This is a genomic window from Marinomonas sp. UCMA 3892 (assembly GCF_012726345.1).
Lineage (GTDB): Bacteria > Pseudomonadota > Gammaproteobacteria > Pseudomonadales > Marinomonadaceae > Marinomonas.
Window position 1 is genome coordinate 115,344 of the sequence record NZ_PTXN01000010.1, and the last position, 93,734, is coordinate 209,077.

Annotated in this window: 68 protein-coding genes (1 of these 68 only partly in view); 27 read left to right on the forward strand and 41 right to left on the reverse strand. The window is 43.3% G+C overall.

Annotated features, from left to right (window positions below):
* The 4 genes in view from B6N13_RS15365 to B6N13_RS15380 are tightly spaced (at most 17 nt apart) and all read left to right on the forward strand, a layout consistent with a single transcriptional unit that may run on beyond the window.
* Positions 1–471, forward strand: partial view of an iron-siderophore ABC transporter substrate-binding protein gene (locus B6N13_RS15365; protein ID WP_169459874.1) — the final stretch only. It extends 471 nt beyond the left edge of the window; 471 of the gene's 942 nt are visible here — the last part of the coding sequence; its start codon lies off the left edge, out of view; it ends in the stop codon at positions 469–471.
* A 17-nt stretch (positions 472–488) separates the two neighbouring features.
* Entirely contained in the window at positions 489–1,508 is a 1,020-nt protein-coding gene (locus B6N13_RS15370) for an iron ABC transporter permease (RefSeq protein ID WP_169459875.1), read from the forward strand.
* A complete protein-coding gene (locus B6N13_RS15375) occupies positions 1,505–2,590 on the forward strand; it encodes an iron ABC transporter permease (protein WP_169459876.1) in 1,086 nt (361 codons plus the stop codon). The genes B6N13_RS15370 and B6N13_RS15375 overlap by 4 nt, the downstream gene beginning before the upstream one ends.
* Entirely contained in the window at positions 2,587–3,420 is an 834-nt protein-coding gene (locus B6N13_RS15380; RefSeq protein ID WP_169459877.1) for an ABC transporter ATP-binding protein, read from the forward strand. Before B6N13_RS15375 ends, B6N13_RS15380 begins: the two co-directional genes overlap by 4 nt.
* An 85-nt stretch (positions 3,421–3,505) precedes the next feature.
* Here B6N13_RS15380 and B6N13_RS15385 read toward each other — a convergent pair whose 3' ends face one another.
* The 9 genes from B6N13_RS15385 to B6N13_RS15425 form a co-directional block, all read right to left on the reverse strand.
* A complete protein-coding gene (locus tag B6N13_RS15385; RefSeq protein ID WP_012069761.1) occupies positions 3,506–4,192 on the reverse strand; it encodes an ABC transporter ATP-binding protein in 687 nt (228 codons plus the stop codon).
* Positions 4,189–5,040 (reverse strand): ABC transporter ATP-binding protein, encoded by an 852-nt coding sequence (locus B6N13_RS15390; protein WP_169459878.1) that lies wholly within the window; start codon positions 5,038–5,040, stop codon positions 4,189–4,191. Before B6N13_RS15390 ends, B6N13_RS15385 begins: the two co-directional genes overlap by 4 nt.
* Positions 5,030–5,902, reverse strand: a complete 873-nt coding sequence (locus B6N13_RS15395; RefSeq protein WP_169459879.1) for an ABC transporter permease — start codon at positions 5,900–5,902, stop codon at positions 5,030–5,032. The genes B6N13_RS15390 and B6N13_RS15395 overlap by 11 nt, the downstream gene beginning before the upstream one ends.
* The gene (locus B6N13_RS15400) at positions 5,899–6,957 is read right to left on the reverse strand and encodes an ABC transporter permease (protein ID WP_211172883.1); all 1,059 of its coding nucleotides are present in this window, start codon (positions 6,955–6,957) and stop codon (positions 5,899–5,901) included. Before B6N13_RS15400 ends, B6N13_RS15395 begins: the two co-directional genes overlap by 4 nt.
* Positions 6,958–6,973: 16 nt before the next feature.
* Positions 6,974–8,539, reverse strand: a complete 1,566-nt coding sequence (locus B6N13_RS15405) for an ABC transporter substrate-binding protein (protein ID WP_169459880.1) — start codon at positions 8,537–8,539, stop codon at positions 6,974–6,976.
* A gap of 401 nt (positions 8,540–8,940) precedes the next feature.
* A complete protein-coding gene (locus B6N13_RS15410) occupies positions 8,941–11,661 on the reverse strand; it encodes a hsp70 family protein (protein ID WP_169459881.1) in 2,721 nt (906 codons plus the stop codon).
* Positions 11,662–11,664: 3 nt separating this feature from the next.
* Positions 11,665–13,443 (reverse strand): Hsp70 family protein, encoded by a 1,779-nt coding sequence (locus B6N13_RS15415; protein ID WP_169459882.1) that lies wholly within the window; start codon positions 13,441–13,443, stop codon positions 11,665–11,667.
* A gap of 3 nt (positions 13,444–13,446) precedes the next feature.
* Positions 13,447–14,055, reverse strand: coding sequence for a DUF2760 domain-containing protein (locus B6N13_RS15420; RefSeq protein ID WP_169459883.1), 609 nt, complete (start codon positions 14,053–14,055; stop codon positions 13,447–13,449).
* A gap of 21 nt (positions 14,056–14,076) precedes the next feature.
* A complete protein-coding gene (locus B6N13_RS15425; protein ID WP_169459884.1) occupies positions 14,077–15,999 on the reverse strand; it encodes an ATP-binding cassette domain-containing protein in 1,923 nt (640 codons plus the stop codon).
* A gap of 262 nt (positions 16,000–16,261) precedes the next feature.
* On the opposite strand from B6N13_RS15425, the gene B6N13_RS15430 reads away from it, so the two are divergent.
* The 4 genes from B6N13_RS15430 (at position 16,262) to ltrA (ending at position 22,672) form a co-directional block, all read left to right on the forward strand.
* Positions 16,262–17,356, forward strand: coding sequence for an efflux RND transporter periplasmic adaptor subunit (locus tag B6N13_RS15430; protein WP_012069752.1), 1,095 nt, complete (start codon positions 16,262–16,264; stop codon positions 17,354–17,356).
* 11 nt (positions 17,357–17,367) lie between these two features.
* The gene (locus B6N13_RS15435; RefSeq protein WP_169459885.1) at positions 17,368–20,577 is read left to right on the forward strand and encodes an efflux RND transporter permease subunit; all 3,210 of its coding nucleotides are present in this window, start codon (positions 17,368–17,370) and stop codon (positions 20,575–20,577) included.
* Positions 20,578–20,947: 370 nt separating this feature from the next.
* Positions 20,948–21,151 carry a hypothetical protein gene (locus tag B6N13_RS15440; RefSeq protein WP_169459811.1) on the forward strand — a complete coding sequence of 68 codons (204 nt, stop codon included), beginning with the start codon at positions 20,948–20,950 and terminating at the stop codon, positions 21,149–21,151.
* Between the two features lie 255 nt (positions 21,152–21,406).
* Positions 21,407–22,672: a group II intron reverse transcriptase/maturase gene (gene ltrA / locus B6N13_RS15445; protein WP_248280358.1), complete on the forward strand. Its 1,266-nt coding sequence runs from the start codon at positions 21,407–21,409 to the stop codon at positions 22,670–22,672.
* 89 nt (positions 22,673–22,761) lie between these two features.
* Here ltrA and B6N13_RS15450 read toward each other — a convergent pair whose 3' ends face one another.
* From B6N13_RS15450 to B6N13_RS15510, 13 genes are all read right to left on the reverse strand, one after another.
* The gene (locus B6N13_RS15450; RefSeq protein ID WP_169459887.1) at positions 22,762–23,613 is read right to left on the reverse strand and encodes an ABC transporter ATP-binding protein; all 852 of its coding nucleotides are present in this window, start codon (positions 23,611–23,613) and stop codon (positions 22,762–22,764) included.
* Entirely contained in the window at positions 23,610–24,626 is a 1,017-nt protein-coding gene (locus tag B6N13_RS15455) for an iron chelate uptake ABC transporter family permease subunit (RefSeq protein ID WP_169459888.1), read from the reverse strand. Before B6N13_RS15455 ends, B6N13_RS15450 begins: the two co-directional genes overlap by 4 nt.
* Positions 24,623–25,639, reverse strand: a complete 1,017-nt coding sequence (fepD, locus tag B6N13_RS15460; protein ID WP_248280352.1) for a Fe(3+)-siderophore ABC transporter permease — start codon at positions 25,637–25,639, stop codon at positions 24,623–24,625. Before fepD ends, B6N13_RS15455 begins: the two co-directional genes overlap by 4 nt.
* Complete coding sequence (gene fepB, locus B6N13_RS15465) at positions 25,636–26,667, reverse strand: Fe2+-enterobactin ABC transporter substrate-binding protein (RefSeq protein ID WP_248280353.1); 1,032 nt, start codon at positions 26,665–26,667, stop codon at positions 25,636–25,638. Before fepB ends, fepD begins: the two co-directional genes overlap by 4 nt.
* A 145-nt stretch (positions 26,668–26,812) precedes the next feature.
* Positions 26,813–27,076, reverse strand: a complete 264-nt coding sequence (locus B6N13_RS15470) for a hypothetical protein (protein ID WP_248280354.1) — start codon at positions 27,074–27,076, stop codon at positions 26,813–26,815.
* A 65-nt stretch (positions 27,077–27,141) separates the two neighbouring features.
* Complete coding sequence (locus B6N13_RS15475) at positions 27,142–29,382, reverse strand: TonB-dependent siderophore receptor (protein WP_169459890.1); 2,241 nt, start codon at positions 29,380–29,382, stop codon at positions 27,142–27,144.
* 92 nt (positions 29,383–29,474) lie between these two features.
* Positions 29,475–30,443: a siderophore ABC transporter substrate-binding protein gene (locus tag B6N13_RS15480; protein WP_282434085.1), complete on the reverse strand. Its 969-nt coding sequence runs from the start codon at positions 30,441–30,443 to the stop codon at positions 29,475–29,477.
* A 10-nt stretch (positions 30,444–30,453) separates the two neighbouring features.
* On the reverse strand, positions 30,454–31,215 hold the full coding sequence (locus tag B6N13_RS15485; protein ID WP_169459891.1) for an ATP-binding cassette domain-containing protein: 762 nt from the start codon (positions 31,213–31,215) through the stop codon (positions 30,454–30,456).
* Complete coding sequence (locus B6N13_RS15490; protein WP_169459892.1) at positions 31,212–32,162, reverse strand: iron chelate uptake ABC transporter family permease subunit; 951 nt, start codon at positions 32,160–32,162, stop codon at positions 31,212–31,214. Before B6N13_RS15490 ends, B6N13_RS15485 begins: the two co-directional genes overlap by 4 nt.
* A complete protein-coding gene (locus B6N13_RS15495) occupies positions 32,159–33,100 on the reverse strand; it encodes an iron chelate uptake ABC transporter family permease subunit (RefSeq protein WP_169459893.1) in 942 nt (313 codons plus the stop codon). Before B6N13_RS15495 ends, B6N13_RS15490 begins: the two co-directional genes overlap by 4 nt.
* Positions 33,101–33,170: 70 nt before the next feature.
* Complete coding sequence (locus B6N13_RS15500; RefSeq protein ID WP_169459894.1) at positions 33,171–34,772, reverse strand: ABC transporter ATP-binding protein; 1,602 nt, start codon at positions 34,770–34,772, stop codon at positions 33,171–33,173.
* Positions 34,769–36,379 (reverse strand): ABC transporter ATP-binding protein, encoded by a 1,611-nt coding sequence (locus B6N13_RS15505; RefSeq protein WP_169459895.1) that lies wholly within the window; start codon positions 36,377–36,379, stop codon positions 34,769–34,771. The genes B6N13_RS15500 and B6N13_RS15505 overlap by 4 nt, the downstream gene beginning before the upstream one ends.
* A gap of 243 nt (positions 36,380–36,622) precedes the next feature.
* Positions 36,623–37,957, reverse strand: a complete 1,335-nt coding sequence (locus B6N13_RS15510) for a glycoside hydrolase (protein ID WP_248280355.1) — start codon at positions 37,955–37,957, stop codon at positions 36,623–36,625.
* Positions 37,958–38,188: 231 nt separating this feature from the next.
* Here B6N13_RS15510 and B6N13_RS15515 point away from each other — a divergent pair, with 231 nt between their 5' ends.
* Positions 38,189–38,737, forward strand: coding sequence for a lipocalin family protein (locus tag B6N13_RS15515; RefSeq protein ID WP_169459897.1), 549 nt, complete (start codon positions 38,189–38,191; stop codon positions 38,735–38,737).
* Positions 38,738–38,756: 19 nt separating this feature from the next.
* Here the strand turns inward: B6N13_RS15515 and B6N13_RS15520 are convergent, their stop codons facing one another.
* Positions 38,757–39,305 (reverse strand): hypothetical protein, encoded by a 549-nt coding sequence (locus tag B6N13_RS15520; protein ID WP_169459898.1) that lies wholly within the window; start codon positions 39,303–39,305, stop codon positions 38,757–38,759.
* Between the two features lie 93 nt (positions 39,306–39,398).
* On the opposite strand from B6N13_RS15520, the gene B6N13_RS15525 reads away from it, so the two are divergent.
* The 4 genes from B6N13_RS15525 to B6N13_RS15540 are packed head-to-tail and all read left to right on the forward strand — an operon-like array spanning position 39,399 to position 45,018.
* Positions 39,399–40,619 carry a pepsin-like aspartic protease gene (locus tag B6N13_RS15525; RefSeq protein WP_169459899.1) on the forward strand — a complete coding sequence of 407 codons (1,221 nt, stop codon included), beginning with the start codon at positions 39,399–39,401 and terminating at the stop codon, positions 40,617–40,619.
* Positions 40,620–40,674: 55 nt separating this feature from the next.
* Complete coding sequence (locus B6N13_RS15530; protein WP_169459900.1) at positions 40,675–41,451, forward strand: avidin/streptavidin family protein; 777 nt, start codon at positions 40,675–40,677, stop codon at positions 41,449–41,451.
* Positions 41,452–41,483: 32 nt separating this feature from the next.
* Positions 41,484–43,868 (forward strand): ATP-binding protein, encoded by a 2,385-nt coding sequence (locus B6N13_RS15535; protein WP_169459901.1) that lies wholly within the window; start codon positions 41,484–41,486, stop codon positions 43,866–43,868.
* Between the two features lie 10 nt (positions 43,869–43,878).
* A complete protein-coding gene (locus tag B6N13_RS15540; protein ID WP_168827634.1) occupies positions 43,879–45,018 on the forward strand; it encodes an ISAs1 family transposase in 1,140 nt (379 codons plus the stop codon).
* Here B6N13_RS15540 and B6N13_RS15545 read toward each other — a convergent pair.
* A complete protein-coding gene (locus tag B6N13_RS15545; protein ID WP_169459902.1) occupies positions 45,011–46,267 on the reverse strand; it encodes a sensor domain-containing diguanylate cyclase in 1,257 nt (418 codons plus the stop codon). The two genes, B6N13_RS15540 and B6N13_RS15545, sit on opposite strands and share 8 nt — an antisense overlap.
* 176 nt (positions 46,268–46,443) lie before the next feature.
* Here B6N13_RS15545 and dbpA point away from each other — a divergent pair, with 176 nt between their 5' ends.
* From dbpA to guaD, 3 genes are all read left to right on the forward strand, one after another.
* A complete protein-coding gene (dbpA, locus tag B6N13_RS15550) occupies positions 46,444–47,826 on the forward strand; it encodes an ATP-dependent RNA helicase DbpA (RefSeq protein ID WP_083766333.1) in 1,383 nt (460 codons plus the stop codon).
* Complete coding sequence (locus tag B6N13_RS15555; RefSeq protein ID WP_012069387.1) at positions 47,823–48,185, forward strand: hypothetical protein; 363 nt, start codon at positions 47,823–47,825, stop codon at positions 48,183–48,185. The genes dbpA and B6N13_RS15555 overlap by 4 nt, the downstream gene beginning before the upstream one ends.
* A gap of 88 nt (positions 48,186–48,273) precedes the next feature.
* Complete coding sequence (guaD, locus tag B6N13_RS15560; RefSeq protein ID WP_012069386.1) at positions 48,274–49,575, forward strand: guanine deaminase; 1,302 nt, start codon at positions 48,274–48,276, stop codon at positions 49,573–49,575.
* Positions 49,576–49,889: 314 nt separating this feature from the next.
* Here the strand turns inward: guaD and B6N13_RS15565 are convergent, their stop codons facing one another.
* From B6N13_RS15565 to B6N13_RS15595, 7 genes are all read right to left on the reverse strand, one after another.
* On the reverse strand, positions 49,890–50,393 hold the full coding sequence (locus B6N13_RS15565; RefSeq protein ID WP_169459903.1) for a hypothetical protein: 504 nt from the start codon (positions 50,391–50,393) through the stop codon (positions 49,890–49,892).
* Positions 50,383–51,207 carry a hypothetical protein gene (locus B6N13_RS15570; protein ID WP_169459904.1) on the reverse strand — a complete coding sequence of 275 codons (825 nt, stop codon included), beginning with the start codon at positions 51,205–51,207 and terminating at the stop codon, positions 50,383–50,385. The genes B6N13_RS15565 and B6N13_RS15570 overlap by 11 nt, the downstream gene beginning before the upstream one ends.
* A gap of 45 nt (positions 51,208–51,252) precedes the next feature.
* A complete protein-coding gene (locus tag B6N13_RS15575; protein ID WP_169459905.1) occupies positions 51,253–53,364 on the reverse strand; it encodes an HlyD family efflux transporter periplasmic adaptor subunit in 2,112 nt (703 codons plus the stop codon).
* A complete protein-coding gene (locus B6N13_RS15580; protein ID WP_169459906.1) occupies positions 53,365–54,705 on the reverse strand; it encodes an HlyD family efflux transporter periplasmic adaptor subunit in 1,341 nt (446 codons plus the stop codon).
* A 3-nt stretch (positions 54,706–54,708) separates the two neighbouring features.
* Positions 54,709–71,187, reverse strand: coding sequence for a cadherin domain-containing protein (locus tag B6N13_RS15585; RefSeq protein ID WP_169459907.1), 16,479 nt, complete (start codon positions 71,185–71,187; stop codon positions 54,709–54,711).
* 162 nt (positions 71,188–71,349) lie between these two features.
* On the reverse strand, positions 71,350–72,075 hold the full coding sequence (locus B6N13_RS15590) for an efflux RND transporter periplasmic adaptor subunit (protein ID WP_169459908.1): 726 nt from the start codon (positions 72,073–72,075) through the stop codon (positions 71,350–71,352).
* Positions 72,076–72,081: 6 nt separating this feature from the next.
* A complete protein-coding gene (locus tag B6N13_RS15595) occupies positions 72,082–73,656 on the reverse strand; it encodes a TolC family protein (protein WP_169459909.1) in 1,575 nt (524 codons plus the stop codon).
* Positions 73,657–74,073: 417 nt separating this feature from the next.
* On the opposite strand from B6N13_RS15595, the gene B6N13_RS15600 reads away from it, so the two are divergent.
* The gene (locus B6N13_RS15600) at positions 74,074–75,318 is read left to right on the forward strand and encodes a multidrug effflux MFS transporter (protein WP_169459910.1); all 1,245 of its coding nucleotides are present in this window, start codon (positions 74,074–74,076) and stop codon (positions 75,316–75,318) included.
* Positions 75,319–75,470: 152 nt separating this feature from the next.
* On the opposite strand, the gene B6N13_RS15605 is transcribed toward B6N13_RS15600, so the two are convergent.
* The gene (locus tag B6N13_RS15605; RefSeq protein ID WP_169459911.1) at positions 75,471–76,049 is read right to left on the reverse strand and encodes a TetR/AcrR family transcriptional regulator; all 579 of its coding nucleotides are present in this window, start codon (positions 76,047–76,049) and stop codon (positions 75,471–75,473) included.
* A 229-nt stretch (positions 76,050–76,278) separates the two neighbouring features.
* On the opposite strand from B6N13_RS15605, the gene trpB reads away from it, so the two are divergent.
* From trpB to map, 4 genes are all read left to right on the forward strand, one after another.
* The gene (gene trpB / locus B6N13_RS15610; protein ID WP_012069371.1) at positions 76,279–77,535 is read left to right on the forward strand and encodes a tryptophan synthase subunit beta; all 1,257 of its coding nucleotides are present in this window, start codon (positions 76,279–76,281) and stop codon (positions 77,533–77,535) included.
* Positions 77,532–78,317, forward strand: a complete 786-nt coding sequence (trpA, locus tag B6N13_RS15615; protein ID WP_012069370.1) for a tryptophan synthase subunit alpha — start codon at positions 77,532–77,534, stop codon at positions 78,315–78,317. The genes trpB and trpA overlap by 4 nt, the downstream gene beginning before the upstream one ends.
* An 82-nt stretch (positions 78,318–78,399) precedes the next feature.
* Entirely contained in the window at positions 78,400–78,609 is a 210-nt protein-coding gene (locus tag B6N13_RS15620) for a ParD-like family protein (RefSeq protein ID WP_048813967.1), read from the forward strand.
* 1 nt (position 78,610) lies between these two features.
* Complete coding sequence (gene map / locus B6N13_RS15625) at positions 78,611–79,393, forward strand: type I methionyl aminopeptidase (protein ID WP_169459912.1); 783 nt, start codon at positions 78,611–78,613, stop codon at positions 79,391–79,393.
* Here the strand turns inward: map and B6N13_RS15630 are convergent.
* Positions 79,380–80,297 carry a LysR family transcriptional regulator gene (locus B6N13_RS15630; protein WP_169459913.1) on the reverse strand — a complete coding sequence of 306 codons (918 nt, stop codon included), beginning with the start codon at positions 80,295–80,297 and terminating at the stop codon, positions 79,380–79,382. The two genes, map and B6N13_RS15630, sit on opposite strands and share 14 nt — an antisense overlap.
* Positions 80,298–80,394: 97 nt before the next feature.
* Here B6N13_RS15630 and B6N13_RS15635 point away from each other — a divergent pair, with 97 nt between their 5' ends.
* The gene (locus B6N13_RS15635; protein ID WP_169459914.1) at positions 80,395–81,318 is read left to right on the forward strand and encodes a DMT family transporter; all 924 of its coding nucleotides are present in this window, start codon (positions 80,395–80,397) and stop codon (positions 81,316–81,318) included.
* A gap of 113 nt (positions 81,319–81,431) precedes the next feature.
* Here B6N13_RS15635 and B6N13_RS15640 read toward each other — a convergent pair whose 3' ends face one another.
* The 5 genes from B6N13_RS15640 to nagB all read right to left on the reverse strand — a co-directional run bounded on the left by B6N13_RS15640 (position 81,432) and on the right by nagB (position 85,548).
* The gene (locus B6N13_RS15640; RefSeq protein WP_012069365.1) at positions 81,432–82,001 is read right to left on the reverse strand and encodes a fasciclin domain-containing protein; all 570 of its coding nucleotides are present in this window, start codon (positions 81,999–82,001) and stop codon (positions 81,432–81,434) included.
* Between the two features lie 288 nt (positions 82,002–82,289).
* Positions 82,290–82,499 (reverse strand): cold-shock protein, encoded by a 210-nt coding sequence (locus B6N13_RS15645; protein ID WP_012069364.1) that lies wholly within the window; start codon positions 82,497–82,499, stop codon positions 82,290–82,292.
* Positions 82,500–82,706: 207 nt separating this feature from the next.
* Positions 82,707–83,858 (reverse strand): N-acetylglucosamine-6-phosphate deacetylase, encoded by a 1,152-nt coding sequence (nagA, locus tag B6N13_RS15650; protein ID WP_248280356.1) that lies wholly within the window; start codon positions 83,856–83,858, stop codon positions 82,707–82,709.
* An 11-nt stretch (positions 83,859–83,869) separates the two neighbouring features.
* Positions 83,870–84,751 (reverse strand): BadF/BadG/BcrA/BcrD ATPase family protein, encoded by an 882-nt coding sequence (locus tag B6N13_RS15655; RefSeq protein WP_169459916.1) that lies wholly within the window; start codon positions 84,749–84,751, stop codon positions 83,870–83,872.
* Positions 84,748–85,548, reverse strand: coding sequence for a glucosamine-6-phosphate deaminase (gene nagB, locus B6N13_RS15660; RefSeq protein WP_169459917.1), 801 nt, complete (start codon positions 85,546–85,548; stop codon positions 84,748–84,750). Before nagB ends, B6N13_RS15655 begins: the two co-directional genes overlap by 4 nt.
* A gap of 223 nt (positions 85,549–85,771) precedes the next feature.
* Here nagB and B6N13_RS15665 point away from each other — a divergent pair, with 223 nt between their 5' ends.
* The 5 genes from B6N13_RS15665 (at position 85,772) to B6N13_RS15685 (ending at position 90,926) form a co-directional block, all read left to right on the forward strand.
* Positions 85,772–87,055, forward strand: coding sequence for an ABC transporter substrate-binding protein (locus B6N13_RS15665; RefSeq protein ID WP_211172886.1), 1,284 nt, complete (start codon positions 85,772–85,774; stop codon positions 87,053–87,055).
* 85 nt (positions 87,056–87,140) lie between these two features.
* On the forward strand, positions 87,141–88,076 hold the full coding sequence (locus tag B6N13_RS15670) for a sugar ABC transporter permease (protein WP_169459918.1): 936 nt from the start codon (positions 87,141–87,143) through the stop codon (positions 88,074–88,076).
* Between the two features lie 10 nt (positions 88,077–88,086).
* Positions 88,087–88,950, forward strand: a complete 864-nt coding sequence (locus B6N13_RS15675) for a carbohydrate ABC transporter permease (RefSeq protein ID WP_169459919.1) — start codon at positions 88,087–88,089, stop codon at positions 88,948–88,950.
* A 34-nt stretch (positions 88,951–88,984) separates the two neighbouring features.
* Positions 88,985–90,100, forward strand: coding sequence for a sn-glycerol-3-phosphate ABC transporter ATP-binding protein UgpC (gene ugpC / locus B6N13_RS15680; protein ID WP_012069357.1), 1,116 nt, complete (start codon positions 88,985–88,987; stop codon positions 90,098–90,100).
* Between the two features lie 70 nt (positions 90,101–90,170).
* The gene (locus tag B6N13_RS15685) at positions 90,171–90,926 is read left to right on the forward strand and encodes a GntR family transcriptional regulator (protein ID WP_012069356.1); all 756 of its coding nucleotides are present in this window, start codon (positions 90,171–90,173) and stop codon (positions 90,924–90,926) included.
* Between the two features lie 96 nt (positions 90,927–91,022).
* Here the strand turns inward: B6N13_RS15685 and B6N13_RS15690 are convergent, their stop codons facing one another.
* The 3 genes from B6N13_RS15690 to B6N13_RS15700 form a co-directional block, all read right to left on the reverse strand.
* The gene (locus tag B6N13_RS15690; RefSeq protein WP_169459920.1) at positions 91,023–92,351 is read right to left on the reverse strand and encodes a DUF3422 domain-containing protein; all 1,329 of its coding nucleotides are present in this window, start codon (positions 92,349–92,351) and stop codon (positions 91,023–91,025) included.
* Positions 92,352–92,391: 40 nt separating this feature from the next.
* Positions 92,392–93,318, reverse strand: coding sequence for a diguanylate cyclase (locus tag B6N13_RS15695; protein ID WP_169459921.1), 927 nt, complete (start codon positions 93,316–93,318; stop codon positions 92,392–92,394).
* A 72-nt stretch (positions 93,319–93,390) separates the two neighbouring features.
* A partial coding sequence (locus B6N13_RS15700) for an ISAs1 family transposase (RefSeq protein WP_169459922.1) occupies positions 93,391–93,734 on the reverse strand: 344 nt, incomplete at its 5' end.

Consider the following 93,734-nt stretch of genomic DNA (forward strand, 5'->3'; position numbering starts at 1 on the left):
CAGATGGATGACATTCTAAATAATATAAAAGACCGTGAAAACGCTCTGAAAGATGTCATTACCGCCAAGCTACCAAAAAACGAACGCTCTGCAACATTAGCGCGCTGGATGCCTCAAGGCCCTATCGTTATGTCATCACAGATTTTCTCTACTGATGTTCTCGCAGCAACTGGGTTTATCATCAACGATGCAGGCGTGATAAAAGAAGGCCGTCCACATAGCAGTCCTCTTAGCTTAGAAAACTTATCTAAAGTCGATAGTGACTGGTTGTTCTTGGCAACACTCAACACTGAAGGTAAAGATGCACTTGAAGCTGCCAAAACATCGCCCTCTTTCTTTCGCCTTAAAGTGGTAAAAAAAGACAAAGTTATTACGGTAAATGGTCAACTATGGACAAGTGCCGCTGGCCCACTTGCCGCACATGCCATTCTTGATGACATCAAAACTATGATTGATCACAACATCAAATAACAAGATAAATACCCTAGATGATTAGTTGGTTTTATATAGCTCCTGCACAACGACCATTGTTTAGTGTTTTTGTGTCAGCACTTTTTGTGCTGGCACTTTGCTGTTTTTGCAGTTTATTGTTTGGAGCTGGCGGCTTAAGCCTTCAAGCTTCCTTTCAAACACTATTAGGTAATGGTTCTGCAGACGCTCAATTCACTGTATTTCATTTACGCGCCAACAGAACACTGGTTGGTTTATTTGTCGGTTTAACTCTGGGTATTGCTGGTGCTCTCATGCAAGCCGTTGCTCGTAATCCATTGGCAGAGCCAGGCTTGCTCGGCGTCAGTGCAGGAAGCTCTTTTGCAGTTGCCATTACCTTGGTGCTCGGTGCAAGTACGGCCACATTAACCGTGGGTGTAGCTCAGTTTGGTGCTTTGTTAGGCTGTTTGTGTGTACTTAGCGTCGCTCGCATGCAAGGGCAACAAAACGACCCCATTCGGTTAGTACTGGCTGGCGCAGCGCTTTCCAGTCTGTTGCTTGCTGTGACTTCTCTATTGTTACTATTTGACCAAAGAGCCGCCGATGAAATTCGCTTTTGGATAACAGGCAGCGTCGCTGGTCGGGACACTAATACCCTATTCTCAGTTTTGCCTTCGATGCTGATTGCGATAATTTGCATTTTATATACAGCGAAGCCATTAGCTTCCCTAGCACTTGGGGAACGCGTTGCTATTGGACTTGGCCATAAACCTCAACGAGTTCGCGCTGTAGTTATCGTCGCAGTTGCTTTGTTAGTAGGTGGTGCAACCGCAATTGCTGGACCGGTCGCCTTTATTGGCCTCGTTGTACCTTTCGCAGCACGCGCCTTAGTGGGGCCTGATATTCGCCGCACTCTATGGCTATGCTTACCTCTAGGGCCAATTATTGTAATTTCTGCAGATGTTGTATCACGCCTTGTTGCTCAACCAGCAGAAATGCCATTAGGAGTGCTAACCGCGATTATTGGGGCCCCGGTACTACTGTTGATTGTGCGATCTAGAAGAATGCCTACCTTATGATAAATCAAAGTCTCTCACTTCCTAATAACGAAGAAATTACTACAGCACCAAATGGTCATCGCTTATTGTCTCTAGGTCGTCATATGACGTTATTGATTGAGAAACAGGCGATTATTCGTAATGTTTGGTTATTAATTCTGTTGGCGATAGCTTGTGTAGCAACACTTGGTATGGGCAGCATGCCAATATCGCCAAAAGAAGTCATTGCCGTGTTGTTTGGCCACGGCAATGTCATGAGTCAGTTCATCGTGCACGATTTACGCTTACCACGTTTATTAGCCGCTATATTTACTGGTGCCGCTTTTAGTTTAGCAGGATGTCTAATGCAAACTATGGCGAGAAACCGCTTAGCGACACCAGGCATAATTGGCATAGATAACGCTGCGATGGCATTCGCTGTGTCGTCAGTGGTTGGTATGGGGGTTTCACTCGCGCCTTCAGCTATGGCATTGGCTGGTGCAGCAACTGCAACCGCTTTGGCTTTTGGCCTCGCTGGTGGCAGTGGAACACGAGGCTATCGTTTCATTGTCGCCGGCATTGGTATTGGCGCCATTGCTGGTGCGGTAACGCAATTACTATTAAGCCAAGTCAGTATCGATGTGGCAAACAGCGCCTATCCTTGGACGGTTGGTAGCTTGAGTGCTCGCGACCCTATGATGGTCAAAGTGTTAGGCATTGGGCTTGGCACCTGTTTAGTAGCTTGCTTATTTTTGGCCTCTCAGTTTGCTTTGATGCCCTTTTCCGACCAAGTCATTACAGGTCTTGGCGCAAACATCAAACACATTCGAATCATTGCTTTAGTTTTGTGTATTACACTAACCGGCCTTGCCGTTGCGGTAGCTGGCCCTGTGGGCTTAGTTGCCTTGGTTGGTCCTGAGATCGCTAGAGTTCTGGCACGTTATCGTGGTATTCCCTTGATAAGCTCTGCGCTCACAGGCGCCCTGGTGATGATTCTCGCCGATCTATTTGGTCGAACGGTATTGTCACCAATAGAATTACCCGTTGGTATTGTCACTGCCGTTATAGGCGGTCCTTACTTAATTTGGATACTTGTACGACGCACTTCAAGGACTTCGTTATGACGGCCACGTCTCTACAATTTAAACAGACATCTGAAATAAACAACCTAGCTCGTCTCGGGGCTGAAAGGCTCACCTTAAAACATGGCAAAGCCAGCATTATTGAAAATCTAGATGTTTCTCTTCCAGAAGGGAAAGTAACAGCCATCGTTGGGCCAAATGGCTGTGGCAAATCCACCGTGTTAAATGGCTTATCTCGTGTTCATTCACCCAGTTCTGGTGTTGTACTGCTCGATGGAAAAGACATTCATTCTCTTCCTTCCAAAGAAGTCGCTAGAAGACTCGCACTATTACCACAAGACACTTTAGCGCCAGATGGCATTACCATTGAAGAATTGATTCGCTTTGGCCGTCACCCCCACCAAAGTCTACTAAAACAATGGGCTATGGATGACCAACAAGCCATCAACTACGCTTTAAACGCTGCCGATTTAGAAGGGCTTAAAGATCGATTACTAGACACGCTCTCTGGCGGACAACGCCAACGTGCTTGGATCGCCATGTCGATTGCCCAAGAAACGCCTTTGCTCTTATTGGATGAGCCTACGTCTGCGCTGGATTTAGGGCATCAGATTGAAGTCTTCGAGCTCATACGTAATTTATCAAGACAAGGCAAAACTCTCGCCATGGTAGTCCATGACTTACCAAGCGCTTGCCGATATTCTGATCATATTATTGCTATGAAAAAAGGCGAGATCATCACCCAAGGCAGCCCCAAAGAGGTGATGACAAAAGAGCTGGTACGTGAATTATATGGTGTTGAATGCGACCTAATTCCAGATCCGATGACTGGCAGCCCTATTCTTATTAATATGAAGCGAGTTAGAAGCTAGTTTTTTATTTTCTTGAAGTAAAACGGACTTAAAACGCCCTTTAGCTATCTCTTTACTAAAGGGCGTTTAATCTAAATAAACACCTCTAATTATAGAATTTTTCTTGATCAATTCGCCCCGCTTTCATAGTAACAGCATGATCACACATATAATCCACCACATCTGGATCATGACTGACCATTACCATAGTTAAATCTCGCTTGGCTTTTAAATCATTTAATAGATTTAGAATTTCCGCCTGCACAGACATATCCAAGGCTGACGTAGGTTCATCCAATAACAAAAGCTTTGGTTCCAGCAACAAGGCACGAATAATCGCCACTCGCTGACGCTGGCCGCCAGACAATTGATGGGGATATCGATCAATCATGTTTTCAGCCAAACCAACTTGCTTAAAACCTTCACTCAAACGATCATCAATATCTTGATAACCCAGCAATTTCAACGGTTCTGACAAAGCACGACGCAGACGATGCTTAGGGTGCAAAGAAGCATAAGGATCTTGAAATACCATTTGCACACGGCGACGCAAGTCACCAGTGAACACCTTGCCAGCAGTCAAGGGCTTATCCAACATGTTTATACTTCCGCTCCAATGCGGATTTAACCCAGCCAACACCCAAAGCAAAGTCGACTTACCACATCCAGAAGGGCCAACCAAACCAAAGCACTCGCCAGCTTTAACAGTCAAATTTACATCATGGACAACAGTATTACGCTCCGAGCCTTGAACATGACTGATACTGACGTCATTTAATTCGATCAAGTTCATCGAGCGGCCCCTTCGGTTAAACTGGCTATCTGTTTCCGATTCAAGATAGGCAATGATTTACCTCGTTTATCAATATTCGGACGACATGACCATAAGGTTTTCGTATACGGATGTGACGCGTTGGATAATTCAGATGCCGCCAACTGGTCAATCAACTGACCTTGATACATAACCAATACCCGCTCGCAATAATCTGCCACTTGCTGCAAATCATGACTAATCAATAACAAGCCCATATTGCGCTCTTCAACCAAGGAAGAAATTAACTCTAAGACCTGATCTCTCACCGCATGATCTAGTGCCGACGTCGGTTCATCAGCAATCAAAAACTGCGGATCATTTATCAAAGCTATTGCTAACATCACTCGCTGCCCCATTCCGCCTGACAACTGATGAGGATACATCTTGCGTAGTTGGGCTGGATTCGATAATCCAACGGCATCCAGCATATGTTCGACTTTTTCGATTCGCACATTTTTCGATAAAGACTGATGTAGCACCAAAGGCTCAGCCACTTGTCGGCCAATATTTTGTGTCGGATTCAACGCGTATTTAGGATCTTGCAGCACCATAGCAACTTGCTTACCACGCAATTGATTCCATTGTCTTTGATTATAAGGCAAGACGGCTTCGCCAAGCAGTTCAAAGCGATCCGCCTGAACGTGTAAAGAATCTGGTAGCAATCCCATTAACGAACGTGCGGTAAGTGATTTTCCTGAGCCAGATTCTCCAACAAGCGCAACCCGTTCACGCCCCATCGAAAAATCAATGCCTTTAACCAATTCTGTGCCGCCTTCCAAACCAATTTTCAGGTTCTCGATGCGAATCAAACTTGAATTATTTGTCATGACGAGGATCCATTTTATCTCTAAGTCCATCACCCAGCAGGTTAAAAGCAAGGCTAGCGAACAAAATAGCAAAACCGGGCACCGCAGCAACCCACCATTGATCAAATATCACACGACTACCACTGGATACCATAGACCCCCACTCTGCCGTCGGCGGCTGAATGCCCATACCTAAAAAGCCAAGGCCAGCTGCAGCAAGAATAATCCCCCCTAAATTCAGCGCAGCTCGAACAATCGCACTCGGCAAAACCAAAGGTAAGATATGGCCCACAATCAAACGCAAACCTGTTACACCTTGCATTCTAGCCGCTGACAAATAATCACTGCGGCGAATAGACAAGGTTTCTGTTCTCGCTTGTCGCGCAAATGAAGGCCAACTAGTAAACGCCAAAGCTAATGCGCCATTCATTAAGCCTGGCCCTAAAATAGAAACCAAAGCCAATGCAATAACCAAACTAGGTAAAGACATAACAATGTCAGTAATACGCATCAAGATACGCTCGACCCAACCGCCAAAATAGCCTGCAAAAATGCCCACAGCCAAGCCAATAGGAACCGTCAGAATGACTACCAGACTTACTAAAATAAGTGTTGGGCGAGCACCGAATAAGACGCGGGAGAATAAATCACGGCCAAAACGGTCAGTACCAAACCAATGCACAGCATCGGGGGCCAATAATCTGTCTTGGATATTTTGAACATTAGGATCAAAGGGTGATAGAAGCGGCGCGAGCAAAGCCAAGCCTAATAGCATCATCACCATGATTAAGCCGATATTAAAAGTATTCAACCAGCGAGGTAGCCGAAAGCGACGCTTCTTCTGTATTGTATGAGAGTTAAGGTTATTTGTTGAATCCATCATCTTGTTCTTGGGTCCACCCATTTAGTGAGTGCGTCGGCAAATGTATTTAGCAAAATAAAACAGGTACCAATTAATAACGTTGAACCTAATATCGCAGAAATATCCGAAGCAAATAATGCACTGGTTAAGTAACGACCAAGCCCAGGCCAAGCAAATACCGTTTCTGTTAATACGGCACCTTCTAACAAGCTTGCATAAGACAAAGCCAGAATTGTGATTAAAGTGCCCAATACGTTAGGAAAGACGTGCACCACTAGAATTCGAAGACGACTTGCGCCCTTAGCTTGCGCCAAAATCACATATTCCTTATTGGTCTCTTCTAGCATGACAGCACGCAACAATCGCGTAATCGACGCCATAGAAAGTAGCGCCAGTACAGCCACAGGTAACCATAAATGCGCAATCGCATTTTTAATTATTTCCACATCCCCACTACGAATGGCATCAACTAAAATAAAACCGCTGTTTTGCGTCATCGTATAGGTATAAATATCGTCTAATCGGCCAGGCCCTGCTGACCAATGTAAAGTGGCATAAAACAATAACAGCCCCAATAAACCAAGCCAAAACACGGGTACAGAATAACCCAGCAAGGACACAAATCGCGCCAAATGATCCATCCAACTACCTGGCTTATACACAGCCATTCCAGCAAGCAAAATACCAAAGAAAGCACCGAAAAACATGGCACAGGTTGCCAGCTCAATCGTCGCTGGAAAAGTCCGCATCAAATCGTTAACGACTGGTTGCTGAGTTAGCTGAGAAACACCCAAATCGCCCTGAGATAATCGCCCCAAGTAATGAAGAAATTGCATTGGTAAAGGCTGATCTAAACCTAATTCATGACGAGCCTGTTGGTACGTCGCCTCACTGGCATGATCTCCTACCAGCTGCAAAACAGGATCAACAGGTGCAGCACGAGACAATATAAAGGTAAAAACCAGCAAGCCGAATAAGGTCAGCGCCAATGAAACAAGGCCGCTCGCCAGAGTCTTGACGCGGCCTATCCAAAGTCGGCGCGTTTTCGCGCCGAGTGACAGTGTTGAAACGCTCATTATTTAGAGGTGCCCATTATTTAGAAACGTTCTTGTAATAAACCATATCTGGCATTATGCCCTGTACGTAGCCTTGCAAGTCTTCTCGAATAGCAACTAGCTTTTTGTTTTGCAAGCCAACAACAATAGGTGAGCTTTCACGAACTTTTTTCTGCAAGGCTTGGTACATTTCAGTACGTTTTGCTTCATCTGTTTCAGCTCGAGCCGCAATGGTCATCTTGCTTAACTCTGGAATCTGCCAGTTAGCACGCCACGCGAGAGTTTTTGAACCATTTTCAGGGTTATACGCAAACGCTGACGCATTGGTGTTTGGATCAAAATAGTCTGGGCCCCAAGCAGTCACTGTGGCTTCAAAATTATGACTATTCACTTCACTAGAAACCTGACTGCTAATGCCCGGAATCAATTCCACTTTAATGCCTGCACGCTCAAAACTCGCTTGCAAAGCTTGCGCAACATCCAAATACGGCGGCTGATTGCTGACAATTAACTTGAAGTGAGGATTTTTAATGCCCGCTTCTTTCAGGATGGCTTTCGCTTTTTCTGGATCATAGCGGTATGGCTGATCAGTCAACGCACCATTGAAACCAACTGGTAAAAACGATTGCTGAACTTGAAACTGACCGCGCATCAAATCAACGCCAATACCTTTGTAGTCAAACGCCCAATGTGCGGCTTCCCAGAATTTCGGATTGCCCAAATCTGGGTTATTTTCCACCTTGGTATTAAACAAAATGTAGTACAAAGAAGCATAAGGTAAAGCCAAAGTTTTCACGCCTTTTTTACCTTGCAATGATTGAAACTGATCCGAACCTAAATTACGGGCAATGTCCGCATCACCTTGCTCAATCAGTAACTGACGAGTTGCCGCATCAGGCACATTCTTCATCAAAATCAAATCTAGCTTAGGTGCGCCACCTGGCGAAGTTTTATTCGCAGACAACACCAAGGCTTCATGGGGAATGTATTGTTTAATCTGAAAAGGGCCACTACCCGCTGAATGATTATTCAACCAAGCATGACCAAGATCGCCGTTCTCAGCATTCGCCATTGCGGTCTTTTCATCAACAATAGAAGACGCAGGTGCAGACAATAGGCTCAATACAAATGAAGGTCCGACACTCACATCCCAAGTGATTTTCACTTTATCATCGGCAATTTTCTGAATGTGACTATCAACATTGTCTTTATTCCAACCCAATTGAGTCAAAATAAACGACGGCGCTAGATTCAGCTTAACCACGCGCCCCAAAGAAAAGACAACATCTTCTGGACGAACTGGATTACCACTAGCGAACTCCGCACCTTTGCGCAGAGTTAACGTTAAACTGTTGGATGTTGATTCCCAACTAGACGCCAAAGTAGGCTCCAGACTGGTTGGATTTTGTGGGTCAGATTGAACCAAACGTTGATAAACATTGGTAAAGGTTTGTACAGAGGTTAATTCAAAACCTTGTGCTGGATCTAAGCTGGTAACATCGTCTAATGATTGTGCCACAACTAAGGCATTTGGTGGCGTTGCTGCAAAAGCAGAAAAGCTACTGGCGCAAACCAGCAAACTTGTTGCTAATAGTTTTTTCATAAATATAGCATCCTGATAATCGGTTCATTGTATGTAAAATAATGAATGTCAAAGAATAAGCTAAAACAATAGCCATGTTATCTATATAAAAAATATAGATCTCTTTAGTAATTAAAATAAGTGGATTTTTTTAGAGTTATTGTTTGATGTTCTTGTTTTAGAGTGATCAGACCGCTTTATCTAACAAAATTAAGCAGTAGAGCACACAAAAGTTATGCTCTGACTGACATGATAACAATCTAAACATAAAACAGATAATCAGCATTACTGATAAGCTTATTACCTGATAACCAACATCAAACTGCATAAGCAAAAAACGCCCAATGCAATACATCGAGCGTTTTTTATAACTAAAGATAGAACGTAAATCGGATTACTATACAAGACCTACTTGAAAGGCACTACAAGCGCAATCCAATTGGCAAACTTTCACCAACTAAGGCATTAAGCTCGTCGCTGTTAATCTCAATTTGACTTTCTAAACGCTCAAGCCATTGAACTGGGCATTTGTCTTTTTTGAGTTTGTTCGCCACTTTTTTGCGTAAAGCGCTGAGTTTATCGGATTCACCAACGCTGACTTGGCTCATCAGAACGGCTGCCAAACCTGCTTGCTTACGCTTTTTCCAATCTTCTTTAAGTGTAACTTCTAGGATCGGAAAGAGCTTATTCTCAGCAATTCTTTGCTCTTGCTTTCCAGATAAAAGATGACGGGAGGCAATTCGTCCTATCGTCCACCAAGCAGTATCCGGCTCAGAGGTTTTTTGTAAACGTTTTAGTAACCAATCTATTGCGGTGGTTTTATCTTCATTAGACAAACTCTCTAACGCACCAACCAAACGAATTAAATCGTCACTGGACTTAGTGGTCAGAGCTTTCATCTTGTCACGAGAACGCTGCCCTGTTGGCGAATAGTATTGGCTAAATTGTTTGAACAAGTACGTTTGTTGTTCAATAGATAAACCGCCTGCGATACGACGATATAAAGTCCAATATTGCCCCCAAACAGGCGCGGTGTCGAACTGAGCACCGGCTTTAGTGGCATTCACCACTTGCTGTACACGAGCCAAATCATCCGCAGCGCCAAAGCCAGGACGTAAACAATAGCCCATCAACTGCAACCATTGACGCTCATGCTGAGCACTTTTGGTTCGACCAGATTTAAGACTTAAAAGCTTATCGACCAAACGTCGCGATGTGGCAAGGTTCCAATCATCACGATTACCCAGTAACTGCTCCAAATCCTGTTTAAGAGATTTTACCAAGTCCGGATTTTGCTTTTGACCCGCGCTAGAAAAACACTTCGCTAAATGCTCTTCCGCTTGGCCCATATTGGCATGCAGTAAACCACTTTCATCAGATTGCTCAGAGTCTTGCGAAGAACTAGCTTGGGTTGAAAAATCCAAACGCCATTGGTCTTTCTGGTTGTTCGCGTTTAACACTACTTGCAACACCCCCACTTCGGTCATTTGCACCGATAGCGTTACGGCTGTTTCTTGCGAATCGATGGAGCCATCCAGCTCGGTCATCAAGGTAGAAATATAGTGCAATCCATCTTGATCACGTACTCTGCCAACCACACATTCAAGATGATCGTCAGAGCGATACAAAGGGAACTGTACTTGCTGGCCCAGAGTGACAAAGAACTCTTGTTCTAAGCGAATGGTTTCGCCTTTTAAAGTGCCTTTTGGCAAAATGCCGACAAATTCATTCTCGCCAACTTTAAGGTATAAACTGTGCGCCACGCCACTTTCAATGCGTGTACTTTCGCCTGCTAGGGCGTTTAAATACATGGCGGCACCTTTGGCAACCGCATCGTTAGGTTCGTCTGCAGAGCAGGCTAAAATAGGCTTAGAAGACCAAGTATTCAGCTGTTCTAGTAAACGAGCTTTTAACACAGGACTGTTAAATAAACCGCCGTTAAATAAAACTGCATCTGGCATAATCGAGCCGGTTGCGGCTTCGATTACTGCTCCATGTTGCTGTAAAAAAGCCGCTAAATGCCGTGTGAAAGCAGGATCTGACTCATAAGGCAAACCCAAGGTGTGCATGGCATAATCGCTCTTTTGCACCTTATCATCACTCTTCACCAAAGGAAAAAAACCGTTACGGATTTGTTCTAATAAGGCTTCTCTCGATACATCAAATTTTTGCGAACCACCGATTAAACGACTACCACCACCAAGCACAGTAATGCTTAACGATTCCGGTGCGTCTTTACCTAATAAGGTTTCTTTAGCTTGGCGAGTTTGCTGAACCAAAGCCGCTAAACGTGTAGCAGATAACGCAGAGATTTGCTTAGGATCTAACTGAAACGCCAAGGCTTGATCAAGGTTATCGCCACCAAGCAATAGATGCTCACCTACGGCGATTCGTTTAAGCGAAACGCTTTTCGCCTTTGCTGATGTAGGCTGAATAGCAACCAGACTAAAATCACTGGTGCCTCCACCAATATCGACCACCAAGAGCATTTTTTTATCGACTAACGCGGCGAGTTTTTCGTCATCGCTAATGTAGTGATAACAAGCTGCTTGCGGCTCTTCAAGAAGATATAAATCGTTTAGACCAGCCAGTTTGGCTGCTTCCAAGGTTAACGCTCGCGCTTCTTCATCAAAAGACGCAGGCAAGGTTAACGCTATGGATTGAGATTCTAACGGTGCATCAGCAAAGCGATGATTCCAGCTCTGCTTAATATGCAATAAAAGAATCTTACTCGCTTCAAGTGGGCTAAGTTTTTTAGGAAACTCGCTCGCCCAAGGCAAGATCGCCGAACGACGATCTACCTGACGATGGCTCAACCAGCTTTTCGCACTTTGCACCAATTGCCCAGCTCGACGCTGGCCTAAAGCTAACGCTCCAACACCAACGATTCGTTCTTTATCATGGTGACGCCAGGGTAAAACTGGATCAATTTTACCGATCTCATCTGACGCCAACACATAAATTGCACTCGGTAAATAAGTAAACTCTTGTACCGAGCCATCCGCCATCACTTGCGGAATAGGCAGCAAAGCGGGCGCATTTGCATTCGAATGGTCAGATACTGGAATGTAAGAGACGACACAGTTAGTTGTCCCTAAATCAATCCCAACTCGATAAGCAGAATGAAAAGCTGGTTGTGCCATGGTTTACGACTCCCTAACTTGAAACTCAATTGTCCAACTTAGGTCAGATTGCGTATCGTGCGCTTGCAATAACAGTAAGCCCAATTCGGTAACACGAGCGGTTAAATATACTCGCACCATGTCACCCGCATGATAATGACCCGCGTCTAAACGAACCGATAAAGGATTCAATTCATCGAGTTGAGATATCGAAAAAGACGCAATAACTTTACCAACTGAATGCGCTTCGCTGTTTTTTGATTGGAAAAAACGGAAGGTTACAGTTTCGCCAACAACGAGCGAAAACTCGTTCGGGAGCATTTGCTCTTCGGAACCTTCTTCCAAGCCAAAAGGTGCAACACAAATAGCATCGACAGGTGGCGCCATGCCCGGAATCGCCGGCATTGGGCTAGCTACACCAATGTAATAGTTAGCCGCTAAACCACTTTTAACTTTAACTCCGCCTTCCGCTTGCACTTGGGCATAATAGGTCGCGCCTTTCGCAACCGCGTGATCCAAATGTGATGGCGTCAACATGGTTAACTCTCTGCCGCTCAACGACTCAGACAGCATTGCTGCTAAACGAGTTTCCAGTGTGCTGCGAATTACATTAGCGTTAAACACGCCGCCGTTTAGCAAGATCTTCGTTGGCTTCACATCATGCTGAGCTAAGAACTCACTAATATGACGAGTAATCGCTGGATCACCTTCGTAATCCAAATTGATCGCACTAAAGCCACTGCGCGCTGTTTTTTGAGCTTGCTCACCTAACTGCACTTGCGGGAAGAAACCATCAATCAAAAGCTGCTGCACATCGTGTTGCGTCAAGGTCGCTTTGATGCTGTTATTGAACAAGCTACGACCGCGACTTGGCACAACAACGCTGACTTCTTCTAGATCAGCATTGGATAGCAAACGTTCTTTCGCTTCACGGCAAGCTTGAGTTAAACCGCTGATTTGCCAAGGTTCAAGATTAGTTCCATTTTGTGCTAATTGAGCAGCCAAATGGTAGGTCAACGTCAAATCCATGTTGTCGCCACCAAGTAAGATATGACGACCAACCGCCACGCGCTCTAAGCCAAGAGCACCCTCTTGCTCGACGGCTTGGATCAAGGATAAATCTGTCGTGCCACCGCCCACATCGACAACTAAAATATGCTCGTTCACCTCTAGGCTTTCAGACCAATTTTGTTGATCACTCAACCATGCGTAAAACGCGGCTAATGGCTCTTCAATCAAACGAGCACGCAAGCCAACTTTTTCAGCCGCTTGCTCGGTGATAGCCCGAGCCGCAGGATCAAATGAGGCTGGCACAGTAATGACGACTGTTTGCTCAGCAATCGGCGCATTAGGAAATTGGTTTGCCCAGGCACTGACTAAATGAGCTAACAGGGTTTCTGTCACTTTTGCTGGGGAGACTTTTTCAACTTCTTCCAGAGCATCAACAGGTAAAACCGCTTCATCTGAGCTGACGCGCGAATGGCACAACCAACTTTTAGCGCTTTGCACCAATCGGCCAGAAGATTTTGCACCCAGCTCACGAGCCAACTGACCCACAATAAAAGGCGCTTTACCCCAAGGAAGCTGTAGGTCGCTTTCTAAAAATTCGGTTTTATGGTGGAAATATACAAACGAAGGTAATAAAGGACGAGCATCCACTTGGCCTGCCGCGATAAACTGCGGAATGAGCAATTGTTGAATGCGCCCTACTTGATTCGTTTCTACTTCTGCCTGGTTAGACGGAGAATAATAGACAGCCGAATGCGTGGTACCAAGATCGATACCAATGAAATATTGACTCATGAGCTATACCTCGATTTCAGCTGGCGCTAGAATATTTAAACTTTCGGTATTAGTTACTTTTGGCAAACGAGTTTCAGTCACCTTCCAGCCGGGATGAATAAGCGTACCAACATATGGGCCATCGCCTTCAACTCGACCTTCTAGTTTGATCTGTTTTGCATCATAACCAGATGGCACTTCTACACGACTATTTTCTGCCGCCGTGTTCACTACGTCTGTAGACACGACATCTATGGTAAAGTGTTGCTTCAACACTTTAGAACAACCGGCGTGGATTTGGCGAGATGCCGCCCCCACATCCTCATCGCTGTAATCATCAATGCTTTCTTGAATGAAATCGACGAAACGCGCTTCTTGTTGTAATAGTTGCAATAATTGATGCGCACCATCGGCGTTTACCGTATCCAACACAGGCGCAGCGACTTCGATTTCCCGAATCACTTCTACTTGTTCTGTAATGATTTTTGGTTCAACTTCAAAGGCAAATGGTTCGCCTTGACCAACAGTTTGGCAGCGAGCGGCGTAATCGCCGCTCCCCATATATTTAAAAAACTGACCAAATGCGCCCAAAAAGCGCGGTACAAATGAAACTGGTTTTACTTTATTCGTCATAATTTACCCGTTTTGCGCAGTTTAACCGTTTTGCATCTCTTCAAGCTCTAACCAACGCTCCATAGTTGTCTCAAGCTCTTCTTCTTTATGCGCTAGCTTTGCTAAGGTTTTTTGCACTTTATCCGCATCACCAGCATAAAACTCTGGTGCGCTGGTTGTTACATGTAAAGCTGCAATTTCTTCTTCCAACTTCGCAATAGTCGCTGGCATATCATCAAATTCGCGCTGAATTTTATAACTTAGCTTGGCTTTTGGCTTGGCCTGTACAGCAGATTTCTGATTGGCTTTTTTCGGTTCAGCTTTGGCTTTTTCTTTTTTGCTTGGCGCGTCGTCAGTTTGGGAAGTAGATTCTGTTGGGAATTTACCACCTTGACGAATCCAGTCTTGATAGCCACCAACATATTCTTTCACTCGACCTTCGCCTTCAAAAGCAATAACACTGGTTACAACGTTATCAAGGAAAGCACGGTCATGACTTACCAATAATAAGGTGCCATCATAGTTCATCAGTAACTCTTCAAGAAGCTCCAATGTTTCTACATCAAGATCGTTGGTTGGCTCATCCATAATCAAAAGATTAGCTGGGCGAGTAAATAGCTTCGCCAACAATACACGGTTTCGTTCGCCACCAGACAAGGCTTTTACTGGCGTACGAGCACGCTCAGGTGGAAAAAGGAAATCGCCAAGATAGCCGATAACGTGTTTGTTCTGGCCATTAATTTCGATAACGTCTTTGCCTTCACCCACGTTTTCTGCAACGGTTTGTTCTGGATCAAGTTGCTCACGTAGCTGATCAAAATACGCCACATTAAGTTTAGTTCCTTGACGAACAGTGCCAGTCTCAGGCTCAAGATCCCCTAAAAGAATTTTCAGGAAGGTACTTTTACCACAACCATTTGGACCGATCAGACCAATTCGGTCTCCACGATTCACAATAAAATCCATAGGTTGTAGGATCACTTTGTCAGCAAAGGAGTGACCAACTTGAGTGAATTCCGCTACTAACTTGCCAGACTTGTCTTTGGTCTCAATCGCCATTTTAGCATTACCTTGGCGATTAATACGTTCAGATCGTTCTTCACGTAACGCTTTCAAAGCACGAACTCGGCCTTCATTACGAGTACGGCGAGCTTTAATACCTTGTCGAATCCAAACTTCCTCTTCAGCCAAACGTTTGTCAAATAAAGCATTTGCGCGCTCTTCTTCTTCAAGCATTTTTTCTTTAAAAGCAAGGAACGCAGTAATATTACCACTGAAGGAAATCAAATTACCGCGATCAAGCTCGATGATACGGTTAGCTAATTTCTCAAGGAAGCGACGGTCATGGGTAATGAACAAGATCAAACCACGAAATTGCTGCAGTTGTTGCTCCATCCATTCGATTGTTGGAACATCCAAATGGTTTGTTGGCTCATCCAGTAGCAAGACATCAGGGTTAGAAATTAGCGCTTGCGCTAAAATGACACGACGACGCCAACCACCTGAAAGCTCAGACATTAATTTGTCTGCAGGCAAAGCCAAACGTTGAATCATATGATTCACACGCTGTTCTAGATCCCAACCTTGAATCCGATCTAATTCGGTCTGAATATCGCTTAATTCATTGGAGTGGTCATTCTCGAAATCTTCTAATAGCTTAAAGTAACGCGCCATTAAAAAATGCGCTTCTCCAGCCCCTTCACTCACCACTTCACGAACGGTTTTTTCATTCGCATCAGGTAGTTCCTGTGGCAGCTGCCCGATGGTCATGCCACCTTCTAAACGAACCATACCTTCATCGGCAATTTGCTCACCTGAAATGACTTTTAACAGCGTAGATTTACCTGCACCATTACGTCCAATAATTGCAACACGCTCTCCAGCTTCTGCTGAAAAACTGATTTTTGACAGCAGCGGATTATGCCCAAAAGCTACACTGATCTGTTCTAACGACAATAGACTCATATCTATCCATATAAAGTAAAAATTTTGTGGCGGTATAGTATCATCCTTCTAGGCGAAGGTTGAGCAAATAGACGAGACTAGATATTAAAAAGAAACAGTTTTTTGCTCGCAAAAAATATTTCCAGCAACTTTGATCATAAAATCACGATTTATTCTTGCTATTGTGTGCACAAGGTTTAATCAAAAACGCTTTCTTCCTTATTATTTACGAATATACTAACCCCCACATAATGATAATTTTTATATTTCATGGAGTATTTGAATGGAGCTTAAAAGCAAGGTAGGGCCAATTACCGCTGTGGTCGTTGCCGTCGCTACCGTAACCTGGATGTTTGCAGGAGGCAATGGCATTACGGTTAGCCCAACAGAAAACAAACAGAATGAAGGTACTGTTTCATCTCAGGCAAAAGAAAGCAAACTAGCGTATCCAGTTCAAGCCAAAACATTAATAACTAAAACCATTGAAATGCACTTGCCATTAAGCGGAAAGACATTAGCAGATGAGACTTTGCAGCTTATCAATAGTTATCAAGGACGCATAATAAAACTACCTATCGAAAAAGGGCGTTTCATTAAAAAAGGCACCTCTATAGTACAAATAGATACTCGTACTCTTAAGGTTCAAATAGAACAAGCTGGTTTACTCGTCAAACAAAAACAGCTTGAACTAGATGGCATCAGAAAACTGAATGCAGGCAACTTGACTTCAAAGGTCAATCTAGCCCAAGCGGAAACAGATCTTGCTTCTGCAAAAGCGACAGAAAAATCATTATTAGTTGATTTAGAGAATGCAAATGTAACCGCGCCCTTCTCAGGCATACTAAATACCTTAGAGGTCCAAGAAGGACAAGTATTAGCTGTTGGTGCAACAATTGGCACCCTAGTTTCAGTGAACCCGATAAAAGTTAGTGTCAATATTCCACAAAATAAAATTCAACTCATAAAACTTGGCACTCAAGGCAACATTCGCCTTGAATCTGGCTATGAAGCCGAAGGGTTCGTTTCCTATATTAGTTCAACAGCTAACGAATCTAGCCGAACCATCAGTGTCGAAATGCAAGTTGAAAACCCTGGCAACACTATACCTGCCGGCTTAACTGCTGCCGTTGATTTCATTTTAGATCAACAAAGAGCTCATGCTTTTTCGCCAGCACTACTCACTTTAGATAATTCAGGTAGAACGGCCATAAAAACTATCAACATCGATAATACTGTTGTTGTATCACCTGTTGAAATCATTAAATCAGAACGCGATCAAGTTTGGGTGCGCGGCCTTCCCGATAATGTAAACATTATTACCGTCGGACAAGGTTTTGTGTCTGCGGGCGATAAAGTCGAAGCCCATTATCAAAACTAAGGAGGCCCACAATGCAAACATTGATTGAGGCAGCCTTAGCTCGCTCTCGTACCGTAATGATGTTTTTCGTCCTCATATTGATTATGGGCACGGTTTCTTATATCGAAATAGCAAAAGAAAGTGACCCCGATATTACCATTCCAATGGCTTATGTCTCCGTCTCTCTAGATGGCATTTCACCAGAAGATGCCGACAGCTTGTTGGTTCATCCGTTAGAAAAAGAACTCAAAGGACTAGAAGGCTTAAAAGAACTAAAATCTACCGCCTCAGAAGGCCATGCCTCTATCATGTTGGAGTTCGAGTCTGGCGTAAATATTGACCAAGCAATTAGCGACACTAAAGATAAGGTAGACCGAGCAAAAAGTGAATTACCGGACGATGCAGACGAACCAACAGTCACCGAAATTAATCTTTCAACCTTTCCTGTGTTACGTGTCAACTTATCAGGCAATGTTAGCTTCGCCACACTTAGTCGCACAGCAAAAAGCCTACAAGACTCTATTGAAGCAATTGATGGTGTTTTAGAGGCCAAAATCAGCGGTGATCGTGATCAACAAGCGCAGATCATCATTCGCCCAGAGCAACTCGAATCATATAATTTATCATTATCTGACGTGGCCAACTTCGTTTCTGGCAACAATCGTTTGGTGGCTGCAGGCAATCTAGACACCGGGGCTGGACGCTTCTCTTTAAAAGTCCCAGGCTTACTCAAGACAAAAGAAGACATTCTAAATTTGCCAATTAAAGCTGATGGTGATCAAGTCGTCTTACTAGGCGATATTGCGACAGGTGAACTAACATTTGAAGATCCAACCAGTTACGCTCGAGTAGAGGGCAAACGCAGTATAACACTTGCAGTATCCAAACGAGTCGGTGTAAATATTATAGAGACCATTGAAGCAATTAAAGCCGTTGTAAAGAACGAAAGCGAACAGTGGCCAAATGGTGTCGAATACAACCTTACCGGCGATAAATCCACCGACATTGAAACCTCTCTAAACGACCTATTTAATAACGTTCTAGCGGCAACGTTACTAGTAATGATAGTTATAGTCTGGGCACTTGGGGTACGAAGTGCTTTCTTGGTCGGTTTAGCCATTCCAGGGGCCTTCCTTTCAGGAATTTTAATTCTCGATTTACAAGGCTACACCATTAATATGGTGGTTCTTTTTGCATTAATACTTAGTGTCGGCATGCTAGTTGATGGAGCCATTGTAGTCACCGAGTACGCAGATCGAAAACTGGCTGAAGGTGCATCTAAGCGACAAGCCTACAGCGAAGCAGCAAAGCGCATGGCTTGGCCAATCACTGCTTCTACCGCCACTACTTTAGCGGTGTTCATGCCGTTACTCTTCTGGCCCGACATAGTCGGAGAATTCATGCGGTTCATGCCTATTACCATTATTGCAACTCTTGCCTCGTCTTTAGTCATGGCATTAATTGTATTGCCAACCATCGGTTCTATTATCGGCAAAAAAGGTGCCTATACAGAAAAAACCATGCATGCCTTACGCATCACTGAAACAGGTGACCTAAAAGAACTTACTGGCCCCACAGGTTTCTACGGAAGAACACTAACTCGCTTAGTCGAATATCCTATTTGGGTTTTACTATTCACCATTGTTCTGCTGCTTAGTATTTTTGCTAGTTATGGTAAATTTGGTAAAGGCATTGAGTTCTTTCCTAGTATCGAACCTGAATCAGCCAACCTAGATATACGTGCCCGTGGTGATTTATCTCTGGAAGAAAAAGATGAGTTAGTAAGACTGGTTGAACAGCAAGTTATTGGTAATCCTTCACTAAAAAGCGTTGTTTCAACAACTTATGCCACCCCAGGCAACAATGCGGCACCGGATAGTATTGGCTCAATCAGTATGGAGTTTATTGAATGGTACAAAAGAGCCCCTGCTGGCGTTATTTTAGATCGCATACGAGAAAGAACTAAGCAAATCCCCGGCATTGAAATAAGCGCCGAGAAAGAACAAGGCGGGCCACAATCTGGGGCTGATATCCAGCTACAGCTTAGTTCAAATTACACCGAAGCCCTCAATCTCGCTGCTGATGAAATAAGTAAACAGCTTTTGTTAAGGGATGAAATTATCACGGTTAGTGATGACAGATCTCTCGCTGGGATAGAATGGCGTATCGACATTAATCGCGAAGAGGCAAGTCGCTACAATGTTGACGTCAATAGTCTTGGTAATGTTATTAAACTTGTCACCACCGGCATAACTTTAAGCGATTTTTTGCCCGAAGGTGCTGACGACAAAATTGATATCGTTTTACGCTACCCGGTGAATCAACGCAGCCTCGATCAATTGGATCAACTACAGGTTCCAACAAACCAAGGCAGCATTCCAGCCAGCAACTTTATTCATCGATATGCAGCACCAAAGCAAGGAGTGATAAACAGGACCGATGGCAAAAAAACCATTAAAATTGATGCCGACGTGAAAGACGGCTTAGTCGTTGATGAAGTAATAAAAGCCATAAAAGTAAAACTAGATGCTGCTGGTATTGATAAAGCTGTCAGTTATGAGTTCCGTGGCAACACCGAAGATCAACAAAAATCCATGATATTTTTAATCAAAGCATTTGGCGTAGCTTTTTTCATCATGGCGATCATTCTTGTCACTCAATTTAACAACTTCTTCCAATGCTTATTAATTCTGAGTGCGGTGATCTTTTCAACCATGGGTGTATTCATTGGCCTAATGGTAAAAGGGCAGCCGTTCGGTATTGTAATGAGTGGAGTTGGTGTTATCGCTTTGGCAGGCATTGTGGTTAACAACAATATTGTTCTAATCGACACTTTCAACGGTTTGCGTAAACAAGGCATGATGGTACGTGAAGCGGCTATTAGAACAGGTGTTCAGCGTCTAAGACCTGTTATGCTAACCACTATTACGACCATTCTTGGTTTGGTTCCAATGGTTTTTCAATTTAATATTGATCTCGTGCACCAATCCTTTAGTATCGGCGCACCATCGGCTCAATGGTGGACACAACTATCTACTGCTATTGCTGGAGGCCTCACCTTCGCCACGCCATTAACGCTTATTCTGACGCCCTGTTTATTGGTTTTAGGTTACCGACGTAAAGAGCGAAAGCAGCTCCAAGCATTAGAAGAGCAGACAATGGAAGGAGAAAATCCAAAGGGAGAAAAACAAGAGCAGTCGTTTAATACAGCTGACAACAACTCCCCCGACAAAGACAGTTAAAATTTAGCTGTAAAAATGCGATAACCGAATAGAAAAAGCGGACTTAGAAAACATTCTAAGTCCGCTTTTTTGTTTGCCCAGCGAAGCTGGCAAACCCGTCAGGTTGTAAGAAACCTGTCTCACCCCGACTGGGGGGAAGAGAATCCGAATCGCAAGGGCGTTGCTGGCCAACGGCAGGGTCTGAAGGAAGCGATAGGAAGTTAACAGTACACAACGCAAGTGAACCTGCTTCGGCAGTTTAGGTGGGTAAGCGTGCAAAATAGCGCAAAGCCCGATACTCAGTCAGACCTAGGCTGTGTTTGAGGGTGGCATTGTTAACAGGGCGTCAGTGCAGTAACTGGGGAAGCCTGGCATCCAATCCGGTCTTGAATTGGAAGCATGCGTTCGAGGTGTGAGCCAAGGCGTGTGTTGGTGTGAGGTGGCAGATGAATCCGTAGTAGTGAGTAAAGCTCAGCCAATGAAACCCAGTAATGGTGTGGAGGAGAAAACTGAGCTGACCAACAGCATGACGTTTGTTGGGGCATCGTTTAGTCAAAAGCTAATCGGTGTTGCGAAGGGAGGAAGTAAGCTTTAAGTCTGTGATGAGCAGATGTTTTTTTTTAGTGGTACACGAACTGACGAATAATCGGGGTCTTCCAGCGTGGTGATCTGTGGAAGCAGAAAACTGGAGTTGGAAACCGTACGAGGGAGTAGATCTGACACCGTTTTAGTAAATTGCCATTGAGCTAGAAGGCTAAACCTCAGAGCGAAATAGACCAACATGAAGAAGAAACATTTTGTCCCCACACAGCGCACAACCCAAGAGGAGAGGCACCGAGTTTATTACAGCATGTATGGTCACTTGCTGAGTAAGGAGAGACTGTACAAAGGCTTCAAAAAGGTGTGGAAAGCAAAAGGCGCGGCTGGCATAGATAAGCAGAGCCTGAGTGACTTCGCCTCGAAGTTGAGTGATGAACTGGATCAACTTCTTCTTGAACTGAAAACCAAGCAGTATCAACCGCGTCCAGTCAGACGGGTAGAAATCCCCAAAGCGGACGGTGGTGTGCGATTGCTTGGGATCCCGACCGTTCGGGATCGAGTCGTTCAACAAACCCTAACCGACATCCTTACGCCCATTTTTGAAGAACAGTTCCATCCCTCGAGTTTTGGCTATCGACCAAAGCGAAGCTGTCATGATGCGATCAACAAAGCCACGATGTTTATGCGCCGTTATAGCCTAAACCATGTGGTGGATATGGATCTATCAAAATGCTTTGATCGACTGGATCATGGCTTAATTTTAAAAAGCCTGAGAAAGCGAATCACAGACGGCAGTGTGTTGAAGCTGATAGAACAGTTCCTAAAAAGTGGCGTAATGGTTGGTACGGATTGGCAAGAAACAGAGCAAGGTAGTCCGCAAGGAGGGGTGATCAGCCCCTTGATAGCAAACGTCTACTTAGATGAGTTTGACCAACAAATGCGTCAAAGAGGTCATCGAATCGTGCGCTATGCGGATGATATCCTGATTCTGTGTCGTAGCCGAGCGGGTGCAGAGAATGCACGAGCACAGGCAACGATCATCTTGGAGAAACAGCTTAAGCTCAAAGTGAACGAAGAAAAGACGCACCTTACGCACAGTCGTGAGGGAGTGAAGTTTTTAGGCGTGGAGATCGGAAGTCGATATACCCGAATCCAAACCAAGAAACTGGACTTGTTCAAACAACGGCTTAAGCAGATGACGAAACGAAACGGCGGTAAACCGTTGAGTGATGTGATCAAACAGCTGAATCCGCTATTAAGAGGGTTCAGACAGTACTTCAGGATTGCCAATGCGAGTGGTGAATTCAAGAAAATCGCCCAATGGTTAAGGAGACGGCTTCGCAGTGCTCAACTAAAATTATGGAAGAAACCTAAACGGCTGCATCGAAGGCTCAAGCAACTGGGCTACAAGCCGCCGTTTAAGTACATCTCGATGACCAGTTGGAGAAATGCAGCGAGTCCATTAGCCAGCCACGCGATGCCAAACAAATGGTTCGATGAGCAAGGTTTGGTGAATCTTGAAGAAGTGAGAACGGGGTATGTGTTCAGTGTTTATACTGAATGGAAGTTTGCATGAGCCGTATACGAGGTCCGTACGTACGGTTCTGTGAGAGGGATGAGGCGGCAACGCCTCACCCTACTCGATATTTATAGCTTGCTGTTCAACTATACTTGTCGGCTTTTGGGAATGATTAATGGTGTACCCGAAACAGGATCTTCCAGAATCATACAGGGTAAGCCAAATACGTCTTCAATAAGTGCTTCAGTGACTATGTCTTTGGGGGCGCCAGAGGCAATGATTTTTCCTGCTTTCATAGCAATAAGATTGTCAGCGTATCGGCAAGCGTGATTAAGGTCATGCAGAACCGCCACCATGGTATGACCTTGTAGGCGGTTTAAGTCTTGAAATAAATCCATCAGCTCAATTTGATGAGCGATATCTAAGTACGTTGTTGGCTCATCTAATAACAGTAATGGCGTTTCTTGAGCCAATGCCATTGCTACCCATACACGTTGTTTTTGCCCTCCAGAAAGTTGATCAACATGATGCTGAGCGAACTCCATTATGCCCGTTGCTTTCATTGCAGACTCTACGGCTATCTGGTCTTGTTCGCGCCAAGGCTGAAACCATTTCTGATGGGGGAAACGGCCACGAGCGACTAAATCGACCACTTTTATGCCATCTGGAGCAATTGCGCTTTGTGGTAAGAGCCCCAGTATTTTTGCTACCTCACGGGTTGGTAAGCTATGAATGTCTTGGCCATTTAGTCGTACTTGGCCAGATGTTGGTGGCAGCAATCTACTCAGTGCTCTTAGTAAAGTGGATTTTCCACAGCCATTTGGGCCAACAATAATACTGAACTTACCTTCAGGAATATCAACCGAGAGATTGTTGGCGATGATTGTTTGATCGTAACCGAGGGTAACAGATTGGGTCGACAAAGAAAGTTCTGGCAAAGCTTGATAGTCTGTATCGTTTGATTTGTTCTGCTGAATTTCTGTGACTGTTGCTGTCATTTTCTTCCCTCACGAATAATTAAAAACACTAAATAAATACCACCCAAGCTCACGGTGATGAGTCCTACCGGTAATGTCGAGCCTTCCCAGCCATGTTGCGCGATAAAATCTGCGCTAAGTAATAACAAGCCGCCGACTAGAGCGGATGATCCTAATGAGGTGCTCGCGCTGTTTTCAAGACGTTTTGCTATCTGAGGCGCGGCCAGAGCAATGAAGGCTATTGGGCCTGTGATGGCGGTGGCTACAGCGGTTAGAGCAACGCCAACAAACATTAGGGCGAGACGGGTTTTATTCACTGAAACGCCCAGCGCCGCCGCGGTATCGTCGCCCATTTCGAGTAATTTCATACGAGTATTAAGCAAAAAAGCACAAAGGATAAAGACCGTAATGAGTACCGCTGCTGGCAATATGCGCGCCCAGGTCATACCATTGAGTGTGCCTGCACTCCATAGCGCTGCTGTCATTGCTGTTTCCAATGAAACGCTGAGTATCAGCCATTGGTTAAACGCAGAAAGGGTGGCACTAATCGCGATGCCTACAATGATTAATCGAAAACCGGAATGGCCATCTCTATAGGCAAAAATATAAACGAGCAAGGCAGAAAAAAGACCGCCCAGAATTGCGCCCAATACACTGAACCAGTAGAGATTGCTAAACAAAGCAATAGACAGCAAAACCCCGGTAAAGGCGCCCACATTAAAGCCAGTGATGTCAGGGCTACCCAAAGGGTTACGAACCAATGATTGGAATACGGCACCGCTGATTCCTAGCGCCGCACCGATTACTAAGGCGGCAAACAATCTAGATGCTCGCCATTGCCACACAACAATGGATTGATATGGGTCTGCTTGACCTGTGATAAGTTGCCAAATATCTTGAGTATTTTCGGCAATGTGTTGGCCAAAAAAAAGTGTGGCAATGATCAACGCAAGAGTAAAAGAACAAATGATTTGCTTTGGGTAGTGGCTGATAACATTGGTTATTGTCAGTGTGTAGGTACGATAGATCTTCATAGTCCAGAAGCTCCTTTTTTGCGCACTAAATAAATCAGAATAGGTGCGCCGATAAACGCGGTCACAATAGAAACCCGTAACTCCCCAACAATTAATACACGCCCGATGATGTCAGCAATTAATAGCAATATAGGCGTTAGGATAAAGCAAAAGGGGATGATCCAACGTTGATCTGGGCCCACCATCCAGCGAGCAATATGCGGCATCATAAGACTGACAAAACCAATGGGTCCAGCCGCCGCAGTGGCAGCGCCACAGAGCAATGTAACTGCTATTAGCCCTAACAACTGAATTCGAGCGGGTTTGCTGCCCAGTGCTGAGGCCAAAGAATCGCCTAATCCAAATGCATTAAGAGCTGGGGTAATCGATATGGCTAATAAACAGCCACCGATGACAATAGGGGCGATAAATAATGGGACAGATAACGAGCGAATATCTAGACTACCAACTGCCCAAAAACGCATCTGATCAAATGCACTTGGATTAAAAAGAGTAAGGCCAGAGCTAATACCGCCAAATACGGCGCCAAGGGCAACCCCTGCTAGCGTAAGTTTCAGAGGGTCGGTTTTACCGCCGCCAATGCTGCCAACGAAATATACTAATAAACTGGCTAAAAAAGCGCCCAGAGCCGCGTAGCCAAAAAATTGAGTCAGCTGAGTTGCGCCTAAAAAGACGATGGCAATTGCTATGGCTAAACTGGCGCCTAAGTTAACGCCAAGAATGCCGGGATCCGCCAAAGGATTTCGGGTTATCGCCTGAATCAGTGCGCCAGACGTTCCAAGCGCCATACCGACAAAAAGCCCATTTAAAGTGCGTGGTAAACGACCTTCAATAACAATGGTTTTGGTAAGTCCATGTTCTTTGCCCATGAAGATATTCCACAGAATGTCCATGGAAATCGGCTTAGCCCCAATGCATAAACTGGCGATCATAATAATGAATAAAAATAGCAGCAATGCGAATAACCAAGCATATCGCTTGCTCTTTGACGCGGACATTGTGTTATTGGTCATGACTTTTCACGTCCAAACAGTGCTTGTAATCGTTTTAATAAATTGGTTGCGCTGTAATAGTCCAAGCGAAAGGTATCATCGCCAACAGCGAATACCTGTTTGTTTTGTACTGAGCTTGTTTCATGTAAATAAGGGTTATCTATAAAGGCTTGTTCTCTATCTGAGCTGGCTGAAAACAGCAGTGTAGTGTTGCCAGTTACCGCATCAGGAAACCTTTCCCCAGTAGCGATGATAATGTCATGACGAATCCCCATGCTGATATTGCCTTTTACGCTCTCGGGGATGTCAGCTAGAGTAAAGCCAAGTTCTTGTAATAATCGACCCTGTGCTGACTCTGAGGTCCAAATATTGGCACCAGTGTCGTCTTGGTAGTAGACCATGGCCGTGGTCGGTTGAGGCGGTAGATTAATTGTAGTTTTGGTGTGTTTCACTTCTTGTTCGAAGTGCTGGATCATGGTTTTCGCTTGTTCTTCTAAACCAAGAATGTCGCCAAAGATGTTTGCTAATTGCATCCAGCTTTTGTCGTCATACGCAATGACCAATGTGGGTGCGATATCTTTAAGTTGCTCATAAAGCTTGATGGCGGAATCGCCACCTGTTGCAGAAATGATGATCAGATCTGGGTTGGCTTTGATTATCGCTTCGGCATTGGGTTCGGTCTGATATAGGGGGATGATACCTCGAGTTTCTGCGATATCTGCCCACTGGCGCATGAACCCTTGTTCAGATGCAACGCTGGTATTCGCCATGGTGGCGCCAGAACCAACAAGTGGTGCCTTGATGGCGAGTAAAGTACCCGTCAAGGTGACGCTGGTGGACACAATTCTGGTTGGTTTTTTATTGAGGGTGAGTGAACCTTCAGGGGTCATGATTGTTCTTGGCCAACCCGATGAGCTTTTTTCTACCTGATCTATTTTTAATTGTGATTTGTCTGGTAAGGCTGGAGGTGATTGATCACAGCTTGCTAAAGTGAGACTTAAAAAAAGAAGAGCGAAAACTTGTTTGAAGTGTGTCATAAAACGAACCATGTCTAAAATCCTGTAGACTAAGAAGAACGCGTCATTATATAGATGAGAATAGAATATTTATACTATTGATAATCATCTCTATTTATTTTTTGTGTCTCTATCTGCTACACAGTAAAACACCAAAAGTTTATGCTATGAGGGTTGACTAGGTTAAGCTTTGAAAGCTTTGGGAAGTCGCTGAATTTAACCTTGCCATTTTTGAATTTGGGTTTGATGCCAGTGATACGGATTTTTTTGATGTGAGAGAATCCGCAGTGACTTCGAATCGTTTCTTTTTTGATCCAAAGCCGTTGCAGTGCAGAATTTTAGGATTGGCGGACATGTTGATAATGAGTAAAGTGCATTTGCCTTCCTTTCTTGCTTGCACTATGGCAATAAATTTGAACATAGAGGTCGTTGCTTTGATCATACAAAAAAAGCGCCTATCCATTTTAAATAGACGCTTTTTTATGCTCTGCCATTAATGGATATGGTTTAGAAATCCATTGATGCAGATAGCGTTAATGATCGTCCCTCAACAAGACCTAGAGCGTTATAGCTTGCTGTTGTCCAAGCGTCTTTATCAGTTAGGTTGTTGATATTGGCTCTGATAGTGAGAGGTTGTTGGTTTACCGAAGTCACATAGCGCGCCCCTAATCCAAATATAGTGTAGCCAGGAATAGATCGTTTATTATCATCTTCCAGATACTGTTTAGATATGCTGTTTGCATTAACTATTAGCGTTAGGTTTTGTATATATGGGGTGTCCCACTCAGCTCCAAGTTTGGCTTGCCACTTTGGAACGCCAGCAGACTGCTTGCCATTATTATCTCCGTTACTCGTTGATCTTAAGTCTGCCTCAATATGTGTCAGGCCACCCATTAGTCGAATATGGTCAACTGGTGTACCAAAGAAGCTCCATTCCACACCACGGTTACGTTGCTCACCATAGATACCAAATAACTTGGTGTTAGGGTCTGTATAGCTGTTAGGCTTTTCAATTTCATAGAGACTAACGGTATGGCTAAAGTCTCCTAGATCAAGCTTTAAACCTACTTCTTTTTGCTTGGTTTTGTAGGGTGCGAATTTTTTACCAGCATTATCTGCGGTGGTTGGTGCTGTTGGGCCTTTGCTTAACCCTTCAATATAGTTTGCGTAAGCAGAAACTTGATCTGCTAATTTTATAATGAGAGCAGCTGAGGGGCTTATTGCACTTTTATTATAGTCTGCTCCAGTAGATAAGATTCCCCCCGTTTCTTTTGTTTTTATTTGCTGATGGCGTGCACCTAGCGTTAATTGATATTTGTCATCTGCAAAAGATAATGTATCTGCTAGCCCAAAACTGGATAATGTTGTTTCTGTGGTCGTCAAAAGAGGTAGGTTTAAGTCCAGATCAGGTCTTGTCCCCCATACTGGGTTATATATGTTAGAGTCGATCGTCACACCTTTAAATCTCGCCGCATAGAGGTTGTATTCTTCTTCGTAACGAGTGATGTTTGTTGCTACCTGGTGTTTCACTGCACCTGTTTGGAAGCGTCCATTTAAACCAATTTCTAGTGATTTTCTTTGATTGTCATCGCCGGTAGCGCCAAGGGTCGTTTTTATGTCTCCAGCCGAATTGTATATTTCAGCTTTATCTGCACTAAGGCCGTGGTAGTCCCACTTAGTTATACCGACAGAGGCATAAGCGGTCAGTTGGTCATTAATGTCAAATTCGCCACGTGCCATAGCTCCCTTAGTTTCACTTTCAAAAAAATTCCAGCTTGGGTTTAGTAAGGTATCGTTAGAGGGCGGACGTGGGATATCAAGCCCTTTTGCAAGGTTTATTCCTCTCGTTGGTGCGTCGACATTTTCTTTGGTGTGATAAATGTCAGCGGATAAGCGAATTCGACTACTGCGCCAGTCTAAAGCAATGGCTCCTAATTGAGACTCATTTTCTTGGTGATCAATGGTTCCATCACCTGATAGATATGCACCGTTTACACGAATACCAAATTGCTTGTCTTGACCAAAGCGGCGGCTTACATCGACACTAGCGCCGACTTGTGAGTCGGATAGGTATTTAGTTGTTAAGCGAGTTAAAGGGTCATTACCGGCACGTTTGGTGACTAAGTTAATGGATCCACCTATAGAACCGCTAGGAGGCATACCATTAAGCATGGCAGAAGGGCCTTTTTGCACATCTACGCTCTCATACATTTCAGTAGCACTGCGATAGTAAGGTGCCATGCCTGCTAAACCGTTAACAGTCGCATCGTTACTATCGAAGCTGAAACCTCGGATAGAATAGCTTTCTCGACTTTCGCCACTGGTGTTAGTGCTATGAACAGAAGGGTCTGTCGCGCTGATGACATCTGAAATATCATTAGATTGTTGGTCTTGGATATATTTGTCTGTATAGCTGATGGCATTGAATGGGTTATCTAAAGCGTCTTTATCTCCTAAAAAACCTGTGTGGCTTGTTTCTAAAACTTGTCCATTACTGCCAGAGTACACTGGTTTTTTTTCACGAGAATCTTCCACAGTTATTTCTGGAAGGGCAACCGCTGAAACTGCGTTGTTTTCTTTTGTCGTTGTTTGAGTTTCTGCATAAGCAGATTGGCTATACAAAAAAACGGTTCCAGCTGCGATACCTGCATAGAGTGCATTTTTTGCGGCGTGATATTTTAAAAAAAGCGTTTCTTGGTTGCTTTTTTTAGTCTTTGTTTCATTTCCCGCATATTGAGAGGAGTACATATAAAACATCCTATTGTTTTAGTAGAAGAGTTGATATGAGTAAACATAAAATTAATGTTAATATAGCTAGTAATAATCATTACTAATAAAAATTATTCTTTGATCTTTTTATATCCTTCGGCGATATCGTTAAGCATAATTTTAATGGCGGTAGGGCTTGCCGCTGCAATGTACCAAGCATCTGCATCGGCAAAAATGACACGCCCATTTTTCCAAGCTTTGGTTTGACGAAGTAGTGGATTACTTATCTCATCAGATTTGATTACGTCACGGCGCTCCATAACGGCTGTTCGATCGACTATATAGATGATGTCTGGATCTGCTTGTTTTATAAACTCGCTCGAAATGGGTTGGCCGTGAAGCCCTGTTTCTTTGTCGCTGTTTGCTGGTTGAACACCTAACTCATTAAATACGAAGCCATAACGTGACTGTTTGCCAAAGCTACTAAATGAGCCGTTGTTGTGGAGGACAACGAGTGCTTTTTCTGGTCGGTTTTGTGTTAGCTGTTGTATTTCTTTGACTTTATTGTCTAGTTCGAGAGATTTTTCCTTTGCCAATTGCTCTTTACCGAAAATACTTCCTAAAGTGAGTAGGTGCTCTTTGATACTAGCAATGTGATGATTTGTCATTGTGTTGAAATACAGTGTTGGAGCAAATCTAGATAGCTCTTCATAATTGCTTGTATGCAATGGCGTCATAAGGATTAAATCAGGTTTTAAAGCATGCACACGTTCCATATTTGGCTGAACAATCGCGCCTAAGTCCTCAATGCTCGAATCGTTTTTATAAGAGGCAAGGTAATGAGGTATAAAATCTTTTGCCATTCCGGCAACGGGAATGTTGAGTTGATCTAAAAAGTCGACTTCATTCATATCAAGAGCTGCCACTCGCTCTGGTCTTTGGTTTAAGACGGTTGTACCAAGGTCATGTTGAATGGTTAGTGGAGGATCAAACTTGTGTGACACCTGCTCTGATTCAACGGGCTTCTTTTCGCATCCTTGTAATGAGATAAGTAGCATTGCACTAAGACCAAAAATCCATTTTCGTTTATTCATCTTCATATTTTTCTCCTTACAGATTGAAGTAGTTGCATAGGCAACCACGCTTATTTCGAATGACCTCAAAATCCAGGTCGTACAAAGCTTTTAGATTGTTTTCTGTTATTACTTGCTCAGAACTACCATTAAATTTCAGCGTGCCATTTTTTAAAGCGACAATATGGTCTGAGTAGTTTGCAGCGAAGTTGATGTCGTGAATGACTAGAAGCACGGTACGTCCTTGCTCATCACATAGGCGACGAAGGGCTTGCATTATCTGAACTGCATGCTTCATATCTAGGTTATTTAGGGGTTCATCCAGCAGTAAAATATCTGTCTTTTGGGCTACCGTCATCGCCAAGAAAGCCATTTGTCGTTGTCCGCCACTTAATTCATCTAAATAAGCGTTTCGTATAGCTTCCAGCTCTAAAAATTCGATTGATTCTTCAATAATGTCTCTATCTTCTTGAGTTAGGTGTCCTCTGCTGTAAGGGAAGCGCCCAAATGAAATGAGCTCTTCTACTGTTAGCCGTAGATTAAAACCTGGAGACTGACGAAGTGTGGCAACTCGGTGAGCGTATTCCGCTGTTTTTATATTGTTTACTTTCTGGCCATTTAAAGCGATGTGACCGCTACTTGGTTCGAGTAGTTTGGCTATCATCATTAGAAGCGTTGATTTACCCGCACCATTCGGTCCAATCAAAGAGGTGATGCCAGCCGTCGGAAATTCCAGACTGATGTCTGTAACTACCGGTTTTGTGCCATAGGTTTTATGAAGGTTATGAACAGTTATCATGTGGTTCCTCTAGTGCGAGCAATCAGTGCAAGGAAGTAGACTCCACAAACAAGATTGATAAGAATGCTGACGCTAGTTTTATAGTTAAATACATGCTCAACGAAGAGTTGAGCTACTAAAAATATAATCAGGGAAACCGTAACAGCGATGGGAATGACTGTTCTGTGTTTATTACTTCCTGCGAGTACATAAGCTATATTGGCAATGAAGATTCCCATAAAACCGGTAGGGCCAATTAAGCTTGTCGATATTGCAACCAGCACAGCAATTAGAGCCAAATATAAACTGATGTATTTAGCGTGATCGACCCCAAGAGATATGGATTGTTCTTTACCAAGTGACATGACATCTAATATGGGGAGTGTCTTTCTGCCCATCCACAAGCAAACGGCTACTATAAAAGCGCCGTATAAAAGAGTTTCAGGTTTTGAGCGATTAAAGGAGGTATAGCTTAAGCCTTGGAAAATAGAAAACTCCCCTGGGCTAATGCTAAGCTGAATAAATTGTGTTGCCGTTGTGATAACGGTTGTCAGTACTAATCCAAATAGTAATAACATGAAGATGTTGTTTTTACACCGAGGCAAAAGCCAAAAATGCAGAGCCCATGAGTAGAACAGCATGATCGTAATTGATATGGCAAAGTTACCACTAACACTCAAGATGGTTAGTCCGTGAGCGCCTAACATGAATAGCAATACGGCCTGCCATAACAAATAAACGGACTCATACCCCATTATTGATGGCGATAGAATTCGATTACCAACAATGGTCTGGAATAAAACCGCTGATACGGCTAGGCAAATACTGCCAAGAAGAATGGTTGCAAGACGCAATAAACGCTTAGGAATGATGTAATTAAAGTCGAGATCTGACCCGATTAAAATAAAAAAGCACATCAGTAGTAAGGTGAATAGCAATGTCCCCCAAATTTTCAAACTTGTACTCATTTGATCCCCCTCAATATTAAGATGAGGAACATCACTCCACCTATGCCTCCGGCTGTTAAGCCAATAGGGACTTCAAATGGGTAAATGATTAAGCGTCCCAAAATATCGCAAAGGATAAGTAAGCATGCGCCACCTAAAGCGACGATAGGTAGTGTTCGCGATAATTTTTCTCCGTACTTTAGGGCAACCAAATTTGGAATAACCAGACCCACAAATGGAATACTGCCAACCGTGATAACTGTGGCTGCTACGGTAACAGCCACAAGTATTAGGCCGATGGCTGCTGTGCTGGCGTAGCCAAGCCCTAAGCTTGAAGCCATCTCTTCACCCATGCCTAATACGGTAAAACGGTGGGCGTAAAGGTAAGCTAAGATGATGACGGGCAAGATGATATAAATGAGCTCGTAATGCTCCTGCACCACTCTAGAGAAATCACCTAATAACCATCCTTGCATGCTCTGGAGGATATTATTTTTATAGGCATAAAACTCCGCTATTGAGCTTAATACGCTGCCATACATTAGACCTAACACTGGGATAAGTACGGTGTTTTTGAATTCAATACGATTAATAATGAAAATAAACAAGAGGCTTGCGGCTAAACAAAAGAGCATAGCAAATATCATTTTAGAGCTTGTGCTGGCCCCAGGAAGCATAGTCAGCGAGATCAGTAGCCCAAGTTTGGCGGCATCTAGCCCTCCAGAAGTAGCTGGCTCAACAAATTTGTTACGCACTATATGCTGCAAGATGACACCGCTAATGGCTAATCCTATACCTGTCAGTATTAAGGCAATTAATCTTGGTAGACGGCTGGCGGTAAGAGTTAGCCAAGCGTCTTTAGATGAATCAAATAAATCGGACCACACTAATTGCTGGGCTCCAATCATAAGTGATGCTATACATAGCATCACAAACAAAGCTGATAAGCGTAATATCATGAGAAGTATTCTTCACTTGAAAGAGGCGTTTTTTAAAAAGTATTAGTGCTTTTTCATGGAATAAATGGCATTAACTATTTAAATAAATAGACTGTGTGGGTTGCCAAATAGATGGGTCTCTATGAGTTACAAAAATGATGGTCGCAGATAGATCATGAATTACGTTAATAATTTCCTGTTCTGTTGCCTCATCTAGCGCTGCTGTTGCTTCGTCTAATATTAAGATGGGAGCGTTTTTGATTAGGGCGCGAGCCAATGCTACACGTTGGCGTTCACCTCCTGATAACGCGCTACCTTGCTGGCCAATTGATTGATGTATGCCATCAGGTGAACGATCAATTATAGAGCTGAGTGTAGATTTTTTCGCAATATCTTCGATTTCTTTATCTGAAGCATCTGGCTTACCAATGCGAATATTATCAGCTAAAGTTCCTGTAAATACGATAGGATCCTGTGGCACAAAAGCGATATTAGAAGCCAGTTCATCATAGGTCATTTCATTTAGTTTAATTCCATTAATTGTAATATGACCTTGTGTGGGATCATCAAACCTCATTAGAAGTTCAAGTAGGGTGCTCTTGCCGCTACCACTAGGACCTGTCACTAATACTCTGCTGCCAATCGAAATGTTTACATTGATATTGTTTAGCATAGGAGCATAGCTTACACCTTGAACTGAAATATGGTGGTTATCTGATGCATGCTGTACGTTTGCCTGTGCAGTAGTAGGCTCGGGCAATATTGGTGTGTTTGTAGCGGCCTTATAATTATTTAATGAAGCTCGTAGGTCATTAATGCTTAATCCTGCTGTTGCCAAGTCGCCAAGAGGGGCTGCGGCACGGCTAATCATGATTAGGAGTGCTAATATGGCTGTAGGGCTATTAAATCCAGTAAATATCAAATATGCAGCCATTCCTGCTATAGGCATTATGCTTGCTAACGAAGAAATAAATACGGCGAAAGCAGCCGCTTTATTAGTTTTGATTAACGCCTTTTCCTGATTTTTCCAGCGATGCTCAATTCGTTCTATTGTTCGTACGGGTCCTGCTGCTGTTCGTAATAGCTCAATATGATCAACTAATTCAATAGTTGCTTCTGATGTTTTTGCTTCTGTATCATGTCGCCTTGCATCTGCATGTCCAAGTGCTTTCTGAGATAAGAATTGTGTGATCAATGATAATGTAAGTAATGCGGCGGCAACTAGGGCTACATCTAGACTCACAAGAACATATATACCGAATATTAGAAATAGAGGAATGCATGGTGCATGAAGAAAATTTTGGAGTTGGTGAGCTGGGATGCTCATAAATCCAGGAATACCTTGCCCAGCAATGTGGGCTATTTGTGCTCGATGATCATTGGTAAACCAAGATAATTTAGTCCGAGCAAGAGATTGCCCTAATGCTGCATATAAATCGCCAGCGAGTCTAACCCCTGTTAAATAGCCTAAACGGTTCACTAAAACTGTTGCGAAAACAGCAGCGCCAGCGCTGATTAAAATCCATTTAGGTGGCCAATAGTTGATAATCCCAAGAGCCAAAATAGTGTAAGCAATTGCTTCTAATGCGGCTACTAATATCCAGCCAATACTAACAGTAATTAATCGCCTACGTGCGATGGGTGGCAATATAGCTATTGTTTTTTTGTCTGGTGTATTTACTGCAATGCTCATAATAACTCTCCTGATGCAGTTTTACGCTTCAATTCAAGGTGAGCACTTGCTTTGGTTGCTAAGGCTTTATCGTGCGTAACAATAATAATAGTTTTGTCTTGATTTCGAGCTAAGTGTTCTAGAGATTCAATTAATTTAGTTGCCTTTATTTGATCTAAAGCGCTGGTTGGTTCATCAAGTAATATCACAGGTGCTGGAGATAGAAATACTCTTGCAATACCTATTCGCTGTCGCTCACCACCTGATAGTATTTGAGCATCTGTATTTAAATCGATGTCCAACTGTGCTGTTATAAGGGCTGATTTTAGTTGTTCATCAGTAGCATTTGGGGCTGATAATCTTAAATTTTCTTTTACGGTTGCGGGTAGTACATCAGCACCTTGCGGTATGAGTAGGAAGGTTTCGTGTCGAACTTGTTCATCTAGTTGAGAAATGTCTGTTTGGGCCAGCTGAATGTGCCCTTTTTGCAGAGGTTCAAGCCCTGCTAAAATGCGCAAGAGGGTTGTTTTTCCTGCACCACTTGGACCAGTGATTGCAGTCATAGTGCTGGGTTCAAAAATATAGTTTAGTTTATCAAGAGTCTTGACTTTGCCTATAGAGTATTCAGCATCTTTAATTGCAAGTATAGGTGGAGTACCTAACTGTGTTAATTGACCTGTTGGTAATGCAGGCGTCTGCAGCAGCTTTATTATTCTCCCCATTGCTGATTTCCCCGTACTTACATAATCAAGTCCATGTCCGAGCCGCAAAGCGGGTGTCACAATTGCTAAGCTGAAAAATAATGTTGCGGCTAATATTATAGTGTTTTGGTCATAAGACACTAAATAGGCAATAGCAAACGTCGCGACAGCTTGTAGTAATGCTACGGCAATCCCTGCAAATGTTGCGACTTTACTTACCCACATAACCATGCTGTTAGTAAAACGTTCCGCTGAATCATGATAAGTGGCTAAAGCTCCAGATTGACGCCCATATATTCTATTTACTCTAATGCCGCGCGCGTAATCGTCAACTGCAGATATCACCTCACCCATAACCTTCATGCGTGCAGCTCCATCGCGAGCAGTAATACGTGGTACTACTACGAGATAATATAATGAGGCAATAAGGCCTGGTAATAACACCCAGAGTGTTTCAGGACCAACCATGCTAATTAATAAAGTAATAGAGGCTAATGGTAAGACTGCTAAGTTAGCAATTTCTGAAGGTAAATGAGCCACCATATGATGTAGTTTTGCAATATCATCTGAAACAAGGCTTCTTAAGCTCTGGTCACCTTGTCCAGACAGTGTTGATGCAGGTAAGCGAGTAAGGTGATTGGCAACTTGACGACGTAACTTTCCTGAAAATGCGGCCTCGGCATCGTGTGCAAGCCATGAAGCTGAGGCTGAAAATGCAGCACTTAAAAGCCACAATATTATCGCAGTAATAACCCAATAAGCAGATATATCGCTAATCAATTGAACCATGCACCAAAAGGCTGCGAGCGTGGCTAAGCCAGATAAGGATGATAAAAGCGTCCCAGCAAGAAGCTTAGGCAATGCTGGTTGTAATGTTAATCCTATCAATGGGTTAGTAATAAGACAGCGTAAGTTTGGTTTGCTCATGTTAGCCTCAATTGTCCATAATTTAGTTGTTTCATAAGGTTTACAACCTTATCTTTATTAACTCTGTTATCTTAGGTTTGGCTGATGTTGGTGCCAAATTATTAAGATTAAGCAGCATTCTAAGAAGATGTTTTTTTTCTTTGTTATGAGCTTGTTGATTAGTAGATTGGTTATGTAATGACTAATGATAGCGTTATTGATAATGGTTATCAATATTGTGCTTGTTTTGTGTGTTGATAAAAACTACAAAGTAAAACACCAAAAATTAATGCTGTAGGGGCTGACTAGATTAAGTTTAGAAAGCCTGGGGAAATCACTAAGTTTGATTTTTCCATTTCTAAATTTGGGTTTGACTCCGTTGATGCGGATCTTTTTTGATGTGAGGGAGTCTGCGGTAATTTCAAAGCGCTTCTTTTTTGAGCCAAAGCCGTTGCAGTGAAGAATTTTTGGATTGGCTGACATATTGATAATGAGTAGGGTGCATTTGCCTTCTTTTTTTGCGCTATGGCAGTAAATCTGCACAAATGGGTCGTTACTTTGCACGTCAAAAACGTGTTCTCCTATGAGCTTCCCCCATAACCAGCTGACCCAATAATCTGGATTTGGTTTTAACGTTTGTCGATTAATAAGGGCGTAGTCACCGCCGATTAGACTTTGTCTTATCATGACCTTCTGGCCGATTCTTGCGCCTCGACCAAGTTGATCAGCCCACCAAAAACAGGATATAAAACGATCTGATAGTTTGGCTTGCCCACCGCACTGAGCCGATCCAGTTTCTCCGGTCCAAAGTTGAGCATTAGGTTGATATTGATTGCGGAGCTTTTCTAGCTGTCTCGAATATCTTTCATAATCCATTAGAGAACTTGGAGAGAGAATGTTTTTGATTGTTGCCGCGCGAGTTTTGACTGGAGACCGGTTGCTTTGAAACGGGTAATAATGCCAATCAACTATATCGAGTGGTTCTTCTAGATTATCTAAAAATGGCGCGGAGATATTACTGAGTGGTTTGATGGCTTCGCCGATTCTTGGCCAGAATGCACTGCCAGGACCAGCAATTTTGCTATTGGGGCTGTGTTGTCGAACGCAGCGAATAAAAGTGTCATAGTCTTTGGCGAGGTTTTTTGCACTTGGTTGAGAGGTTAAACCATGAAACGCCCAATATGCATTGAGTTCATTGCCCAGCTCACAAATATCGATAATTTGTCCATGAGTTTGGCTATGTACTAATAAGTCTTTAACTTCGGTTGATTGCCATGTTCCTTGTTGACGTCGTTCAAACAGACCATATTTCATGGTAAACATGAGGGCTAAACCATTGCGTTGGCAAAAGTCATGAAGCTGGTGCCACATCTCTTTGGTGACCGTAAGTGCGTCTGAATTGCTATTAGTTGGGACGTTAGCACTCGTAAAGTAATGTACTTTATCTGCTTCAGAGCCGCCTACACGAATATAGGCGGGGCCGAGAGCTTGAACTAATAAATCGAGTTTTTCCTGTTGTAAGTTGAGAGGATCAACCCGTTGAGTACCAAGTCCTCGTTGCGTTCCCTTACTCCCTTCCCACCAGAAACCGCCAGCCAAGACGGATATATCAATTGAGAAAGATAAGTATCTTGGGTCTATGGTTGTAACAGGTGTCGTGCTGTTAAGATTAACGACAAGCAATTTATTTTGGCGAATGTTGTGTTGTCTTTGCAATCTAGAATAAAACAAGAGTTGTCATCCTTCTCAAAAGGTTTTGCTAGACTGCAATAAAAGTGTGACATTTGTATGATGCTCTAAATGCCCCGATTTTTTATAAAGGACACTAAGATGAAAGTACCGGTTTGGATGATGACGATTTTGTTGGCAGGCTGCACTTTATTAACTGGTTGCACTAGTGCTCCAAAAAATATTGATCCCGTAACGCAATTTCAAGTGGAGCGTTATTTAGGCACTTGGTATGAAATTGTGCGTCAAGATCATGCTTTTGAAGAAGGTTTGTCTAATGTAACAGCGACTTATTCTATGCGTGATGATGGAGGTGTTGCAGTGTTGAATCGTGGTTATTCTGCGGAAGATAAAAAATGGCGGGAAGCAGAAGGCCGCGCCTATTTTGTCAATTCTTCTGACGTCGGCCATTTGAAAGTCTCTTTTTTTGGACCGTTTTATGGTGCGTATGTGATTTTTGAGCTAGATCAAAAAAACTATCAATACGCCATGATATCTGGGCCTAGTCGAGACTATTTCTGGCTGTTGTCTCGCACTCCTACTATGCCTGAAGACGTTAAGCGCCGATTATTAGCTAAAGCGGAAGCGTTAGGCTTCCCTATGAATAAGTTGGTTAACGTAATGCAAAGTAGCAATGTGCCAGGCAGTTAGCTTTTCCTGCTATACATTTTTAGAAAAGAGTGCAGGTAATCGATTCCTTTGCTTCAGGAGTTGAGCAAACTTCAGTGTAAGCTGTGGGGTTTTGAATAAGAGCATAGTGCATATTGGAGTCTCGACATAAGGTGAGAAAGTCGTCATAGCGTTGATTGAAATTGTTTCTTGTTATCTCATAATTGATTGTTGCGTCATAACCGCCAAAATTATTATCCATGGCTTCTGCTTTTACTCGCTGAATTAGATAAGTTAATTCATTATATTTGTGCCGAACTTGATGGCAGTATGCGCTATTTGGTGTAGTTTCAGCGCATTCTATCATTGATGTTTCGAGCTGGGCTTTCTCTGTTTGATAGCGATCTAAGTAATTTATCGATTGGCTATTTTTCCTTTGTGTTCTTTCAGACTGTAGTGATAGCACTTCTAATCTATTTTTTGCTTTATTTAAGCGCTCTTCTTTTGCCAAGCACTCTTTTCCAAAGGCTATTAAATCACTGCTATGTACTAGACTTACAAAGGAGCATCCTAGTAAAAGAACGCCGTATTTAATGGTCGAAATGCGCATTAGATTGCAGATCCTGTTTGTTTTTCGTTATACATTTTGTGTACGTTCATGGTAATTACGCTTAATTATACACTGTGTTTTTCTGGAGGAAGTATGGAAAAATTTTTATCAGTAATAGGTGAGGGTAAAGGAATTTCTGTTTCTCTTGATAGAGGGCCTTTTCAGAATAATGGTGCGTCACCTTGGTATGCTTATGTTGGGGTCGGCACGCCTGAGCAGGCATTGAAGTTTTCTTTTGATACAGGCAGTGACTTTATCTGGGTGACATCTAGTTTATGCAAAGTAGATACTTGTCACCATTATGGTAACCAAGAGTTTGCTTATCAAATATCATCCAGTTTTTCTTGGGTAAATTCGCAGACAATTGAAGTTAATTTTGGGCCGTGGGGAAATATGGAGGTGAAAACGGGCAAGGATATTTTTACCTTAACACCTGAAGCATTGGGACAATCAACGAGTGGCTCAGTATCTTTGCTGTCGGATGTGTATTTAGCGCAGTCTTATCAAGGTGTTCAGTTTCGAGAGCTTGACTGGGATGGTGGCATAGGTATTCCAAGCACAACGGAATTATCAGATTCTCTTTCTATGTATCGATCTTTTCGAGCTATGACTCCGAGTAGTAAAACTGAACCGACATCATTTCATTTCTTTCAGAGTTTGCTTGATCAAGGAGTGGTTAGTTCGACATGTCCTTATGTGACATTTCTAACAGATATCGATAACAAGAGTGGCCAAGTGGAATTTGGTCAGCTGAATCAAGATTATCGAGAGAATAGGGAGTATCTATTTTTGCCTTGGGATAAATACAGTGCCCCTTATTTGTGGACCAGCAAGATCACATCTTTATCTATTGGTGATACTCAGGTTATTTCCCCTGAATCAATTACTAGCACGCCATATTTTTTTGCTTTGGATACTGGCTCATCTCAGTTCAAAGGTGATTTGGATGTAATGACTACGCTTTACAACATAGCGACTAAAACAAAAGAAGATCTGGTGATTGAGATCGGAGAAACGGATTGTGGAAATGTTGGAAAGTTGGTGGTTACCTCTGACATGTACGATGTATTGATTGAGGCTGGTGAGAATAAAGGAGAAGTTATTGCGCAATTTCAACCAATGGAAAATGCTGATTATATCGCATTGGTAGGTTCTGTATTGATGGATTATTTGTATACGGTGTATGAATTTAGAGTAGTTCAACGTGAAGGCGAGAATTGCATTATTCCTGTTGGCATGTGGATATTCAATAAAGAAAAGGGGCCCAAAGTGATTGTGACAACTCAAAATAAGCCGGCACGTATTTTCAATTGATGTCTACCGATTTTAGCGAATAGATAAAAATGTTTTAACCATAAAGGAGTAATGCATGTCTTTGATGTTGAATGGCTCATGGGAAAATAGTTATGGTTCAACGATGACGTTAGAAGTCGATGAAGATGGTTTTATTTTTGGAGAGTACGGATCTCATACTGGCTCGACTGGAACTTATCTTGTGATCGGATATTGTCGGCCAAGTAACCCAACTAACGCTGCTGGACAACCATTAGTACTGTCTATTTATTGGCGTTCAATTGGTGGTGAAGAACCTGACGAAGGCTCTCATTGGGTGTCTACCTACTGTGGTCAGCTTGATAGTGATGGCCAAATGACGGTAATGAATTCGTTGGTAACGACAACCAAATATCAAGCTTTTGTTCCAGGAGATTACATCGATAAGTTGATCTTCAAGAAATATTTTAGCTCTAATGAAATCAAGACAAAAAATATTGAATCGATAGCACAGGAAAAAGCGAAATTTGCTAATCCTATTAATGGCGTTTGGGTAAACCAAGAAAAAAGTATTCAGCTAACGGTGTTTTTGCAGGATAAAGAATATGGTGTTGTCAACGGCTGGCTAGCATATGGAAGTGAGCTAATAAGCATGCTTGGTTTCACAGATACCTTAGATAATAACAATATATTACAAAGTGTTAGCTTAAGTGGATATATGCTAAAGACATCTCAACCGATATCACTTATCGGTCGTATAAGCCAAGACGCTAATACTTTGATTCTTTCTCGTTGGTTGGCCAACTCCACAAATGCTGAGGCGGCCTACTTTCAGGCAAACTCTGAAAACTGGGAATTAACGAAAAAATCATAGTTGAGTCATGATCAAATTGTGAGGGAAAACAAATGAGCTTAGGTAATGCATTCAATAAAGAAGAGCATGATCAAACTATAATCGATTGTTTTCTACAAATGTGGCGTTATTCAGCCGATTTGATGTTTATCATGGCCGTAGAAGATGGTGATGAGTTTTCTTTATACGACAATAATCCAGCGTCTAAAGCCGTAATGGGTCTTGAAAAGGGAGCAGAGATACATCGTCTTAACTTACGAGTGCAGTTTGGTGATGAAATGGCAGAGCAGGTTTATTCTACCTATCGTCAAGTATTGCAAGGTGGAAAACCTGTTTCTATTGAACAAGCTGGTATGCGAGGTGACGGTAGTCAGATTTATTTTGATACCTTGTTTGTTCCTATTTTTGATTCATTAGGTAAGCCGATTTTTGTATGTGGCGTAAGTCGTGATATTACGAAAATAAAAGAGGCCGAAACCGTAGCGTTAAAAGCTAATGAAAAACTTCTAGAATACAGCACCGCACTGGAAACGATCAACCAAGAATTGGATCGCAAGGTACAAGAGCGAACCAAAGAATTAGAAAATGCAAAACGCATAGTAGAAGAGTCATTGGAGGCAAAGTCCTCCTTTGTTGCCAGAATGAGCCATGAAATACGCACCCCAATTAATGCTGTGATTGGATTAAGCCACCTAGCTTTAAAAACGTCTTTAAATCATGAGCAACAAGACTATATCAACACTATTTTATCTTCTGGTGAAAACCTACTGAGCCTTGTTAATGATGTATTAGATTTTTCGAAGATTGAGGCTGGAAAAATGGGCATAGAAGAGGTGCCTTTTTCTCCTAAATCGATTGTTCAGCACGCTATCAATATGAATGCTATTAAAGCAGAAGAAAAAAAATTGACAGTGACGGTCGATATTTCTCCATCATTGCCGCCCATGCTATTAGGTGATCCATTACATATACAGCAAGTGTTGGTCAATCTTGTTACCAATGCTGTTAAGTTCACCGAACGAGGCGGTGTTTGTGTGCGCATGTATACTGATGAAAATGATGATAAATCTGTTTTGTTAAGATGCGATGTAATTGACACTGGTATTGGAATATCAAAAGCGTATTTGGATCAACTATTTCAATCATTTCATCAGGCTGACGATAGTGTCACTCGTAAGTTTGGTGGGACCGGTTTAGGCTTAACTATCTCTCGCCAACTCTGCTCGCTGATGAACGGTGATATTTGGGTGCACAGTGAATTAGGGCAAGGGTCCACTTTTAGTTTTGTTCTCCCTCTTAATATCGCCCCTGATTTATTGCTTTTAAATGAAAGTAAACTAAATGAAAAAGTGATAAAGGAAGAGTATAGAGAGGATGAAAGTATCCCAGATCTTTCTCAATATAATGTTCTTTTGGCAGAAGATAATATTATTAATCAAAAAGTTGTCTTAGGATATTTAGACGACACCTTAATAAATGTTGATGTTGTTGAAAATGGTGAGGAGGCTATTAAGAAATTAGAAGAGAAAAAATATAATTTGGTTTTGATGGATATTCAAATGCCGATTATGGATGGGTTAACCGCTTCTAGAAAAATTAGGCAGTCTTCAAATTATGGTGATATACCTATAATTGCAATGACAGCTCATGTCTCGGATGAAGCAAAAAAACAGTCTGCACAGGCTGGTATGAATGCGCATTTAGATAAGCCAATTAAAAAATTTGATTTATACAAAATTTTACAAAAACACCTAGTTACAAATAATCAGTATAACCCCTTAAAAATGAATGGTTTTGTGATGCATGAATGGGTGGTATTGCATTCTGATGTGTTGTCTAAGTTGTACTCCATAGATACATTAGATGTAGATGACGCGATAAAAAATCTAAATGGTAAAGCGGACTTGTATCTTGAGTTAATATTGTCTTTTTATGATAGATACAAAGATTTTTCTTCTGCTGAATGTATAGGTATTAATTTGGATGTGATTATGCATTCATTAAAGTCAAATGCTGCTTATATTGGAGCATCAAATATATCAGTGTTTTGCGCTGAATTAGAAATTAATATTAAAAATGAATTTTTTTGTTCTGAAAGAACAGAGCATCTAGTAGGAATGGTTAAGGTGTTGATTAATAAATTGGCTATTATTTTAACACCTTATTTTTCTTTGATCAAACCAAGTGAAAATATAGAAGAATTTAGCGAGAATAATTTAGTAAATAAATTAAGAGAAATGGTGCCATTATTAAAGAAATCAGATTTTTTTGTAGAAAATCATTTCAGCTTACTGCGCAAAATGGTTCGCGGTAGTAAGTATGTTCTGGATATTGAAAACTTAATTTATGATGTGAAAAACGTTGAGTTTGAGACAGCTACTGTTACAGGGCAAACGCATGAACATTTTCTGAACAGTGTGTGCTGCATTTGCATTTAATCCGTGTTTGATGAATGATCGTTCCCTTTTGATGCCGATGACTCTATTAGACCGTATGATGCTGTTAAATGACCCACGCCAGCAAGCAAAATGTACCCACGATTTAGGGGAAGTGGTTTTCATGACTACCTGCGCGTTGCTTTGTGGTGCGGATGACTGGGAGTCGATTCAATTCTTTGCGGACACCCGAAAGGATTGGTTCAAACAGTTTTTACGCTTGCCAGGCGGCATCCCATCACATGACACCTTTAACCGTTTATTTTCTCTGTTGGACCCGGTCTGTTATCGAGAAATGTTCTGTGGCTGGGTGCAGGATATGTTAATTGATACCCCATTATCTGGCGTTGTCGCAATTGACGGAAAAACTGCACGGGCGTCGCGTTCTAGTAAACAACAAGCTATTCACATGGTGAACGCTTGGGCTTCACAGGCTAGCGTGTCTCTTGGTCAACACAAGGTCGATAAAAAGTCTAATGAAATCAAAGCAATCCCTAAACTATTGGAACAACTGGCTATCAAAGGCTGCTTGGTCACAATAGATGCGATGGGGTGTCAGAAAAACATTGTATCCAAAGTCATTGAAAGAGAAGCTGATTACTTAATTACCGTAAAAAGTAACCAGAAAACGCTACATAAAGAGCTTGTTAGGTATTTCGATCATTACTGGGAAACTCATAAACAGGACACGTTAAGTGAGCACTTTTTTGAGCAACAAAACGAAACACATGGTCGCAAGGAGCACCGTCGATGCTGGTCCACGATGGACTTGTCGTCTCTGTCTATTGCAACAGAATGGCAAGTACAAACCATCGCCGCGATACAGTCAGATCGTATTGCTAATGAAAGAGGCCGAAGCCATATTCGTTACTTTATTTCCAGCAAACTGATGACGGCAGAAGAAGTATTAAAGGCCACTCGCGAGCATTGGGGCGTCGAAAACCAGCTTCATTGGGTTCTGGATGTCTCTTTTGGGGAAGATCAGTGTCGAGCTAGGCAAGGTTATGCGGCAGAAAACCTAGCAACCACCCGACAAATCGCTCTAAACCTACTAAAGCAGGAAACCAGTGTAAAACTGGGTATCAAAAACAAGCGTAAGGCCTGTGGTTGGGATGATGCGTATCTGTTCAAGGTGATGGGGTTGATCAAATAATGTTCGTGCGTTTGCCCTGCAAAATAGACGCTAATCGCTTAGACACATTTACCAGTAACTTATCCCCCAATTCATGGCCAAAGGCATCATTAATGGTTTTGAAATGGTCTAAATCCAAAATCAACGCAGCTAACTGCTTATCTTTTTCCTGACAGCTTACGATTAATTCATTTAGTTCAAGCTGTATTTGATAACGACTTAACAACCCGGTCAGCTCGTCAATCTCGATACGCTTATTGATTGAATCAAGCATAGAGAAATAAGTTAAGGACAATTTACGTGAATAATAGGCTAAAAATAGCGCAAAAAAACCAAATACAAATAAGGGAGCAATAACTAAAAACCAATGTATTCGAGTCATAATGTTTTCAGTATAACGAGTATCAATTCGCCATTTACGTCCAGCAATAGAAAGATAGTGCGTATCAAAATTTACACCTTCCCATGAGGAAGGTTCAGCCGTGTCGACAAACCAAAGCATACTATCTGAAGAAACATCGGCAAGTCGGTAATAGAAATCGTGGCGAACCAAGGAGTTAACTTCTTTAAACAGGCTATCTACTTTAAAAAACGCACCGATAATGCCATGAAAACCTATATCGTCTGTTAACTTATAAGAACGCGCATCAACAGATAAGTAAATTGGCTTTCTGATAATGAAGGTATCGGCCTCCGCACTCAAACTAGCATCAGAAAAAGGCGAAAATGTCGGCTCGGACAAAGTGACAGAAGAGGAATTACGAGCCTGAATAACCGAACTAAGATTCCGGTATTGCGAAGATAAAATGTCATAACCATAAGTAAATTTATCTGGATACCCTAACGTCAAGGGCATGTACTCAGACCTATCACCATCGGGATAAATTCTAAAATTATAATTACCTAACAAAATACGTTTCTGCATTTCGTATTCGCTTTTTTTACTGGCAGGTACATACTGAGCAAAATATAAATTAATGCCTTGAGTAGTGATAACTCTCTGAGCAAAACGCGAAAAATAGCCAGCAGTCACCTCCCCTTTGCTAGACTCAATAAGAGCAGCAGCGATAGATACCCCCGTTATATATTGCGTCAAACTATCATTTAGTTTTTCAGTAAAGTGCTCCCCTACAGCTTTTTGATCGCTGTAAACATGCTTGCGTTCTTCCAAATAAATAGCAAGGCTCGTAGCCATTCCACATAAAAAAACAAAACAAAAAACGACGTAATGCATTTTTCCATTTTTCACATGGTTTCTTAAAGAAATCATTGTTTACCCATCGATGTTTTCCCAACAAAAAGGCCGCTATAAATCACTGCATCATAACAACAAGCCACTTTACCTAAAAACAATATAAGCGGCACGGAATAAATGGTTAAGAAAAGTATTCACGACAATTTTCTGGTATCCTGCCTCTATTATTGACTCAACTAGACAGGCCTTTTGTGACCACATTTCAACACGCTCTAAACAACCTTCTTCCAACTAAGCTAACTACTTTACTTTCGGATATGGGATTCACCACCTTCACCCCCATTCAAGAACAAAGTTTACCGCCTATGATTGAAGGCAAAGACATTCTTGCGCAGGCACAAACTGGTAGTGGTAAAACGCTAGCTTTTTCAATTGCTCTTTTACTCAAAATCAACCCACGTTTCTTTGGTGTTCAAGCCCTTGTAATGTGCCCTACTCGGGAACTAGCAGATCAAGTATCCAAAGAAATTCGCAAAGTTGCACGTTATCAAGACAATATTAAAGTGCTAAGCCTATGTGGAGGCATGCCATTTGGCCCACAAATAGGATCCCTGGAACATGGCGCTCATATCGTTGTTGGGACTCCTGGCCGTCTAATGGAACACCTTCGCAAAGGCACACTTAAGCTCAATGCACTAAACACGCTAGTATTAGATGAAGCTGACCGCATGCTGGATATGGGCTTCGTCGATAGCATTCGTGAAATCGTTGAGCTAACACCAAGCAACCGCCAAACGCTGCTTTTTTCCGCAACCTATGGTGATGGTATTGAAGCGATCAGCAAGGAATTTCAGAGCACGCCAATTAGCATCAAGGTAGAAGCACAAGAAGATCTTAAACCTAATATAGAACAGTTTTTTGTTCGTAGCGAAAATAAAGACAAATGCGAGACCTTATTGGCGACATTGCAACATTTTGAACCTCGTCAAGCGATTGTATTTTGCAATACAAAAGCAGAATCACAAGTGGTCGCAGACTGGTTATCTGAACACAAAGTTGCCGCTCAAGCCATTCATGGGGATCTAGAACAAAGACAACGCGATCAAGTACTCGTGCGCTTCAGCAACCAAAGTAGCTGCGTACTAGTAGCTACGGATGTCGCTGCTCGCGGTATTGATGTAAAAGAAATTGATCTTGTAGTGAACTATGACACCACACGCGACACCGATGTCCATACACATCGTATTGGCCGAACTGGCCGCGCAGGTGCCGCAGGTATTGCTGTTAACCTTGTGACATCAAAAGACGATTACAAAGTTCGTGATATTGAATCACGCTTTAATATCACCGCGAATTTTATTGAACTTGAGGCGATTGATCCTCACTACCGCTTAATTCCGCAAAAGACCACCATCTCTTTTGATGCAGGTCGTAAAAACAAGCTTCGCCCAGGCGACATACTTGGTGCATTAACCGCTGGCCTTGGATTGGATAAATCACAAGTTGGCAAAATCGATATTTTTGATTTTCACGCTTACGTTTCAGTCGACAACGAAGTCGCTAAAACCGTTGTTAAAGAGTTTGAAAACAAAAAGATCAAAGGCAAAAACATTCGAGCGCGCATTTTACGATGATCAAAAGGCTCACCTCACCGACGGCGCAAGCTGTCGGTTTTGTTTTAGGCGCACTTATCATCTGCCTAGCCACATTAACTCCTGCAGATATCCTTCCGTCAGTGCCTGGCACTGATAAAACGCATCATGTTATTGGCTTCGGTGGTTGGGCGCTTCTATGCGCGTTTGGCCCAATGAAACGCTTTCTCTTGCTGTCCATGTTTATCATATTTTTAGGCGGCGCAATTGAACTGATTCAGCCTTATGTAAACCGCTATGCGGAATGGTTAGATTTCTACGCTGATGCTTTCGGTGTCATTTTAGCCATCCTAATAAGGCTAATAATTGGACTATTTCTTAAATCAAAATATAAGGTTTAATGAAAGTACGAAAAAGACCTGATAAAGTATAACCATTCGGTCAAACTTTATATTTAAAATCATTTTAGAAAACACACAAGAGAAACATATGAGCCATTTGAAAGCGTGGCGCTCCGCCATTGTTCACTGCATTGCAGATCCCAAAGACGTCGGTATTGATGCTGCATATGAATACTTTGAAGATGGCTTACTAGTCATTCAAGACGATAAAATTTACGCCCTAGGTAATGCTGTCGATCTACTACCAACACTGCCAGATAACACCTTAGTTGAACATCACCCTGATACCATTATCACACCTGGCTTTATCGATACTCATATCCATTACCCACAAACTGATATGATCGGCTCATACGGCGAACAATTGCTAACTTGGCTAAACACCTACACCTTCCCAGAGGAAAGTAAGTTTAGTGATAAGGCTCACGCTCGCGATGTCGCAGATCGTTTTCTGAAAGAACTTTTACGCAATGGCACGACCACCGCTTTGGTATTCGGCACGGTCCATAAAGTATCTGTCGAAGCTTTCTTCGAAGCCAGCGAAGTCCATAACTTACGCATGATTTGCGGCAAAGTCATGATGGATCGCAACGCGCCTGATTACCTCACAGATACACCAGAAAGCAGTTATCAAGAAAGCAAAGAGCTTATCGATACTTGGCACAATAAAGGCCGTTTGCATTACGCTATCACGCCTCGCTTTGCCCCAACCAGCTCTGGTGAGCAGCTTCATTTAGCAGGCAAATTGCTGAGTGAATATGAAGACGTTTACCTGCACACTCATTTATCCGAAAACAAAGATGAATGCGCTTGGGTAAAAGAGCTATTCCCTGCAAGCACCAACTACTTAGATGTTTATGACCAACATAAACTGCTAAGCGAACGTTCTGTTTTTGCCCATGGCATCCATCTATGTGACAGTGAATACCATAGACTGCACGAAACAGGCTCGGCTATTTCTTTCTGCCCAACCTCTAACCTTTTTATCGGTAGCGGTTTATTCAAACTCAATAAAGCAGAAGAACATAAGGTCAACGTAGGTCTTGGCACTGACGTAGGCGGCGGCACTAGCTTCTCTATGCTACAAACCATGAACGAAGCCTACAAGGTCATCCAGTTACAAAATGAAAACCTGAATCCAATTAAATCTCTGTATTTGTCTACTTTAGGTGGCGCTAGAGCACTTCGCCTAGAAGATAAAATTGGTAATCTAGCGGTAGGCAGTGAAGCAGACTTTGTTATCCTTGATAAAAAAGGTACGCCGTTATTAGAATCGCGCTTAGCGTTATCCAAAAATATCGAAGAAAGCCTATTCGTCTTCATGACTATTGGCGACGACCGCGCAATTCAAGCAACTTACTCCGCCGGCAAATGCGTTCACCAACGATAAAGCCGAAGCTCGCCTAGCAAAAAACCAAAACGGCCACTTTACTTACCTGTAAAAGTGGCCGTTTTTTTATATAATCGTCACAATTATTTTTCTATTTAGCACAAATGTTGAGCACAAATATTATGCACTCTCTTGCCACTGTCGCGCTTGGCGCCTTCGCTATTATTTTTTTCTGCGCTGCATTAATTGTTGGACTCATTGTCCTTAAAAAATACAAAGCAGAACAAATACGACTAAACAATCTTGCTAAAAAAAGAGCCGAAGAACAGAAGAATAATCAAGATATATAATAGCAACCAAGAGCAGCAATAGCCCTAGGGATAAAGTCGAACAATGCCGCTTTTCCCTTCTATATCACCGAGAATCCAAACCTTCTCGAAAGCATGAGGAACGGGTATGGTAATAAGATGCTCAAGCGCTTTAATATCTGTTTGGCTCCACGCTGGATGAGTATTTCTAATAACCAACCACACTCTTTTTGAATCGTATTGCTTACTAGACTTATTTTCTAAAATTTTATTCAAGGATCTCAGTAATCGCTCGTCAGCAGGCTCTTCTTTCAGTGCCCGCAAGACATTACGCGTAATTGGGGTAAGATCTCTTCCAAGAATCTCCATCGCCTCTTCTTCTGATCCATAAAGATGAGCTATTTCTAAATCCAGCCGTTCACCTTCCAACATACAAGAGACATCGGGACGAATCGGATCATTGTGCCAAATATGGCGAATATGCTTACCCGTATTACGCTCATAGCAACGCATAAAAAGCTTAGCCGCTTGATGCTCAAGAGCAATTTTTTCTTTCTCACTACTGTGCATAATCAATGCCTCTTGGCAGCATAAGATATGCCATCACAACACGATCTCGAATTTCCGAACCGATATAAAACTGACGCTCTCGATATTGTTGACAATAAGTTTCGCCCTCACCTTGTCCATGTAAGAACTCATTATGAGTAATGCCCTTCAAGACTATCTGCCACTGCTGCAATAAGGATTTCGGAGGGGGCGGCAGTATAGATAAAATACGTTCCGCGGCTAAAAACTCACTTTCCATAGTCATGGCTAACATATCGTCGTTGGCTTCACCTAGCCAGCTAACACCATCTTCTCGCACATACAGCATAGGTAAAAAAGGGGCTAAAGCTGGACATATGTCATTTCTATATACTTCAACATTCCAGTAGGATCTAGCTATTTTGACGAATTGCTCGAAGCTTGCAATATTGTAAAATTGTGACTCGATAAGCGGAAGAACTTCTACTCTAGGTTTATTCGGATTTACTGTATCGTTAGAAACATCAAGATACCAATCACCTAATACCATAGCATTCTGAAAATATTCATCACGAAGAGAGCCCCATACTTTTTTAAGCACCGTTCCTTTAGATAACATATCGCGTATTAATACAAGCCCCGGATCTGTTGATTGTGGAAGCTTCTCTTGAAGCAACACAAACACCGCATCACGGATCTCTTTACAGCGCCCTAAAGGATAGGTTTTATCACCAAAATGCGGGTAACGAGGAACTAAATCTAAGTCGGCTAATAAACGTAAATTCGCTAAACTTTTTATTACGATATCAACCTTTTCAGCTGACCATGCTGAATTAGTATCATTAAACTGCGTCATTAAACTGCCACTACTAAATACGTTAAAATAATCTCTAGATTACGACTAAAAGCCTGACTCTCTAATAAACACACCGTAGATACGTCGTAAACCATCTATCAGTAAACTATGGGGCTCAATAGCTAAGTTAACCTTACCAAATTGCTGCTGCATCAATGGCACTTCGCCAATCAATTTCAGCTGCACTTCATAAGTCGCCTCTTCAGGAATTAATTGATCTTCTAACTTCTGGGTCGCAATTGCACCGCCATAAGTGGATCCAAGACCTGGATAATTGAGGCTCTTAATGGCAGTAGGTAACACTTTGTCTATAAGAAGTTGCTCAGATAAAATCTCACCATCGTTACCAATAAAATCTACCTTACTGCCTTCTTTCAATAAAGGCACGATACGCCCTTCAATATAGGCTTTGACCACTAAACTTTCATCATCATACAAGGTTGCTAAAGGAGATTGACCATTGACATAATCACCTTCTGTTAGCGGTAACCATTCGCCAATATAACCATCGTAAGGTGCTTTGATTGCTAGTTTTTCTCGACGTTCGAGTAAAGATTGAAGGCGAGACTGCTCCCGTGACAATTGAGTTTGTAAAGTAAATACTGAGTCTAATTCGACAGCCCCAGAGCTTGCCCGATACCAACGAGTTTGCAAGGCATCAAGCTTAATCTGCGTTAATCGAATTTGCTGCTCTACATCGGGCGATTCTAATAAAATCAGTAATTGTCCTCTTTTAACCTTTTCGTTTGGAGTCACTTGCCACGAAACAACTCGACTCGACTCACTAGGATAAAAAGTCTGATGTCGCTCAAAAGTAGCAACAGCAGGCGCACTTATTTGGCTTTTCCAAGGTAATACTAATGCAGCCAAAGCCAATAAAAAAAACAATAAAGTCATCACACTAGTACGGTTTAACGACATTTTTTCTCTCAAACTCACCCAAACCTTTATTTCTTTAACAATAGGAAGCAGTACAAACCAAATGATTTCCACCAAAAAAAGTACAATACCTAATATCTTGAACGCAAAATAATAAACTAAGGCGGCGATACCCAAAAATAAAAAGAATCGATAAATCCATGTACTCCAAGCATAAGCGACCATCAGCAGGCATTTTTTGCGATTAAGCGGTTCAGGGGGCAAAAAACCAAAACCAAACAATCGCTCACGCAAAAACCACTTACCCACCAAAAAAGATCGAGGCTGTAAATTCTCCATTCCTAAAAAATCGGATAATGCATAATAACCATCAAAGCGCATAAATGGGCTCGTGTTGATCAACAACGACGATATCCAACTGGTAGTAGCAATAAAAAACAACACACTCCTAAAGCCACCATCAGGAACAATTCCCCACAAAAAAGTAGCAACACAGGCGATATAAATTTCAACTTTCACCCCTGCCATCACAATACTCAAGCGCTGAAACCGTGACCTTAATCGCCAAGCATCCGTCGTATCTGTGTACAAAATCGGCGTCATCAATAAAAAAGCGATCCCCATTGAACTCACCCGACAGCCATAGCGCTTGGCAACGAAGGCATGACCTAATTCGTGGGCCGTTTTTACAAAAATCAATGCCGCAATGTAATAAAAAATAGCCGACATACTAAACAAGTTTTGAAAAGTGTGGGTAAATGTATCCCACTGCTTCAACACTACCACCAAGCCTATACAGCCCAACACGAGCGCGACTCTATCCAGACGTAGTCTGAACAACTGTTTTATAAAAGGATAAAAACGCGTCAATAGTAAATCGGGGCGAATAAGAGGGATTTTGATGAACAAATAGTTATGTAAAAGCCAAAGCAAAACATGTTTTTTTTGTTTAGCTGCCTCTCCGCGAAGGCGAGTTACATCATTTTCAGATTGAGCCTCTAACAGATGGTTACCTTCCAAGAAGCGTAAAAAATATTCTAGTTCAACTTCTTCAACATCAATTCCTCGCGCCTCAATTCGAGAAAGTAATTCTACAGCGCTGCTTACATGACGCCATTCTCGAAATAAATAAAAAGCAGTACGAGACAAGTAAAAAAACTTATTACTGACTGGATCAAAAATTTGCCAGCGAGGCTCTCCATCTTCATCAGGTGGCGCGACTAGTAGAGACAAGTTCTGACGTAATTTTGGCAGCGGTGCATTCACGTCAACAGGCATCTAAATACCTAAATGTTGACGGACAAAAGTAATGGGACGACGTAATAAATAATAAGCCAAAGAGACTTTTTCACCATACAATTTTGCCGTACCACGCAAGCCAATACGAGGAGGAAGATCTTCATGCTGAATGTCAGCCACAATACGATAAGCAATGACTTGATCAGGTGTCAAACTCGGCTCAAAAGAAGAATAATCCAAGCTAAAGGGAATAGGGTTTAGAGGATCAGTATCTAAGTAAAACGTGACATCATTACCATTTGCTAAAGAAATAGCATCGGCAACAGGAAGCATTATTTGCAACTGCACTTTCAATGGATCCGCTATGGATAAAATACGCTCTCCTACAACAACTGGGCGGCCCTTCCATTTTTCAGGATCATCCAGTATTGCAATACCTGACTTCTTCGCAAGAATCTGAGTTTGAGATAGCTTAGTTTTCAAATAATCGCGCTCAATGGTTTTCAACTCGACTTGAGATTCCAACTCAGCCAATTCAGATTTTTTCCTGCGATCCACATAACCAGCTTGTTCAGCAGTTCTTAGTTCCGCCTGAGTTCTTTCTAACTCTCGCTGAGCTACATCAAAAGCCCCTTGAAATTCAGTCATATCCATTTGCACGAGAGGCTGGTCAATGACAACTTGATCTCCAGGCTTTACTAACACCTCACGAACCGCACCAGCAATCGCCGAGGTAACCAAAAGAGATTCTTTTGCAATGATTTCTGCAGGTGCTAAAACTGTCAGCCGAACTGGAACCAATCCAAGCAAAACGATGGCAATAAGGGCGCCAAGCTTCACTTTCTTAGAATTTAATCCACTTAACCATGCTCGCCAACCAGAACGTTGAGTAAACAGTTGCATTGCATGAGCGTAACTCGATGCTAGATGTTGCAAGAGCCCTATTTCTTTCTCTGTCCATGGTTCGGACTTAGCTAATAAAAGCACACCTACTCGTTGAGTAGGTTTAGCCGGTATAAGCAAAGGCAACCACAACATATAAGGCGGAGAGAACTCACTAAGATCATTGAGCAACTCAGCGGGCCAACTCTTAGTATCTATGGTATGTGCTTTATCACCTATCTTTGAAGCACTTACAAAAGCAGAAACTTGCTCAAGCCAAGCACTAAAGGGTGTAGATCGATCGACAAGAGAAAGATCACTCACCGCTTTTAATTTCAATTTTTCCAATTCATTACCAGACAAAAACATTGCTTGCTGGTAAGGCACCAAGGTTCGCGTCATATTCACCATAATAAAGCTCAGATCCGTCGAGGTTTCACAACGACGAACCTGCTGCTCTATTTGCAGTAACTGCGCAACTGATTGATCAATAGACATAAATTACGACGCTAACAACTTCATCAAATCATTTCCATATTCATCAAACTGTTCAGCCGCAATAGCTAATTGCTCATCTAATGGCACAAAGATAGCACCATTAGCTTGAGCAGCTGACTCTGTCGACTCATCTTGAACAGAAGCAGGCAACTGGTCAAGGTCTACTTCAACCTCTAATACCCGAATATTACCACTCGCATCCACGGCATTAATTTTCAGGGTGATTTTACCTTGTCCAGATGGTGGCGTCATAGAGATTTCACCAGTGGTTGGATTTACTTCCACCCAACTTGGCAAACTCGATCCATCCACTAAGGTGGCACTGTAGCTTGCAGCGACTCCTGTATCAGACAAAGAAATGGACACCCTATCAGCTTGAGTAACCATACTGGCAATAGTTAAACCAGTGCTATTAGATAATTGACCAACGCCTTCTGTTACCCGAACCTGACCATTAGCCCCCACATCAACAGACACTCGTGATTCCGATACTATCACTCCATTAGAAGCCCCTTGGCCATTACTTTCTGCTGCTGGGGATGGAACGACACTAACAGCACTGTCAATAGGCGCTGCAACATCAACCAATTGAACATCATCAGCTGACTCTCCAGCAAAACCACTGACGCCAGCACCTGAATCTATAAGACCCGAAGGTAGCGATTCAACATTAGGGTCAACATCTGGAGCATTGAAATCAGCCCCCCCACCTAGAGGCTGTAACGGTGCCGTTGTATTAGGATTCGTCTCAACTGGCGGAGTTACTGGCGATGGTTTCAAAGTCAAAGTTACAGGAACCTTAACTTGACCCCCATTAGAATCGGTTGCTACGACTTGTAGTGTATTTACTCCTTCAAAACCACCCTGCGGTGTTCCAGATATAGTGCGAGTCGCCGCGTTAAATACTAACCCAGTTGGCAGGTTCTCAATACTCCATACCAGCTTACTCGTTTCTCCATTATCCACATCAGCAAATAAATTAGCCGGTAACGTCACTGGATTGAACACCAGACCAGAAGTTCCTGTCATTGCGGCAACGGTACTAGAGGCTATCGGTGCATCATTCACCCCAGTTATGTTAAATACAGCACTAGTGCTCTGAGTCGCATTGCCATCCGTAACTTGAATCGTAAAACTATCAGTAACGGACTGCCCAACCACCAAAGATTGAGTGTCACTATCATTGTTGTTCAGGACATAGCTCACTAAATCAGTCGATACAGTTAATGTCGCTGTACCATAAGTGCCGATTCTTGAGTAAGTAGCGCCATTATCTAAAGTAGTCCAGCCATTATTCGTTAAATACGTAGCGTCATAACTAACGCTACCAACCGTATCAACATCGCCTTTAGTGAGGGTAATAGAGGAACTATTAGTACCAGCTGCGGCATTATTCACTCCTCCTGCTTCCACTAGGATAGCCGTTTCGGCCCCAGCACTCACCGTTGGCGTATTGTCGTTCAAGTCATTGACGCTGACGGTTACCGCTTGCGTGGCACTCAAGCTCCCCGAATTGAGGTTCCCTGCACCGTTATCTGTCGCAATAACATTAAAGCTGTAGCTGGACTTAGTTTCATAATCTGCTGAGGCTTTTAACGTCACCACACCAGTCACCGCATTGATATCCAACAACACCGCATCGGCACCAGACAAACTGTAGCGCAAGGTGTTATTGGTGGCCGTACCGTCTACATCGGTCGCCGTTGCGGTGTAAATAACCGTACTGATATCAGCATTCTCATTGACACTGCCCGTCGCACCGGAAGTCATCACTGGCGTATTGTCGTTCAAGTCATTAACGCTCACGATCACCGCTTGCGTGGTACTCAGACTGCCTGAATTGAAGTTGCCGGCACCGTTATCCGTTGCCACAACATTAAAGCTGTAGCTGGTTTGAGTTTCATAATCCGCTGAGGCTTTCAGTGTCACCTCACCAGTGGTCGCATCGATGATTAACTTATCAGCATCATCTCCAGACAAACTGTAGCGCAAGGTATTATTCGCCGCGGTGCCATCTGCATCGGTACCTGTGGCCGTGTAAATCACGGTCGAGGTATCGGCATTTTCATCAACGCTGCCTGTCGCACCAGAAGTCATCACCGGCGTATTGTCGTTCAAGTCATTGACGCTCACGATCACCGCTTGCGTGGTACTCAGACTGCCTGAATTGAAGTTGCCGGCACCGTTATCCGTTGCCACAACATTAAAGCTATAGCTGGTTTGAGTTTCATAATCCGCTGAGGCTTTCAGTGTCACCTCACCAGTGGTCGCATCGATGATTAACTTATCAGCATCATCTCCAGACAAACTGTACACCAAGGTGCTGTTCGCTGCCGTACCATCTGCATCGGTCGCCGTTGCGATGTAAATAACCGTACTGGTATCAGCATTCTCATTAACACTGCCCGTCGCACCAGAAGTCATCACCGGCGTATTGTCGTTCAAATCATTGACGCTGACGATCACCGCTTGCGTGGTACTCAAGCTACCAGAGTTTAGGTTCCCAGCACCGTTATCTGTCGCAATAACATTAAAGCTGTAGCTGGACTTGGTTTCATAATCCGCTGAGGCTTTTAACGTCACCACACCAGTCACCGCATTGATATCCAACAACGCCGCATCGTCACCAGACAAGCTGTAGCGCAAGGTGTTATTGGTCGCCGTACCGTCTGCATCGGTCGCGGTAGCTGTGTAAATAACCGTACTGGTATCAGCATTCTCATTGACACTGCCCGTCGCACCGGAAGTCATCACTGGCGTATTGTCGTTCAAGTCATTGACGCTGACGATAACCGCTTGCGTGGTACTCAGACTGCCTGAATTGAAGTTACCGGCACCGTTATCCGTTGCCACAACGTTAAAGCTATAGCTGGTTTGAGTTTCATAATCCGCTGAGGCTTTCAGTGTCACCTCACCAGTGGTCGCATCGATGATTAACTTATCAGCATCATCTCCAGACAAACTGTACACCAAGGTGCTGTTCGCTGCCGTACCGTCTGCATCGGTCGCGGTAGCTGTGTAAATAACCGTACTGGTATCAGCATTCTCATTGACACTGCCCGTCGCACTGGAAGTCATCACTGGCGTATTGTCATTCAGGTCATTAACGCTGACGGTCACCGCTTGCGTTGTACTCAAGCTACCAGAGTTGAGGTTCCCAGCACCGTTATCTGTCGCAATAACATTAAAGCTGTAGCTGGTTTGAGTTTCATAATCCGCTGAGGCTTTCAGTGTCACCTCACCAGTGGTCGCATCGATGATTAACTTATCAGCATCATCTCCAGACAAACTGTACACCAAGGTGCTGTTCGCTGCCGTACCGTCTGCATCGGTCGCGGTAGCTGTGTAAATAACCGTACTGATGTCAGCATTCTCATTGACACTGCCCGTCGCACCGGAAGTCATCACTGGCGTATTGTCGTTCAAGTCATTGACGCTGACGATCACCGCTTGCGTGGTACTCAGACTGCCTGAATTGAAGTTGCCGGCACCGTTATCCGTTGCTACAACATTAAAGCTATAGCTGGTTTGAGTTTCATAATCCGCTGAGGCTTTCAGTGTCACCTCACCAGTGGTCGCATCGATGATTAACTTATCAGCATCATCTCCAGACAAACTGTACACCAAGGTATTATTCGCCGCGGTGCCATCTGCATCGGTCGCGGTAGCTGTGTAAATAACCGTACTGGTATCAGCATTCTCATTGACACTGCCCGTCGCACCGGAAGTCATCACTGGCGTATTGTCGTTCAAGTCATTGACGCTGACGATCACCGCTTGCGTGGTACTCAGACTGCCTGAATTGAAGTTGCCGGCACCGTTATCCGTTGCTACAACATTAAAGCTATAGCTGGTTTGAGTTTCATAATCCGCTGAGGCTTTCAGTGTCACCTCACCAGTGGTCGCATCGATGATTAACTTATCAGCATCATCTCCAGACAAACTGTACACCAAGGTGCTGTTCGCTGCCGTACCGTCTGCATCGGTCGCGGTAGCTGTGTAAATAACCGTACTGGTATCAGCATTCTCATTGACACTGCCCGTCGCACCGGAAGTCATCGCCGGCGTATTGTCGTTCACATCGGTGATTGACAGAGTAACGTCTTGTTCAGTGCTGCGCATACCATCGGACGCAATCACGGTAAAGTTATAAGACGACTTAGTTTCGTAGTCCGCCGCTGCTTTCAGCTTCACTTCACCAGTCGTTGAATCAATAGTAAATACGTTGTGATCATCCGTCACTTTTAAGCTGTAAGTCACGCTGTTATGAACGGAAGTGCCGTCGGCATCGGTGGCATTTGCATCGTATACAACTGTTGTCACTGCCGTATTTTCAGCCAAAGTCGCTGTTGCCGCAGAGCTAAACACAGGCGCATTGTCGTTGATATCATTAATAGAGATAGTGACTGCCGCTGCGGTAGAAGCTTGCCCTACTGCATCGGTCGCCATGATATTCAGTGTATAAGAGGTCGCAGTTTCATAATCAATCGCTGCAGCACCCGCGCTGGTAAGTGTCACGACACCATTATTGTCAATCGCAAAGTAGCCATTGTCGTTACCCGATTGAATCGAGAACTGACTTACTCCGTTCGTATCTGTGGCTTTAACTTGGCCGATAACGGTATCAGCCACCATGCCTTCATCAAGATTAAAAGCTTGAGAGGCCGTCACAACAGGGGTGGTATTATCAATCGTTAATGTATCGCCAGAGGTAAATCCAGCCCCGATGGCGTTACTCACTGTATCAGTAATACCCGTACCAGAAGCGTTAAGGTCAAGACGAAGGCTACCATCACCACTGATGTTATTCACGGTGACCTGATAAGTACGACCCGAGCCTGTTATTGAAGCAACAGTACCCGTTGCACCACCAGACAAACTAAAGTCGCTAACATCGACACCGGTTACGGCCTCGTTAAAGGTTACTGTATAGGTTGCACTGTCTGCGGTGGTCAACACAGCACCATCTCGGTTAATCGCAACAACACTTGGACCTGTATTATCTATAGTGATTTGTTGCCCTGTAACCCCAGCGCCTATCGCATTGCCCGCCGTATCAGTGATCCCTGTTCCAGAGTCTTTTAAATTCACCCCCAAAGTACCATCACTACTAACGCCATTCACTGTAATGGTATAAACCGAATCAGAGACTTGCGTCACACTCGTGATCGAGCCACCAGCGGCGGTGCCAGTCAATACAAAATCAGCGGCATCCACTCCACTCACGGCTTCACTGAATACCGCGGTAAAAGTGGCCGCACTGCCGCTTTGTGTATCTGCTCCCGCACGCACAATCGCCACGCCCGTTGGTGCAGTGGTATCAATAACAAAAGTATCACTGTCACCATCAGCTAAAGCATTACCAGAAGCGTCTGTAATGTTTGATTTATTCAAGGTCAATACATAAGTGCCTTCCGACGTTGTCACGCTCGACAAATCAATGGTATAAGCATGACCACTGCCCGTCACTGACAACCCACTGATATCTACCGTATCGCCATTACGAGTAAGTGCGAAGTCTGCAATATCAACATTAGTCACTTGCTCACTGAAGTTAATAGTAACCGTACCCGCATTGGGTTGAGTAGGATCGGCAATATCTACAATCGCAACCGTGGGCGCTGTAGTGTCTACCGTACCCGTGGTAAAGTTATAACTTATTGTATCGCTGATGGCTGCTAGAGCATTATCTGAACTGTCTGTTAACGCACCCGCCGTTATCTGAATGGCGTACTGGTTGGTCGCCATCAGATTATTCGTTGGGTTGATGGTCAATTTATTACCCACAATAGCAAGCTGCCCATTGTGGTTGCCCACATCAATGGTCAAACTATTCGCACCATTGCCTGTAATATCGTACAGGGTAATGGTGCCAGCATTACCTAACTGAACCCCCTCATCAAAGGTAATCTCAATAGAGTCCGCGACCGACACCCCAGTGGCATTGTCGGCAGGTACTACAGCACTAATAGTCGGTGCAATATCATCACTCACCGTAATACTGAACGATTTCTCAAATGTGGCATCGCCATCGTTCACCTGTACACGGATGCTATAAGTGCCAGCAGGCACATTCGCACGGTCCGTCACACGCAGATTGGCGCCATCAATATTGAACTTAGCGTTATCCGTATCGTTCACGCCAGACACTAACGAATAAGTGAAGCTTTCACCAGTATCCGCATCGGTGGCGGAGAAGCTACCGACCACTACATTAGTGGCACCTTCAGAATGGCCGTATGTCGTATCACTCAATACAATATCGGTTGGCGCATCGTTAATAGAGGTACTCACTACCGTAGTAGTACTATCTATGCCGTTTGTGGTGCCATCGTTTACCGTAATAGTGAACGTGGTAGACTCGGTTAAGCCTACTGCGACACGATTATCTGCCGGATCAAACACCAAGGCACGCAACGCCGCCTGAGCCGAGGCCAAAGTCGTCGACGTTAGGGTATAAGAACCACTACCGGCATCGGTAAAACCAGAAGCGATTAACGAAGCGGCAGTAAAAGTCCCTTTCGCCGCCGTATCCAACGCCACCGTCATCGATACATTAGCACTATCCACATCAGCCAAGACCACATTACTAAATGGCGTCAGAGTGGCAGAGTCATTAACGGCTTGATTTGCAGAAGCGCCTGAAATAGTTGGCGCATCATTAACCTCGGTAATATTGATACTAACCGTTGAGTTAGAAGCTAAGGAGGCTGAATTGGCATCGTTAGCACTGATAGTTAGGGTTGCAGCACCATTACCGCTGACATTATTTGCACCGGTATATTGAATGTTTGAAGCAGTGTCCAAGTAAGTATTGATATCTGTAGCAGAACCAGACAACGTAATAGTTTTGCTATCAACCAAGGTTTCGGTGACACCACTTCCAAAACCGCTGCCATCAGCTGGTGATGAGAAGCTCCCCTTGTCGATCGACAGAGTCACCGTCAGGTTATCATTATCTACATCCGCAAAGACCACACTAGAAAGGTCTAGGTTAGAAGCCGTGTCTTCCGTTACTGAAATGGTTGCAGGTGCATTAGCAACCGTAGGCGCATCATTCACATTGGTAATATTAATGTTCACCGTTGGGTTAGATGCTAGATTCGCGGTGCCATCGCTGGCGCTGATGGTTAATGTGGCGGCATTGGTACCCGCAGCATTCGCCGCACCGGTATATCGAATATTAGAAGCCGTATCCAGATAGGTATTAATATCCGTAGCACTACCTACTAACGTAATAGTCGTTGCATTGACTAGCGCCTCAGTCACTCCCGCGCCAACGCCAGAACCATCGGCAGGTGTAGAGAAAGTTCCATTATTCACCGACAAGGTAACGGTTAACGAGTCATCATCACCATCGGCAAAAGTCACGGCTGAAAGATCAATATTAGATGCCGTATCTTCTGTTGTAGTAATAGAAGCTGGTGCGCCGGAGATCGTTGGGGCAGCGTTGGGAGGAGCGATCGTAGAAACATCTACTCGCGCAGGTGTGCCTTGAAGGTTTGGCGTGCCTTCGTCGTCTTCTGCCACTACATAAATATCATAAGCCGTGTTAGCAGATAGCCCTGAGACACTGAAGGTGTTCGAGAAAGCGCCGGTACTGACAGCAGCATTACCTGACGTAATGGCGGCACCACCGCCTGACGCCGTTCCAGCTTTTACTTCCGCAGCGGTAGGCGCTGTCGCTCCATCAGGTACAACAACGTAGTAAATCGTACCTGCTTCATCAATATCGGCAGTTAAATCTAAAGTAGTGGTCGAAATATTCAATGCGGAAGGCGTTGAAGTTTCAAAGCTTGGAGCTGCTGTATCGACGCCAGCGCCAGTAGTAAAACTTAGCGTGGTTTTATCAACAATGCCCACAAAGGTCATGCCATCGGCATCAAAAAAAGCTTGCTTGTCGATTTGAATATAGTATTCGGTGCTGGCATCTAGATCGGTTGTTGGGTTAATCGTAATCGTTGAAGAACCCGAGCCTGTGACTCTGCCATCATTGCCTGGAATAGATTCCACTAAAGAATTATCAGAAGTTTTATAAATCTTAATTGCGCCAGTGCCAGTTGAAGAAATGATTTCATCAAAGGTTAAAGTAATATTGGCGGTCGGTTCAATCCCTGTTGCATTATTGGTTGGCGTGGCTGAGTCAATAACAGGGGGTTTATTATCTGTTCCGGCAACCGTTCCATCCTGACGATAATAAGAAGGGACACCAGCGCCATCAGCAACAATAACATCTTCGTCACCATCATGATCAAAATCTGCGACTAGGAAAGCTTCACTGTTCTGCAGAGGAAAAGAGGTATTCGGAGTTACTTTAGTAAAGCTTCCACTTCCATCATTGTCGAAAAAGGAATAAGCCGCCCCATCATAAGCTAGAAAGTCCTGATCGCCGTCAGAATCGTAATCAATAGCAACTGTATACAGCCAATTATCACTACCAGTTACTGCACCAGCTGAGGCTAGTGGATCTTGGCTGAGTGTGAAAGTAGAATCCCCGTTATTTAGATAATAAGAAGGCAACCCTGTGCCATCAGCAGCAATAACATCTTCGTCACCATCATTATCAAAATCTGCAACTAGGAAAGCTTCACTGTTCTGTAAAGGGAAAGAGGTATTCGGAGTTACTTTAGTAAAACTTCCACTTCCATCATTATTGAAGAAGGAATAAGCCGATCCATCATAAGCTAAAAAGTCTTGATCGCCATCCGAATCGTAATCAATTGCAACGGTATAAAGCCAATTATCACTACCAGTTACTGCACCAGCTGAGGCCAGTGGGTCTTGGCTGAGAGTGAACGTAGAATCCCCGTTATTTCGATAATAAGAAGGCAACCCTGTGCCATCCGCAACAATAACATCTTCATCTCCATCATTATCAAAATCAGCGACTAGGAAAGCTTCACTCTTCTGTAAAGGGAAAGAGGTATTCGGAGTTACTTTAGTAAAACTTCCACTTCCATCATTATTGAAGAAGGAGTAAGCCGATCCATCATAAGCTAAAAAGTCTTGATCGCCATCCGAATCGTAATCAATTGCAACGGTATAAAGCCAGCTTTGATCACCTGATACGGCCCCAGCAGCTGCAAGTGGATCTGCAGTTTGAGAGAATTGTGAAGCTAAAACCCCCGAGTAATCACTAACAGATATATTGTTAGATTCAATACTGGCAGTTGATGCTTCCAACACCCAATCCCCACCAAGCACCGCAGAACCAGTCAAATCATCAGAAGCCGCGATATCAGCCCCTGTTACTTGGGCAAATTGATTGATAAAAGCCATACCCGTGTCGCCTTGGGCGACGTTACAGCCGTAGAGCAAGATGTCGCCACTATCGCTTAGAGCCTTGCCCCAAGCGGCGTAAGTAGCCGAATTTTGTGTGATAGCATCCGCTGAAACCGTTTCTGCACCGAGGTAGATTTCGCCTACACCGCCGTGAGACAGAATGTGTAACGCATCCAAGTCACTGTAGTTGGCAAGGATTTCGGTGATTTGCTCGGTGGCAGAGCGTGAACCATCCAACAACCAAATATCCGCTTCTGGATTCGCTTGCTTGGTCAGCTCGACTAAACCCGGCACACGGGAGTCAATAATAATAACTTGCTTGGCATCGGCAACGGATTGCTCAAGCAAGGTGCCTTCGCGGTTCAGATCCACAATGGCATCAAGCTGTGCTTGGGTCAGCGCCCCTTCATTAAGCAATGTACCTGCAATAGTATAATTGTCGCCAGAGGTAAATTGGGCCGTGGACGCCTGACTAAGCGCATCATCAGCAGAACCCGTGAAGCTCAAGCCGACCGTTTGGCCTATCGTACCATTTACACCACTAACCGTGACCTTGAACACCTTACCATCGGAACTAGAAACATTGCTCACACCAGTATTACTTGCGTTACCTGTGACAGCAAAATCACTGGTTTCAATTCCAGTAACGGTTTCACTCATAACAACAGTGAAAACGACATCGGTGGCGGTATTTGCTTCAACCTGATTCACCATGCCACGACTTATAGACGTTACAGTCGGCAAGGTATTGTCGATAGTATAAGATTCGTCCGTTGCCAGTTCTGTCCCAGCCAAAGCATTACCAGCTATGTCTGTAATGTTTTGGCCAGAATTGAAGTTCAAGCCAAGGGCACCATCACCGACAATATTACTAACAGTAACGGTATAAGAAGAACCCGAACCCGATACGGCTGAAATAGCGCCGGTTACATCACCAGAAATTTCAAAATCATCCATGCTGACATTGGTAACGGCTTCACTAAAGGTCACATCAAAGGTCACCGAATCTGCCGTACTTAAAGCGGTATTCGTCGTGATAATCGCGGTAGCAGTCGGTGCGGTGTTTTCAATAGTGTAGGTTTCTAATAACGCACTAGGTGTCGTTGCAGTTAACGCATTGCCCGCAATATCATTTACTGTCGCCGCAGACTTAAGCTGTACGCCCAAAGTGCCATCACCATCGACGCCAGAAATAGTAATCACAAAGCCATTGCCGGTACCCGTTACGCTGCTAATATTTGCACCGTTGGTCGCCGTTCCGGTTAATTCGAAATCATCAATACCCAAACCTGTTACGGTTTCGCTAAACACCGCGATAAACTGTACTGAGTCGGCATTAGTCGTGGCACTGTCTACGCGGTTTATTGAGATTAACGTCGGTGCTACCGTATCAACGGTATATACCTCATCATCCGCTGGTTCTGCGGTAGCGAGGGCGTTACCCGCCGCATCCGTCACAGCATGATCGGACTTCAAGTTAAGCCCTAGCGTGCCAACACCAGAAATGCCGGTGACATTGACGGTAATCGTATTAGTGCCTGAGCCAGTAATGCTGCCAATTGTGCCCGCTACTGAACCGCCGACATTCAGCTCAAAATCTCCAGCCACCGCAGTAACCGCTTCATTAAAGGTCAAGGTAAAGCTAGTTGTATCACTGTTGACCACATCGTCATCGGCGCGCTGAATCGATAAGAACGTCGGCGCAGTAGAGTCGGTAACACCTGTAGTAAAGTTCAACGTCGTGTTATCACTGATGCCTGCATAGGTATTCCCTGCCGTATCGCGTACGGCGTTACCATCTATACGAATCGCATAAGTAGTGGCTTCATCTAGGTCAGACACTGGATTCAAGGTAACTGTATTGCCAGAATACGTTAAATTACCGCCGTTCAATACATCAAAAGTCTCTACCGTAGTACCGGTCGTGACATTGATTAGGGTAATCTCATCATAACCTTTGGCAATGTCTTCACTAAACGTCAGAGTGATGTCGCCACTTGGGGCAACTGAAACAGCCCCATCAGCAGGGTTACTAGAAGACAAAGTCGGAGCGGTATCATCGACAGTAATGGTTAAGCCAGAGGATGCCACACTGACATTGCCGGCCGTATCGGTAGCTTTTGTCGTTAAGGTATGACTACCAGTAGAAAGCTCTGAGCTGGTAATGCTCCAATTACCTGAACCATCCGCCGTTGCTGAACCAAGTGATGTGGTTCCGTCGGTATCATAAAGAACCACGGTCGCGCCAGCTTCAGCGGTTCCTGTCACGGTTGGCGTTGTATCATTTGTTATGTCATCGGTGGAAGAAGTACCACTGTCCGTCCCCGCTGTCATATCTGGCGTAGTCGGAGAACTAGGCGCTGTGGTGTCAATCACGATCGCTTTATTAGCCCCAAGAGAGTCAGATGCGCCAGGAGTCGCTAAGGTTAAAGTAGCGTCATAACCACCCGCATCTTTAATGCTACCTCCGTTTAAGGTTAATGCAGATGTACTGATGTAATCTAAATCAGCACTGGTATCACCTGCTTGTACCGTATAATTAAACGTCAGCGTATTGCTGCCAGAACCAGATACATAATCGACAACACGGTCTTCGGAGCCTGTTTCTAATATTAATTGTGGCGTGCCTGTCACAGTAACAGCATCATCAAAGGTCACTGTTATTGCAATAACATCGCCTTCATTATAACTACCATTACTTGTAGTCGCAGCCACACTGGCCACCACTGCAGGTACTTGAACCACAGCCACCGTTGACGCAATAGATAAGTCCGCTACATTATCATTAGCACCAGTATTACTTCCAGAATCAGTAATAGAGGTCAATGTGACTACTCGGTTTCCTTCTGTTGGTGCTTCAGACGTGTTTTTATATTTTAAAAATGGTACATAGTTCTGCCAAACCGCTGCAGTATCTGAGGCATTGATCGTCACAGTCGCTGTGGTGCCAGTCAAGCTCACCGTATAGCTAAACACTGCCGGGCTAGTATGTGAGGCACTTTGATTATCTTGCAAAGCAATATTAACACTACCAAAGGTTAAAAATTCATTGCCTAGATCACTGATGTTACTGACAGTAAGCGTCAGCTGTTCAATGGTTTGACCTGCTTCAACCGTGCTCGCATTGGGATTATTGAATAAGGTGACATCAGCACCTCCTTCAGTAAAGGTAGGATTCAAAGGAGTAGCGGTTAACGTCGGCTCATCGTTGACCTCAGTAATATTAATATTTACCGTTGAGATTGTAGAATCCGTGGTACCGTCATTAGCCTTGATACTAATCGTTGCGGCATTATCACCACTGGTGTTGCTAGCGCCTATGTATTGAATGTTGGTGGTAGTGTCCAAATAAGTATTAATATTCGCGGCAGTACCTGAAAGTGTCAACGTTCCCGTACCGGAGTTACTCACTGTCACATTGCCACCAGAAGAAGCGGCTAACGTGCCAGCCGATGTGGTCAGGGTGACCGTAAGATTATCGCCATCGCTGTCAACAAAAGTCACGCCAGACAGGTCAACATTGGAAGCGGTATCTTCAGTGACAGTAATATCTGCAGGTGCATTAGAAATGGTTGGCGTATCATTGACTGGCGTCAGTAAAAGCGTTTTAGTAACAATATTACTCTGATCAATGCCGTCATTTACGACAAAAGTCACACTTCTTGAAGTACTTATCAATGTAGGCACATCAGAAGTGGATGAGTAGGTAACGGCTCTTAACGCACTTTGCCATTCAGCTAGATTAGCTGACGCACTCGCGGAAGTTAAGGTCAGTGTGCCATTAATCGAGTCGTAAGACGCTGAAATGTTACCCATACTGCTGCCGTCATTTATAAACGTCAGAAGATCACCTGTTGTGAAATGCGTGCTAATAGCAATGGTTGCCGTGGCTAGCGTTGTACTGTCAATGTCACTTAAAACTAAATCTGACGCAACCACAGCAGCTGTACCACCTTCTGTATAATTAACTGGTGGTTTGAAGTCAGAATCTAAACTCCCTGAGCTGGAGTATTTGGCAAGAACAAAATCATTATTTCCATTCGCCTGATAGCGATTTCCAGCAATAAAAATATAACCATCGGCATCAATATCAGCTCCCCAAGCATAATTTTTACGTCCATCTAAATCGGTAGTAACTTTGCCACTCGTACCAAATGTCGTGTCCAACGAACCGTCTGCATTGAAGCGCATTAACTGATAATCGGCACCACCACCATTCGCATTATTTCCAATTAAATTAATTTTGCTATTTGCATCAATAATAATTTCTTTATATTGACTAAAACCTAAACCTGACAGGTTTATAAAACCATTAGTGCCAAAACTGCTGTCAAGACTGGCCGTCGTTAAATCCACTTTCAATAGTTCGCTGTTTTGAACAAAAGAACCATCTAGATATTGTGTGGAGACCATCGCAAAAAGCGCATTATCACTGGCACCCGATATACTGACTGTAAATGTGAACAAAGTACCAGAATAATTGGGCGTAATAATAGCAAAACCTGCCGTACCAAAATCAGTGTCAGCAACACCATCTACAGAATATTTGACAACTACCAACTTTTTGTTAACAGTATCATTTAATGTTTGATAGACACTACCATCAGAGGCAACTTTGAACCCCCCACTCGTGGCGTTTGGATAGGTTGCATTTTTTAAGACTCCATTAACACCCCAATTAGCATCAAGGTTGCCAGAAGCGTCTAATTTAACCAATGTCGAATCTGACGAATAGCCAAATAGATAACCGCCATCCGAAGTTAATTGTACTTTCCAGAAATAAGCACTGCTGGGCTCATCATAAGTAAAAAAACCATTATTACCAAAGGAAGTATCGACAGAGCCATCCGAGTTATAACGCACAACAATACTTTCGTTTTCGTTTACATCATTCTTAGTTTGACCCGCAACCACAATTTTGCCATTGGCATCAATCGCGATGGCATAAGCTCGATCATCCCCAGACTCTACACTTGACTCTGTATTCGTTGCAGCGCCTAAACTACTAAACGACGTTAAAACTACTCCATTATCACCAAATGAACTATCAAGACTTCCATCTGTGTTGTAACGCAATAGAGCAATGTCATCAGATGTACCTGTCCAGCTATAACCGACTACAACAGCTTTTCCATCAGACTGAACGGCGACTTCATAGGCACGATCTGTTCCTGAGCCAATGGCCTCACCAAAAGTACCATACTGATCACTTAATACAGGCGCATCATTCACCGCCGTCACCGCGATATCGCGGATGTTCGATCCTTGGTTCCCCGCCCCGTCGGTCAGGTTGAAGGTCACCGTGCGAGCCGAGGCACTTGGGTTGTCTGATGTGCTGTTATAACGAATGGCCTGAAGCACTCCTTGGATATCTGCCGCCGTTGCGGAAGATAAGAAGGTTAAAGTCCATATTGTGTTGTTGGTCACACTGGAGGCCGTCACGGTACCAATATTGGTCGAACCAGAACGTAAATCTGTTCCGTTGACGTTAATGCCCGTCGATATGCCCGTGGCGAGTGACAAAGTATCAGTCGCTTCCGCATTAGCGGAAATCTGCACGGTTAAGACGGACGAACCGGGGCTTCCCACTTCGGTTAGTGTCGCGCCGCCGTCAATGACAGTTGCAGCGTCATTTTCCATATAAGTCAACGATCCGCCCGTGGTGGAAATCACCGGATTGGTCGCATCAATGGTGAGCGTTAGTCCAGAAGAAGTAGAAGACACATTGCCAGCCGCATCGGTGGCCTTGGTCGTGACGATGTGGGAACCATCCGATAAAGCGCTCGACGTGATTGACCAATTGCCAGCCCCATCGGCAGTGGCGGTGCCCAGCGACGTGGTGCCGTCGGTGTCGAACAAGGTCACCGTTGCGCCCGCTTCCGCCGTACCGGTAAAGGTCGGCGTGTTATCTTTAGTAACATTATCCGTACTGGATATACCGGTATCAGATGCCGCTGACAAATCCGGTGTTGATGGGGCATTAGGGAGCGCACTAGCCGCAGTGATATTCGTTAACACAACCGAGTCAAAGTCTACTACGACACCTAATGAATCTGAAGATGTCATGGTGATATTCGAAACACCTTGAAATCCAGCACTACTTAGATCAATAGTAACCGTTTGACCAGAACTTATAGTTGATGTGGTAAAAGCTGCTCCGTCATTAGGGGTAAACGTAAAAGTAGCATCGGCATTAGCGTTATAAATTTTGATGGAGGTAAAATCGAAGACCTTACCACTTATCGTAAACTCAAGCTGACTAGTAATTTGGGAACCGGTATAAGTTGAAATTGAATTGCTACCATCCACAGAAGTGGTGGTCTGTGTGCTATCCCCAAAGTTTTCTGTTGCAACTACCGTCAACGTTTCACCATCTTTGGTCTGTGTCACTGTTTTGCTCCCAACACCCGAAACACCTGACTCAAACCCAAAGGTAACGTTTGCCAACGTGCCTTGATAATTCACATCCTGTAATGCGGCCACATCAATCTGGCCTATACTTTTCTCAAGCACCCAATCCCCACCTTTACCCGCCGCACCAGTGATATCATTAGACGCTGCCACATCCGCTTGGGTAGCTTGGGCTAGAGCAGTAATAAAGTCTTGCCCTTCTCCGCTGGCAACCGAACAGCCATAAAGCAACAAATCACCTTCTTCGTTCAGCGCTGCGCCTAATTGGGCTAAATCAGCAGAGCGAGTTTTGACGGTAATATTATCTAGACTAAATCCCCCTAAATTGACCTGCCCTTCGGCGCCATGGCTAATTACATGAATAGCATCATAATCGCTGTGGGTCTTTGCCCACTCTGCCATTTGCGCTAAACCATCTTGGGTGGAATCCAATAACACAACTTCCACACCAGTATTTGCTCCGTCGATTAAACTTTGGTAATCAGCAACGTTGTCTTCAATGAAAACTACTTCTTTTTTACCATTATTTAAGCTTGGGTCTACCGCCCTAACTTCTGTGGGTGCAACAACAAAAGAGGTATCTGAACCCTGATGACTATTGTCTATTTGCGAAGCATCATGAAGCTGCGAGTCAGTTAGCACATCAACTGCAGTGGCAACCGCAGCACCATCCAACAATAAACGCGGCTCTAAAGCAGTAATCAGCGGCTTACGCGCCTGTTTTTTATTGCCTAGAGAGTAATGACCTGACGCTTTTTTGCCTGATTTGTTGGAATATTGCTTTTTCATGATCACCACCTCTATGGGTATATTTTTTAGCAACTCATGTATTGTTGCTAAAATTCATTCAATCTGTTGTAAACGCTGCTTTATTGTTTTTAGCAACATTTGTTACTGTTCTTTTAAAAATACTGCTCTTTAAATAAGTACTAGTATTAAAATTCTATTTTTTTACTGAAACATCGCCACCACGCTCATACCAGGTAAAACCTTGACTGGTACTTTTTTAATCGTAGCTCGTATTTGAATAGTTTGGCTCGTTGGGTCGACACTTGGCCCAATATGGCTAACCACCGCCTGCAATGTTTGTTGTGTCTCTTCGACCTGTAATGTGATTGCTTTATTTATTGTCAGCCACGCCATCCATTGTGCTGGAACAATTATGTCGGCTTCTAATCGATTCAATCCGACGATTTTCATCAAGGCTTGTTGCTGTTGCACAACTTCAAATGTATGACTATCGAGTTGTTCAACCACACCATCAAAAGGCGCTTTAATATCACAACGCTCTACGTTTAGTTGTGCAATAGTGCGCTCTGCCTGAACCTTTTGTAGCTCAGCTTGTGCAATAGTGACTTCCAATGTTCCAATAGAATTCAGCCGATTAAGCTGCTGAGTGTTATCTAATCTTGCTTGCGCGACTTTCGTTTCGGCATCCACTTTTTCCAATTGAGCCTCAAACAACCGACAATCTAAGCGAATAAGAGAATCCCCTTGCTTAAAGGATTCCCCCATTCTTTTGGGCACTGCAATCACTCTGGCAGATAACTCAGTAGACAGCGTCGCCTTATTGGTTGCGACCAATATACCTCGCGCTTTAAAGGTCTCTTGTGCGATAACTGGCATCGTTATTACACAAAAGAGCAGGCACACCACAACTTTCAGTTTGAACATCATCAAAACTTACTTCTCAGCCACACTTTTTGCCGCTAATGCAGATTGCATTTCTTCCGCTGAAATCACTTCAATGTCACCTTGCTCCCAACGAGCAAACATGTTGTTAAAAGCCGTAGATAGCTCTTCTAGACTCATATTGCCAAAACCTTCTGGCAATGGGTCCAGACCCATAGAAACTAGCACTCTACCGAAGTTATTTTGCAGATCAGCATAAGCCACATCACGACGTAACTCTGCCAACAAAGCATTTAGATCCTCACGAATAACGGTTAAATCACCAATACTTTGCGCTGTGCGGCTAGAATCTACTTGGGCTTTAATACGCTGTGCCACATCATAATATTGCGTAGCCAGTGCATAAGTATCATTCGATTCTTTGAATTGAATATCAGCAATGTGAACCTGAGAGATAACCGCCATAGAGGTTGCTAGAGATCGCTGTTTGCCCGCGGCAATTTTCAAGTCATTCAACCTATCTAACTTGCCATATCGAAACACGTTCATAAGGTTCCAATTCAAACCCACACCAGCAGACGTCCAGTCGTTATAACGAAGGTAATCAGAATCGTTGTAATTCAGGCCTGCACTAAGGCTTAAGCTTGGAAAAAGAGACAAAAAGGCAGAATGCACTTCTTCTTGAGTAATACGCTCTTGGTATTGCGCTTCTCGTAGTTCTGGACGAAGTACTAACGCAGTGCGCTCCATAGAACTCATGTCGACATTAAGAACAGGGATATCGCTATTAGGATTATTAACATCTGCCAATTCAAAATTAACAGCAGGATTTAGGCCCATTAAAATTGCCAACTCAGTTTTAGCCGGCATCAAATCCTTACGAATGTCTTGAAGGGTACGCAAGGTTTCCAATAGGGAACGCTGATAGGTTAATGCTTCCATTGGGGACTGAGCACGAAGCTTTTCTATCTTAGCTGAGTCAACTAGTGCTGCACGAGCCTTAACGATTAAAGGGTTGATTTTAGATAACAAACGTTCCGCAGAAACCGCCCGATAATAAGCATTACGAGACTGCTCCATAATAGAATGAACCACTTTACGTTCGCGCTCTTTGGAAATCAGAAAGCGATCTGCTTGCTGTTTTGCACGATAGTACGACAAGCCAAAATCGAGAATATCCCAAGTCGCGCCAATACTCGCATTTACCGTACTTTTATCAGATGAAACCGAGTAGCTCGGATTGCTACCTAAGCTCGATGGCTCATCACCGGAGAAAGTAACCGATGCAGAAGCCGCGTAATTATTACGATGATTATAACCTGCCTTGGCAGCTAATTCTGGCAACATATCAAACTTATCGACAGCCAATTGCCCCTGCGAAACTACAGCTTCAAAGGCTTTTAAACGCGCATCGCGGTTATACTTAATAGTACGAGCAAAAGCTTCGTTTAAATCGATTGGACCAGTAATAGGGGCAACATCTTTATTTATCTCATCAGCATTTTCAGCCGCCTGAGACAAGATTTCTTGATTAGTAAATTGTTTAGGGGTTACCGAACAACCAGCAACCGACAAAGACACAAAAACAGCCAAAGCAGTTCGACCAAATAGTAGGCGAGAAGTCATAAAAACCCCTTATAAATAAATAATAAAAAAAATCATCGGTAGACAAATGGAATAGAAATAAAAATTAGACCAGTCAAATATATAACAGGCAGAAAGAGAGGGTATTTAGAACAGTTTATAACGCTACATTCCATGCAAGCTCACTTTACTGTATCCGCATCAAAGAATTTGATTGCGATTGCCATCAAATATATAGGCATCGTATAAAAATCACAAAAAAAGCGCAATAAAAACGAAAAAAACACTAGGTAAACTAACATAACTTACGACCTCATAGACTAACCACAAAACACTTCCTTATTTCATGCACATATTTGCAAGCAGGGCTTTATAAAGCCTGAGTATAATACTCGACTATTATTAGAATTCGAGCTTGCTCACAGCTCTTCAAAACATCATTTTTTCTTTGGATAACATATGGAAAATGCCCACAACAACACTTCGTCTTCCGGTATGGGGGCGAAGGAGTTCACACTCTTAGTTGCTCTATTAATGTCGATAACGGCAATCTCCATTGATGCCTTACTACCAGCACTTGGGATTATCGGTAACGAACTTGGTGCAGTAACAGCAAATCAACCACAATTACTCATTAGCATGTTGTTTTTAGGTTTGGCAATGGGGCAATTAATTTGTGGGCCACTGTCAGATGCCCTAGGTCGCCGCCCTATTCTATTTGGTGGCTTTACTCTCTACTTAATTGGCACTGTAGTCTGCTACCAAGCCGATAGTTTAGAAATGCTGATGTTGGGGCGCTTTATTCAAGGCTTAGGGGTAGCAGGACCTTATATATCCGCTATTTCCTTGGTTCGCGACCTATATCATGGCGCGCAAATGGCTCGTATCATGTCATTGGTGATGATGATTTTCGTCTTGGTTCCAGCCATCGCCCCTACACTTGGGCAAGCGATTATGTTTGTCGATGATTGGCGCGGTATTTTTGAGATGTATCTTGTTTATGCTGTGTTATTGATTGTTTGGATTGGCTTGCGTTTAAAAGAAACACTACCAAAATCCAACCGTATTCCTTTTTCGAAAAAAGGCTTTTACGAAGGATTTAAAGAAGTAGTAACAAATAGAATCACGGCGAGCTACACCATTTGCATGGGGTTATTCTTCGGTAGCTTTATTGGCTATTTGAATTCTTCACAACAAATATTTCAGGTGCAATTCAAAACTGGTAACTTGTTCGCACTTTACTTTGGTTTACTGGCCTTAGTATTGGGATTTTCTTCTTTGATTAACTCACGTATCGTTGAAAAATATGGTGCTAAATACATCGCCTTCCGCGCTATTTGCCTTGTCGTTATTGCGTCCATTGCTTTCTTTGCTTTACACGCTTTTGTGACGATCAGTTTATGGATGTTTTTAGTTTATGCTACCGTTTTGTTCTTCTGCTTTGGGTTATTGTTCGGTAACGTCAACTCCCTAGCAATGGAACCAATGGGGCATGTTGCGGGCATTGCATCTGCGGTTATTGGTTCAGTGTCATCAATTATGTCGATGAGCATTGGTACTGTGATAGGCCAAATGTACAACAATACCTTGATGCCAATTTCGGGTGGCTTCGTGATTATGGGCTCACTAGCAGTATGCATCATGTATTGGGCCGAAAAAGGCCGTGTTGAGGAAGAAATTGAAGAGCAAAGCGCAGCGGTTTAATTAGGGAAGCAACCTGTTGAGGCTTTCATAGTTTTTTGCCGTGCTCTAGCGCGTCAAGGGTTTTAGTTTGGTGTTATCGGCCTTTTGACGGCCTAAAGGCGCTGCCTTGATTTTGGTTTCATCAAAGCGTCCATCTAAGTAAAGCCGAACACTTAACTGCCTAGAAATAAACCGCCTTTCATCAGACTATCAAGCTGACTTTCCAAGTCTGCCTTATCCATCATCCGCTGTTTCATCAAGGCTGGCATCAGGAGCGCTTCTTTGCTCACCGCTTTCAATGCAAAGAAATTCACCGCAGATACACTAAAGTCCGCAATCCATGCCTTCAAAGTGGATTCTAAAACCGCTTCAAACTCAGCAAATAAGGCAAAGGTAGAAGGTGCCATTTTATGCTGTTCACCTAATAAAATGCGGTACACAGCAAGGTGCTCCGCTTTATTCACCCACACTTGCCAAAGTAACATCCAGCCATTTATTAGCGACACCTCTTTTTTAGATTGCAAACGACCTAAAGCTTTTTGCATATCACCTTGCGCTTGCTCTGTTAACGAAGTTAACACCATTTCCCACAATACCAACTTGGTAGGAAAATTACTGTATACCGTAGGCTTAGACACGCCAGCCGTGGCAACGACTTGGTCAATGCTGGTGCTTTGGTAACCCTGCTGAGTAAATAAGCCACATGCGGACTCCACTATGTGCGCTTTTTTACTGGGTCTTCCTCTTGCCATAATTTCCTCGATCTAACTATTCGCTATAAATTATATAGTAACCTATTGATGTTCATCTGCTTTCGTTTTCTAACAACGCAATTTGGCTTTGTGTCTGTCTGAAGACTCAATCTCTATCCTCTAAAACTTAATTTCCCATCAACAATTCAAAACACTTGACGAACGCCTATCATCGCATTAAATTAACTAAACGGTATAGTTAAATAAATAACAATTTTAGGAGCAAGTCATGCAAAGCGAGAACGGTTTCTACGGGCAATACGGCGGTAGCTATATTCCTGAAATCCTTTATTCGAGCCAACAGCAAATTTTACATGCGTTCGAAGAAGCCAAAAACGATCCAGAATTTCTCGCTGAGCTGAATAAACAATGGCAGCAGTTTTCTGGCCGCCCAACGCCGCTGACTTTTTGTGCGAATTTAACTGAGCATTTCGGCGGCGCACAGATTTACCTTAAGCGTGAAGATTTAAACCACAGTGGCGCGCACAAGATGAACAACGTGATTGGCCAAGGTTTACTAGTCAAACGCATGGGTAAAAAACGTGTGATTGCCGAAACAGGTGCAGGACAACATGGTATTGCCACCGCTTTGGTTGCGGCACGATTAGGGTTGGAGTGCACCATTTATATGGGCGCGAAAGACATTGAACGCCAATATCCAAATGTATTCTGGATGAAACAACTTGGCGCAACCGTAGTGCCTGTTACCACAGGCGCACAAACATTACGTGATGCACTAGACGAAGCATTGCGCGATTGGTCTTCTAGTCATGAAGAAAGCCATTATTTGATTGGTACATCTTGTGGCTGCGCCCCTTTCCCTGAAATGGTCGCATTCTTCCAATCCGTTATTGGTAACGAAGTACGCGAGCAAAGTGTCGCGCAATTCGGTCAATTTCCAGACCGTTTGTACGCTTGTGTTGGCGGTGGTTCGAATGCTTGTGGTTTGTTCCTACCTTTCCTCGATGATAAAGAAGTGGAAATGGTCGGCGTCGAAGCAGGCGGTAAAGGTTTGGAGCTTGGCGAGCATTCTATTCGTTTGTCCCATAATCTTGGACAGCCTGGTATCGCACAAGGCTTTGCTACCATGTTCTTGCAAGACAATGCCGGACAGCTACAAGAAACCCACTCAATCGCAGCAGGCTTAGACTATGTTGGCGTCTCTCCTATCATTGCCCATTTGGCCGAAACAGGTCGAATTAACATGACCTATGCCATGGACGATGAAGTAATTGCCGCTTGCACTCTTCTACTAAAAAAAGAGGGTATCATTCCAGCACTTGAGTCTTCTCATGCACTAGCGGGCGCTTTTAAAGATGCACCGAACTTACCTAAAGACTCAAAGATCGTTATCAATCTTTCTGGTCGAGGTGACAAGGATATCTTTAACGTGGCAAAAGCGGTGGAAGACGAAACCTTCCCACAATTTTTAACCGATTACCTAGCCTCTTACCCAACCACTCAAAACAAAGGGGATAAAGCATGAGCCAGTTAGCGACTTTTATCGCAGAAAAACGCCAAAACAAGCCAATTTTATCCATGACCCATGTGGTTTATGGGTACCCAAGTGTTGAAGAAAGCTTGAACTGGATGGAAAAATTGATGGAGGAAGGGGTGGACTTCATCGAAGTACAATTTCCTTTTTCCGATCCTGTCGCCGACGGCCCAAGTATTGTTGCTGCTTGTCATAAAGCATTAGAGCAAAAGCTGGACGTGGAAACTTGCTTGTCTCAACTAGGAAAAATAGCAAAAAACTTTCCTGACAGCCGCATTGTGTTGATGAGCTACTTAAATCCAATGTACCGCTTTGGCTTAGACAAATTAGCCAAACGCGCGGCAGAAGAAAACATTCTGGGGTTAATCCTTCCAGATCTACCAATTGAGCAAGCCGCTACTTATCAATCGGCTTGTAAAGCCAATAACATCGATCCAGTTTGGTTAGTAACCCCTGTGACCCCACCAGACCGTTTAGCCATGCTAGCGAACCAAGCCAGTGGTTTCTTATATTGTGTCGCTCGCTCTGGTGTAACTGGGCATTCTAGCCATGAAGGCAAAGCCAAACAGACTTCACTTGATGACTACTTGGCGCAGATCAAACAACATGCCAGCGCTCCGATGGGCGTCGGTTTTGGTATACGCGAACGTGCCCAAATCGAACAGCTCACAGGCAAGGCAGATATTGCCATTATTGGTTCTGCCCTCTTAGATGCCTACAACCAAGGTGGTCAAGAAGCAGGCATTAAGCTAATTAAAGATTTGTTTCACTAATGAAGAGTCAATAATTAGTACTTGAAAAACGCAAAACCTGAACATATGATCCATATACAATTCATATATGGATCATATATTCATGGGTATTATTAAAATCTCCGACGAACTTCACGATGACATACGCAAAAGCAGTACCGTCATGTCCCGCTCCATTAATGCTCAAGCCGAATTTTGGATAAAAATGGGACGCTTAGCCGAGCTGAATCCAAGCCTCACTTTTTCCGAATTAATTGCCCAAGAACTTGCCAACGCGAATGCGGATGAAATGCCACTTAAGGCTGTAAAGTAATATGCAAGTCCATATCAAAACCCCAGCAGAAATCGAATTCATGCGTGAATCTGGCAAACTTTTAGCCAGCGTCTTTCATATGCTTGATGACTTTGTTGAAGAAGGCGTGTCGACCCTAGAGATTAACAATCAGGTCGAACACTTTATTCGCAATACCTTGGGGGCAAGACCTGCGAGTCTTGGGCAATATGGCTATGAGTTTTCTCTAAACTCTTCGCTTAATGAAGTCGTTTGCCATGGTATTCCAAGTGAGCATCGACAACTAAAAGCAAAAGACATCATCAACCTCGATATCACACTGGAAAAAAATGGCTTTATCGCTGATTCCAGTAAAATGTATGTGATGAGCGAAGCCAATCCTGTAGCTAAGCGCTTAGTTAAAACGACTTATGACGCCATGTGGGCTGGGATCAAAAAAGTAAAACCAGGTGCTACGTTAGGCGACATAGGCGCAGCCATCCAAAGTCTTGCAGAAAGCAAAGGTTATTCAGTGGTCAAAGAATACTGTGGTCATGGCATTGGTCGAGAAATGCATGAAGAACCACAAGTTCTGCATTACGGCAAAGCCGGAACAGGAATGAGCCTGAAAGAAGGCATGACTTTCACCATCGAACCCATGATCAACCAAGGTAAAGCCAAGACCAAGACAAAAAAAGACGGCTGGACAGTTGTGACAGCTGATAAAAAACTCTCCGCTCAATGGGAACACACCATCTTGGTCACCTCGACCGGATTTGAAGTACTCACGCTGAGAAATGAAGAGCACACTCTTAAACAGTCTTAGCCCAATGACTTTCCATAAAATCAATGAAGACTCTCAGTCTATTCGGCATAAAACGCATTGCAGGAAACTGCATGTATATTCCTCCTTGGAAATCGCTATTTAACTGCCAGTCTTCTAGTACTTGCACCACCTCCCCTTTTTCTAAAGCATCTTGGACGACAAAATCAGGAAAAGGTGCAATACCAAAGCCATTCATCACGCCTTTCAGGCGCATTTCAGCATCAGTCATCATGTAGCGACCATCCACAGTAACGACCGTCCTCCGTTCCCCTTGGCTAAAAGTCCAGATATTATCACCATCAAATAATCCAAGTGGTAAACAGGAGTGATCGGTCAAATCTTCTGGAGAGTTTGGTACACCATGATCTGCCAAGTATTGAGGACTAGCGCACAAAACAGAGCGAACACGGCCTAATGTTTTGCAGACCAAATGCTCGTAAGGCTTCTCGGCGATATAAAAAACTAAGTCGACATTCTGATAGGCTGGATCCACTCGCAAGTCTGTCACTTGCACTTGCAAAGAAACCGCTGGATACCGCTGCATAAAAGACACAAGCAAAGGCTCTAAAACCTGTCTGGCAAATGAATCCGGCGCGGCGATACGCAGACGACCGGAAGCCTCGTTGGCATTATTTTCTGAGGCAATAACGGCTTCTTTTGCACTGTCTAGCATTTGCCGACATTGCTCGTATACCGCTCTGCCTACCAAAGTCGTGGTTTGACGACGTGTCGTACGTTCTATTAATACCGCCGACAAAGCGGTCTCTATTCTTGAAACTTGCCGACTAACGCCAGACGGTGTCACGCCCAGCTTTTGGGCCGCTTTAGTAAAACTTCCAGTTTCAACAACGGCAACAAAAGCCGCCATATCAGGCAACAAAGCAATCAGTTCATTTGTGTCCATGAGTCATAAGTCTTTTGATTTGTTAGGTAATTATAATCATCAAGAACACAAGTTAGCATGCTTTATCACTCAACTCACCCTTTCTTAGAGAGCAAATATGGCATCACAAACGCTAACTACCCCATCCGTTTTTTCAAAATTGCCCATCGCTGAATTATCGCTTTTGTTCACCGCTTTTTTTTGGGGAACAAGCTACGGCATTACAAAAGATGCCTTGCTCTATACCGGCGTACTGGCCTTTATTATCATCCGCTTTGGTTTAACATCGCTTATACTCGCTCCCATTTTTATAAGAGAACTGCGCAAAGGGTTAGCAAAAGACTGGAAATTTGCCGTGCCAACAGGCGGTATTTTACTGTGTATTTTTCTTGCTGAAATCTATGGTGTTTTTCACACGACAGCATCTAAAGCGGCTTTTTTGATCAGTCTCTGTGTACTTATTACGCCATTGGTCGAATCCATTGCGGACCGAAAATTGCCCAGTAGATCGATAGTATTATTTGCCTTACTGTCTGTTTTTGGTGTTTTTCTACTAACCACGCAAGGCATCGACCAGCAAACACCTAATATCTTCTCTTTTAATCTGAATAAAGGAGACTATTCAATCCTATTAGCGGCGTTGCTACGAGCCTGTATGGTCGTGACAACAAAAATCTTACTGAAAGATAGAGTATTATCGCCCCTGAGTACGACAAGCATTCAGGCCAATATCGTCACTCTTGGTGCATTACTCATTTTTATTGTGAGCAATAATCCAATTGAGCAGTTAATCCCTACTGACTTTTCCTTTTGGGCAATCATTTTTTACCTAGTAATTTTCTGCACCATCTTCGCTTTTTTTGCGCAGAACTTCGGTGTTAAACACACAACACCCTCACGAGTCGCCCTGCTAACGGGTTCAGAGCCCGCCTTCGGAGCAATTTTTGCGTATTATTGGTTAGGAGAATCCCTGAATACGGTACAGATGATAGGAGGCGCTTGTATTTTATTGGCCACCATCATGGCGACGTTAAGAAAATAGAAATCACAATTCGAAAAACGAAAAATAAAAAAGGCTTAGGTACTATATAAAATAGAAACTAAGCCTTATTTGAAACTCCCTGAAAGCTACGCTCAATGACGAAAAAAGAATGATTACTTAGGTAAAAGCACGGTATCAATTACATGAATCACACCATTAGATTGTTTAACGTCAGCAATAGTCACGTGTGCAACACGGCCATTTTCGTCTTCAAGCATGATTTTATCCCCCATATAAGTAGCCATTAATGTACAACCACCAATAGTCGGGACTGGGTGTTTACCCATATCGTCATCAATCATGGTTTTAATGGCACCAGATAGAGCATCCGCTTTTACTACGTGACAAGCCAAAACCTTAGTCAAAGCAGCCTTATTTTCGGGTTTCAAAAGATTCGCAACGGCGCCATCTGGTAATTTATCAAACGCAGCATTTGTTGGAGCAAAGACAGTAAACGGGCCAGGACCTTGAAGTGTTTCCACCAAGCCAGCGGCTTTAACAGCAGCGACTAATGTGGTGTGATCTTTAGAATTCACCGCATTTTCAATTATATTTTTGCTGGGAAACATTGGAGCACCGCCAACCATTGGATTGGCTGTGTCGTTAGTACTCTTCATACCACCAGCTGAACAACCAGCCAAGGTAAGGATTGTAGCAGCAGAAACAAGACTTAATAATTTCATTGTTATTCTCCAATTTTATTATCCATAACAATTCGCCATGGTCATAAAGAGATACGGTGAGAATACAAAAAGGTTTCAGATTTAAAAAAATACCGACTCGCCTTTCTCAACGACACACTTTATGCATCTTTAGAATTGCGTAACAGTAATAGGAAAAGTTTCAGATATTTTATGTTAAAAAATGGAAAACGCGTGAAAGAAACTAAGGCTATAAAGCTTAAATTGAAAGGCAAAAAAAAGGGTAAGTTCCGAAGAACTTACCCTTTTTTAAATATTCTTAGTAACTAATTAAAGTACTGTAATATTTTCTGCTTGAGGACCTTTTTGGCCAGCAGTAACAACGAATTCTACTTGTTGGCCTTCAGCCAAAGTTTTGAATCCTGAGCTAGCAATAGCGCTGAAATGTGCGAACACATCAGGGCCAGACTCTTGCTCAATAAAACCAAAACCTTTAATTTCGTTGAACCACTTAACGGTTCCTTTAACTGTATTAGACATAAATAATCACCTGAGTTTATATAGCCCTTTTGGGGCCGGTTTTGCAAAAAAATAGACTTGTACTTAGAAACTTTCAGACGAGGATTTTATGAATAAAACAACGTATTGCAGAGTTAATAATTTAGACTTCTTTCTAGCTTGTGCCGCCATAGTATAGAGATACGCTTTGGATAGATAGCTTTATTCCAACTTATTTAAAATAAGTTGCTACCTACCCCATACTTTTTGTCCATCGATCCAGGTTGACGTGACAAAATAATCTTCGCTTAAAGCAACAAGACTAGCTCGATAACCCGCTTTAATACGTCCAAAATGATGCTCTATTCCTAAAAATTCAGCAGGCCTTAAAGACGCCATTTGCAAGGCTTCCGTAGGTGTTCGGCCAATTAAAGAAATAGTATTGCGTACGGCAGTTGCCATATCTAAATCGGAGCCCGCTAATGTGCCATCTTCGGTGGTGACTTTGCCTTCACTGCGCAGTACTTTTTTGCCTAAAAATGGCATTTCTTTTTCATCTGAACCCACACTCTGAATAGCATCGGTTACCAAAAGCATATGCTCACAGCCTTTTGCGGCAATAGCAACTCGCATACTAGCAGGATGAACATGATGGCCATCGGCGATTAAGCCGCACCAAGTTGGGATGTCGGTTTGCAATGCAGCACCAACCACACCAGGCTCACGGCTAATTAAAGGCGTCATAGCATTAAACAAATGGGTGAAACCACGAGCACCATCTATCACAGCTTGCCTTGCTTGATCATAATTCGCAGCAGAATGGCCAATACAAACAATAACACCTTCAGCAACAAGCCATTCAATAAAGCCTTCTGGCACTTGCTCTGGTGCTAATGTCACCATGAGCTTTCCACTTCGACTCACTTCTAACAACGTGGCAAGCTTACCTTCTGTGGGTTTACGCAGTTTAGATTCATTATGAACACCTTTACGAATAGGGTTAAGATAAGGTCCTTCATAATGCATTCCTAAGATCCCTGCCATGTTTTGTTTCAATGCTTCGCAAACCGTTTGGTGAGCTTGCGACATGATCTCGTAATCATCAGATATTAATGTCGGCATCATAGCAACCGTACCGAATTGAGCATGCACAGCCACCATGCGCTCTAATGCTTCAATCGTCGGTGTATGGTTAAACAAGGCACCGCCACCACCATTTACGTGCACATCAATAAACCCAGGCGCCAAAATATCCACTACTTCTGTATTATCATTTAAATGCTCATCTGAATAATCAGGCACAGAGACAATAGAATCAATTACTTGATCTTTGAAGGTCACTTTTTGATTCATTAACCAGTTTTCGCCGTCGAACAGACGTTTTGCAAATATAGTTTTCATCATATGCTCCTTCATATTGCCTTTCTCCCTATTTGCGCTTTGGCCATCAAAATCGCACCCGCCATAGCATCACCCTTTGGCTGACAAAAGTAAGGCGAAAAACGCTCAGGCAAATATTCTAAAATGGCTTCTGAGACGCCGCCGACCAAAACGATCTTCTGCGCACCTTTGGTAATTAAAGCGTCTAAATACTGACTTACCCATTCCACTTGCTGCTGGATGATTTTTAACGCGATAGGATCTTTTTGCTTAGCAAACTGAAAAACCTGAACAGCAAAAGCCCCGTATTCTTTCGGAAGTGGTGCGCGATTTTGATACAACACATATTCTTCCGCAGACAAAGAAAATTCAGCATTAATACTGTCAGTGAAAGGCGTCGAAGGCGAAATACCATCTAGCGCTGCTAACGAATACTCCAGTGCAGATAGGCCAATACGCGCCCCACTCCCCTGATCTGATAAGGGAAAACCCCAACCACCAACAATGCTGAATCGTTCATGTTGATAAACGACACCACAACTGCCAGTGCCTAATATCAATAACGCGCCATCTTCACCGTTAAACGCCCCCAAACAAGCCGCATGCGCATCGGTTAATAAGTAGCGTTGCCCAAAAGGGGATTTTTGAGAAATCACCTGTTCTTGTTCTAACGGCTGATTGGCACCCGCCAAGCCTAAACCTAACGTAATTTTTGCATAAGCTTCGGGAGGAATATTGCCTTGGCGGCAGGCTTCAAGACAGGCATTAATAATATTCTGCCATGCCGCTTCTATTCCTATTCTTGGATTACCCGAGCCACCTACGGCCTCACCCAATACATTACCATCACTATCAACCAAGCGGGCTCGACAGAAGGTTCCTCCTCCGTCCACTCCTATATATAAGCCGCTCATGACACATTCCCCTCATGTAATTGTTGTCGTTTTTGTTCGCACCATTGGTAGTACTCTTTTAGCGCTAATAAGCTAGCTGCCTCTTCATCCAATACTATGGTTGCCGCTTCATGTAATTGCAGTGCCGACGCTGGACACATAGCAGAAAGCGAGCCTTCTATCATGGCTTTTACCGCCTCTGCTTTCGCTTTTCCGGTTGCCATTAACAACACTGCTCGACTATCCAAAATGGTACCTATTCCCATAGTGAGTGCTAAATGGGGCTGAAACTCTCCGTCTTTGAAAAAACGTTTATTCGCTACAACAGTGGATTCCGACAAGGTTTTGATACGAGTTCGTGATGCAAAGCTGGAAGTCGGCTCATTAAAACCAATATGACCATTTACACCAATGCCCAAAATCTGCAAATCAATACCACCAGCTTGCTGAATACTTGCTTCATAATCCTGTGCGCTGTTCTTTAAGGTGCCTGCATCTTGGCTTTCGGCCAATGGAACATGCGTGTTCGTAGCAATGATATCAATAGCATCAAACAGATGCCGATTCATAAAAGTGCGATAGCTCTGCTCATGAGAGTCGGCAATACCAATATATTCGTCCAAGTTAAAACTTGTCGTGTGACGAAACGATACTTGCTTAGATTGATAAAGCACCACCAGCTCTTTGTATAAAGCGATGGGCGTAGACCCTGTCGCCAACCCTAAAACAGGATTCGTTTCGGTATTAATCACATCAATGACGCGAGCAGCCGCATACAAGGCCACATCATGAGCAGATGGGAGAATGATAACTTGCATAAGAATCCTCTTTTCTAAACAGAACAAAAACAAAACCAATATAGAACCAATTAGAGCGTAAGATCAATTTATTTTCCACAATATTGTCATATTTGTTTGCCTGAACGAATAATTGGTGCTAGTTTTTAAGAATAATCAATACCTAAAAAATACCAATAACATTTTAGCACCTAATTAAAAAAGCACTCATATCACAATTGGAAAACACAATCGGAGAGTACTCATGTTCAATGTTCGTTCCGCTTCACCTGAAACAAAAATGGCAACAAAACTTACTTGTCTAGCCGCCATCCTGCTTAGCAGCACTGGCATAGCGCAAGCTGCGAACGGTTTGTCGATAGAAAGTTGGCGCAGTGATGATGCTAATATCTGGTCTGATGTCATCATTCCAGCTTTCAACAAAAGCCATCCAGATACAAAAGTAAACTTTGCCCCAACCCCTCCAACGGAATACAACTCAGCCTTACAAGCAAAATTAAAAGCAGGTTCTGCTGGTGACTTAATCACTTGTCGTCCATTCGATACGGCATTAGATCTTTATAAAGACGGTTATCTTGCCAACTTAAATGATCTAAAAGGTCTAAAACAATTCTCTGACGTAGCGAAAAGCGCATGGGTCACGGACGATGGCAAAGACCAATTCTGTATGCCTGTTGCGTCGGTTATTCATGGTTTTGTTTACAACAAAGAAATCTTTAAAGAACTTAATTTATCCGTGCCTAAAACCCGCGATGAGTTTTTCAAAACACTTGATACCATCAAATCAGAAAGTCGTTATATACCGTTAGCAATGGGAACCGCGGATCAGTGGGAAGCCGCAACCATGGGATTCCAGAATATCGGACCAAACTATTGGCAAGGTGAAAAAGGCCGTAAAGCACTACTAAGTGGTAAAGAAAAATTCACCGACAAAGCTTATGTCGATACTTGGAAAGAACTTGCCCAGTGGAAACCGTATCTAGGTCGAGGATTTGAAGCGCAAAAATATTCTGACTCACAGAACTTATTTACCTTAGGTCGTGCTGCTATCTACCCAGCGGGCTCTTGGGATATTCAGACGTTCAACAATCAAGCGGATTTTGAATTTGGTGCGTTTCCACCTCCAGTGGCAAAAGCAGAAGACACTTGTTACATCAGTGATCATACCGATATGGGTATTGGCATCAATGCAAGTTCGACTAATAAAGAAGCCGCTAAAATCTTCTTAAATTGGATGGCAAGTAAAGAGTTCGCCACGCTTTATGCTAATGCGGTACCGGGCTTCTTCCCGTTGTCTGATCATCAAATTGACATCAAGGATCCTGTTGCACAAGAGTTTATGAGCTGGCGTCAGCAATGCGAATCGACCATTCGTAACTCTTATCAAATCCTGTCTCGTGGCACCCCAAACCTAGAGAACCAACTTTGGAACGTGAGCGCTCAGGTAATCAATGGCACCATGACACCAGAAGCCGCCGCCAAAGAAACACAGGAAGGCTTGGAGCAATGGTACAAACCTCAGCAATAAACTAAACCATTAAGAGGTCGTCCATTAGGATGACCTCTTAACTATATGCAATTTATCTAGATAGCACGTTACATTGAGATGAACTATGACTCCATCCAACCAACATGACGAAAAGAAACCTTTCCCATGGCACTTGGTATTTTTCCTCGGGCCGGGATTGCTTATTTACGTTGTATTCAGTGTTTACCCCTTGCTCGATACGCTCGTCTTAAGTTTGTTCAACGAGCAACAGGGACAAAGTCATTTTGTCGGACTACAGAATTTTATTACCTTGGTAACCGACGACACTTGGTCACAGGCTTTTTGGAACGCACTGGGCAATAACTTCAAATTTTTCGCGATTCACATGCTTGTACAAAACCCGATTGGTTTACTTCTTGCGGTTTTATTAAGCTCGCCAAAACTACGTTTATCCGGTACTTACCGAACACTTATCTTTATGCCTACCATGCTTTCTGTGGTGATTATAGGTTTCGTTTGGCAGTTGTTGTTAAGCCCTATTTGGGGAATTTCGGAAAACTTCCTTTACAGTATTGGTCTTGGTCAATACTTCGATGCTTGGCTTGGTAAAGAAAGTAGCGCACTAATCACTTTAGCTTTTATATCAGTCTGGCAGTTTGTCGGTATTCCGATGATGTTGATTTACGCCACCTTACTCAATATTCCTGATGACATTGTCGACGCCAGTGTGGTTGATGGTGCAAATTCATTCCAGACCTTTTGGCACATTAAATTACCGTTAATTTTGCCAACTATTGCCATGGTCTCAATTTTAACCTTTGTGGCGAATTTCAATGCATTTGAACTGATATATGCGGTAAAAGGCGCCCTTGCCGGCCCGAATTTTTCGACCGATTTAATGGGAACTTTCTTCTACCGAACATTCTTTGGCTTTCAGCTACAACAGGGTAGCGCATCCATGGGTGCTGCGGTGGCAACACTGATGTTTTTGATCATTTTAGTGGGCGTCATGCTGTTCTTATTCTTTATTCAACGTCGCATTCAGCGATTCCAATTTTAAGGAAGTTATAATGAAACTATTTAGTCGTTTTATACCTTCCTCTAGAATGAGGCAAGTACCCAAAAGTGTCACCGTGCATGCTGTTTTATTGGCCTATACCGTGATTGCTCTTTTTCCGATTATTGTCGTTGTGATCAATGCCTTTAAAGAACGTCGTGCAATTTTTCGTGATCCACTCGGCTTACCAGACAGTGATTCCTTTACCTTAGTGGGCTTCCAGCAAGTTCTATTGAGATCAGACTTCGGCTTGTATTCTTGGAACAGTTTGGTCGTCACTATTTTGGCGGTCGGTTTGGTACTTTTACTTGGCGCTATGGCCGCTTGGGCTCTGACAGAATACAAATTTAAAGGCAACTTACTGATTACTTTTTTGTTTGCCATGGGCATCATGATTCCAATACGTCTTGGCACGGTGAGTATTTTAAGCCTGATGGTCAACTTGGATCTAGTAAATACACTTACTGCACTGGTGCTGGTGTATATCGCCCAAGGCTTACCCCTTGCTGTGTACATATTATCGGAGTTTGTACGCACCATTCCAAAGGAACTCACCGAAGCAGCTCGCTGCGATTCGGTTAGTGAATACAAGATTTTCTTTTGTGTCATCTTGCCACTATTGAAACCTGCGATGGCAACCGTTGCCGTATTCACCATGATTCCGATTTGGAATGATTTATGGTTCCCACTGATACTCGCGCCGGGTGAAGAGACTCGCACTATAACCCTTGGCGTACAGCAATTTGTTGGTCAATACGTCACAGACTGGAACTCGGTTTTGTCAGCGCTAACCTTGGCGATCGTTCCTGTGCTGATCCTATACACCATTTTTTCAAGACAATTGATCCGCGGCTTAACCAGCGGAGCGGTCAAATAATAGTTTATATCTTTGACCGTTGGAGGTTTATTTCATGGCTAGTGTAAAACTTAACAATATTAAAAAACGCTTTGGCGATGTGGACGTACTGCATGGTATCGACCTTGATATCAAAGACGGCGAGTTTGTCGTGTTGATTGGCGAATCTGGTTGCGGTAAATCGACCTTATTGCGTTTGCTGTCAGGATTAGAAGACATCACCGAAGGCGACTTGTACATCGATGACGAACGCGTCAATGGACGCTCGCCAGCCAAACGCGGCATCGCTATGGTGTTTCAATCTTATGCTTTGTACCCTCATATGAACGTGTTTAAAAACATGGCATTTGGCTTAAAAATTTCCGGCAAAGACAAAGCGTTTGTGAACAACAAGGTTATGGAAGCGGCGAAGAAGCTAAAGATTGATCATTTATTGGAGCGATTACCGAGAGAATTGTCTGGTGGCCAACGCCAACGCGTTGCCATCGGTCGTGCCATTGTACGCGACCCGAAAGTCTTCTTATTCGATGAGCCTTTGTCTAATTTAGACGCCTCACTACGAGTTCAAACTCGTGTTGAGCTTGGCAAGCTTCATCAGGAACTAAAAGCCACGGTGGTTTATGTTACTCACGATCAAGTAGAAGCCATGACATTGGGCGATAAAATCGTCGTGATGAACAAGGGCCGTGTCGAACAAGTTGGCGCACCGTTGGATTTGTATCACCATCCAAAAACACAATTTGTCGCTGGCTTTATTGGTTCACCTAAAATGAATTTTTTGAAAGCGAAGATCAGTCAATCCGGCGCTGAAAACACGCAACTTGTGCTAGAATCTGGCCGCGTTATTCAAGCCTCGATCGATACTTCGTCTTTAAATCAGGGCGATATAGTACAACTAGGCATGCGGCCAGAACACATGGCGCTAAACTGCGAAAGCAACATCGTAGAAGGCAAAGTTACTCTGATTGAACACCTTGGTGAACTGTCTTATTTATATGTTGATATTGGGCAAGAAGGCGAAATGGTGCTTAAGGTGGATGGCGACAACCAACACCAAGCAGGTGATAAAATTACCTTTGGCATTCAACCTAATCGCTTGTATTTATTTGATCACCAAGGCAAGGCTTTAACGAGAGTAAACGCGCATACGTCAGCGACTATTCTCCTTTAGAACTGACATACTTAGCTCTTAGAAAAAACGAGTACGAATACGGGAACCCCTTCCCGTTCAGGACACTGATATGAACCAAAATCGGGTTAATGAGTTATTTGGCGCGGCCCAAGCATTGAGAGAAAAAGGCATTCCTCTTTATATGCAGGTAAAAAAAGCCATTTTAGCGTCTATTTCTGCAGGTCGAGTACTTGGTGGAGATACGCTTCCACCAGAGCGTGATCTGGCCAAGTATCTTGATGTTTCACGCGTCACCGTGCGCCGAGCCATCGACGAGTTGGTAAAAGAAGACGTATTGACGCAACGTCAAGGCGCAGGAACTTTTGTGAGTGAAAGGGTTGAACAACCGCTGAACCACTTGCGTAGCTTTACCGAAGTCATGAAAGCACGTGGTAAAGCCATTACATCAAAATGGCTAGATCGCTCTTTAGGTATGCCTCATGAGGATGAATGCAAAGCACTTAAACTGTCAGCAGAGCAAGAAGTGGTACGCTTTTATCGTTTGCGTTATGCCGATGGCAAGCCAATGGCGCTTGAGCTGGCGACGATTCCAAGCCGTTACATTCTCAACCCTTTTGCGATGGAAGGATCATTGTACGATTTGCTGGAACAACAAGGCTGCCGCCCTGTTCGTGCGTTTCAGCGTCTTCGCGCCATTAGCATTGATGAACAAAGAGCTCATCTACTCGACATCCCAGAACTTAGCGCTGTACTTTACATTGAACGTACCGCTGTCACACAAGATGGTACGCCCATTGAGTTTACGCGCTCATGGTTCCCTGGGGATTCTTACGACTTCGTTGCAGAGATTCATAATACAGTTTGATAAAACCCTAATAAAACAAACCTCTAATCACAAAAAAGGCTTTCTACGGTAACAATAGAAAGCCTTTTTTGTGTGTTTAAAAAAACAAAACGACGACTACTTTTCTTCTTTGGCCTTAGCCAGCAACAAAAACCGCTTATGTATTTTTCGCGTTGCTAGCCATACACTGCCAACAACAATAGGCACGGACAAGCCAATCACTAAACTTTTATCAAAATGGACACCTTTGTCGTACACAGCCTCAATCAAAAACTTCAATAAACCTACGCTGTAGTAACTGATCGCAGCAACAGACAAGCCTTCGACCGTATGCTGCATGGCAAGTTGAATTTTCGAACGACGATCCATGGAAGTAAGCAGTTGCTGATTCTGAGATTGAATCGACATTTCTACTTGAGTGCGCATCATATCTGACACTCTATCAATGCGAGTAGAAAGACTTTCTAAGTGATTCCCTGCTGTATTACAGGTTCTCACTGCAGGCGTTAAGCGACGAGTCATGAATTCGGTAATGGTTAAGTGTCCAGATACTTCGTCTTCTTTTAACTCAGCTAACCGTTTTAAAACCAGCTCGTGATAAGCTCTTGTAGCACTGAAGCGAAAAGAGGTTTTTGATCGTGTCGCTTCAACCCAAGCGGCCATATCGATTAGTTCACTCAATAAGGCTTGCTCATCAAGGGGTTCCGTCGCATCAGACAAGCTAGCGGTAGTTTGGGCTAACTCTTCGTCCATGACAACCAGTTCTGCGTTGTATTTACGCGCCATGGGTAAGGCTAATAACGCCATCAAACGGTAGGTTTCGATTTCTACTACACGCTGAACCATGCGGCCTAATTGACTATCACTCATGCGTTTGTTGTAAATCAAAAAGCGCCCACAGCCATCACTATGTAGCTGAAAAGTGGTCCAAACCTGCGCGTCACCATTTTGAGGACGACTACCGACTAAACGCATACCCTCAAAATGACTTTTTACAAGGGCCAGATCTGGTTCAGGGATGGTTCGAGCGTCTTCAACCGACACATGAAAAGCCGCAATGGTAATGCCAGGCATGCTTGACAACCACTCAACCGGCAAATAAGCCAAGGCATTTTGATCAAAAAAACCTAGCTGCGCATCGACCTCAGTATAGATGACCATATAAGAAACAAATTCAAGGTGCTTATCACGGCGAACCTTAAAAGAACCAAAATCTACCTCAAAACACACACTGTCATTTTCTGGCGGAGTGCCATTAAAATAATTATAAAGTGAGCAAAAGTGCTCAAACTCTGCTTGCTTTTGATCTGACCTAACAATAACAGCAAGGTAACTGATTCTGGCTGGACTAGGAAGTACCTGAAAAGGCCGCGAATGTAGCTCTGCATACAATACATCTCTTAACGGATGCATCTCCAAACCATACGAATTATTAACCTTGTTCATTACAAACCTTATATTAAGAGTAACCTAAAAAAAACAAACATCACTCAGCAATTGTGTGCGGGTTACTCGGCAATTTCCATAATATTTTATTTTTACCACTTTTTTTCGCGAGCCCCAGCATTTCATCCGCTGTAATAAAAAGATCATCGCTACTGCAACTTATATTAGGTAATTTTGTACTTCCTCCCACACTAACCGTTACCTTACCGCTAAAATCTTCATGACTGTAAGCTAAATTTAGGGCCTCAACTCCTTGCATACAAAGACGAGCAACCTCAGCAGCATCTTCTTGAGTATGGTCAGGTAGCAAAATAACAAACTCTTCACCACCATATCTTGCAACAAGTCCTTTATCTAAAGCTTGCTTAGCTAATACCATTGCTACTTGTTGAAGCACTTTGTCACCGGTTGCATGGCCGTAACAGTCGTTATATTGCTTGAAATTATCAATATCAATGACCAGCAAAGAAAGACATCCTTGATGAGTAATGGCTTTTTGCCATTCTTGCTCAATGACATCTTTATATTTACGACGATTAGCAAGTGATGTTAAAGGGTCAATATTAGCTAGTGTTTCTAACATTTTACGCTGTTTTACAAGCTGTAAATGAAGTCGTACACGAGCCTGCACTATATTGGTATGCAGCGGTTTTTGAATATAGTCGCTGGCCCCCATTAATAGGGCCTTTTCTTCATTGCTTGAATCATTTAAAGCAGTAATAAAAATAACAGGTATAGCACTTGTGCGCACATCATGACGAAGACGAGTCATGGTTTCAAAACCATCCATTTCTGGCATTATAACATCCAGCAAAATCAAATCTGGCTTATATTCTATAGCCTTTCTAATCCCCTGCTCACCACTTTTTGCCAGCATAACGCTAACTTCATCGCTCAGTATATCACTGATGATTTTCAGGTTAATTTTTTCGTCATCAATGACTAAAACACTTTGCTCTTCTGTCATCGTATCTAATCACCTTGAAGCTCTAAAATAAGCTGAGATGCTTTAACAGTAGCCAGGGCAAACGCACGAACATTATTTGATCAACCCCATCACCTTGAACAGATACGCATCATCCCAACCACAGGCCTTACGCTTGTTTTTGATACCCAGTTTTACACTGGTTTCCTGCTTTAGTAGGTTTAGAGCGATTTGTCGGGTGGTTGCTAGGTTTTCTGCCGCATAACCTTGCCTAGCTCGACACTGATCTTCCCCAAAAGAGACATCCAGAACCCAATGAAGCTGGTTTTCGACGCCCCAATGCTCGCGAGTGGCCTTTAATACTTCTTCTGCCGTCATCAGTTTGCTGGAAATAAAGTAACGAATATGGCTTCGGCCTCTTTCATTAGCAATACGATCTGACTGTATCGCGGCGATGG

What these genes read in the sequence shown, in the direction of transcription:
- B6N13_RS15540 (WP_168827634.1), top strand. Translation starts at nt 43,879, where the DNA reads ATGAATGATCGTTCCCTTTTGATGCCGATGACTCTATTAGACCGTATG.
- B6N13_RS15595 (WP_169459909.1), bottom strand. Translation starts at nt 73,656, where the DNA reads ATGACTTCTCGCCTACTATTTGGTCGAACTGCTTTGGCTGTTTTTGTG.
- B6N13_RS15470 (WP_248280354.1), bottom strand. Translation starts at nt 27,076, where the DNA reads ATGATCAAAGCAACGACCTCTATGTTCAAATTTATTGCCATAGTGCAA.
- B6N13_RS15555 (WP_012069387.1), top strand. Translation starts at nt 47,823, where the DNA reads ATGATCAAAAGGCTCACCTCACCGACGGCGCAAGCTGTCGGTTTTGTT.
- B6N13_RS15435 (WP_169459885.1), top strand. Translation starts at nt 17,368, where the DNA reads ATGCAAACATTGATTGAGGCAGCCTTAGCTCGCTCTCGTACCGTAATG.
- B6N13_RS15390 (WP_169459878.1), bottom strand. Translation starts at nt 5,040, where the DNA reads ATGACAAATAATTCAAGTTTGATTCGCATCGAGAACCTGAAAATTGGT.
- B6N13_RS15450 (WP_169459887.1), bottom strand. Translation starts at nt 23,613, where the DNA reads ATGACAGCAACAGTCACAGAAATTCAGCAGAACAAATCAAACGATACA.
- B6N13_RS15455 (WP_169459888.1), bottom strand. Translation starts at nt 24,626, where the DNA reads ATGAAGATCTATCGTACCTACACACTGACAATAACCAATGTTATCAGC.
- B6N13_RS15410 (WP_169459881.1), bottom strand. Translation starts at nt 11,661, where the DNA reads ATGGCACAACCAGCTTTTCATTCTGCTTATCGAGTTGGGATTGATTTA.
- B6N13_RS15590 (WP_169459908.1), bottom strand. Translation starts at nt 72,075, where the DNA reads ATGATGTTCAAACTGAAAGTTGTGGTGTGCCTGCTCTTTTGTGTAATA.
- B6N13_RS15415 (WP_169459882.1), bottom strand. Translation starts at nt 13,443, where the DNA reads ATGAGTCAATATTTCATTGGTATCGATCTTGGTACCACGCATTCGGCT.
- B6N13_RS15535 (WP_169459901.1), top strand. Translation starts at nt 41,484, where the DNA reads ATGAGCTTAGGTAATGCATTCAATAAAGAAGAGCATGATCAAACTATA.
- B6N13_RS15385 (WP_012069761.1), bottom strand. Translation starts at nt 4,192, where the DNA reads ATGAACTTGATCGAATTAAATGACGTCAGTATCAGTCATGTTCAAGGC.
- nagA (WP_248280356.1), bottom strand. Translation starts at nt 83,858, where the DNA reads ATGAAAACTATATTTGCAAAACGTCTGTTCGACGGCGAAAACTGGTTA.
- B6N13_RS15490 (WP_169459892.1), bottom strand. Translation starts at nt 32,162, where the DNA reads ATGAGTACAAGTTTGAAAATTTGGGGGACATTGCTATTCACCTTACTA.
- B6N13_RS15480 (WP_282434085.1), bottom strand. Translation starts at nt 30,443, where the DNA reads ATGAAGATGAATAAACGAAAATGGATTTTTGGTCTTAGTGCAATGCTA.
- B6N13_RS15375 (WP_169459876.1), top strand. Translation starts at nt 1,505, where the DNA reads ATGATAAATCAAAGTCTCTCACTTCCTAATAACGAAGAAATTACTACA.
- B6N13_RS15545 (WP_169459902.1), bottom strand. Translation starts at nt 46,267, where the DNA reads ATGATTTCTTTAAGAAACCATGTGAAAAATGGAAAAATGCATTACGTC.
- fepB (WP_248280353.1), bottom strand. Translation starts at nt 26,667, where the DNA reads ATGGTTCGTTTTATGACACACTTCAAACAAGTTTTCGCTCTTCTTTTT.
- B6N13_RS15395 (WP_169459879.1), bottom strand. Translation starts at nt 5,902, where the DNA reads ATGATGGATTCAACAAATAACCTTAACTCTCATACAATACAGAAGAAG.
- B6N13_RS15675 (WP_169459919.1), top strand. Translation starts at nt 88,087, where the DNA reads ATGAAACTATTTAGTCGTTTTATACCTTCCTCTAGAATGAGGCAAGTA.
- B6N13_RS15630 (WP_169459913.1), bottom strand. Translation starts at nt 80,297, where the DNA reads ATGGACACAAATGAACTGATTGCTTTGTTGCCTGATATGGCGGCTTTT.
- B6N13_RS15600 (WP_169459910.1), top strand. Translation starts at nt 74,074, where the DNA reads ATGGAAAATGCCCACAACAACACTTCGTCTTCCGGTATGGGGGCGAAG.
- B6N13_RS15580 (WP_169459906.1), bottom strand. Translation starts at nt 54,705, where the DNA reads ATGTCTATTGATCAATCAGTTGCGCAGTTACTGCAAATAGAGCAGCAG.
- B6N13_RS15505 (WP_169459895.1), bottom strand. Translation starts at nt 36,379, where the DNA reads ATGAGCAAACCAAACTTACGCTGTCTTATTACTAACCCATTGATAGGA.
- B6N13_RS15485 (WP_169459891.1), bottom strand. Translation starts at nt 31,215, where the DNA reads ATGATAACTGTTCATAACCTTCATAAAACCTATGGCACAAAACCGGTA.
- B6N13_RS15370 (WP_169459875.1), top strand. Translation starts at nt 489, where the DNA reads ATGATTAGTTGGTTTTATATAGCTCCTGCACAACGACCATTGTTTAGT.
- B6N13_RS15565 (WP_169459903.1), bottom strand. Translation starts at nt 50,393, where the DNA reads ATGCACAGTAGTGAGAAAGAAAAAATTGCTCTTGAGCATCAAGCGGCT.
- trpB (WP_012069371.1), top strand. Translation starts at nt 76,279, where the DNA reads ATGCAAAGCGAGAACGGTTTCTACGGGCAATACGGCGGTAGCTATATT.
- B6N13_RS15500 (WP_169459894.1), bottom strand. Translation starts at nt 34,772, where the DNA reads ATGAGCATTGCAGTAAATACACCAGACAAAAAAACAATAGCTATATTG.
- B6N13_RS15655 (WP_169459916.1), bottom strand. Translation starts at nt 84,751, where the DNA reads ATGAGCGGCTTATATATAGGAGTGGACGGAGGAGGAACCTTCTGTCGA.
- B6N13_RS15495 (WP_169459893.1), bottom strand. Translation starts at nt 33,100, where the DNA reads ATGATATTACGCTTATCAGCTTTGTTTGTGATGCTATGTATAGCATCA.
- B6N13_RS15530 (WP_169459900.1), top strand. Translation starts at nt 40,675, where the DNA reads ATGTCTTTGATGTTGAATGGCTCATGGGAAAATAGTTATGGTTCAACG.
- B6N13_RS15575 (WP_169459905.1), bottom strand. Translation starts at nt 53,364, where the DNA reads ATGCCTGTTGACGTGAATGCACCGCTGCCAAAATTACGTCAGAACTTG.
- B6N13_RS15605 (WP_169459911.1), bottom strand. Translation starts at nt 76,049, where the DNA reads ATGGCAAGAGGAAGACCCAGTAAAAAAGCGCACATAGTGGAGTCCGCA.
- ugpC (WP_012069357.1), top strand. Translation starts at nt 88,985, where the DNA reads ATGGCTAGTGTAAAACTTAACAATATTAAAAAACGCTTTGGCGATGTG.
- B6N13_RS15635 (WP_169459914.1), top strand. Translation starts at nt 80,395, where the DNA reads ATGGCATCACAAACGCTAACTACCCCATCCGTTTTTTCAAAATTGCCC.
- B6N13_RS15400 (WP_211172883.1), bottom strand. Translation starts at nt 6,957, where the DNA reads ATGAGCGTTTCAACACTGTCACTCGGCGCGAAAACGCGCCGACTTTGG.
- B6N13_RS15670 (WP_169459918.1), top strand. Translation starts at nt 87,141, where the DNA reads ATGACTCCATCCAACCAACATGACGAAAAGAAACCTTTCCCATGGCAC.
- B6N13_RS15585 (WP_169459907.1), bottom strand. Translation starts at nt 71,187, where the DNA reads ATGAAAAAGCAATATTCCAACAAATCAGGCAAAAAAGCGTCAGGTCAT.
- nagB (WP_169459917.1), bottom strand. Translation starts at nt 85,548, where the DNA reads ATGCAAGTTATCATTCTCCCATCTGCTCATGATGTGGCCTTGTATGCG.
- B6N13_RS15570 (WP_169459904.1), bottom strand. Translation starts at nt 51,207, where the DNA reads ATGACGCAGTTTAATGATACTAATTCAGCATGGTCAGCTGAAAAGGTT.
- map (WP_169459912.1), top strand. Translation starts at nt 78,611, where the DNA reads ATGCAAGTCCATATCAAAACCCCAGCAGAAATCGAATTCATGCGTGAA.
- ltrA (WP_248280358.1), top strand. Translation starts at nt 21,407, where the DNA reads ATGTATGGTCACTTGCTGAGTAAGGAGAGACTGTACAAAGGCTTCAAA.
- B6N13_RS15420 (WP_169459883.1), bottom strand. Translation starts at nt 14,055, where the DNA reads ATGACGAATAAAGTAAAACCAGTTTCATTTGTACCGCGCTTTTTGGGC.
- B6N13_RS15520 (WP_169459898.1), bottom strand. Translation starts at nt 39,305, where the DNA reads ATGCGCATTTCGACCATTAAATACGGCGTTCTTTTACTAGGATGCTCC.
- B6N13_RS15425 (WP_169459884.1), bottom strand. Translation starts at nt 15,999, where the DNA reads ATGAGTCTATTGTCGTTAGAACAGATCAGTGTAGCTTTTGGGCATAAT.
- B6N13_RS15475 (WP_169459890.1), bottom strand. Translation starts at nt 29,382, where the DNA reads ATGTACTCCTCTCAATATGCGGGAAATGAAACAAAGACTAAAAAAAGC.
- B6N13_RS15695 (WP_169459921.1), bottom strand. Translation starts at nt 93,318, where the DNA reads ATGACAGAAGAGCAAAGTGTTTTAGTCATTGATGACGAAAAAATTAAC.
- B6N13_RS15525 (WP_169459899.1), top strand. Translation starts at nt 39,399, where the DNA reads ATGGAAAAATTTTTATCAGTAATAGGTGAGGGTAAAGGAATTTCTGTT.
- guaD (WP_012069386.1), top strand. Translation starts at nt 48,274, where the DNA reads ATGAGCCATTTGAAAGCGTGGCGCTCCGCCATTGTTCACTGCATTGCA.
- B6N13_RS15515 (WP_169459897.1), top strand. Translation starts at nt 38,189, where the DNA reads ATGAAAGTACCGGTTTGGATGATGACGATTTTGTTGGCAGGCTGCACT.
- B6N13_RS15645 (WP_012069364.1), bottom strand. Translation starts at nt 82,499, where the DNA reads ATGTCTAATACAGTTAAAGGAACCGTTAAGTGGTTCAACGAAATTAAA.
- B6N13_RS15685 (WP_012069356.1), top strand. Translation starts at nt 90,171, where the DNA reads ATGAACCAAAATCGGGTTAATGAGTTATTTGGCGCGGCCCAAGCATTG.
- fepD (WP_248280352.1), bottom strand. Translation starts at nt 25,639, where the DNA reads ATGACCAATAACACAATGTCCGCGTCAAAGAGCAAGCGATATGCTTGG.
- B6N13_RS15640 (WP_012069365.1), bottom strand. Translation starts at nt 82,001, where the DNA reads ATGAAATTATTAAGTCTTGTTTCTGCTGCTACAATCCTTACCTTGGCT.
- B6N13_RS15380 (WP_169459877.1), top strand. Translation starts at nt 2,587, where the DNA reads ATGACGGCCACGTCTCTACAATTTAAACAGACATCTGAAATAAACAAC.
- B6N13_RS15665 (WP_211172886.1), top strand. Translation starts at nt 85,772, where the DNA reads ATGTTCAATGTTCGTTCCGCTTCACCTGAAACAAAAATGGCAACAAAA.
- B6N13_RS15405 (WP_169459880.1), bottom strand. Translation starts at nt 8,539, where the DNA reads ATGAAAAAACTATTAGCAACAAGTTTGCTGGTTTGCGCCAGTAGCTTT.
- trpA (WP_012069370.1), top strand. Translation starts at nt 77,532, where the DNA reads ATGAGCCAGTTAGCGACTTTTATCGCAGAAAAACGCCAAAACAAGCCA.
- B6N13_RS15690 (WP_169459920.1), bottom strand. Translation starts at nt 92,351, where the DNA reads ATGAACAAGGTTAATAATTCGTATGGTTTGGAGATGCATCCGTTAAGA.
- B6N13_RS15620 (WP_048813967.1), top strand. Translation starts at nt 78,400, where the DNA reads ATGGGTATTATTAAAATCTCCGACGAACTTCACGATGACATACGCAAA.
- B6N13_RS15430 (WP_012069752.1), top strand. Translation starts at nt 16,262, where the DNA reads ATGGAGCTTAAAAGCAAGGTAGGGCCAATTACCGCTGTGGTCGTTGCC.